Source organism: Stutzerimonas tianxiuensis, assembly GCF_053470365.1.
In genome coordinates this window covers 115,344-226,741 of record NZ_JBPVWS010000006.1, presented here as the reverse complement: position 1 = coordinate 226,741, position 111,398 = coordinate 115,344, and the positions used below count along the sequence as shown (strand labels likewise).

The following is a 111,398-nucleotide window of genomic DNA, read 5'->3' as shown; positions in this document are numbered from 1 at the left end:
ATGGTTTTGCCGGTCTCAATCCTTTCATCAATGCCGAGTCCAACGGACGATCGCAGCAGAACCTTGCCAGCCTTGACGAGCAGCGACGCGACGCCCGGCTCGAGTATTCCAGCCTGCCGTGGGCTGAGCGTCCGGTGCAGGTCGTCGCAGCTAACGAGACGCACGAACTTAGCACCGACCGCAACGGTGTGCTGCGCTTGAATCTGCTTGATGGCCCCTTTGCCGACCAGGACATCAGCCAGGTAGGTAAACTCCAGTTGCAGGTCGAAGACTCGCAGGACGGCACCCGAGCTGACGCCACGCTTCTTGTCAGCCGCGCACTGCGTGGCAAGCTGCTCGAAGCGCACGATCTGATCTTCGATGACCTCGAAGGTGACGATGTCAATCAGTGGGTGCATCGCGTCAAGCGGCTTTCAGAGCTTGGCCTGGAGGAGGAAGCCAGCGAGCTTGAACAGAGCCTGATTGAGCTGACCCGCAACGACCCAGACTTGCAGCAGGAGTTTCTCCAGACCCTGATGCAAGACGCAGGTCGTCAGGCTCGCGATACCGGCGAAGGCGACTAGGCTGCGCCATGAAGCCGCTCCCGCTCCTGTGGCTGCTGATACTGCTCGCTGCCTGGCCAGTTTCTGCGACTGTTCGCCAGGCGCCGGAGCCAGAGCTTCGCGAACTGATGCAGCGCACCGTCGCTGAAGCCGAGAGCTTCCAGGATCGCTTTGATGCCGAAGTCTGGCTGCTCGATATGTCAACGCGCCTGAAGCGCTACGTTCGTGACCCGCAGGAGCGTCTGACTTTGCTCCGGTTGGTGCATCAGGAGGCCAGCAAGGCGGGGCTCAAACCAGATATCGTTCTGGCACTGATCCATGCTGAAAGCCGCTTCGACCGTTTCGCCATTTCCAGCGTCGGCGCGCAGGGCATGATGCAGGTGATGCCCTTCTGGAAAGCCGAACTGGGACGACCGCAAGACAATCTGACCGACAACGCCACCAACCTCCGCTACGGCTGCACCATCCTCAGTTACTACCTGAAGAAGGAAAACGGTGATATCAACCGAGCGCTGGCTCGCTATAACGGAAGCCTTGGCAAACATCACTATCCAGCAAAGGTGATCGGCTTCTGGCAGGACTTTTGGTACGTAAAACCGTAAATCCCCGAGCGTACCGCGAATTGCCGCTACCCTTCACTGCGCAGCTTATCCAGCCGAGCCAGCAATCCTTCCGCCGTTTGCTCACCAACCAGACTCTCGCGGACCTCACCGGCAGAATCGACGATATAGGTCACCGGCAGCACTGCACTGCGCGGAAGACCCAACCGCTCCGCCGGATCGACGCTAAGCACCCTGAAATCAATGTTCAGCTGCTCGGCTGCTGCGGCCAGCTCGTCGCCTTGCAGCCCGTCAAAATTGACCCCCAGCACGGTGATGTCATTCCGCGACTGATCCAATGCGTTCAATTCCGGGATTTCGGTACGGCAGGGGCCGCACCATTCGGCCCAGTAATTGATCAGCAACCACTGCCCGTCGAGCTGCTGCGCAGTGACAGCTACGCCGTGCTGGTCCGCCCCCCAATCCTCACTACAGCCCACCAGCATCAAGCAGGCGAAGGCGCCGAGCAATCCGCTGAGTCCTCTGTTCATCCTCGTACACCTTATGCTGCTGATTATCGGCCCGTCAGACCCGCTGCGACTGCAGCCAGTCTGCGACGCTACCACCAAAGAGGTTGGCCTGCTCGCGCTGCAGCAGCTCCATGGATTGGCGCAGCGTCGGATACCAGGGCTCATCCAGACGCTCCGGTAACGCCTGCTTACCGGAGAGCGGCCAAGGGTTGGAGCGCAACAGCTGATCAAAGCTGTAGCTATTCAGATCGCGACAAAGCACCCAACCGGACGAGCCGGTTCTGCAGACAAGCTGCTCCTGTTCGAAGAATTCCAGGATCTCGTCCCACTCATCCTCGGGTAGCCTCCAGCCGCTCCGGTGCGCGTCGCGCAAGCGAACCTCACGCCCGGCCTTTTGGCTTTCGTAGAACACCCGCAACAAGCCGAGCATGACCAGCAGACGCGGTACCGAACGCCGCCGCCACTGCTGCGATGATGACAACCCACAGACCAGTTCGGCGCCGAACAATACGATCATCCAGGAAAGGTAAACCCACAGCAGAAACAGCGGCACCGCGGCAAAAGCCCCGTAGATCAACTGGTAGCTGGGGAAATAGCTGACATACAAGCCGAACAATTGCTTAGCCGTTTCGAACAGCACAGCGGTAAAGGTCCCACCTACCAATGCATGCCGCAGCGGCACGCGTGTATTCGGCACCGCCGCGTAGATCAACGTGAATGCCGCAACACTGAGCAGCAGCGGCATTGCTTTCAAAACGGTGCGTGCACCGATCAACGCATGCGGTCCCGATATCAGCGACAACGAGGTGATATAAGTGCTCATGGCGAACCCCGCCCCTAGCAACAGCGGCCCAAGGCTAAGGATTGCCCAGTACAGCAGGAAGCTTGAGATTCCACGGCGCGGTTGGCGCACGCGCCAGATCACGTTGAACGCCTTTTCGATGGTCAGCAGCATCATCAATGCGGTCGCCATCAGAAAACCCACACCAAACCAGGTCAGCTGCCTCGCCTGGTCAGTGAACGCGACCAGATAGTCCTGAATGGTCGCACCAGTGGAGGGGATGAAATTGCTGAAGATGTACACCTGAATCTGCTCACCGATTCCCTGGAACGCTGGAATGGCGGACAGCATGGCGAAGGTCACCGTCATCATCGGCACCACTGCGAACAGAGTGGTATAGGTCAATGCGGCAGCGCTGTGTGGGCCGCGATCCGCGAGGAAACGCTGCACTAGAAAACGACCGAACTCCAGAAAATCCTTGATCCGTTGATGCATTCAATCCCCTCGGTGCCAGTCGCGATCGTCGAAAACCGATTGCCCGCAGGCCAATAGCAAGCAAAAGCCTACCTTGGCAGACAGCCCTCCGCGACCACCGTTTCAAGCCCCACGGCTTTGAGGGTTAGAATGGCCGCCTAAACTGGCGCGAAGCAACCTAAATGACCGACCTGATCCTTTACCACAACCCACGCTGTTCGAAATCACGTAACGCCCTGGAGCTGCTCGAACAACGCGGCCTCACCCCTTCCGTGATCCGGTATCTCGAAACACCTCCGTCGGCTGACGAGCTCAGGCAGATCCTTGCTCGACTGGGCATCAGCCCGCGCCAGCTGCTGCGCAGCGGCGAGGAAGAATACAAAACCCTGAACCTCACTGACCCAACGCTCACCGACGGGCAGATCATCGATGCCATGGTTGCGCATCCGAAACTGATCGAGCGACCGATCCTGGTTGTTGGCGATGCTGCGGTGATTGGTCGGCCACCGGAGAAGGTACTGGAGATACTGCCATGACTGCACCCTACGTCCTTGTGCTGTATTACAGCCGCCACGGCGCCACTGCGGAAATGGCCCGGCAAATAGCCCGTGGCGTCGAACAGGCAGGGCTTGAGGCAAGATTGCGCACCGTACCGGCCGTGTCAGCGGAATGCGAGGCTGTTGCGCCTGCGATCCCGCAGCAAGGCGCCATCTACGCAACGCTGGATGACCTTAAACATTGCTCCGGTCTGGCGTTGGGCAGCCCCACCCGCTTCGGCAACATGGCTGCCCCACTGAAATACTTTCTCGATGGCACCAGCGGGCTCTGGCTGACCGGTGAGCTGGTAGGCAAACCAGCCGGCGTGTTCACCTCGACTTCCAGCCTGCACGGCGGGCAGGAGTCCACTCTGCTGTCGATGCTATTGCCCCTGCTTCACCACGGCATGCTGGTGCTCGGTTTGCCCTACAGTGAAAATGCCCTGCTTGAGACTCGCGGCGGCGGCACGCCCTATGGCCCCAGCCACCATGCCGGAGCCGATGGAAAGCGGCTGCTGGACGAGCATGAAATCGATCTTTGCCGCGCACTGGGCCAACGCCTCGCGCAGACCGCCAAGCGTTTGGAGAATGACCGTGGCTAGAAAGCCCAAGCCCCTGCCATCGCTCGAATGGCTGACCCCACGGGTAAAACTCAGTCGCGCCATCAGCCTGGCCAGTTTCATTGGACTGGCCGTGCTATTGGTGGTCTGGAATCTGGCATTTGCCGACCTGCACGGCGCGCGGACCTGGGTGGTGGTCAGCATTCAGCTGATTCCACTCCTCCTGGTGGCGCCAGGGATGATCTCAGGGAGCCCGCGAGCCCATGCCTGGACCTGCTTTATCGTCAATCTGTACTTTATTCAGGGCGTGCTTGCCGCTATCAACCCGGCGCGAATGGTTTACGGCTGGCTGGAAGCGATCATCAGCCTGACGCTTTTCATAAGCGCCCTGCTCTATACCCGCTGGGCTTATCAGTACGGCCGCAAAGCGGCAGGCGAGAACTGAGACGAGACGGGGGGGAGGCGCAAGATTCTGAGGTAACGTTGAACGGCGTCGGTGGGCTGAAGCCCACCCTACGCCAGCAGTTCAACCTACTCCAGGGTGAGCCGTATGACGACGTTTCGGCTCGGCTTGGCAGTGCTGCCCTGCAAAGCCGTGCCGAACTCAACAGACTGCAGCCGGCATTCCTACCAGCCGAGCGTTTCCTTGAGAAACGGAATGGTCAGCTTACGTTGCGCCTGAAGCGAGGCTTGATCGAGCCGGTCGAGCAACTCGAATAATGCGCTCATGCTGCGGGCCCCACGCGTGAGAATGAAACGACCGACATCGTCCGGCAGATTCAGACCGCGGCGCGAGGCTCGGAGCTGCAGCGCACGCAGTTTGTCCTCATCCGAAAGCTCCTGCAGCTGAAACACCAGTGATAGACTCAGCCGGGATTTGAGGTCTGGAAGCTGCACCGCAATTTCTCGCGGAGAGGCATCAGCGGCGAGCAACAGCCGTCGACCGCTGTCGCGAAGGCGATTGAACAGATGGAACAAGGCTTCTTCCCACACCGGATCGCCCGCTATCGCATCCAGATCATCCAGACAGACCAACTCGCTCTGCTCCAGATTATCCAGAAGCGCCGGGCCGTATTCCGCCACCTCCGCCAATGGCAGATACACCGCCAGCTCACCGCGCTGTTCGACGCGCAAGCAGGCGGCCTGAAGCAGGTGACTGCGCCCCACTCCAGTACCGCCCCACAAATAGATCAACTCATCGGACCAGCCAGCTGCGGGTGAACAGACGCGCTCGACATAGCCAAGCGCGGCCGCATTGGCGCCCGGGTAGAAGTTGGCAAAGGTGGCGTCGTCACGAAGACGAATGCCCAAGGGGAGCTGAATGGGTTTCATGGTTGGCGGGGTGGGTCGACCGGCGGTTCTGCGTAGAGGTCCGAGAGTTTATAGAGATCATGCACGTGGCGCAGCAGAACCATGATCACCGCTGCAACTGGCAATGCCAGAAGCACGCCGGTAAATCCGAACAGTTGTCCCCCCGCCAGCACCGCGAAGATCACCGCAACCGGGTGCAGGCCGATACGGTCTCCCACCAGCAGCGGGGTCAGCAGCATGCCTTCCAGCATCTGTCCGACTGTGAACACCGCAGCGACGCCCAGCAGCGGGTAGAGCTCCAAACCAGACTGAAACAGCACGGCAATCACTGCCGCGGCTATGCCCACCACGAAGCCCATGTACGGCACGATGCTCGCGAGGCCAGCCAGCACGCCAATCAACAGCCCCAATTCGACACCGATCAACATGAGCCCAGCCGAATAGACGACAGCCAGCGCCAACATGACCAGTAGCTGGCCACGGAGAAAAGCGCCGATCACTTCATGACATTCGCGCATCAGCGCCATGACAGCATCCTCGCGCCGCCGAGGCAGCAGCGTGCGCAGTTTGGCCATGATCAGATCCCAATCACGCAGCAGGTAGAAACACACCACAGGCACCAGCAGGAGGTTCGCCAACCATGCCAGCAAAGCGATGCTCGACGCCGTAGCCTGACTGAGGATGACCGCCACCACATCCTTGGTGCTGCCGAGATTGGCTGAAAATGCACTCTTGAGCTGGTCGACGCGCCAGAAATCCTCATCGAGGCCAAACTGCGCCTGCACCCAGGGCAACGCCGTCAGCTGCAGCCAGTCCAGCCCCTGCGGTGCCAGTTGATAGAGGTGCATCAGCTGTTTGCCGAGCATCGGCACCAACACCAGCAGCAGCAACAGACACAACAGCGTGAACAACGAGAAAACCAGAATCACGCCCCAGGTTCGGGACAGTTTCCAGCGCTCCAGCCGGTCAACCAGCGGGTCGCCCAGATAGGCCAGCAGGATGCCGACCAGAAAAGGTGAAAGGATTGGTGACAGCTGATAAATCAGCCAGCCAATCAGTAACAGGGCCGCCAGCCATAGCCAGCGGTTGTTGTGGGTGATGGTCATGTTCTCAACGTCTTGTCTGGGGTGATCCAAGGCCGCATGGTTTCGGCAGGCGCAAGGGAAACGATGAATCGATAAACGTTATGGCAGGCGCGATTTTGTGAGCGGCATTGCCTCTACCAGCGGTAGCGCAGCAAGGTGCCTTGCTCCACCGGCCGGGATTGCTCGGCTGCCGGCGTGCCCGGCTCCTCGAGCGTCTGGGTATCGTCTGACTGTGCTTCAGCACTGCCAGCCGACACTTCGCCTTCGCCGGTGGGCTCGACCTCGCCATTAGCGTCTGCGGTCTCCATCGATTGCGGGTCAATTTCATCGGCAGCGACTTCCTGCAGCCGCGCCAAAGCCAGTTGAGCCCGAAGCTGCTCTGGACTGGCGTTGAGGCGATACACCAGCCGATCACTGGCAACCTGCTGCAGGCGTGCGCCGAAGGGTTCGAGCAGGCGATCCAGTTCGGCAAAACGCTCCACGTCGGCCCCAAGCACCTCAAGCGTGATCTCCGATCTGTCACCGGGCTTGACGCGGTATTGCGGCGCCAGGAATGTACTCACAGCGAGCATCACCTCATCGGCCAGCGCAACGCGGGTGTCGCCACTCGCCTTGCCTTGCGTCTGCTTGTCACCCATCCAGAGGCGCCAGTCGGCTTCCCAGCTTTCGCCGGACTGTTTCGCCATGACAGCGAGCAGCCCGTCTGCATCGTACCGCTCCGAAACATCGCGAAGCGCCTGGGGGTCCTTTGCAGTGACTGCGTCAGAGGTAGCTACGAGCTGCTCACTCAGATCGGCCAGCGGCAAGCGCAACGGCAGGCCGCGGTGCTGGGCGGCAGCACGCAAGTCGGAAGAACCTTCCTGTGCGTCACCAACGAGCTGCGAACCGTCAGCAGTCTCTCTCAGCCACCAGGTCAGGATGCTCGGACGCTCAGTACCCCACAGCGGAAGCCCCGCTGAACGCAGCGCACGCTCGGTAGTCACCGGGTCAAAGCTGACGACGACGGTGTCCCCTTCATAGGCATACCGGCTCACCAATTGCTGCGGATCGCTGCGCAATGGCGCAACGGCCTGCTGATCAGAGCTGGAATCGCCTGTCAGACGCAGCACCAGCGTGTCGAAAGCTTTGCGCAGCGCCTCTTCGCGCTCCGCTGGCTGTTGACTGGCAACCGGCTCACGCACTTTGTAGAGGTCGGCAAGGGGAGCCGCCATGCTATGGGCAGACACAACTGCGCAGCAGAGCGCCAGAAGACGGGGAAATACGCGCATATATAGAAACTCGCTGGCTAGCCAGTCATGGGAGCCTGCCGGTCGCGTGGCGGCGATCGGGTTCGGCTACGGTGATCAAGCGTTATACCTTAAACAGGCCCCTAACTCGCGGCAACCGCAGCAGTCACAGGCTGCGCATCTTGCCGCGCAATCTCATGTCTGTTCCTGGCACACCTGTTCGACATCACCGTTCGCGGGATGGTCGCTGTGCGGCAAGCCTGATAAAATCGCGCGCTTTCCGCAGACCGGTCCGGCGCCCTCGCCGCGTCGCGACAGAAGCCTGATTCTGACCCGGTCGCCCCGCACTCCCCTTCACAGGTCCGGAATCTTATGAGCAAGCAACCCTCCATCAGCTACAAGGACGCCGGTGTCGACATCGATGCAGGCGAAGCGTTGGTCGAACGCATCAAAGGCGTGGCCAAGCGCACCGCTCGTCCTGAGGTCATGGGTGGCCTGGGCGGCTTTGGCGCGCTCTGTGAAATTCCGGCTGGCTACAAGCAGCCCGTTCTGGTTTCCGGCACCGATGGCGTCGGCACCAAGCTGCGCCTGGCGCTGAATCTCAACCAGCACGACAGTATCGGCCAGGATCTGGTTGCGATGTGCGTGAACGACCTGGTTGTCTGCGGCGCCGAACCACTGTTCTTTCTTGACTACTACGCCACCGGCAAGCTCAACGTCGACATCGCCGCCACGGTGGTGACCGGTATCGGTGCCGGCTGTGAACTGGCAGGTTGCTCGCTGGTGGGCGGCGAAACCGCCGAGATGCCCGGCATGTACGAAGGCGAAGATTACGACCTGGCCGGCTTCTGCGTAGGCGTGGTGGAGAAAAGTGAAATCATCGACGGCTCAAAAGTAGCCGCTGGCGATGCGCTGATCGCCCTTCCCTCTTCCGGCCCCCATTCCAACGGCTATTCGCTGATCCGCAAGATCATCGAAGTGGCGGGCGCCGATATCGAAAACACCCAACTCGACGGCAAGCCGCTCACTGAGCTCTTGATGGCGCCGACACGTATTTATGTGAAGCCATTGCTCAAGTTGATCAAAGAGACCGGCGCGGTGAAAGCGATGGCGCACATCACTGGCGGCGGCCTGCTGGACAACATCCCGCGCGTGCTGCCCGAAGGCAGTCAGGCAGTCATCGATGTCGCCAGCTGGCAGCGCCCTGCTGTGTTTGATTGGCTGCAGCAGCAAGGCAATGTCGATGAGCACGAAATGCACCGCGTGTTGAACTGTGGTGTCGGCATGGTCATCTGTGTCGCCCAGGATCAGGTCGAAACCGTACTTGCCAATCTGCGCTCATCCGGCGAAAGCCCTTGGGTTATCGGCGAAATCGGCTCCGCTGGCGAAGATGCCGAGCGCGTACTGCTGAACAACCTGAAAAGCCATTGATGCACGCACCCTGTGATGTCGTCGTGCTGATCTCAGGGTCTGGAAGCAATCTCCAGGCCCTGATCGACAGCCTCGGTGAAGACAGCCCCGTGCGAATCCGCGCTGTAGTTTCAAACCGTGCAGAGGCCTATGGCCTGCAGCGTGCGCAGGCGGTGGACATCGATACGCATGTCCTGCAGCACAAGGGATTTGCTGATCGTGAAGCCTTCGATGCGGCACTGATTGAAATCATCGACGCCTATCAGCCGCAACTGGTTGTACTAGCCGGCTTCATGCGCATCCTTTCCGCAGGCTTCGTTCGCCATTACCAGGGTCGCCTGCTCAACATCCATCCGTCCCTGCTACCGAAATACAAGGGACTGGATACCCATCGCCGCGCACTTGATGCAGGCGACCAGGAGCACGGTTGCAGCGTGCACTTCGTGACCGAAGAGCTCGATGGCGGTCCTGTGGCCATACAGGCTCGCCTGAAGATCGAACCCAACGAAAGCATCGACCAACTGACCGATCGTGTGCATGCGGCCGAGCACATCATCTATCCGCTGGCTGTCCGCTGGTTCGCCGACGGCCGCTTGCGCCTTGCCGATCAAGGCGCGATGCTGGATAACGTGCTGTTGCCGGCCGCTGGCCATTTATTAGAGATCTAGGAGACATTATGCGTCGCGCCTTGCTGCTCGCTCTCGCCGTGCTGGCCCTGCCGGTTCAGGCCCTTGAGCTGAAGCCTTTCTCCGCCAGCTACACCGCGGATTGGAAACAGGTCCCTGTCAGCGGCACAGCCCAGCGCAGCCTGGAAAAGCGCGATGACAATACCTGGGAGCTGGACTTCGAAGCCTCGATGCTGGTTGCCAGCTTCAATGAGCGCAGCGTTTTCCAGGTCGAAGGCGAGACCTTCCTGCCGCAGAAATACCGACTCAAGCGCAGCGGGCTGGGCAAGGGCAAGTCCATCAAGCACGATTTTGACTGGCAAGCCAAACAGGTGGTCGGAGAAGACCGCGGTGATCCGGTTAAGCTTCCGCTGAATCGCGGCCTGCTGGACAAATCAACCTATCAGATCGCCCTTCAGCACGCGGTTGCAGCGGGCGAAAAGAGCATGAGCTACCAAGTAGTAGATGGTGACGAGATCGAGACCTACGATTTCCGTGTCCTGGGCGAGGAAAAGGTCAGCACGAAGGCCGGTCAGGTCGACGCCATCAAGGTCGAACGCGTGCGCGATCCGACGCAGAGCAAGCGACAAACTATCCTCTGGTTCGCCAAGAATTGGGACTTCATGCTGGTCCGCCTGCATCAGGTGGAAAAAGACGGCAAGGAGTATCAGATCATGCTCGAAGAAGGCACCGTCGACGGCCGAGCCGTCAAAGGTAGCTAATCCAACTGCGCCAGCCCCACTGGCGCAGCACTGCCCCGCCTGAATTCGAGCCCGTTCATGATCGCACCCCGCGCTTTACTGCTCAGCCTTCTACCGGTTTTTGCCGGTTGCCAGTCACTGCAATGGAGCGAAGAGGCTCCGATGCGCTCGACCGAACGCCTGCAAGGCACCATTACTCAGGAGCACGGCGGGTTGCAATTCAGCAGCTGCCAGGGGCGACGCAGCCTCGCCTTGGTCGACAGCGGCGCGACAGGTTTACCCGATGACGTGCAAGCACTGACGGCCGGAAGCAACCAGCCTTTGTTTGCCGACCTGCGTGGCAGTCTGACCAATCAAGATGGCAACAGTGACCAGCTTCAGCTGACTCAGGTGTATCGCCTGCAAGCAGAGGGACCCGGCTGCAGCGACGCGGCATTCAACCAGTTGCTCCTGCGCGCGACGGGGCATGAGCCAGGCTGGAGCGTAAAGATCACCGACGGCGGCTTGCTCCTTGAGCGTCCCGACCAACAGGCCTTGGCGCTACCCTACCTGGAAGAGCAACTGCCGGGCGGGCAGACCAACTTCAGTACCGAAGCCAACGATCAGCGCCTCGAACTGTGGGTGGCCCCGCAGCGCTGCCTGGACAGCGCAACCGGCGCAGTCAACCATCTGACTGCCGAGCTACGCCTGGACGGCCAGACCTTACGCGGCTGCGCCTATTATGGCGGCGCCCGCCAAGACTGAATTTTTCGAGGCGCAGCCTGGCGCCTCTCGACGCTTCGAAGACCCGACCATGAATGACGCCCTGACCCTGCTGCAGCCCTATCCCTTCGAAAAACTGCGCGGCCTGCTTGCCGGTGCGCAGCCTCCAGCAGACAAGCGCCCAATCGCGCTGTCGATCGGTGAGCCGAAGCACCGTTCGCCCGATTTCGTCGCAAAGACGCTGGCCGACAACCTTGATCAGCTTGCGGTGTACCCCACCACGCAGGGCATCCCGGCGTTACGCGAATCGATTGCCCGCTGGTGCGAGCGGCGCTTTGGCGTAGCCCAGGGAGCCATCGATCCGACACGGCATGTATTGCCAGTCAACGGCACCCGCGAAGCGCTGTTCGCTTTCACCCAGGCTGTAGTCAATCGTGAGCAGGGTGCGCTGGTTATCAGCCCCAATCCCTTCTATCAGATCTACGAGGGTGCGGCGCTTTTGGCCGGCGCCACTCCACATTATTTGCCTTGCACCGCTGAAAATGGCTTCAACCCAGACTTCAACGCGGTTTCGGCAGATGTTTGGCAGCGCACGCAAATCCTCTTTCTCTGCTCGCCAGGCAACCCAACCGGCGCGCTAGTCCCGCTTGAAACGCTGAAGAAGCTGATTGCCCTGGCGGACGAGTTCGACTTCGTCATCGCCGCAGACGAGTGCTATAGCGAGTTGTATTTCGACGAAGACCAGCCGCCTGCCGGGCTATTGACCGCTTGTACAGCGCTCGGGCGCGACGACTTCAAGCGCTGCGTGGTCTTTCACAGCCTCTCCAAACGCTCGAACCTGCCAGGGCTGCGTTCAGGGTTCGTCGCAGGCGATGCCGGTATTCTCAAGGCGTTTCTGCTGTACCGCACCTACCACGGCTGCGCCATGCCGGTGCAGACGCAATTGGCCAGCGTTGCTGCCTGGAACGATGAAGCTCACGTGCAGGCCAATCGGCAGCTGTACCGGGAGAAGTTCGACGCGATGCTGGACATCCTTTCACCCGTGATGGATGTGCAGCGGCCGGACGGCGGTTTCTATCTGTGGCCCAAGACGCCAGTGGATGACCAGCGTTTCACCCGCGAGTTATATGCACGTGAGCATGTCACTGTCGTTCCGGGCTCTTACCTGTCTCGCGAAGTCGAAGGATTCAGCCCAGGTACCGGCCGGGTCCGTATGGCGCTCGTGGCACCGCTGGAAGATTGCGTCGAGGCCGCAGAGCGGATTCGTGCATTCATCAAGACGCTTTGATGCCGGAACCGGACGCGCTGGCGTCCGGTTAGGCGATTTCAGGCAACGCCTGGCGGAATCATGTCCTTGCCATAGTCACGCAGCTTTTCAAGATTCTCCGGCTTCATATGCTCGGGAATATCAGCCTTGGTGTTCTCGTCTTGCCTGCTCTGCTCTTCAGTGCTCGGCTTTTCCGATTCGCTCATGACAACCTCCGTCAGATCGCATTTTCTTCCCAGATCAGCTCGCCTTCGTCGCTGACCTCCCTGACCTTGGTCAAGGCAGCTTCGGCAGCCACGTCCGCTTCAGACGCGAGGTCGTAACGGCGACCGTTGGCGACTTTGAAAACGTGTGCATTCTCATCGGTGCCGCGACGCTTGACGGCGATCACAGCCTCGAACCCCTCGTCAGCAGGAACGGCGGACGAAATAGCTTCGTGGTTCTCGAAATGCTTGCGTGCCATACAGGACCTCATCGTTACGATTGTGATCAATGGACAACATGAAGGGTCGAAAAGGTCGAACCTCTTTTACTCACGTAAACGAGTGCACGCGGCAGTGAAGTTGAGCCAGCTTCACGCTGCGGACGGCAGGCTTCGTCTCGTCATGGCATAATCCGCGGCCCAGTTTGGCCGGAGAAAGCGGAGCTGCTATGCCCGATAAAAGCAAAGGACGCTGTCTATACGGCATCAAGGCGTGCGACACCATGAAAAAAGCCCGTACCTGGCTCGACCAGCAGGGGCTAAGCTATGAGTTTCATGATTACAAGAGCGCCGGTATCGACCGCGCCCACCTGGAAGCCTGGTGTAATGAACATGGTTGGCAGACTTTACTCAACCGTGCTGGCACCACTTTCCGCAAGCTGAACGATGAGCAAAAAGCCGATCTTGACCAGGCAAAAGCCATCGGATTGATGCTGGCCCAGCCTTCGATGATCAAACGCCCGGTTCTCGATCTGGGCGACAAGACACTCGTTGGCTTCAAGCCAGACATTTACGCTGCCGAGCTGGTAGCCAAGAACTGAAACCGCTCGCCAAGACGAGCGCGACTAATAAAGGATTCCACCATGAGCAACTCCCTCTTCAGCCTGGCGTTTGGCGTCGGCACTCAAAACCGTCAGGGCAACTGGCTCGAAGTTTTCTATGCGCAACCCCTGCTTCGTCCAGCCGGCGAGCTGGTCGACGCGGTTGTACCGCTGCTCAATTACCAGGGCGGCAATCAGGCGATCACTATCAGCACCACACAGGCCGCACTACTGGCCGATGCAATCAAGACGATTGATCCCATTCAGCACGCGTTGCTTACCCGCCTCGCCGAAAGCCAGCGCCCGCTGGTGGTTACGCTGCTCGCCGAAGACGCCGCGCTGACCTCCACGCCGGAAGCCTACCTCAAGCTGCATCTGATCTCGCATCGACTGGTCAAGCCGCACGGCTTGAACCTCACTGGCATCTTCCCGCTGCTGCCCAATGTCGCCTGGACTAACCAGGGCGCAGTCGACCTGGCCGAACTCGCCGAACGTCAGCTGGAAGCGCGTCTGAAGGGCTACCTGCTGGAAGTCGTTTCGGTCGACAAATTCCCGAAGATGACCGACTACGTGGTTCCGGCCGGCGTCCGTATCGCCGACAGCGCACGCATCCGTCTCGGTGCCTATGTGGGTGAAGGCACTACCGTGATGCACGAAGGCTTCATCAACTTCAACGCCGGCACCGAAGGGCCGGGCATGATCGAAGGTCGCGTCTCGGCTGGCGTGTTCGTCGGCAAGGGCTCGGACCTGGGTGGCGGTTGCTCGACCATGGGCACCCTTTCCGGTGGCGGCAACATCGTGATCTCGGTCGGCGAAGGCTGCCTGATCGGCGCAAACGCAGGGATCGGTATCCCGCTGGGCGACCGCAACACCGTGGAATCCGGTCTGTACATCACAGCCGGCACCAAAGTGAACCTGCTCGATGAACAAGGCGAGCTGGTCAAGGTGGTCAAGGCGCGCGAACTGGCCGGCCAGACCGACCTGCTGTTCCGCCGTAATTCGTTGAGCGGTGCGGTCGAATGCAAGACACATAAGTCTGCAATCGAGCTGAACGAGGCGTTGCACGCGCACAACTAAGCGCAGCGTCAAACGTAGACGGGCCGGCTGCAGCCCGCCTGTCTACGCATTTCTCCATCAGGCGTCCCGTCCTGCTTTCAGGAGTATCCATGCCGCTGACATCCCCCTGGCGCGCCGACTTCCCTGCCCTGGCTATCCTTGAGTCCCAGGGTCAGACCTACCTGGACAGCGCGGCCACATCGCAGAAGCCCCAGGCACTGATCGACGCCCTGACCGGCTATTACACCTGTGGCACCGCCAACGTCCATCGCGCGCAGCACCAGCCGGCTGAGCGAGCAACCCGCGCCTTCGAAGACTCACGGATCAAGGTAGCGCGCTGGCTCAACGCCGCCTGTCCGACCGAAATCGTCTTCACCCGCGGCGCCACAGAAGCGCTGAATCTGCTGGCTTACGGCCTGGAACACCTGATTACAGCGGGTGATGAAATCGTCGTCAGCGCCCTGGAGCACCACGCCAACTTGCTGCCCTGGCAGCAGCTGGCGCGGCGCCAGGACGCGAAGCTGGTCGTATTGCCGCTCAGCGAACACGGCATCATCGATATTGAAGCGGCAGCCAGCCTGATCGGCCCACGCACCCGCCTGCTTGCCGTCAGCCAGTTATCCAATGTACTCGGGGCTTGGCAGCCGCTGGCAGAACTACTGCCACTGGCCAACGCGCAGGGCGCGCTCAGCGTAGTCGACGGTTCTCAGGGCGTAGTTCACGGTCGGCATGACATGCAGGCGCTGGACTGCGATTTCTATGTACTGTCCAGCCACAAGCTGTACGGTCCAGAAGGCGTCGGCGCGCTCTACGGCCGGGGCGAATCGCTGCTCAAACTCAGGCATTGGCAGTTCGGCGGCGAAATGGTCCGCGTTGCTGACTTCCACAGTGCAGACTTTCATGCCGCACCGCTTGGATTCGAAGCCGGCACCCCGCCCATCGGCGGGGTAATTGGCCTAGGTGCCACACTGGACTATCTCTCGAAGCTGAATGCCGAGGCCGTCGACCGTCATGAGCTGGCCCTGCACAACGCTCTGTTAACAGGTTTGGCGCAGCGACCAGGCGTGCGGCTGTTGGGTAGTCCCCAATTGGCGCTCGCAAGCTTTACCGTCGACGACATCCATCACGGTGATCTGGCCCACATCCTGACCGAACAAGGCATTGCCATACGCAGTGGCACCCACTGCGCCCAGCCTCTGATGAAGTCTCTGGGGGTCGAAGGCGCAATTCGCGTATCGCTCGGACTGTACAACGATGGCGTCGATCTGCAGCGATTCTTCGGTGCGCTGGATCAGGCACTGGCAATGCTGCGATGACCGAGCTGCCCGAAGCTGCTCAGGAAACGCTGCAGGCCTTTCAGCTGGCGGCAGGCTGGGAGCAACGTGCGCGGTTGTTGATGCAATGGGGTGATCGGCTTGAGCCCCTGAGCGACGCCGAGCGCAATGAGCTCAACCTGGTTGCCGGCTGTGACAGCAAACTCTGGCTGATTGGCGATCAGCCAGGCGATAGCTTGCACTTTCGCGGCACCAGCGAGGCCCGTCTGTTGCGCGGGCTGCTGGCCGTGTTGCTGGCTCGGGTTAATGGCCTGGATGCCGATGCACTGCTGCGGCTGGACGTAGCAGACTGGTTCGGCCAACTGGGCCTCTCTCGGCAGCTCTCGCCATCCCGGGCCAATGGGATGAACGCCGTTATCGGCAGAATGCGCGAGCTGGCGACGGCTGCCGGACCCGCGTCGAAAGGCTGAGGCCAAACTGTGGCGGTTTCAGCTCTTCGAACGCTCCGCCGGTCTCCGAGCCCCGGCGACCAGCTTGTCCACCGCCCTCGCTGCAGCGACCAAGCCGAAACTGGCAGTCACCATCATTGACGCTCCAAACCCGCCGGCGCAGTCGAGCTTTACCCCCTCGCCGACAAAGCTCTTGCTCTGGCAAACGCCGCCGTCCGGTTTGGGGTAGCGCAGCTGTTCGGTGGAGAACACACAAGGCACGCTGTAGGTCCGACCTGGCGTGCGGGAGAAGTTATAGTCGCGCCGTAATAGCGAACGCACTTTAGCCGCCAGCGGGTCGTTGAACGTTTTGTTCAGGTCGGCGACCTGGATCTGGGTGGGATCGACCTGTCCGCCAGCCCCGCCGGTCGCGATGATCTGGATCTTGCGCCGCTTGCACCAGGCGATGAGCGCGGCTTTGGCCGGTACGCTGTCGATGCAGTCGACGACGCAATCGAGCTGCTCGGTAATGTAGTCGGCCATGGTTTCGCGGGTAACGAAATCGGCCATGGCGTGAACCACGCACGCCGGATTGATTGCCCTGATCCGGGCCGCCATCTCGTCCACCTTTGGCTTGCCCACCGCCCCTTCAAGCGCATGTACCTGCCGGTTGGTGTTGGTGATGCAGACGTCATCCAGATCGAACAGGCTGATTTCTCCAACGCCGCTGCGCGCCAGCGCCTCGGCCGCCCACGAACCAACCCCGCCGATACCGACCACCGCGACATGCGCAGCCGCCAGCCGCTGCAACCCCTCGGAGCCGTACAGACGGGCGATGCCGCCGAACCGTTGATCGTCGATAGACATGGCATACCTCAAACAAGACATTCGCGGATTATAGGCCCGAGCCCTCGCCGTCCCAACCAGGCATACCGATGCGTTTTCAACCAGGCTGGTTCAGACCCGCTGCTGCCCTGCTTTTTAATTTAATATGGCGCCCTTTCCCCGCCTTACCCCGGAGCCGTGATGACCGCCGCCGCCCTCTCCCCGACCCTCCAACTTGCCTGCGAGCTGATCAATCGGCCATCGGTCACCCCGCTGGATGAGGGCTGTCAGCAGCTGATGACCGAGCGGCTCTCCGCCTGCGGCTTCGCCATCGAGTCAATGCACATCGAGGACGTCGAAAACTTCTGGGCGATTCGCGGCAACGAAGGTCCGGTCCTGTGCTTCGCCGGCCACACCGATGTGGTCCCTACCGGCCCGATACAGGCGTGGCAGAATCCGCCGTTCGCCGCGCGGATCGATGAGCATGGCATGCTCCATGGTCGCGGTGCGGCAGACATGAAAGGCAGCCTGGCGTCGATGATTGTGGCTGTAGAGCGCTTTACCGCTAAGCACCCGAACCACAATGGCCAGATCGCTTTCCTCATCACCAGCGACGAGGAAGGCCCTGCACACTACGGCACCAAGGCCGTCGTAGAACGTCTGCGGGAACGGGGCCAGCGACTGGATTGGTGCATTGTCGGCGAGCCATCGAGCACCACACTTGTCGGTGATGTGGTCAAGAACGGCCGCCGCGGCTCACTCGGCGGCACGCTTACCGTTCGCGGACGACAGGGCCATGTGGCTTATCCGCATCTTGCCAAAAACCCGATCCATCTGGCTGCGCCGGCCTTGGCTGAGCTGGCCGCCGAACACTGGGATAACGGCAACCCGTTCTTCCCGCCGACCAGCTTCCAGATCTCCAATCTGAATTCAGGCACCGGCGCGACCAACGTCATCCCCGGAACGCTGGAAGCCGTGTTCAATTTCCGTTTTTCCACCGAATCCACGGTCGAAGGATTGCAGCAACGCACCGCGGCGATTCTCGACAAGCACGGCCTGGACTGGAACGTTGACTGGGCGCTTTCAGGCCTGCCCTTTCTGACCGAACCAGGTGATCTGCTCGATGGCGTGGCTGCGGCGATCCGCAGCGTTACCGGCCGCGAGACCAAGCCCTCTACGAGCGGCGGCACCTCGGATGGGCGCTTCATCGCCACACTGGGCACCCAAGTGGTCGAGCTGGGGCCGGTAAACGCGACGATTCATCAGGTGGACGAGCATATCCTCGCCAGCGACCTCGATCTGCTCACCGAGATCTACTACCAGACCCTGGTCAACCTGCTCGCATGCTGATCTGTCCTATCTGCCACGGCGAGCTGGGTGCGGTGGAAAATGGCGTTGCCTGCCCGGCCAATCACCGGTTTGATCGAGCCCGTCAGGGCTATCTGAACCTGCTTCCGGTGCAACACAAGAACAGCCGCGATCCCGGCGACAACCAGGCTATGGTCGAGGCGAGGCGGCGCTTTCTCGATGGCGGCCACTACGCGCCGCTGGCGAAACGCCTGGCACAACTGGCGGCCGAGCGATCGCCGCGTCGCTGGCTCGATATTGGCTGTGGCGAAGGCTATTACGCGGCGCAAATAGCTCAAGCGCTGCCCGGCGCGCAAGGCTATGCGCTAGACATTTCCCGCGAAGCTGTGAAGCGCGCCTGCAAGCGCGCGCCACAGATCGACTGGCTGGTAGCAAGCATGGCCAGGGTGCCGTTGGCCGATGCCAGCTGCGATCTCTTGGCCAGCGTCTTCAGCCCGTTGGATTGGACCGAAGCACGCCGCCTGTTAGCGCCCGGCGGCGGCCTGCTGCGCATGGGGCCGACTCGCGAGCATTTATGGGAACTGCGAGGGCTGCTGTACGACGAGGTCCGTGATTACGACGACCAGAAGCATCTGTCGCTTATTCCTGAGGGTATGCATCTCGCACACAGCGAGACATTAACCTTCGAGCTGCAATTGGACGACTCGCAGGCGCGAGCCGATCTGCTGGCGATGACTCCGCACGGCTGGCGCGCCAGTGCCGAACGCCGCGCAGCGGTCATTGAGGCGCCATTGCACGTACGGGTTGCGATACGCTATGACTGGATTCAACGAGACTGATCAGAACCAACAAGCGAACGCTACCTCGACCTAAAGTCGATCCAATGCGTCTGATGTGGCCTCTGAGGCCTCAACACTTTCCATCCAACCGGCTGCATCGTCAGCCAGACAAGGCCATTCCATGCGTCAACCGGATATCGAAATCTACCTCAGGGACGCCAGCCAGGACGCCGTCACTGACTGGCTGACCCAGGCGGTCGGAACCTGCTCCCCCTGGCAGGCAAAGGGTAAAACCTTCAAGTGCAGGGCCGGCGACATTCCAGTGACCTGGCTGCCCAAGGCCGTGGGCAAGTGGCACAGCCTGCTGCTTGAAAGCGACGCCACGCCCTGGGAAGACGATATAGCCTGCGCCCGCGATGCCTATCAGGCACTCGGCGTGGAGATTCGCTGCGCACCGGGCGGTTGGCAGGAAGAAGAATCGGTGGAAGACGCCGACCGCTGGATCAGCGTCAGCGAGCGTGGTGAAGCTGAAATCGTCTGGCGCACCGACTGACCCTCAGCCCGCGCAGCGCACTCTATATCTGTGACGAGACGCAAAGCCAGCAAAGGGTTACCGAGGGCGGAAAGTGAGCGGCTCAAGCCGCTCTGACGCGCTACTCGGAGCGACCAATCTGAAAAAACTGGCCATGGCTCCACACACCTAGCCAAGCGACACCATCGATATCTCGCGGAACGGCCAGCTCCACCAACTGGTAAAACAAGTTGCGATGAATCAGCGCCTCGAGGTTTGCCCGTACATGAACGTAGGGCGCAGGCTCCTGCGTATCCGGATCCAGCTCGACCCGTATAGGGTGCTCGATTCCCGCTTCGGTTTCGTCGCCGACATTGGTGATAAAGCGCAGCACCTGGCCTTCGCCACTTCCTTCCACCACCAACTCGACAGCCACAAAAGGCGCGTCATCCACCTTGATGCCGACCTTCTCGACCGGGGTCACCAGGAAATAATCATCGCCGTCTCGCCGAATAACCGAGGAAAACAGCCGCACCATCGCTGGCCGCCCGATTGGCGTACCTTGGTAGATCCAACTCCCGTCGCGCGCGATTCGCATATCCAGATCACCGCAGAACGGCGGGTTCCACAGGTGTACCGGTGGCAGGCCTTTTTTCTCGGCCTTGGGAATCTGACTTAACAGGTTTGCAGCTTTTCCCGTATCGCTCATGTCGGCTCCTCAGCGCCCCAGGCCTATCAGGCGCCGGGCGTAATCACGCAAGGGCGGCCCCAACAAGACCTGCGGTGTCGCGTCATAAATGTTTAGCAAACCGCCGCGACTGCGAATACTGGCGGTATCGACCAGATACCGATTTCCGGTCTCGATCAGCATCAACTGAACCACGCTGGTATCGACACCTACACGATCAAGCGCGCGCTGATCGTTGAACTCGTCAAAACTGCCAATACGGTCATCGGCCGCGGCGAATCGCGAATACAACAAGTAATGGGCACCAGCAATCGCCGCCTGGTTCAATGCTTCCTCCAGCCCTACAGGTTCTGGAGCGCGCCGGACCAGCGGAAAGTAAAGGACGAAGCTCTCAAACGCCTCTTCGGCCACCACGTTCGGTCGAGGATAGGCCCCGCCTGGGGGAACGAAATGCCCCTGCGCAATGTAGATGAAGGAATCCGGCTGCAGCCGCCACGAGGCGGACCTCACCGTCTCGCTATGGTCGAGAATGCCAACATCTCGCAGTTGGAAGCGGGTTTCCTCGGCCATATCGCTGACTTTCATGCAGCCGCTCAGCATGAGCACGGCCACGATAAGGCTGAACACTTTCATCATTTGCACCAGTCCTGACGGAAATCCGACGTTCGGCAAAGCAATGCAGCAAACACGCCAGTTCGCAGGAATGTGTCTCAGAGCCCCCGCTGCCACTCTTGGCGCAGCGGTGCACGCTCCGGTGATTCAATGGCCTGACGGACCTGAGCCAACAGGGCGGGTTTGTCCTGACCGAGAACGCCCTTGAGAACCAGGTAATTCGAAGCATGGTCACTGCGGAATACGGTGTCCTCGAGTTCCAGCGACTCCAGCAGGGTCTGGATCTCGACAAACAGTGCCTGACGGTCAAGCACCTGGAAATCCGCAAATCCTTCGCGAAAGCGCGCCTCGCCACCGGGGAAGCTGACGACAAGCGTAGACAGGTACTCAGGTTGCGCCTGGTTCATCAAGCGGGCCGAATTCACTGCATGCTGCTCGCTGAGGGCCTTTCCGCCCAGGCCGTTGAGGATCATCACCGAGCGGGTGATTCCAGCCTGTCGCAACTTATCCAATGCGCTAAGCGTCGACTCGTAGGTCTCACCTTTATTGACCCGCGCCAACACCTCGTCGTCGCCGGATTCAGCGCCTATATAAGCCATTTTGAGACCGGCATCGGCAAGCTCCTTGAGCTCGTCGACCGACTTCTTGCGAAGGTTACGCGGCAGGCAGTAGCTCGACACGCGCTCGACGTCGAGCATGTGCTTCCGGATTTGCTCGAGAATAGTCAGCAGTCGGCGAGTCGGTAGTACCAGCGCATCCCCATCAGCTAAAAACACGCGCTGAACGATCAGTCGTTCGCCACATCGCCTGATCTCTTCGAGCACCTGCTCTTCATCACGAGCACGGAATTTCTTCTGCGGCTGAACATACATCTCGCAGAAGGTGCAGCGATTCCAGGAGCATCCATTGGTAACAGGCAAGATCAGCGAATGCGCTTCGCTTGGCGGCCGGAACACCGGCTCGATGTAGCTGATGGGAAATGTGCTCATCGGATGTACCCGCCTCGCCAGCTAGCCATTGCCGCTGGTCCAAGTTGCTAGTCGCGCTTGCGCTTGTTGCCCATACGCACGCCGATATCCATGAGGAACTGGAAAAAACCTTCCTGATCCTCAAGAACATTGCTCCAGAATGGCGAGTGATACAGCGCAACAGCTCCATGTACCAGAGCCCAGGCTGCGCAATAGTGGAAGTAAGGCGGCACATCTTCCAGCTTGCCTTCGGCGATGCGACCTTTGATCAACTGGGTCAGGTGCTCGAAGTTGGAGGCACGGATACGATGAAGCTCCTCGACCATGTCCGGCACCTGATTGCCCTTGACTACCTTTTCCTCGAGCCGGTCAAACAGGCGATAACGCTGGGGATCGCCCATGCGAAACTCAAAATAAGCGCGCGACAGCGCTTCCTTGTCCTGATCGAGACTTGGCGAATGGAGCAGCTCATTCAGATCTCGCTCGTAGTCGAGCATCAGCCGAAGGTAGATTTCAGCCTTCGATTTGAAGTGCTTGTAGATGGTGCCTTTGCCGATGCCAACCCTGTCGGCGATCATCTCGACAGTGACGCTGTCTTCACCTTGTTCGAGGAACAGCTGGAGCGCCGTATCGAGAATCTCTTGTTCGCGACGGCGAAATTCGCGGACCTTGCGGGATTCATTTTGCATAAGAGGCTGCGGAGTGAAAAATCGAAGCAGATGATTATGCCTGTTTAGTCAGAAAATGCACGGAACATTGCCTATGAGTACATTGAATGACGAATTTCCCCAAATCGAAGGCTTACGGTACCTAAATCACGCGGCTGTGGCGCCCTGGCCACGTCGAGCGAGCGATGCGGTAATCAAATTTGCCGAGCAGAACAGCACGGTTGGCGCGCGCGATTATCCTCAATGGCTGGCGGTCGAAACCCGCTTGCGAGATCGTCTGGCCAGACTTCTCAACGCACCCAGCCCAGCGGACATTGCGTTGGTCAAGAACACCTCGGAAGCACTTTCTTTCGTGGCCTTTGGGCTGGATTGGAAAGCAGGAGACCAGGTCGTCATAAGCGACGAGGAGTTCCCCTCCAATCGTGTGGTTTGGGAGGCGCTGCAACCGCAAGGAGTTGAGGTCATCCAGGTCAGTCTCAAGGGCAAAGATCCCGAAGGCGATCTGCTCGCGGCCTGTGGACCGAACGTGCGGCTACTGGCGATCAGTGCGGTGCAGTACGCAAGTGGACTACGGCTTGATCTGGCACGACTCGGTCAAGGCTGCGAACAACGAGGGGTACTGCTGTGCATCGATGCAATACAACAGCTGGGCGCGCTGCCATTCGATGTTCAGCAGTATCGATGCGCGTTCGCCATGGCGGACGGGCACAAATGGCTATTGGGGCCCGAGGGCCTGGGGGTGTTCTATTGCCGTAGCGACTTGCGCGGTCAGCTCAAGCTTCACGAATACGGCTGGCATATGCTCGAGCACGCCGGTGATTATGACCGCAGCGACTGGCAGCCAGCATCCAGCGCTCAGCGCTTCGAGTGCGGCAGCCCAAACCTGCTTGGCGCCATGGCATTGGACGCAAGCTTATCTCTGCTGGAAGAAGTAGGAATGGTTGCAGTGGGCCAGGCGCTGGCCGAACGCATTGAGCATCTTCAGCGCGAGCTGGAGGCCATGCCGGGTGTCGCGCTGTTGAGCCCAATCAATCTAGGCCGACGGGCAGGCATCCTGACGTTCCGGATTGACGGGCTGGACAACCCGACGCTTTTTCAACGCCTCAAACAAGAGCAGGTCGTCTGTGCGCTCCGGGGCGGAGGGATCAGGCTGTCACCGCATTTCTACACGCGAGCAGAGGTCATCGAGCAAACTTTGGCAGTCATTCACCGGCTGCTCGTAAAGTGAGCGATCAGCCTGATCGTGACTATTCCAAATCCGTTTAAAAAGGGCCGTATTCGCCCAGCAAGGTTAACGATCCGGACCAATACTTCAATCACTGGCCGCGCAATCCCCCCAATGCTCGGCCAGCTGAGGGAGCGAGGAACGTGACCTCATACTCCTAATGGTCTTGACCCGGCTCCTCGTGACGCCGGGTTTTTTTTGCCTGGGTGTCAGGCTTCACTATGCGCTGCACGCCGGCTCGAAAGCCTCAACCGGAAGCACATCCAGATAAACAGCACCCAGAATGGCATGGCTATGATGGACGTTCGCAGACCTGGCATCGACAGCATGATGGCGGCAATCAATGCCACAAACGCCAGGCACAGGTAATTGCTGAATGGATACCAGAAGGCCTTAAAGGAAGGCTCGATACCCTGCGCTTTCATCGCCTTGCGAAACTTCAGGTGAGCAAGGCTGATCATTGCCCAGTTGATCAACAGCGCCGCAACCACCAGCGACATGAGCAATTCGAGTGCTGTTTGCGGCAGCAGGTAGTTGACCAGCACGCAGAGCATGGTGACCAGCGCCGAAAGTGCGATCGCCAGCACCGGCACGCCACGGCGATTGACCATCATCAGCACCTTTGGCGCATCGCCCTGCTCTGCCAACCCGTACAGCATGCGACTGTTGCAGTACACGCCGCTGTTATAGACCGAGAGGGCAGCCGTCAGCACCACGAAGTTAAGGATGTGCGCCGCAGTGTCGCTGCCTATCAGTGAAAAGATCTGCACGAACGGGCTGCCGCTGTAAGGGTCACCGGCCGAGCCCAGCGTTTCCAGCAAGCTGTCCCACGGATAAAGCGCCAGCAGAACGCTGAGGGCGCCGATGTAGAAAATCAGAATCCGGTAAACAACCTGATTGATGGCTTTTGGAATGACCGTCTTCGGGTCCGATGCTTCGGCTGCGGTAATCCCCACCAACTCCAAGCCGCCGAAGGAAAACATGATAATGGCCAACGCCATGACCATCCCGCTGATGCCATTGGGGAAGAATCCGCCGTGGCTCCAGAGGTTGCTGAAGCCGGCCTGCCCGCCACCTGCGCCGCTCAGCAGCAAGTACAGGCCCAGCGCAATCATGCCAACGATGGCGCCAACCTTGACGATGGCAAACCAGAACTCAGTCTCGCCAAAGGTCTTCACATTGACCAGATTGATCAGGTTGATCAGCACGAAAAACACTGCAGCGGTGGCCCAAGTCGGCACCTCCGGCCACCAGAACTGAACGTACTTGCCTACCGCCGTCAACTCGGCCATTCCCACAAGCACGTAAAGCACCCAGTAGTTCCAACCGGACAGAAAGCCCGCGTAGGGCGCCCAGTATTTGTGCGCGAAATGACTGAAGGACCCAGCAACCGGCTCCTCGACGATCATTTCACCAAGCTGACGCATGATAAGGAACGCGATCATCCCGCCGATGGCATAACCCAGAATCATCGAAGGCCCAGCGCTGCGCAGCACGCCAGCCGAGCCAAGGAAGAGCCCCGTTCCGATAGCCCCGCCGAGCGCGATCAGCTGGATATGCCGGTTTTTCAGGCCGCGCTGAAGCGGCCCAGTGTGCAGCGCATCGCTGGACATGGCGTCACCTTGTTTGGTCTGTGACGAAGAAAAGACGAGACTGACGGCCGGCCATGCATGAGCGTTAAGCCAACCGTCGCATCCTAATGCCGGCAGCCGGCGTGTGCGTGAAGCGGCGCGGATTGTACACCGCATCTGCAGAGAAGGCCCGCCACGCACGCCGGTTTGCAAGCTGCCGCGGCGCGCTTCAGCTCTTGACGCGAGCCAAGGGAAACAGCCGCTTGAAATTTTCCGTAGTTTGCGCCGCCAGCGCCTCGAAACCGACACCGCGCTGCTCAGCAAGGTACTCGGCGACTTCCCGCACATACTGCGGCAGGTTCGGCTTACCGCGATAAGGGACGGGGGCGAGATAGGGCGAATCCGTTTCAACCAGCAGACGATCCGCAGGGACACGGCGGGCCACATCGCGGAGCGCTTCGGCATTGCGGAACGTCACGATGCCCGATAGCGAAATATAGAACCCGAGATCCAGGGCGGACTTGGCCATGTCCCAGTCTTCGGTGAAGCAATGCAGCACGCCAGCCTGCGGCAACGACGCTTCGCGAAGCAGCGCCAGTGTGTCGGCGCGAGCCGCACGGGTGTGGACGATGACGGGTTTACCGCAGACCTGTGCGGCTTCGAGATGCAGGCGGAACGACTGTTGCTGCAGCTCGGCGGCTTCGGGCTCGTAATGATAATCGAGCCCGGTTTCCCCGATTGCGACTACGCCGGGCGCGGCAAGCTCCTCCAGTAACCAGCCCAGCGCAGGTTCGGCACCAGGCTCGAGGTCCAGCGGGTGTACGCCCACCGAACAGTCGACGTCTGCATAGCGCTGCGAGAGCGCTTTGACCGCCGCCGTGTTTTCGGCGCTGACACCAATGCAGAGGAAATGCCCAACACCCCGTTGACGCGCTGCATCGAGCGCTGCATCAAGGGAGCCGTCGTGCGAGGCCAGATCGAGGCGATCTAGGTGACAATGCGAGTCGATCAGCATGGAAACTACCCGAACCTAAACGCGCCATTGTAGAGCAAGCACCTGCTCATTCGCAGCCAGGTTCGTCAGGCCAAGGTAGCTCAAGCAAAAACAGCAAAGTCCAGAAGGAGGCGAAGTGAAACGGGCAGCCGTCCGTTATCAACTTACATGGTGTGCGTTGGTCGGTCGGACTTCATCGCGCCGGCCAGGTAGGTTTCGATCTTGTTGCGCGCTGTCGAGTCGCCTTCATTGAATTGCACACCAACGCCCGCCGCCCGGTTGCCTTGAGCACCCTTGGGCGTAATCCAAACGACCTTGCCGGCGACTGGGATTTTTTCAGGCTCATCCATCAGGCTCAGCAGCATGAACACCTCGTCGCCGAGCTTGTAGCTTTTGTTGGTGGGAATGAATAATCCGCCATGCTTGATGAACGGCATGAACGCGGCATAGAGCACTGACTTGTCCTTGATGGTCAGGGACAGAATGCCGTTACGCGGACCAAGGTTTGCAGGCAGGCTCATGCAGTATTCCTAACAACAGTTCCGATGGATTCTAGCTTGGCCCGGGCAAGCTTGCCCACTGCACCAGAAGCGCTTCGAGAAGCAAGACACGGTTAAGGTTGGCTTTGCCTAACACTTTCTGCCGGTGGGCAAGCAGCCAATCCTGAAACGTCAGCAGCCGGTCAGGTGAAGATTTCTCCGCCAGGTATTGAACCACCTTCTGCATATCGGCCGTGCCAAGACCACTTTCATCGCCGGTCATCTGAAAACGCAAAATCAGATGTGCCCACTCGCAAAACCAGTCGAATAACAGAATCAACGAATGCGGGTTCCAGGCTTCAGCAAGCTGACTGGGCGAATGCTGCCGTTTGAGCAGCTTCTTCACCCCGTCGACCACCTGCACCCGCATATCAAGTACACCAGCACTGTGCAGCTTAAGCGCTGCCAGGGGTGAGTTCGCAGACAACGCAAGTAGCTCTTCTCGCTGCGCGGGCGATACATCAGGAAGCTTGGCCGCCAGCCAATCAAGGCTCTGCTGGCGCTTCGGTAATGGACAGCTTTGCTGCACGCAGCGACTCTTGATCGTTGGCAGCAAGCGGCTGGGTTGGTGGCTGATAAGCAACAGAACGGTATCGCCTGCTGGCTCTTCAAGACTCTTCAGCAGCGCGTTGGCAGCGTTCAGGTTCATCGCTTCGGCCGGCTCGAGCAGCACGACCTTGCGCCCGCCTAACTGAGCCGTCTGGGTAACGAACCCTACCAGCTGCCGAACCTGATCGACCCGGATAGCCTTGTCGACCTCCTCGGGCTCCAGGATGTAGTGGTCTGGGTGGGTATGAGCGGCCAGTAACAGACAGCCTTTGCAGCTTCCACAGGCGACCTGCGTTGACGGTCGCTGACACAGCAAAAGCGCCATAAGCTGTTCGGCTAGCGCACGCTTGCCGATGCCCGCAGGTCCATGTAGCAAATATGCATGAGCATGCTGTTGACGACCGGCCAGCAGATGCCAGAGATCAGCTTGCCAGGGAAGAATGCCGTCAGCCACGGGCACGTTCCAACACCTCAGGCAAAAGCCTGTCCAGCGCCTCTTGCACCGCCGACAGAGACAGGCCCGCGTCGACAATGCGGTAGCGCTGCCGGTCTTGCCCCGCCCGACGGAGATAGGTGTTGCGCACGGCCTCGAAAAATCCGAGCCCCTCTTGTTCAAACCGATCGAGGCGGCCACGCGCAGCGGCCCGGCTTAGACCGACCTCTACAGGCAAGTCGAAAACTAGCGTCAGGTCTGGGCGCATCTCGCCCTGTACGAAACTTTCAAGCTGTTCGATGCGCTGAGTAGAGAGCCCACGCCCACCACCCTGATAAGCGTAGGTGGCATCGGTAAAGCGGTCGCAAAGCACCACAGCGCCACGCTCAAGCGCGGGGCGGATGACCTGAGCAAGATGCTGGGCGCGCGCAGCAAAAACCAGCAAAAGCTCCGCATCACTGTTCATTGGCTCGTCGGCAGGCGCCAACAGCAGCTCACGAATGGACTCCGCCAATGGCGTACCTCCAGGCTCTCGTGTCAAGACGACATCAAGACCGTGGCCGCGCAAGCGCTGGGCGAGGTACTCGCGGTTGGTGCTCTTGCCCGCACCCTCCGGCCCTTCCAACGTAATAAAGAGTCCTGTCACTGGGCATTCTCGATCGGCGCCGGGCTTTGCCGGGGCGGTGGGCTGGAGCGGTAGTCTGATCGGCGCTTGAGTTGATACTCACGCACCGCGCGGTTGTGCTCGCTCAAGGAATTGCTGAAGACATGACTGCCATCCCCCCGCGCGACGAAGTAGAGGCTTTTTCCTTCAACTGGATGCAGAGCTGCGTGAATCGCTTCGCGGCCAACCATAGCGATCGGCGTCGGTGGTAGGCCGCTAATGGTATAGGTGTTGTAGGGAGTCGGCCGACGCAAATCACTGCGGGTGATGCGGCCCTTATACTTTTCGCCCATGCCATAGATCACCGTCGGATCAGTCTGCAGCAGCATGCCCTGCTCAAGCCGACGAACGAAAACGCCGGCGATCTCGCCGCGCTCTGAAGGGACGCCGGTTTCTTTTTCAATAATGGAAGCCATGATCAGCGCCTCGTAGGCGTCTTGATAGGGCAAGCCTTCACTACGCTGTTGCCATTCTTCAGCCAGCACTGTCTCCAGCCGCGAATGGGCGCGCTGAAGCAGCTCAAGATCGGAAACACCGCGTGTAAAGCTATAGGTGTCTGGAAAAAAACGCCCCTCGGGGTGCGAGCCCTCTTGACCGAGGCGCTCCATGACCTTCTCATCCGACTGGCCAGCTATCGTCTGCTGAACCGTAGACAACGCCTCCAACGCGGCCCGCACCTGACGAAAGTTCCATCCTTCGACGATGGTCAAGGTGTGCTGCACCACCTCGCCTCGTTGCCATAGCCCAATCATGTCGCGGGCAGTCATCTCAGGGCGCAACTGATACTCGCCGCTGTGCAAGGTATGGCCGGAAAGTTTCAGCCGCCAATGCAGCCTCAACCAAAACGAGTCGCCCAATATGCCGTCTCGCTCCAACCGCAGAAACAAGCCACTGGGCGTATCGCCGGGCTGGACCTCGAGCGCTTGCGCTTCATCAATCTGAAGTGGTTGTCCCAACGCGGCCTGCAGCTTCCAAAAGACCACGCCGAGCACCAGCGCAGCGACCAGCGAGGCGCCAATTAGCGCATAAGACAGTTTTCGAATCACGTATTGCTCGACAGATCATTCACCAAGCATTGAAGTTTACGTGTGACAGGCCCCACCGGCCATACACTGGCGTCCAATTGGCGCACAGGCCAGATACCGTACAGACTGTTACACATAAAAACCTCGTCTGCACGATGTAGCTGATCGAGCGAAAGATCGCCGATGTGGGTTGATACGCCAGCTTGCTGCGCGCGCTCCAGCACTTCTTCGCGCATGACCCCCGCCACACCGCAACGCTCGAGGGACGGAGTCATCAACCTGTCTGAATCGACGATAAACAGGTTACTGAACACGCCTTCGATAACCCGCCCGGAGCTGTCGCGCATCAAGCCTTCAGCGAATACCGAATCCTGCCACTCGGCGCGGGCCAGCACCTGCTCCAGACGGTTCAGGTGCTTCAGCCCGGCCAGAATCGGCTGCTCGGCAAGACGGGTCGTACAGGGGAAAAGGCGCACGCCCTGTTCGGCATGTGCATTCGGGTAATCAGGCAGGGGTGATCCGGTTAGAACGATTCGGGGCCGGCAAGGAATGGGGGGAGCGTAGCCTCTCCTGCCCTCCCCTCGGCTGACAATGAGCTTAGCTACACCCCTCCCAAGCTCGGCACAGAAAGCGCTGAGATTATTGTTCAAGAGGTCGATATCACAGGGAATAGCCAGACGCTGACAGCCACGCGTCAGTCGCTGTAAATGCCTATCTAACAGCTCGGGCTGGCCGCCCACCACCTTGATCGTCTCAAACAAACCGTCGCCGTACGCAAGCCCTCGATCATGAATGGGCAGCCCTTCAGCCGGCTGCCCGTCCACCCAGCTCAACTTCACTCGGCGAACCGGCGGAACACCAGCGATCCATTGGTGCCGCCAAAACCAAAGGAGTTAGAGACTGCGATATCGATTGTCCGCGGTTTGGCCTCGTGCGGAACGAAATCGAGGTCGCATCCCTCGCCAGGCTCATCAAGGTTGATCGTCGGTGGCGCTACCTGATCGCGGATAGCAAGCACGCTGAAAATCGCCTCAACAGCGCCAGCCGCGCCAAGCAGATGACCGACCATTGACTTGGTCGAGCTCACCGACAGGTCGTATGCGTGATCGCCGAATACCGTTCTGATCGCAGCGGCTTCGGCCTTGTCGCCGGCCGGTGTTGAGGTGCCATGAGCGTTAATGTAGTCAACCTGAGCTGGGTCGACCCGTGCGTCCACAATCGCGTTACGGATGCAGCGTGCAGCACCCGCGCCATCGTCAGGGGGCGAAGTCATGTGAAATGCATCCGCGCTCATGCCGAAACCAATCACCTCGGCATAGATCCTTGCCCCGCGAGCCTTGGCATGCTCAAGCTCCTCCAATACCAGCGCGCCTGAACCGTCGGACAACACAAAGCCATCCCGGTCCTTGTCCCATGGGCGGCTAGCTGAAGCCGGATCTTCATTACGCGTAGACAATGCGCGCGCCGCCGCGAACCCGCCGATGCCAAGTCCGCTGGCCGCCATTTCCGAGCCACCGGCAATCATCACATCAGCTTCGCCATAAGCGATGTTGCGCGCGGCCATGCCGATGCAATGCGTACCCGTAGTACAAGCCGTAGCGATGGCGTAATTAGGGCCCTGCAGGCCCAGATGGATCGACAGAAAACCCGACACCATGTTGATGATCGAGCCTGGCACAAAAAAGGGCGAGATTCGGCGAGGCCCTTGTTCGATCAACGCCTTGCAGCTGTTCTCGATATTGGTCAGGCCACCGATGCCTGAGCCCATCGCGACGCCGACGCGCTCGCGATTGGCATCGGTAATTTCCAGTCCGGAGTCACGTACCGCCTGGAAACTGGCCGCCAATCCGTACTGGATGAAAAGGTCGAGCTTACGAGCCTCTTTTGCAGGCAGGTATTGCTCGACATCGAAATTTTTGACTGATCCACCAAAGCGAGTGGAATAGGCGGCAAGGTCCATATGCTCTATCAGGCCGATACCACTGCGGCCGGCGAGAATCCCCTGCCAGCTGCTTGGCACATCGTTACCCAGCGGCGATAGCATGCCCATACCGGTAATTACGACGCGTCTACGCGACACAGCAATTCTCCTTGCATTCATTCGACTCGCCCTGTTCCGCTAGCATCTGCGAGGACAGAGAGTCGCCTTCACAGATGTCGGCCATAGGCACGACCCACTGCATTCAGCTAACTCAAACAAAAGCCGCACTGCCCATTGAAGGCAGTGCGGCTTACTGGTTCGAAGCAGGACTACGACTTACTGCGCGTGCGCGTTGATGTAGTCGATAGCTTCTTGAACAGTGGTGATCTTCTCGGCTTGCTCGTCCGGGATTTCGGTCTCGAATTCCTCTTCCAGAGCCATCACCAGCTCAACGGTATCAAGGGAGTCGGCACCCAGGTCTTCGACGAAGGAAGCGCTGTTGGTAACTTCCTCTTCCTTGACGCCAAGTTGCTCGGCAACGATTTTCTTGACGCGTTCTTCGATGGTGCTCATACCTTGTTTTCACTCCTATGGAAAAATCAGGCAGCTGGTCTGCGCGGTAGTGTATAGAAAGCGTTTTCCGCATTTCAAGCTGAAAGCGGGCAAGCATGAACCTGCCTTCAACCATCTGTCTATAAACCAACCACAGTTTTATAACGAAACTAATCAGCCGTTATGACTGCATACATGCGTTTGGCGTCACATTAGCTCATGTACATACCGCCATTCACCGGAACCGTAGCTCCGGTGACATAGGCAGCGCCGTCAGAAGCTAGAAAGGCAACGACCTTGGCAATCTCTTCCGCCTGCCCAAGACGACCCAGCGGGATCTGCCCCAGCAGTGCGTCACGCTGGGCTTCGGGAAGCTCGCGCGTCATGTCTGTATCGATGAAACCCGGCGCCACGGAATTGACCGTGATGCCGCGCGAGCCGACTTCACGGGCTAGCGCCCGGCTGAAACCTTCAAGTCCGGCTTTGGCCGCAGCGTAGTTTACCTGTCCAGCGTTGCCCATGGCACCCACCACGGAACCAATGCTGATAATTCGTCCCCAGCGCGCCTTCGTCATACCACGCAAGACACCTTTGGTCAGACGGTACAGGCTGCTGAGATTGGTGTTGATAACGTCATGCCATTCATCGTCCTTCATCCGCAGCATCAGGTTGTCACGCGTGATGCCAGCGTTGTTTACGAGAATAGCTGGCTGCCCCAGGTGCTGCTGAATATGCTCCAGCGTCGTGGCCACAGACTCATCGCTAGTGACATCCAATACCAGCCCAGCTCCTTCTATGCCGTTCTCTTTGAGCGTTTCGGCAATGCGCTCAGCGCCCGAAGAAGAGGTCGCCGTGCCGATCACGATAGCACCCTGACGACCGAGCTCAAGCGCGATAGCCTGACCAATACCACGACTGGCGCCTGTTACCAGTGCGACCTTGCCTTGCAGATTCATATATATCTCCTTGTTCAGAGCACTGCGCCACGGGCGGCAGCAAAACCTTCGGGGGTGTCCAGATTGTAGGTGCTGACGCCTTTGACGCAGCGCTTGTTAAGGCCGGAAAGCACCTTGCCGGGACCGCACTCGACCAAACCGGTCACACCACGCTCACTCAGCACAACAATAGTTTCGACCCAGCGAACCGGACTATAGAGCTGAGCCAGCAAATCACGCTTGAGGGTGTCGAGATCCGAAACGATTGCCGCGCTTACATTCTGCACCAGCGGAATTTCCGGCGCCTGCCAGGCTGCACCGGTGACTGCCGCGGCAAAACGCTCGGCCGCCGGCCGCATCAGATCGCAGTGAGAGGGCACGCTAACCGGCAGCGGCATGGCGCGCTTGGCGCCTTTGGATTTGCAGATCTCAATGGCTCGCTCGACCGCTGCCGCATTGCCGGCAATCACGACCTGGCCAGGTGCATTGAAGTTGACTGCGCTGACTACTTCATCCTGCGCCGCCTCGCCACATGCCGCCAGCACCTCTGCGTCATCCAGCCCCAGAATCGCCGCCATACCGCCGGTGCCGGCAGGAACGGCCTGCTGCATCAGCTGACCCCGCAACTCAACGAGCTTCACCGCGTCAGCAAACGGAAGGCTGCCCGCAGCAACAAGCGCCGAGTATTCGCCCAGACTGTGACCTGCAACGAATGCCGGCTTCGCACCGCCCTCAGCCAGCCACAAACGCCATAAAGCAACTGAGGCGGTCAGAATGGCCGGCTGAGTCTTGTCAGTCTGGTTGAGCTGATCCTCTGGGCCTTGCTGGCAAAGCGCCCACAGATCGTAACCCAGCACAGACGAGGCCTCGGCGAAGGTGTCGATGACCTGCGACTGCTGTGAGCCATGCTCGGCAAGCATGCCAAGGGCTTGGGAGCCCTGGCCTGGAAAGACGAATGCAAGTGATGCAGACATGAAACGACTCTCTTGTGGTTGTTCGTCGGGAAAGAATACGCACGAGGGCGCAGCGAATTTCAGTTGGATGGCGAGCGATCGACAGCAGTCACATCGCCAGGGTCGCTTGCGGACCGACCAGTCACAAGCAAGTGTTCGAGACGACCGCGCAATTGCGCTGGGTGATTTCGCTCCAGGTCCTGAGCAGCACGACCTATTGCTGACCGGAAACCTTCGGCCCCCGCGGCACCATGGCTTTTTACGACAATACCCTGAAGCCCAAGGAAGCTGGCACCGTTGTACTGAGCCGGCCGCAGGTCGGCCCGCAACTGACGCAACAGCGGCAGCGCCAGCGCACCCACGAGACGTGAAACAAACGAGCGGCGAAAAAGCGTCTCGACGCGCAGTGTAATCATCTGAGCCAGGCCTTCGCTGGACTTGAGCAGGATATTGCCAACAAAGCCATCGCACACCGCCACATCTGCCTCGCCGCGAAACAGACCATCACCTTCGATAAAGCCTTGATAATTGATACAGCCAGCCTGCTGCAACAGCCCCGCCGCCGCTTTGACCTGCTGGTTCCCCTTGATCTCTTCTGTACCTATATTCAGTAACGAAACTCGCGGCCGCTCGATGCCGAGACTTTCCGCCGCAACCGACCCCATTACCGCAAACTGATAGAGCTGCTCGGCAGTGCAGTCCACGTTCGCCCCGAGGTCAAGCAACAGGCACGGCCCCTTTAGCGTGGGAATAGCAGTCACCATTGCAGGGCGGTCGACCCCAGGAAGGGTTTTCAATACCTGGCGAGCAAGCGCCATCAGCGCTCCGGTATTTCCGGCACTGACACACGCCTGCGCCTGACCATCACGCACCATCTCCAAAGCGACGCGCATGGACGAGCGCGGCTTGGCACGCAACGCCTGCGCCGGCCGCTCATCCATGCCGATTACCTCATCGGCATCGACAATCGTTAGGCGAGCGCGATCGACAGCTGGATGCTGGGCGATGATTTCTTCAAGTATGGAGGATTGGCCAACCAGGGCCAGATGCAGCGAGGGGACTTCAGCCAGACATTGGACACTGGCTGGAACAATGCAGTGGGGACCGAAGTCCCCACCCATTGCATCGATCGCTATGACCGGAGCAGACAAGGTTTACTCGTCAGCGCCCTTCTCGATCACTTTACGACCACGGTAAAAACCTTCCGGGGAAACGTGGTGACGCAGGTGAACTTCACCTGTGCTCTTTTCTACGGACAGGGCGTTCGGCTCGAGCGCGTCGTGCGAACGACGCATGTCACGGGCGGAACGGGATTTTTTGTTCTGCTGAACAGCCATTGGGATCAACTCCTAAACGTTTGGGTCACGCTTTAACTGAGCCAGTACGCTGAACGGGTTGGACCGCGATACCTCGTCCTCACTCGGCTCGGGCTCATCAGGCCCAGCCGGCGGCTGGCAAACTTCTGGGTCATGGAGTGGAACAATCGGAAGAGCAAGCAGAAGCTCCTCTTCAACCAGCGCCAGCAGATCCAGAGGATCCTCTCCCACTTCCAGCACGTCATAGCCCTTGGGCAGGTGCTGGCTGCTCGAACCCTCATTCACGACGGCATAATCGCACTCGCTGTGAATAGGCAGAACAACCGGCTCCAGACAGCGCTGGCAAATCATCGTGACCTCAACGTCCAGATCACTGTGAATGACCACAGTGCGCTGCTCGTCGCGCCCAAAATCAAAACTGGCGCGCACCACACCCTTATCGTCCTCAAGAGGATCGACGAGCCGCTTCAGCCCAGACAATTGCAGCTCACCCTTCAGGGAAGCCGCTCGGTCAGCGAGCTTGCGCGGATCTACGTGCGGAGGTATTGGTCCTTTCAACATAAGCGCGGCATTCTAGGGATGCGCCCCTCGACTGTCAAAGGAATTCAGCCGCACAATCGAGCCAATCCGACCACCAATCGGCACCCTATATAAAAGGAAGAAAAATGCGCCGCCTGCTTCTCGCTTCAAGCTCCCCCTACCGACGAGAACTGCTTTCACGCCTGCAACTGGAGTTCGATTGTAGCTCTCCAGAGATAGACGAAACCGCACACCCTGGTGAGCAACCGGAACAGCTTGTACGCCGACTGGCTCTTGAGAAGGCTCGGGCATTGGGACAAACCCACCAGCAGCATCTGATTATAGGCTCCGACCAGATAGCCGTGTTTGGAGAGGAGATCCTCGGCAAACCTTACACATTCGAGCGAGCGAAGCAGCAGTTACAGGCCTGCAGCGGCAAAAGCGTCACCTTCCTGACTGGACTGGCGCTGCTTGATAGCCAAACCGGGACGACGCAGATCGACTGCGTACGGTTTACTGTCCACTTCCGTACGCTCAGCGACCAGCAGATCGAGCGTTACCTTCAGGCCGAGCAACCCTACGACTGCGCGGGCAGCTTCAAGGCCGAAGGTTTAGGGGTCAGCTTGTTCCGGAGCACGGAAGGGCCAGACGTTACCAGCCTGATAGGGTTACCCCTGATCCGACTGGTCGACATGCTCAATAGCGCCGGACTCGAACTTCCCTGACAGCCCATTAACGCAGTTGCGGACCCTGGAAACCCATCCACAGGGCCAACTGCGAACCAATACTGACGCCGAGCTGCTTGGTGAATCGCTCCAGAGGCGACTCCTTGACGGTAAAGTCGACCAGCTCATCCTCCCCAATCACTTCGCGCGCGACGTAACTGGCATTGCCAAGGCCGTCGATCAGGCCGAGCTCAAGCGCTTGCTCACCAGACCATATAAGCCCGGAAAAGAGCTCGGGATGCCCAGCGACCTGCAGTCGATCGCCACGACCTTGCTTCACGCTATCGATGAACTGCCGGTGAGTGGTCGCCAACACATTTCGCCAGAACTCGGTTTCTTCTGGCTTTTCCGGCTGGAACGGATCCAGAAACGCCTTATGTTCGCCGGAGGTGTACACCCGACGTTCGACACCCAGCTTGTCCATTGTCTCGACAAATCCGAAGGTTGCCGCCGTGACACCGATGGAACCAACCAAACTGGACTTGTCAGCATAGATTTCATCCGCGGCGCTGGCGATGTAATAGGCACCCGAGGCGCCCAGATCAGCGATCACCGCGTAGACCTTGATCGCCGGGTATTCGCCACGTAGCCGGCGGATCTCGTCATAGATATAACCGGACTGCACCGGACTGCCGCCCGGGCTGTTGATCCGCAGTACCACTCCCTTGGTATTCGAATCTTCGAAGGCTGTGCGCAGCGCACCGACGATGTTGTCCGCACTCGCCGCCTCTTCGTCAGCAATCATCCCCCTGACATTGATCACCGCGGTATGGGACTCACCGACAGCCTTCCCGTCACCCATCTGCAACAGAGGCGAGAACATCAGCAGCGCCCCAAAGAGATAGACAAAGGTCAACAGCTTGAAAAAGATCCCCCAGCGCCGAGCTCGCCGCTGCTCCTGCACGCCAGCAAGCAGTGTCTTCTCCAACAGCTTCCAGCTGTTACCGTCTTCCTTGGACTCGCTCACAGGCCTTCCCCATTCATCCGACATATGCAACCACCTCAGCGGGACCAGCAGCAGAGCACAGCCATTCACCGAGCTCCGAAAAATGATTGATAGCCATGCGCGGCGAACACGACAGCAGCACCTCGAGAGGCTGCGCGCCATAGGACACCGCAACACTGTCTACGCCGGCTCGCCTAGCCATTTCCAGATCGAAAACCGAGTCCCCGATCATCAGGGCGCGCTCGGGACTGACGCCACAGTGCTCAAGAATCTCATGAATCATGAGCGGATCCGGCTTGCTGGCCGTCTCGTCGGCACAACGGGTTACATCGAAGAAATCACTCCAGCCCTGCCCTGCCAGCACCCTATCCAGCCCGCGCCGCCCTTTACCCGTCGCCACGGCAAGCTGGTGCCCTTGATCACGAAAGTGCTGTAAAGCCGTCGCCACTCCCGGATAGAGCGCCGACGGCTCAGACTCCAAGGCCAGATAATGATCGGCGTAGGCACGACGAAACGCCTCTACCAGCTTCCTGTCCGTCTCGCCTGGATACAGCACAGCTATCGCTTCTGGCAGCCCCAGGCCAATAATTCCCTTGATACTGTTCTCATCCAGGCGCGGCAGATCACACTTGGTAGCAGCCACCAGAATGGACTCGACGATACGCCCGATCGAATCCACCAATGTCCCATCCCAATCAAAGATCAGCAGTTGGTAGTTATTCACCAAGCCTCTCCAGCGTCCGGGCCCAGACCTCATCGACCGGCGCCTCCAGACTCAGTTCGCCACCATCGGGCAAAGGCACCTTGAGCGCGTAGGCATGCAAAAACAGGCGCTTGCCACCCAGGTCACGAATAACCGCAGAAAACTCCTCATCCCCGTACTTGCTGTCGCCGGCGATGCTGTGTCCGGCATGCCGGGCATGCACGCGAATCTGATGCGTACGCCCGGTTACTGGCTTGGCCTCGACCAGCGTAGCGAAGTCGCCAAAACGGCGGAGCACTCGAAAAAGCGTCAGGGCGTCCTTGCCCTCGTCGGTGACCTCCACCATCCGCTCACCTGAACGCAGCGTGTTTTTCAGCAGGGGGGCGTTTACTTGTTTCTTGCCCGTATCCCAGCGCCCCCGCACGAGCGCCATATAACGCTTGTCGACACCATCACCGCGCAATTGCAGATGCAAGTGACGCAGCATGCTGCGCTTCTTCGCGATCATCAGCAGCCCAGAAGTATCTCGATCCAGGCGATGCACCAGCTCCAATTCCTTTGCGTCCGGGCGCAGCTGACGCAGGGCCTCGATCACTCCGAAACTGAGCCCACTGCCGCCATGCACAGCGATACCAGCCGGCTTGTTCAGCACGATCAATGCTTTGTCTTCGAAGACTATTGCCGCCTCAAGGCGCTCAAGAAGGCCTTGCGCGAGCGGGACTGGCTCGTCCCGCTCGGGCAATCTGAGTGGCGGCACTCGCACGACATCACCTGCCTGGAGCTTGTACTCAGGCTTGATACGTCCTTTGTTAACCCGCACCTCGCCCTTGCGCAAGATGCGATAGATCAAGGTCTTGGGCACACCTTTAAGCTGTGTACGGAGAAAGTTATCGATGCGCTGGCCGGCAAGCTCCGGCGAGACCTCGAGCATTTGCACGCCGGAGGTCTGAGAGGGGGTATTGGTCATCCGCGGATGATATCAATTTTCCCTTATTTGAAGCACTTAAACATTGCTGTTATAGTCCAGGCGCCGCCAAAAGCGGACAGGTTGGGGAATGCCAGCGAAACCGCCATTTCCGACCCAGCAATGTTTGAGGACGTGAGGCCGTCCAACGGAGCTTTTCTCAAGTAGCACAAGTTCCGAAACAAGCCTTGAAGACATGATGCGTGCCCCCGATGGGGAATCACGATAATCGATAACCCGCTCCCGGATTCTGCGAGCGGCACCCGATTTTCAAAGTATGAGTGTTGGGTGGAGATGTACAGCCCTCGGATTGCGTAGCAAAGGCTTTCATAGACGCTTCATTCCGTCCGCTACCGCTGGCTGATTCCTCCTCCCGAACCATTGCTTCTGTTCCGACAGCAAGCAGGAGACGTCGTCGCGACGCTGGCCCAACTGGCCTCAAATCGCTGGACACTGGAGTGCCTTACAACCATTCCTGACTCACCTGACACCGACCGCGAGAGTCGTGTGTGCCGAAACGCCGTTTCCGTTGCTCTGGAAACCGACGGTACTACATGAAAAGAATGCTAATTAACGCAACTCAGCCTGAAGAGTTGCGTGTCGCACTGGTCGACGGCCAGCGCCTGTTCGATCTCGATATCGAATCCGGTGCCCGCGAACAGAAGAAAGCCAACATCTACAAAGGCAAGATCACCCGCGTCGAGCCCAGCCTCGAAGCGGCTTTCGTCGACTTTGGCGCTGACCGCCACGGATTCCTCCCTCTCAAAGAAATTTCCCGCGAGTACTTCAAGAAGGCGCCAGAAGGCCGCGTCAACATCAAGGAAGTCTTGAGCGAAGGTCAGGAAGTGATCGTCCAGGTCGAAAAGGAAGAGCGTGGCAATAAGGGTGCAGCCCTGACCACCTTTATCAGCCTTGCCGGGCGCTATCTTGTTCTGATGCCCAATAACCCCCGCGCCGGCGGCATTTCCCGTCGCATCGAGGGTGAAGAGCGCAACGAACTCCGCGAAGCGCTGAATGGCCTCAACGTTCCGGCCGACATGGGCCTGATTGTTCGTACCGCAGGCCTTGGCCGCTCCAGCGAAGAAATGCAATGGGACCTGGATTACCTGTTGCAGCTGTGGACCGCCGTCAAGGAAGCCTCCCAGGATCGCCCCGCTCCTTTCCTGATCTACCAGGAATCGAATGTCATCATTCGCGCCATCCGCGACTACCTGCGCCAGGACATCGGCGAAGTGTTAATCGATAGCGTCGAAGCCCAGGACGAAGCCCTCTCCTTCATCCAGCAGGTCATGCCGCAGTACGCCAGCAAAATCAAGCTGTACGAAGACAGTGTGCCGCTGTTCAATCGCTTCCAGATCGAAAGCCAGATTGAGACGGCCTTCCAGCGCGAAGTGAAGCTACCGTCCGGTGGTTCCATCGTTATCGATCCGACCGAAGCACTGGTGTCCATTGACATCAACTCGGCGCGCGCCACCAAAGGCGGCGACATCGAAGAAACCGCCCTGCAGACCAATCTGGAAGCGGCCGAAGAAATCGCCCGCCAGCTGCGCCTGCGCGACATCGGCGGCCTGATCGTCATCGATTTCATCGACATGACCCCGGCGAAAAACCAGCGCGCCGTTGAAGAGAAAGTTCGCGAAGCACTCGAGGCCGATCGTGCACGCATTCAGGTTGGTCGCATTTCGCGCTTCGGCCTGCTTGAAATGTCCCGTCAGCGCCTGCGTCCGTCGCTCGGCGAAACAAGTGGCATCGTCTGCCCTCGCTGCAATGGCCAAGGGATCATTCGCGACGTCGAATCACTGTCACTGGCTATCCTGCGCCTCATCGAAGAAGAAGCCCTCAAGGACCGTACCGCCGAGGTTCGGGCGCGCGTGCCGTTCCAGGTTGCTGCATTCCTCCTTAATGAAAAGCGCAACGCCATCACCAAGATCGAACTGCGCAGCCGAGCGCGCATTTTCATCCTGCCAGACGATCACCTGGAGACCCCGCACTTCGAAGTGCAGCGTCTACGCGACGATAGCCCAGAGATCATTGCCGGCCAGGCCAGCTATGAAATGAGCCCAACCGAGGTTGAGGAGGCCCAGCCAGTCAGTTCGACGCGCACGCTGGTTCGCCAGGAAGCAGCTGTCAAAACCGCACCGCAGCGCACGGCGCCTGCGCCGACGCCTGTCGAAGCGCCCGCTGAGCTGCCCGCACCAGCCGCTCAGGAGCCAAGCCTGTTCAAGGGGCTTGTCAAGTCTCTGGTCGGCCTCTTCGCCGGCAAGCAGGAAGCACCCGCTGCCGAAGTTGAGAAGAAGCCAGCCGCTGCTAGCCGTCCACAGCGTAACGATGAACGTCGTAGCGGACGCCAGCAGAACCGTCGCCGTGACTCACGCAGTAATCGCGACGAAGAGCGCAAACCTCGCGAAGAGCGTGCCCCCCGCGAAGACCGCCAGCCTCGCGAAGAGCGTCAGCCGCGTCCGCCCCGTGAGGACCGCAAGCCGCGGGAAGCACGCGAACCCCGCGAGCCAGTAGAAGTCAGCGAAAGCAACGCGCAGCCACAGCAGCAGCCACGTCGCGAACGCACTCCACGCGAGGAGCGGCAGCCGCGAGAAGAGCGCAAGCGCGAATTGCGCGCACCGCTCGATGACTCTACCCAAACCGAGCCAGTAGCAACGGCCGGTGAAGAAAGCCCTGAGCGCAAGCCTCGTGCGCCCCGCGAAGAACGTAAACCTCGGACAGAACAAGCCGAGAGCGCTGAAGAACAGCAAAGCGAAACTGCGGAGAACTCCCAGGAGGAGCAGGACTCATCCGAAGGTAGCGATCGTCCTCGCCGCCGCTCGCGTGGTCAGCGTCGCCGCAGCAATCGTCGCGACCGTCAACGCGATGCCAACGGCAACGAGATTGACGACGAAGCGCAGACCAATAACGCCGAAGTCAGCGAAAGCAATGCGCCGGTGAAGTCAGAGCAGGTGGCTATCGCCGCGACTGCCGCCGCTCTTGCGGCAAACACCGCCGACACAGAAACCGCGCCTACTGAGGCTCAGACAGAAACAAAGGAAACGGAAGCATCTCTGCCATCCGAGGCCTTTGACAAAGCTCCTGAGACCACCGATTCCGACAAGCCGGCCGATGCCACTGGAACGCTGGAAGACGGAGCCGCGACATCTGCTATGGCAGAAGCCAGGCCAACCCCTGCGCCACGCGAAGCCACCGAGCCGCAGAAATCGGCAAGCGAGCCCGAGCCCAAGGCAGCGCAAGCTGTAGCCGAACCAGTCGCCGAAGAGCCTGTGCAGAGCGCTGCAGCGGCTGAAGCACCAACCGTGACCACAGGCGGTCGTGCGCCCAACGACCCACGTGAGGTGCGTCGTCGCCGCTTGGAGCAAGAGCGTCTGGCTAAGGAAGCAGCTGAAGCTGAAACCAAAGCATCGACCGAAGCCAAAGCGCCGGCAGAGCTGGCAAGCCCTGAAATCGTTGTCACTGAGCCGGACAGCGATCCAGCCACCGAGCAACCGGTCAGCACCGCAAACGACAACGCGGAGCAAAGCTTTGAGGCTGCTCAGAAGCCGGAAGCCCCGCTGGTCGAAGCAGAAGCCGAACAGGCTGTCGCCGAACCGCTACAGCCTCAAGTAGATGCGATCAAGCCCGCTGCTGAAGCTAGTGCGGATGCATCCGAGGAAACCAACCAGCAGGACGCCGACAAGCGTAAAGACTGACAAACTCGGCAATGCAAAAAGGGATGCTTCGGCATCCCTTTTTTGTAGGCGACGATCATTTAAGTGACGCCGTGCTGCGCCTTCGCCGGGCACACAGATAGCTGCAGAGTGGCTGACTAACGGCTGCGGTTAGGAATGCAATGACTGGATACAGAGCAGCCTAACCAAGTCTAGGTCAGACGACATTCGGCTCGATTTCCAACCGCACTCCGAAACGCTCCAGGATGTCAGCCTGGATCTTTTCAGCAAGATGAAGGATTTGTTGGCCGGTCGCCTGACCGTAGTTGACAAGCACTAAAGCCTGCAGGCTATGAACACCCACATCCCCTTCCCGATAGCCTTTCCAGCCTGCGCGCTCGATTAGCCAGCCGGCGGCGAGCTTGACCTGCCCGTCGGGCTGCGGAAACGCGACCAGGCTGGGGTATTGCGCTAGCAAGGCATCAGCAGTCGATTGAGGAATCAATGGGTTCTTGAAAAAACTGCCAGCATTTCCGAGGACCCTGGGATCCGGCAGCTTTTCACTACGAATCGAACAGATTGCGCGACTGACGTCCGTAGGTGTCGGTGAGTGGACGTCGTGCTGCTGCAGCCACTGCCGGAGGGGGCCATATTCGAGACTGAGCACCGCAGCCCTGCGAAGCACAAATCGCACCCGAAGTATTACATAGCGTCCGGCCTGACGTTTGAACAGGCTGTCGCGGTAGGAAAATTCGCAGGTATCCAGATCAAACTCAACCAGATTGCCTGTTTGGCGGTCCAGTGCGGTCAGCCCAGCGAAGACATCCTTGATCTCGACACCGTATGCGCCAACATTCTGGATTGGCGCAGCACCCACCGTACCGGGGATCAGGCTGAGGTTTTCCAGTCCAGCCAACCCCAGCTCCAAGCTACGCAACACGAATGGATGCCAGGGCTCGCCAGCCTCCGCCTCGATCACTACCCGCTTGCCGTCATCTTCGAGGACTCGAACACCGCGGCTCGCCATGCGCAGCACCAGGGCGTCTACGTCCCCGGTCAATACCAGATTGCTACCTCCACCCAGTATCCATAGCGGAACATCAAGGCGGCGGGCTTCATAGATCGCTTCGATTACTGCCTGATCGTCGTGCGCCTCAGTGAAGTAGGTAGCACGGGCTTCGACAGCAAAGGTGTTCAAGGCCTTGAGGGAGCGACCCTGTTCGAGTTGAAGGCTCATTGACGCCCTCTGATCTCATTGAGCAATTGGGCAGCGCCATCCTCAATCAGATCGAGCACCTGCTCGAAACCGTCCTCGCCGCCATAATACGGATCAGGGACGGCATCCTTGCTTAATCCGTATCGACGCAGAAACAGGTCAAGCTCTGCATTGCAGGCTGCAGGACGCATGGTATGCAGCCGATCCAGATTATCCTGGTCCATCGCCAGTATCAGATCAAAATGCTGAAAATCGTCCACGGAGACCTGGCGCGCCCGTAGCGCCGTGAGGTCATAGCCTCGCCTCGCGGCCGCCGTACAAGCACGCGAGTCTGGCCCTTTGCCAACATGCCAATTACCGGTTCCAGCCGAATCGACGGTGACTCGGTCATCCATCCCGAGCTTCTCTACGCATTTGCGAAACACCGCCTCAGCGGTGGGAGATCGGCATATGTTGCCCATGCAAACGAACAGGACCTTCACGTTAAGCACCAAGCAGCTTGCGAACTCGCTCGAGGTCTTCGGCGGTATCGACCCCTGCCGGAGGTGCCTCGACCGCATCGGCGACGTGGATGCGTTTGCCGTGCCATAGCGCACGTAACTGCTCGAGGCACTCGGTATTCTCCAGCCAGCATGGGCCCCAAGCCACAAAGTCAGCTAAGAACCCAGCGCGGTAGGCATAGATGCCGATGTGCCGACGGTACGGAACATCGCTCGGAAGCGCATCAGGATCACGCGCGAATTCGTCACGAGCCCACGGCAACGGCGCACGGCTGAAGGTCAGTGCGAGGCCATTGATATCGCTCAGCACCTTTACTACGTTCGGGTTGAAGAGCGCGTGCGGATCACTGATTGACTCCGCCAGTGTGGCGATAGCCGCTTCGGGGTGCGCAGCCAGATTGAACGCAACCTGGTCGATCACCGACGGTGGGATCAATGGCTCATCGCCCTGTACGTTGACAACTATCGCATCAGCCGCAAGACCCAGCTTGTCCGCCACCTCGGCAAGCCGATCAGTACCCGAGTTATGGTCGACCCGGGTCAGCAATGCGTGTGCACCGAAGCCTTCGCAAGCCTGCAGAATGCGCTGATCGTCCGTGGCGATCACCACCCGCTGCGCGCCGCTCCTGCAGGCCTGCTCCCATACGTGACGGATCATGGGTTTACCAGCAATGTCCTGCAGGGGTTTGCCTGGAAGGCGGGTGGATGCGTAACGCGCCGGGATCACGACGGTATAAGCGTTAGTCATTTGTCCAGACGCTCATCCACGTCAAGGGTGCGGGCTTCGCTTTCGAGCATCACCGGAATGCCATCCCGGACCGGAAAGGCCATGCCGTCGGCCTTGCAGATCAGTTCGGACTTGTCATCGGCCAGCTTCAGCGGCCCCTTACAGAGCGGGCAGGCAAGGATATCGAGCAGTTTGGTGTCCATGGCGCAGTCCTTGGGTGCAGCCGACTGCACCAGGCAGATCGGGCGACTTAGAGATGAACGGGCGGCAGCAAACTGTCCAGCTGGGCATCAAACCAGGCGACGAACGCTGCGGAAGGCTCGGCCTGAACTTGGAGATAACACCAGCCTGGCAGCGCGAAAGCCCGGCATTTGACCGCATCCTTTTCGGTCATCACCAAGGGTAGCTCTGGACTGAAACTCAGCTGCTCCAGGCTATAGCGGGCGTGATCGGCGAAGGCATGCGGAATCGGTCGCCAGTGTAGCGCCTCAAGCGTGGCGAAGAAACGCTGTGGATTGCCTATTCCAGCAACTGCGTGCATCTGCTGGCCCGACGGAAAATGATCGAGCGACCTGACCTGCCCAGTGCTTAGCTCGATGAGTTTTGATGGCTGTAGGGCGAATCCAAAACCAGAGGGACTGTCCGTCAGCGTGCCGTTGACCAGCACCGCATCGACCGAGTCTAGTCGCTCCAGTGGCTCTCGCAGTGGGCCTGCGGGTAGGCAGCGCTGGTTACCCAGACCGCGCGCCGCGTCGATAAGGACTAGCTCCAGGTCGCGAGCCAACCGGTAATGCTGCAGCCCATCATCGGAAAGAATCAGATCCAGCGACTCGAGTTCAAGCAATTTACGAACCGCGCGGGAGCGATCAGGATCGATCATCACCGGTACGTTTGTCCGCTGCGCGATCAATAAAGGCTCGTCGCCAGCCTCGGCCGCCGAATGTTCGGGCTCAACTCGCCACGGATACTCGGGTGGCCTGGCACCGTAACCACGGCTGACGACACCAACTCTCAGGCCCCGTCGCTGACAGTGCTCGATGAGCCAGAGAATCAAGGGGGTCTTGCCGGTGCCGCCAACGGTGATATTGCCAACCACCACCACAGGCACCGGCGAGCGATAGCAGTCGCTCAAACCATCCATGAACCGCTTCCGCTTATCGGTCACCACGCGCCGGTAGAGCATTTCCAGTGGTGCGAGCAGCGCCAAGGCAGGATGCCCTTCGTACCAGGCCCGCTGGAGGCGATCAGCAAAGGACATTAGGGCTCCGGTTGGGCCTCAACGGTAGTGATGCGCAGATGCGCGAAGCCCAGCTTCCCGGCCGCATCCATGGCGGTAATAACCGCCTGGTGCGGAGTTTTGCCATCGGCACTGATGATCATCGGCCAACTCGTATCGCCGCCCGATTCCTTGCTGAGCGCCGCCATCAAGGTGTTCAGATCATGCTTGATCAGCGCCTTGCCGTTGAGACTGAAGTTGCCATTGACGTCGATAACAACCTCCAGCCGCTTCTGCTCACTTTCCTGCGGTGGCACACCGCTCGCCGCTTCAGGAAGATCAACCTGGAGCTGGGTTTCGCGAGTAAAGGTAGTCGTCACCACGAAGAACAGCAGCAGGATGAACACCACATCAATCAGCGGGGCCAGGCCGATGTCGACGTTTTCCCGCGCCTTGCGACGAAACTTCACGCCTTGCCCTCTCCTAGGTCGACGTCACGGTCACCCTGTACCACTTCAACCAGCTTGATCGCTTCCTGTTCCATGCCGACCACTAGCTCTTCGACACGGCGCAAGAGGAAGCGATGGAAGAACAGTGCCGGGATGCCAACCATCAGACCCGCTGCGGTGGTAATCAACGCCTTGGAAATGCCCGCTGCGAGCAACGGCGCGTTGGCCATACCGGAGCCCATGAAGGCACTGAAAATTTCGATCATGCCCAGCACCGTACCAAGAAGCCCGAGCAACGGGGCGATACCGGCAATCGTACCCAGGGCATTGAGGTAGCGCTCCAGGTCATGGACAACGCGCGCGGCTGCTTCCTCTATACACTCTTTCATGATCTCCCGACCATGCTTGGAGTTAGCCAGACCAGCAGCCAAGATCTCGCCCAGCGGCGAGTCGGCGCGCAGCTCTTTGAGCTTCTGGTTGCTGAGCTTCTTGTCCTTGATCCATTTCCATACCCGGCCAAGCAGGTGCGGTGGAGTCACTCGACTAGGCCGGAGCGTCCACAGTCTTTCGGCAACGATACCGGCGGCCGCGATGGAACACAGGATGATTGGCAGCATTATCCAGCCGCCCGCTTTAACCAGCTCCCACACGAGATGAATCCCCCTCGAAAAAGTGGCGCCACTCTAGCATAGGGCCGCCAGCCCGCCGACGGCCCCGGTTCTCATTTTTCCCGCCAGAATCGCTGCTCTGCACGTAATCCTCGTTCAGGCTCGAAACCGCCTAGGCGAATCCGCATTGCACCCTGCTCAGCCGTATCATGGAGCTGCGCTCCAGCCGCCTGCAGCCGCCGCACCACATCTGGATGAGGATGACCAAATGCGTTATGCAAGCTGCGTGAGACCAGCGCATGCTGGGCTCCTGTTGCCTCGATGAATGCAGCGGAAGAGGAGCTGCGGCTGCCGTGATGCGGCACCAGCAACCAGTCGACGTCGAGCTGCAGGCCGCTCGCCAGCAGCAAATTCTCAGTTTCCGCGTCAATGTCCCCGGTGAGCAGCAAACGTTCGCCGTTCGCCTCGATCAACAGCACGCAGGAGGCCTGATTTCCATCCATGGCCTGCGGTGATTGCCAAAGCGTGAAGCGGACTCTATTCCATTCCCAGGCTTCGCCGGAGCGGCAGCTCTCGGCGCCTAAGGAAGCAGGCAGTCCGTCCAGCTCGCCACTGACTACCCGTCCAGCTGGCATCTGTCGCTGAATCGCCGATGCGCCACCCGCATGGTCGCTATCGGCATGACTGAGAAGCAGCAGATCTAGATCGCTGACGCCGAGCGCGCGCAAAGACGGCGATACCACCCGTTCACCGAGGTCGAAGTCACCATATCGCGGGCCTGCGTCATACAGCAGCGCATGCTGATGCGTGCGCACCAGCACAGCCAGCCCCTGACCCACATCGAGCAACCAGATGTCCGCCCGCCCATCCGGGGGCTCATTGGTGGGAGGAAACAGTAACGGCAGAAGAAGCACCAGACCCAGTGCCCGGAAAGGGATTCCGGAGGGCAGCAGAGTCAGCAGCACTCCAAGCGCAACCAGCAGCCAAGCCCAGACTGGCAATGATGCCGGCAGCCAGGCGGGCTGCCAGTCAGCAAGCCACTGCAGTACGTCAAAAAGTATTGCCAACAGCCCGCCGGCGATCCATAGCAGCGACTCGCCAGCGCCTGGCAGCCATAACAGGACCGTGCCCAGCAACGACAGGGGTACGATGACCGCGCTGACTAGAGGCACTGCAAAGAGGTTGGCGATAGGTCCGCTCAGGCTGACCGGCAAGCCAAGCACCAGCAAGATCGGCAATAGACCCAGAGCCATGCCCCACTGTGCGCGTCCTAATGCGCGCCACCAACGCCAGCTGCCAAGCCGACCACGAAATACCAGGGCAAGCAGCGCCACTGCAAAAAAAGACAACCAGAACCCCGACTGCAGCCCGACCAGCGGGTCCAGAAGCAGGACGCCATTGAGCGCGATCAATAGCGGCAACCAGACACCGAGCTGCCGATACCGCAAACGCCACAGAAGCACCAGGGTGACCATTACCAGCGCTCGCTGGACCGGTACATCAAAGCCTGCCAGCCAACCGTAGCCAAGCGAACCAGCCAATGCCAAACCGCAAGCGCAGGGCAACCAGGCGATTCGACGCGGCCAGACGCCCCAACGCACTAACAACGCGACCAGGCCATAGAGCAAGCCGGCAAGCATGCCTATATGCTGGCCTGAGATGACCATCAGATGAACGGTCCCGGTGCCCTGGAGAACGCGCCAGTCGGCGGTGGAGAGACCGCTGTCATCGCCTACCACCAATGCCGCGAGGGCGCCGGAGCGTCCCTGAGCATCAACCGCCAGCAAACGCTGCCGCAGCTGGTCGCGCCATGCCAGCTCCCCCTCAGCCGCCGACAAGCGCTCTCCGGCTTTGATCGTACCGCTGGCACCGATTCGCCGAGCCAGAAGCCAGGCCTCGTAATCGAATGGATGAGGATTGACCAAGCCTCGCGGCCTTTTTAGTTTGGCAGCGAGCCGCCATCGCTCCCCTGCCTGCATCACTGGACCGCCGTACCACGCAAGGCGAAGCCGGGACGGAAGGCCGCTGTGCCGGGACGTTATATCGACCAGCTCAAAGCGCACCACACCACCGCGAACATCCGGCAGACCGCTTACCATGCCTTCCAGCCAGAACGTTCGGCCATCAAGCTCGACCGCAAGGCGGTCGTCCAAAGCGTCCTGGGCACTGTGACAGGCCCACGCAAACCCGCAGAGAAAGCAGCCGACCGCTCGCCAGCGGAACGGCAATAAGGCCAGCCCCGCCGCCAATACGAATGGCAACACCGAGACGGGCGGCAATTGCGGTAAAAAACGCAGTAGCAGAAGGCCTGCTGCCAGCGCCAGCATCGCTGCACGCATTGGATCTCCCGGAGTCCTTTCCAGCGACGGGCCCGTCTGGACAACCCAGATGCCGCGCCCCATAGCCTGACCGACGTCCTGTCGGTGCTCACAGTGTAGAATTTATGTCACAAACTCCTCTCAGCGCCGGGTCTCGTTTCAGGCATAATCAGCGCGCTTCACCCCGCCAGAGAACCTTCATGCCGCGTCGTTTTTTCAAACGCTACATGCCGCACCCCGACCGTCTAAAGGCTCACAAGTCTTTGCGGTTTCTCGGCACGTTGACTCACGACCCCAACCTGCTCCATCTCAATCGGCATTCAGTTTCCAGGGCAATGGCCATTGGCTTGTTCTGGGCCATGATCCCGATGCCGTTGCAGATGCTGGTGGCCGCGCTGTGCGCCGTGCCGGCACGAGCGAACTTGCCGATCGCCGTGGGTCTGGTCTGGCTCACCAATCCACTGACGATGCCGCCGGTCTTTTACTGCAACTACAAGGTAGGTGCCTGGCTGATGGACACGCCGGTTTCCCCGATGCCGATGGAACTCAGCCTTGCCTGGGTGCGCCAGATGCTCGATAGCCACTGGCAGCCCCTGTTCCTCGGCTCTTTTGTCGTCGGAATCGTAGTAGCGATACTAGGCTACGTAGCCACGCAGAGTTACTGGCGCTGGTGGGTCGGTCGCAGTTGGCGCAAGCGGCAGATGGACCGCCGCTGACATCATCACCTACTCGTAGCGCAGCGCTTCGGCCGGCTGTGTCTGCGCGGCCCGCCAAGCGGGATAGACCGTCGCCAGAAAACTCAGCAGCAGTGCCGCCAAGGTGACCAGCAAGACATCTTGCAGCCGCAGTTCAGACGGCAAGGTGCTGATGAAATACACATCCGAACTGAAGATGTGCTGTCCCGACACCTTTTCCAGCCAGGATACGAGAGCGCTCACGTTCATGGCGCCGATCACCCCTAGCACGGTCCCTATCAGGGTCCCGGTCAGACCGATGATGCTGCCCTGCACCATGAAGATCGCCATGATCTGCCGAGGCGTTGCACCCAAGGTACGCAGAATCGCGATATCCGCTCGTTTGTCGGCGACCACCATGATCAACGTGGCGATGATATTGAACGCTGCGACCGCCACGATCAGCAAAAGCAGCAGACCGATCATGGTCTTTTCCATTTTCATCGCACTGAACAAGCTGCCCTGGGTAAGTGACCAGTCCTCGCCGCGGTACCCCTCACCTAGCCCGGCGACAAGCTCGCTTGCGATCTGGGGCGCCCGATAGAGATCTGCCAGCCTGACCCTGACGCCTTCGACCTGATTCGGCTGCCAACGAAGAATCTGAGCGGCATCTGCTCGGTGAATCATTGCCAGACTGCCATCCAGCTCAGCACCGACTTTGAATACCCCAACGACGTTCAGGCGCTGCATTCGTGGCGTGATACCGCCAGGCGCATCGCTGAGCTCAGGCACGATAAGGGTGATCTTATCGCTCAGCTTCAGACCAAAGCGACGCGCGGTCATCAACCCGAGGATCACGCCTGATTCTCCAGGCTCAAGGTCATCAAGGCTGCCAGCGACCATCTTCGTGCCAAGGATCGACACTTCACTTTCAGCCTTTGGATCGATGCCTTTGATTTCAATCGGCTGCATCAAGCCCCTGTAGGAAAGCATGCCTTCAAGCTGGGTGATTGGTGCCGTGCCGAGCACCCCGGGGTGCTCCTGCAGCTGCTGGGCCAGCGATTGCCAGTCATCCACTGGCCGCCCGTTACCGGCAATCACGGCGTGCGGCACCATGCCCAGGATGCGGTTGCTCATTTCTCGCTGGAATCCGTTCATGACGGACAGCACGATGATCATCGCCAGCACACCCAGCGACAAGCCAATCATGGACGTCAGAGAAATGAATGAAATGAAATGGTTTCGACGTTTGGCCCGCGTGTAGCGGCTGCCAATGAAGATACTGAGTGGCCTGAACATTAACCAGCCACCAACCGACCATCTTCCAGACGCAATATGTGATCCATCTGCCCCGCCAGTTGCGGATCGTGGGTGACAACAAGAAAGGCCGTACGCAGTGAGCTGCTCAACTCCAGCATGAGATCCTGAATCCCTTGAGCAGTATGGTGATCAAGGTTGCCGGTTGGCTCATCGAGCAGCACCAGCGCCGGACGGTTCGCCAGCGCACGGGCGATCGCCACGCGCTGACGCTCTCCCCCGGACAGCTCTGAAGGCTTATGCGCGAGTCGATGGCCCAGTCCGACACGCTGCAACAGTTCGCTGGCCCGCTTGCGCGCTTCCGGTATCGGCGTTTTGCCGATCAGCAGCGGCATGCAAACATTTTCCAAAGCACTGAATTCAGGCAGCAGATGATGGAACTGATAGACGAAGCCAAGCGCACGATTACGTAACAGGCCGCGATCCTTTTCGCTGAGCGCAGAGAGTTCTTCTCCAGCCAGCCAGACGCTCCCGTCGCTAGGCGTATCCAGCCCGCCAAGCAGGTTGAGCAGCGTGCTCTTGCCGGAACCGGAAGTACCCACGATAGCGACCCGCTGGCCTGGAAACAGCTCCAGCTCGAGACCAGAAAGCACACTGACCGACTCCGGTCCCTGTTCGTAGCGTTTGCCCAGGTTGCGGCAGCTCAGTACCGCAGCCTCGTTCGCAGACCGTTCATTCATAGACAACTCACTCATATCGTAACGCCTCGGCCGGTTGCGTCCGGGCCGCACGCCACGCCGGATACAGGGTGGCGAAAAAGCTGAGAATCAATGCTGCTGCGCAGACCTGAACCACGTCGACGATCATCAGTCGAGACGGCAGATAGTCGATGAAATACACGTCTGCACTGAGAAACTTGTGCCCGATCAGCCGCTCTAGCGCGGCGACCCAGCTACTGACATTGAGCGCCGCGAAGATGCCCAGCAACGCACCCACCAGTGTACCCACGACACCAATCACGGTGCCCTGGACCATGAAGATCGCCATGATCTGCCGCGGCGTCGCGCCAAGCGTTCGCAGTATCGCGATATCGCCACGCTTATCGGTCACAACCATCACCAGCGTCGAAATGATATTGAAGGCTGCCACCGCGACGATTAGCAGCAGCAGCAGGCCGATCATGGCCTTTTCCATACGGATCGCCTGATAAAGGTTTCCGTGGGTGCGGGTCCAATCGCGCGAATAGAACTCATCACCCAGCTGGCCCGCCAGCTCCCAGGCAATGCGCGGGGCCTGGAACAAATCGACGAAACGCAGGCGCAGCCCCTGAACCTGATCCGGCTGCCAGCGATGCAGTCGTGCCAGATCGGAGATGTTGGCCATGGCCACATGACCATCAATCTCGCCCGCCCCCACATGAAAGATACCGCGGACGGTGAATCGCTTCATGCGAGGGAATACCCCAGCCGGCGTAACGGTGACCTCAGGGGCCACGAAGGTGACCTTGTCGCCGACAGCTACGCCCAAGGTGCTGGCGGCCTTATCACCGATAACAATGCCGAACTCACCGGGCGCCAGCTCAGCCAACGCACCCTCACGAAAGAATTGACCCACTATGGATACTTTCGGCTCGATAACCGGGTCCACAGCGTTGATCAATATTTTGCTGACCTGCCCGCGATGAGTCAGCAGTCCTTGCATCTGTATGAACGGAGCAACAGCAGCGACTTGAGGATGCTTCATGAGCTGCTTGGCCACGGTCCGCCAGTCGTCGATTGGGGTTGAGCTTTCGACGGTAGCGTGAGGCACCATGCCCAATACGCGACTGCGCATTTCATGATCGAATCCATTCATCACCGATAGCACGACAATCATGACCAGCACACCGAGCGCCAGCCCGATCATGGACGTGAAGGAGATGAAGGAGACGAAGAGGCTGCGACGTCTGGCGCGTGTGTAGCGCGCCCCGATATACACGGACAGCGGTCTGAACATAAATCGTTGGGTTCGCTTTCGCTGGCGGGAAATAACAAGCTGAATGACGACGCCAAGCGGCCTGATACACTCAAGCCATCACTGCAGCTCAGGGATCGACATGCCCATAGAAGACACTGATGATCGCCGCGAATACTATCGTATCGAGGACATGATCGCACTGGAAATCCTGCCGCCGGAACACGCCGAAACAGTCTCAGGCGCGGGTTCGACGCAACGGTTCGCATTGCTCGGCGAACTTCACCAGTTAGACTTCGAAGCACAGCATCTGCTGCGTCAGATAGCCGAAGGCAACCGTACTCTGGCCAATTACCTCAAGGTACAGAACAAGCGTATCGACTTGATTGGCCAGGCGCTCGCTCAGGATCTACTGCAAGACCTCGGGCCTGCACGCGCCACCGTACTGTCAGAAGGCGGCATCAGTTTCGTCAACGACCAACCGCTTGACGTGGGCTCGACCTGGCTGCTGAAACTGGCGCTGATGCCCCAAGGCCTGGGTATGTTGCTAACCGCACGCGTGGCGAGCTGCCAAGCCCTCGAGAGCGGGCAATTTGCGATCGGAACGTCCTTCGAAGCGCTGACTGATGCACAGCGACAACTGCTTGCACGACATATCCTGCAGAAACAGGCGGCGGAACGACGCCTAGCTCGTGAAAGCTCGCAAGGAACCTGATTGATGCGCCCTCTTCTGCTGCTACTGCTGATTACCAGCCTTAACGCGCCTGCAAACGCTGAAGACATCAAGATCCCGCTCGGCCAGCAAGGCCTGGTCAACCTCCCGCTCCCCAGCCGCGGGGACGCGAAAATCGATGTGCTTGATCATTTCGGTCTGGCCGATGAGGAACACCCGGCTGTTGGACAGCCACCGATCACTCGCTGGGATTACCGCGACTTTTCCGTCTATTTCGAGGGTAACCGGGTGATCGACAGCGTTGTCCATCCCCAACATCCTTCGTCATCACAACCAGAGAGACAACCGTGACGCTAATCTATGGCCACCGCGGCGCAAAGGGTGAGGCGCCTGAAAACACCCTGGCCAGTTTCAAACAGTGCCTCGCTCACGGCGTTCGTCGCTGCGAACTCGACCTGCATCTTTCCAAAGATGGTGAGCTGATGGTCATCCATGACCCGACGCTCAAGCGCACCACAGGAAGACGCGGCAAGGTCGTCGAGCATGATGCAGAAGAACTGACCCAATACGACGCGCGCCAGGGAGGCCCCAGCTGGAAACAGCCATGCCCCATACCGCGCCTAGAAGAGCTGTTCGAACAGTGCGAATTCGACCACTGGCAGCTGGAAGTTAAAAGTGCTTCGCGCGTTCGCGCCGCGCGCTCCGTATTGGCGATTAAAGCGCTAGCCGAACGTCATGGTTTGCTTGACCGGGTCACCGTGACATCAGGTTCGCGAGAGGTACTGCGCGCCTTGAAACGACTGACACCTGAGCTTTCCTGCGGCCTGGTCGCCGAATATGCCTGGCTCGACCCGCTGAAAGTGGCCAAGCAATATGATTGCTCGCTATTGGCACTGAAGTGGACCCTATGCACGCCTGAGCGAATCGCCAAAGCGCGTCAACTTGGCCTGCACGTCTCGGTCTGGACGGTGAACGATCCGGGCTTGATGCGTCGACTTGCAGATTTCGGTGTTGACAGCCTGATCACCGACTATCCCGGCCTCGCCGTGACGACGCTACGCAACGCGTAAAGCAAGGCCGCCATCACTGGCGGCCTGAAATCCTGCCCTAAAAACTTTCCCGATTTGGCCAACGCCACCCTCGTGTATCTTCCCCGACCGGCTCAGGCCACCGGTCGGAGCCGCTCAAAAAAGCCGGTTTAGCCCGTCGAAGGCGGCGACGCGGTAGGCCTCGGCCATGGTCGGGTAGTTGAAGGTTGTATTGATGAAATACTTAAGGGTGTTTGCCTCGCCCGGCTGGTTCATGATCGCCTGGCCAATATGGACAATTTCCGAAGCCTGATAGCCAAAGCAATGCACACCCAGTACCGCCAGCGTCTCGCGATGGAACAGGATTTTCAGCATACCGACCGGCTCGGCTGAAATCTGCGCACGTGCCATGCCCTTGAAGAACGCTTTGCCCACCTCGTACGGCACCTTCGCTTCAGTCAGTTCACGCTCGTTCTTGCCGATCGAACTGATCTCCGGAATGGTGTAGATACCGGTAGGCACATCATCGACGAAACGCCAGCTGTCGTTCTCCACGATACTGCCCGCCGCAGAACGCCCCTGGTCGTAAGCGGCGCTCGCCAGTGATGGCCAACCGATTACGTCGCCCGCCGCATAGATGTTGCCGACATCAGTGCGGTAATGCTCGTCGACTTTGATCTGACCGCGGCTGTTGACTTTAAGGCCGATATTTTCCAAGGCGAGCTTGTCGGTATTGCCGGTTCGACCGTTACACCAGAGGAAGGCATCGGCCTTGATCTTCTTGCCCGACTTCAGATGCAGGATCACGCCGTTGTCCACACCCTCAACGCGCTCATACTCCTCGTTATGACGGATAAGCACGTTGTTGTTGCGCAGGTGATAGCTGAGCGCATCGGAAATCTCGTCATCGAGGAAGCTGAGCAGCTGGTCACGATTGTCGATCAAGTCAACCAGCACACCGAGGCCGCTGAAGATCGATGCGTACTCGGAACCGATCACGCCTGCCCCGTAGATAATCAGACGACGCGGGGTATGGCTCAAGGTGAGAATAGTGTCGCTGTCGTAGACACGCGGGTGAGAAAAGTCGACATCATCAGGGCGATAGGGACGAGATCCAGTCGCGATGATGAACTGGTTGGCAACCAGAGTTTCAACCATCCCGTTAGCACTGACCACTTCCACGGTCTGCTCGTCAGCAAAGCTGGCGGTGCCAAAGAAGATATCAATTCGGTTACGCGCGTAATAGCCCGTACGGGAGGTGACCTGCTTGGCAATTACGCTTTCGGCACTCTTCAGGACGTCGGGAAACGAAAACCAACGAGGCTCACCGATCTGACGAAACAAAGGGTTGGTGTTGTACTGCATGATCTGCCGTACCGAGTGGCGCAGCGCTTTGGACGGGATGGTACCCAGATGGGTCGAGTTACCACCCACGTGAGGCCTGCTGTCGACCACAGCGACCTTGCGCCCGGCCTTGACCGCGTTCATCGCCGCGCCTTCGCCGGCAGGGCCCGAGCCCAATATCACCACATCGTAATTGTAGACAGCCATATTCACCCCAGACCAGGCAGCAGGCAGCCCTGCCGCTGTTAACGAATTCGGGAAACCGGGTAGCGGAAGTTGCTTATCGGCGCGCCGCCAAGTGGCTCATTGCGCCGGTGGACGGTTTGCCTCGACCTTGCATGCAAAGACCAACGCTCGGGACACTGAATATCCCGAGCTTTCGATCAAGTCGGCTGTCAGCGTCTGGTCGCGTCGTACGCGAGATCTGCTTTATCACCGTGGCTCGCCTGTTCATTGACTTCTTCACACTTCTCACGGCTCCCGCCGCAAATCGAACACTCTTTTTCGATGCCAAGATTGGCAATGCCCCCGCAGGAGCCGGCGATGGGCTTTCGACCCATGATCACGCCGATGGACATGCCGAACACCACCAGCAACATGACCAGAAAAACGATTAACCAAGTCATTCGCCTACTCCCACACCGAATAGCTCATCAAAGGCCTCAGTGCTTTTGCTAATGAATTCCTGTCCTTCACGAATTACGAAGAACGCCGCAATGTCTCGCTCCGTCGCGTACGCCAGACCACGCTCGGGGCCGAGCACCATTAATACAGTAGACAACCCATCTGCCCTCAATGTCGAGCGATCGACAACCGTCACGGCGGCCAGGTGATGATCGATCGGCGCGCCGGTTACCGGATCAAGCGTATGCGAATAACGCTTGCCGTCACGCTCGAAATAGTTGCGATAGTCGCCTGACGTGGACACTCCATAGCCATTGAGCTCGACAATCCGCTGGGCTACTCGCTCATTGTCATGCGGCGCCTCGATTGCAATTCGCCAGGGCGCCCCATCGGGCTTACGGCCAAGCGCTTTGAGCTCTCCAGTGATCTCGACGAGGTAACGACGAACGCCGGAAGCCTCCAGGTTGGCGGTTACCCGTTCCACTGCGTAGCCGGCAGCGATGCTATTGAAATCAACCTGTACGGCTACATCCTTGCAAAGCTGTTCGCCATCAATCCGAATATGCTGATGCCCCATGTTTTCTCGAGCCGCGGCGATCTCGTCGGCAGAAGGCACCCGCTCGCCGGTTCCATGGGGACCGAAGCCCCAGAGATCAAGCAAGGGTTCTACCGTCAGATCAAAAGCGCCTGCGCTTTCCTTCGAGAGCTGCTGGCCGGCGCGAAAAAGCTCAAGAACCTCGCCGGGCATGGCCATGCACGCGCCGGGGGGTAGCGCATTGAACGTCTCGATATCCGAGTCGGCACGGTAGGTCGACATCTGGCTGTCGATCTTGGCCAGAATTGCCTCCGTCTCGTCTCGCAACTGCTCTTTGGAAACAGCGGCGTCATCGGCCACATACTTCACAGAATAAGTGCTGCCCATGGTGGGCCCGCCGAAACTTTCTACCTTGTCCTGAAACAGACAGCCCGTCAGGGCTGCCGCCAGGGCGGCAACGATGACGGGCTGAAGTAACGCATGGGTCATACTATCCGCCGAAGTCGTCGAGAAGGATGTTCTCCGGTTCGACGCCGAGGTCGGTGAGCATCTTGATCACCGAGGCGTTCATCATTGGCGGGCCGCACATGTAGAACTCACAATCCTCAGGCGCCGGATGGTCCTTCAGATAGTTCTCGTACAGCACGTTGTGAATGAAGCCAGTCGGACCTTCCCAGTTGTCTTCAGGTTGCGGGTCGGACAATGCAAGATGCCACTGGAAGTTGTCGTTTTCGGATTGCAGCTGATCGTATTCTTCGACGTAGAAGGCCTCGCGCATCGAGCGCGCGCCGTACCAGAAACTCATCTTGCGCTTGGATTTCAAACGCTTGAGCTGGTCGAAGATGTGAGAACGCATGGGCGCCATACCCGCACCGCCGCCGATGAAGACCATTTCCGCGTCGGTGTCTTTGGCGAAGAACTCGCCGAACGGTCCGTACACCGTCACTTTGTCACCAGGCTTCAGGCTGAAGACCCAGGAGGACATCTGGCCAGGCGGCAGATCATCTTTGCCTGGGGGTGGCGAAGCGATACGGATATTGAACTTCACCAGCCCCACTTCCTCCGGGTAGTTCGCCATGGAGTACGCACGAATCACAGTCTCCTCGACCTTCGACACATACTTCCATTGGTTGAACTTGTCCCAGTCGCCGCGATATTCCTCCTGGATATCGAAGTCCTTGTAACGGACTTCATGAGGCGGGCATTCCAGCTGCACATAACCACCCGCACGGAAGTCTACGTTCTCGCCTTCCGGCAGCTTCAAGGTGAGTTCCTTGATGAAGGTCGCCACGTTGGGGTTGGACAGAACCGTGCATTCCCATTTCTTGACGCCGAACACTTCTTCCGGGACTTCGATCTGCATGTTTGCCTTGACCGGCGTCTGACAGGACAAGCGCCAGCCTTCCCCAGCTTCACGACGGGTGAAGTGAGACTCCTCCGTCGGCAGCATCTCGCCGCCACCGCTTTCGACGATGCACTTGCACTGCGCGCAGGTACCACCGCCGCCGCAGGCAGACGACAGGAAGATATTGTTGGCCGCCAAGGTTTGCAGCAATTTGCCGCCAGCAGGGACCGTAATGGTGCGTTCGCCGTTGATCTCGATGCTCACGTCGCCGCTGGAGACCAGCTTGGCGCGCGCCGCGAGGATGATCACAACCAGTGCAAGCACGATGGCGGTGAACATGCCGATGGCGAGGAAAATTTCGTAACTCATCAGTTCATCCCGTCCTTACAGCTGTACGCCAGAGAAAGACATGAAGCCCAGCGACATCAGTCCGATGGTGATGAAGGTGATCCCGAGGCCCTGAAGGCCTTCCGGCACATCGCTGTACTTGAGCTTTTCGCGAATCCCGGCAAGCAAGGCGATAGCAAGCGCCCAGGACAACCCCGAACCCATGCCATAGACCACACTTTCAGCCAGGTTGTAATCGCGCTCTACCATGAACAGCGTGCCACCCATGATGGCGCAGTTCACGGTGATCAACGGCAGGAACACGCCCAGCGCGTTGTAGAGGCTGGGTACGTACTTGTCGAGGGTCATCTCCAGGATCTGAACGATCGCCGCGATTACGCCGATGTAGCTCAGCAGGCCGAGGAAGCTCAAATCGACTTCCGGCAGGCCAGCCCAGGACAACGCACCGGCCTTCAGCAGGTAGGTGTAGATCAGGTTGTTGGCTGGAACGGTGATGGCCTGCACCACGATGACCGCGATACCCAGACCGATAGCCGTTTCGACCTTCTTCGAGATTGCGATGAAGGTACACATGCCAAGGAAGAACGCTAGGGCCATGTTCTCGATGAACACGGCACGGACGAACAGGCTGATGTAGTGTTCCATTAATAAGCCTCCTTGTTCGAGACCTGAGGCGCCATCTTGAAGGACGGCTTCTCGACCTGCTCCCGCTTCCAGCTACGGATGCCCCATATGAACAGACCGATCAGGAAGAACGCAGAAGGCGGCAACAACAGCAGGCCATTCGGCAGATACCAGCCACCGTCATTGACGACCGGAAGAATGGTGTAGCCCATCAATTTACCCGCACCGAACAGCTCGCGAATGATCCCGAGCGCGATCAGCATGGCGCTGTAACCCAGGCCGTTGCCGAGCCCGTCAAAGAACGAAAGCACCGGCGGGTTCTGCATGGCAAACGCCTCGGCCCGACCCATCACGATACAGTTGGTGATGATCAGACCGACGAAGACCGAGAGCTGCTTGGACAAGGAGAACGCGTAAGCCTTGAGCACCTGATCGACCAGAATAACCAGTGACGCAATGATCACCATCTGCACGATCATGCGGATCGAACCAGGAATCTGGCTGCGGATCATCGAGATGAACAGGTTGGAGAATGCCACAACCAGTGTCAGCGCGATGGACATGACCAACGCTGTCTTCAGGTTGGAGGTAACCGCCAACGCCGAGCAGATCCCGAGGATCTGCAGGCCGATGGGGTTGTTGTTGAAGACCGGATTTAACAGGACTTCCTTAATAGTAGGTTGCGACATACTCAAGCCTCCCCAGCGCGCAGGTTAGCGATAAAAGGACCGAAGCCGTTCTCACCGAGCCAGAAGTGCAACAGATTGTTGACCCCATTACTGGTCAGCGTTGCGCCGGCCAGTGCATCGACCTGATGGTCGGCTTTCGGGCTCTGCGGATCGACTCCACCTTTGACGATCTGAATCGCCAGCTCTCCATCCTCGTTGTACAGCTCCTTGCCTTCCCAGAGGCTGCGCCACTTGGGATTGTCGACTTCACCACCCAGGCCTGGTGTTTCACCGTGCTGGTAGAAGCCGAGGCCCGCCACGGTATTCAGATCCTCCTGAAGGGCAAGGAAACCGTAGAGCGTCGACCACAGACCATAGCCACGCACCGGCAGTACCAGAGTATCCAGCTCTCCCTCGGTTTCGACGATATACACGACGCTATATTTCTCGCGACGCTTGATCGAAGCGATGTCCTGCTCTGGCGGCAGTGCATCGGACAGCTGTGGGTCCTTCGCAGCAACCAGTGGATCGAAGGTATTCGGATCGAACTCGTCGCTGAACTTGCCAGTTTCGAGATTGACCAGCTTGGCGACGATGCGCTCTTTATACAGCGCCTTCACCTCGGCGCCGGACATACCGGCCTCACCGAGCCCGGCAATCGCCAGAATGCTGCGCTGCTTGTCGAGCTGACGGTTCTCCAGCTGTGTCGGGCGCAATGCGACAGCCGCACCGGCAACAAATACCGAGCACACCAGACAAACCAGCAGGGCCACTATCAGCGTACGGACAGTGGATTCTTTTTGACTAGACATTGCGCGCCAGCCTCCGCTTGATATTGGCCTGGATGACGAAGTGGTCAATCAAGGGAGCACAGAGGTTGGCAAATAGAATTGCCAGCATCATGCCCTCAGGGAAGGCCGGGTTAACTACACGGATCAGCACCACCATCACACCGATGAAAATGCCATAGACCCACTTACCGGTATTGGTCATCGCAGCCGACACGGGGTCGGTGGTCATGTAGATCAGACCAAAGGCGAAACCACCCACCACCATGTGCCAGTACCAAGGCATGGCGAACAATGGATTGCTGTCCGAACCGATCAGATTGAACAAAGAGCTCAGTGCGATCATGCCGATCATGGTGCCGGCAACGATACGCATCGACGCAATCTTGGTCATCAGCAGTACCGCGCCGCCAATGAAGATAGCCAGCGTACTGGTTTCGCCCAGCGAACCATGAATGGTGCCGACAAAGGCGTCCATCCAGGTGATACCGCTTTCCACAACGTTTTCTATGCCACCGGCAAAACCGAGGCTAAGAGCAGTGGCGCTGGCATAGCCGTCGACTGCAGTCCAAACCGCGTCGCCGGACATTTGTGCCGGGTAGGCGAAGAACAGAAACGCACGACCAGTCAGAGCAGGGTTGAGGAAATTCTTACCAGTGCCGCCAAAGATTTCCTTACCGATAACGATACCGAAGCTGATACCCAGTGCGACCTGCCAAAGCGGGATGCTAGGCGGCAGCGTAAGCGCGAACAGGACCGAGGTAACGAAGAAGCCCTCGTTGACCTCATGCTTGCGGATCGAAGCGAAAAGTACTTCCCAGAAGCCACCGACGATGAAGGTGACCGCATAAACCGGCAGGAAGTACGCTGCGCCCTGGATAAAGTTATCCCACGCACTGGTTGGATCGAAACCCGCCAACGCACTGATCAGTGCAAACTGCCAGCCTTCCTGTACAGCAAGCAGATCAGGGCTTTGTGCGTAGATCAGGTTGGCCTGATAACCGGTGTTCCACATACCAAAGAACATGGCCGGAAAGGTGCAGAGCCAGACGGTAATCATCATCCGCTTCAGGTCAATGCCATCACGCACATGAGCAGTGGTCTTGGTAACGCTGCCCGGACGATAGAGGAAGGTGTCCGCCGCTTCGTAGAGCGCGTACCACTTCTCGTACTTGCCGCCCTTTTCGAAGTTGTGCTCGATCTTGTCGAGGAATTCGCGAATGCCCATGCCTTAACCCTCCTTCTCGATACGGGTCAGATTGTCTCGCAGGATCGGGCCGTACTCGTACTTGCCGGCACAGACGTAAGTGCACAACGCCAGGTCTTCTTCATCGAGCTCGAGGCAACCCAGTTTCTGCGCAACCTCGGTATCTCCAACGATCAGCGAGCGCAGCAGCTGGGTTGGAAGAATGTCGAGCGGCATGACCTCTTCGTAGTTGCCAACCGGCACCATGGCGCGCGGGCTGCCGTTGGTGGAAGTTGAGAAAGCGAATTTCTTGCCGCCCATCAACTTGGAGATGTAGATATTGAGGATCGAGTGCTTATCGCTACCGGCACGCAGGTAGTGCAGCATTTCCCGCTCCTTGCCTTCGCGCAGACAGGACACCTGCTGGTGATAGCGACCTAGAAACGCAAAAGCGCCATGCGCTGTACGACCGCCCAGGACAGACCCGGACACGACACGATTTGCGCCGGGCTGCAGCTCGCCGGCGGTCAGTTCATCAAGATTGGCGCCCAGGCGAGTGCGTACCAGACGCGGGGTTTCTACGACCGGGCCGGCCAACGAGACCACACGCTCCACCGAAAGCTTACCGGTCAGAAACAGCGCACCGATCGCAATCACATCCTGATAACCGACCGTCCACACGCTTTTGGTGGCGCTTACTGGATCCAGGAAATGGATATGCGTGCCAGCTAGACCCGCAGGATGCGGACCAGCGAAGCGCTCAGTCTGAACTTTGGCAACCTGTTCGCCGGGCAGCGAAGCGCCATCGGCCTTGCACAGAAATAGCTTACCCAGATTGCCAAGAACCTTGAGCCCTGCTTCGAAATCAGCAGCCCGCTCCGCAATGATCACTGCTGGGTCGGCAGCCAACGGATGAGTATCAATGGCAGTGACAAAGATTGAGCTCGGCACGGCATCGATAGCCGGAACTTTGCTGTACGGACGAGTGCGCAACGCAGCCCAGAGACCGGCTTGCTGCAAATTCTCACGGACCTTCTCGTCACCCAGGCCTTCCAGCTCGGTCGAACCGTACTGGTTGAAAGTCAGCTCTTCGGTGCCCTCCAAATCGACGACCACCGATTGCAGGACGCGCTTTTCGCCACGGTGTATCGCGCTTACAACACCCGCACCGGGGGCGGTGAAGTGGACGCCAGGTATCTTCTTGTCGGAAAACAATACCTGACCCAGTTTCACGCGATCACCGACCTGAACTTCCATGGTCGGTTTCATGCCAGGGTAGTCAAACCCTACTACGGCGACGCTTCGCACGGGCCTTCCGGCCTCGATACGCTGCGCCGGCGCACCTGCAATGGGCAAATCTAGCCCACGTTTAATATTGATCATCGGCTCGCCTAACCACTGATTTTGAAAGACTTTTTTACAGGCCCAGCGATTTAGCTGAAGGTCGAATTGCACGACGCGCACCAAAAATATATTGGCGCGACGCTATGCCACGGGCCCAGGTAGAAATCCGCCCGATTATAGAGGCCGCGACACGTGACTGACCACCCAAGGCCTTCCAATTTTTTGACTGAAGACAAGCGGTCATCCGCAACCGACTATTGACGCTTCGCCTGCAAGTACGATGAATACGGCATACGCGGCGAGCTGAAAAATGAAAAACGGGAGCCGAAGCTCCCGTTTTGTCTGCAGTGCTAGCTGCCTGTTAGCGTGGAAACGCAGGTGGGTTTACGCCCGCCATGTCTTCCATCACGCGCACCACCTGACAGCTGTAGCCGAACTCGTTGTCGTACCAGACATACAGAACGACACGGTTGTCGCTGCAGATCGTGGCCTCAGCATCCACTACGCCTGCGTGACGAGAGCCTACGAAATCGCTTGAAACAACCTCCTGCGAATTAACGAAGTCGATCTGCTTCTGCAGGTCCGAATGCATGGCCATCTGGCGCAGGTACTCGTTGATTTCTTCGCGGCTCGTTGCCTTTTCCAGGTTCAGATTGAGAATCGCCATGGAAACGTTCGGCGTCGGAACGCGAATGGCGTTGCCGGTCAGCTTGCCCTTGAGCACCGGCAACGCCTTGGCGGCAGCTGTCGCAGCACCCGTTTCGGTGATGACCATGTTCAGCGCAGCGCTACGACCACGACGACTGCCTTTATGGAAGTTGTCGATCAGGTTCTGGTCGTTGGTGTAGGAATGCACAGTCTCGACATGACCATTCACGATGCCGTACTGGTCATTGACCGCCTTCAACACCGGCACGATTGCGTTGGTGGTGCAGGACGCTGCAGAAACAATCTTGTCGTCAGCCGTGATCTCGCCATGGTTGATGCCATGAACGATGTTCTTCAACTCGCCCTTGCCAGGCGCAGTCAGCACAACACGGGCAACACCCGGGCACTTGAGGTGCTGGCTGAGACCCTCCGCGTCGCGCCATTTACCGGTGTTGTCGACCAGCAGAGCGTTTTCGATGCCGTACTCGGTGTAATCCACCGAAGCAGGATCGTTCGAATAGATCACCTGAATCAGGTTGCCATTGGCAGTGATGGTGTTGTTTTCGGCGTCGATGTGGATGGTGCCTTCGAACGGACCATGCACCGAATCGCGGCGCAGCAGGCTGGCGCGCTTGACCAGATCGTTGTCAGCCCCCTTGCGCACGACAATGGCACGCAGACGCAGGCCATCGCCGCCGCCCGTCTTTTCAATCAGGATGCGGGCGAGCAAGCGACCGATACGACCGAAACCATAGAGCACAACATCGGTGCCCTTGTGGACGCCGGTGGTGTTGCGCTTGCCAGCGACTTCAGCCAGCTCGTCACGCACGAACTGGTCAAGGCTGCGACCGTTCCCCTCAGCCTTGAACTTCCCCACGACTTTACCCAGGTCCACCGAAGCGGCACCCAAGTCCATCTGGCTCATGGTGGTAAGAATCTGATGAGTTTCATTGACGCACAGCTCGGCTTCGTCAGCCTGACGGTGACGCGCAAAGCGATGTGCTTTGAGCAGTGCGATGACCGAACGGTTGATCAACCCACGGCCATAGATGGAAGTCACCACGTTGTTGTTACGATACAGCTGACCAATCAGCGGAATCATCGCTTCGGCGAGGGCTTCTCGATCAATCCATTCACCAAGACACTGGTCGGGCTTCTGAGTCACGGGCAGTTCCTTCCAACATGTAGGGGCTGAGAAAAAGGGCTACATTATGCCGCCGCACCCTAGCGTCGGCAATCTGTGCAGCCGAAACACTGACAGCGTTCCGCGCGGATAGTTACAATCCCGGCGGTCCATTTTTTATCGACCGGAGCCACGCCCACTCGTGTCCGTATTGCGCCTTCCGCCCATGCCTGCCGCCAGCGGCAAGCAAACCTGGGGCAACCTTCCTGGAGCTGCGCTGAGCCTGGCCATTGCCGAAGCCGCCAGCAACGCAGACCGATTCACTCTCCTCCTGACCGCCGACAGCCAGAGCGCCGAACGCCTGCAGGAAGAGCTTGCCTTCTTTGCGCCCGACTTGCCGGTTCTGCACTTTCCCGACTGGGAGACGCTGCCCTATGACGTTTTTTCACCGCATCAGGACATCATCTCCCAACGGATCGCAGCGCTCTATCAGCTGCCAGAGCTGACTCACGGCGTTCTGGTAGTTCCCATTACCACAGCGCTACACAAACTCGCCCCGAAGCGTTTTTTGCTCGGTTCCAGTCTTGTACTGGATGTCGGCCAGAAACTCGATGTCGAGCAGATGCGTGCCCGCCTCGAAGCGGCCGGCTATCGCTGCGTCGATACGGTGTACGAGCATGGCGAGTTTGCAGTGCGCGGCGCGCTGATCGACCTGTTCCCGATGGGCAGCCCCCTGCCCTACCGTATCGACCTGTTCGACGACGAAATCGAAACGCTGCGCACCTTCGATCCGGAAAACCAGCGATCCATCGACAAGGTCGACTCGATCCGCCTGCTGCCAGCTCGCGAATTCCCGCTGAAGAAGGAGTCGGTCACTGGCTTCCGCGCGCGCTTCCGTGAACGCTTCGATGTGGATTTCCGCCGTTGCCCGGTCTACCAGGATCTGTCCACCGGCATCACCCCGGCCGGGATCGAGTACTACCTGCCGCTGTTCTTCGACGAGACCTCCACGCTGTTCGATTACCTGCCGGAGGACACCCAGGTGTTTTCGCTGCCGGGTATCGAGCAGGCCGCAGAGCACTTCTGGAAAGACGTACGTACTCGCTACGAAGAGCGTCGCGTCGACCCTGAGCGGCCTTTGTTGCCCCCGGCCGAATTGTTCATGGCCGTCGAGGATTGCTTCGCTCACCTGAAGCTGTGGCCACGCGTCGTGGCCAGCCAGGACGATGTGGAAAGCGGCATCGGTCGCGAGCGCTTTGCCGCCAGTCGCTTCCCGGAACTGGCGATCGATGCCAAGGCCAGCGAGCCGCTCGGTGCGCTTCGCCGTTTCCTCGATGAGTTTCCCGGTCGCGTACTCTTCACCGCCGAATCGGCTGGTCGCCGTGAAGTCCTGCTGGAGCTACTGGCGCGACTGAAGCTACGCCCGCTGGAAGTTTCAGGCTGGCCGCAGTTTGTCGAAAGTGGTGAGCGTTTAGCCATCTCGATCGCACCATTGGACGACGGCCTGCTTTTGCAGGATCCGGCTATCGCGCTCATCGCGGAAAGCCCGCTGTTCGGCCAACGCATCATGCAGCGCCGTCGGCGTGAAAAAGGGCGTGATGCCGGTGAGAATGTCATCAAGAACCTCACCGAATTGCGCGAAGGCGCACCGGTGGTGCACATCGACCACGGTGTCGGTCGTTATCACGGCCTGGTCACGCTGGAAATCGAAGGCCAGGCCGCCGAATTCCTCATGCTGCAGTACGCTGAGGACGCCAAACTCTACGTGCCGGTCTCCAGCCTGCACCTGATTGCCCGCTACACCGGCAGTGACGACGCCCTCGCCCCGCTGCACCGCCTGGGTTCGGAAACCTGGCAAAAAGCCAAGCGCAAGGCCGCCGAACAGGTTCGCGATGTTGCTGCGGAGCTGCTCGACATTTATGCCCGTCGCGCCGCACGCGAAGGCTACGCCTTCGAAGATCCGCAGCTGGACTACGAAACATTCAGCGCTGGCTTCCCGTTCGAAGAAACGCCGGACCAGCAGGCCGCCATCGAAGCCGTACGTCACGACATGCTCGCGCCCAAGCCCATGGACCGCCTGATCTGCGGCGATGTGGGCTTCGGCAAGACCGAAGTCGCCATGCGAGCGGCCTTCATCGCGGTGCACAGCGGCCGTCAGGTGGCAGTGCTGGTGCCCACCACCCTACTCGCGCAGCAGCACTACAACAGCTTCCGTGACCGTTTCGCCGACTGGCCGGTGCGCGTCGAAGTGATGAGCCGCTTCAAGTCCGCCAAGGAGATTCAGGCCGCGGTCGACCAGTTGGCCGAAGGCAAAGTCGACATCCTCATCGGCACCCACAAGCTGCTGCAAGACGATGTGAAGTTCACCAATCTGGGCTTAGTGATCATCGACGAAGAGCACCGCTTCGGGGTGCGCCAGAAGGAACAGCTCAAGGCGCTGCGCAGTGAAGTCGACATTCTGACCCTGACCGCCACGCCGATTCCGCGCACGCTGAACATGGCCGTCGCGGGGATGCGCGATCTGTCCATCATCGCCACGCCGCCGGCGCGTCGACTGTCAGTACGCACCTTTGTCATGGAGCAGCAAAACTCCGTGATCAAAGAGGCGCTACTGCGCGAGCTGCTGCGCGGCGGCCAGGTTTATTACCTGCACAACGACGTGAAGACGATCGAGAAGTGCGCCGCTGATCTCGCCGAACTGGTCCCGGAAGCGCGTATCGGCGTAGGTCACGGGCAGATGCGCGAGCGTGAGCTCGAACAGGTGATGGGCGACTTCTATCACAAGCGCTTCAACGTGTTGATCGCCTCGACCATTATTGAAACGGGCATCGACGTACCGAGCGCCAACACCATCATCATCGAGCGTGCCGACAAGTTCGGCCTGGCTCAACTGCACCAGCTCCGCGGCCGGGTCGGCCGGAGCCACCACCAGGCCTATGCCTACCTGCTGACGCCGCCACGCAAGGCCATGACGCCCGACGCTGAAAAGCGCCTGGAAGCCATCGCCAATGCGCAGGATCTCGGGGCTGGTTTTGTCCTGGCCACCCACGATCTGGAGATTCGCGGCGCGGGCGAGTTGCTTGGCGATGGTCAGAGCGGGCAAATCCAGGCGGTCGGCTTCACCCTCTATATGGAAATGCTCGAGCGCGCGGTCAAATCCATTCAGAAAGGTGAACAGCCGAACCTCGACCAGCCGCTCGGCGGCGGCCCGGAAATCAACCTGCGCGTTCCGGCGCTCATCCCGGAAGATTATCTGCCGGATGTACATGCACGCCTGATTCTCTACAAGCGCATCGCCAATGCTGCCGATGAGAACGGCCTGCGCGAACTGCAAGTGGAGATGATCGATCGGTTCGGACTGCTGCCGGAGCCGGCCAAGCACCTGGTCAGGTTAACCTTGCTCAAGTTGCAGGCCGCCAGCCTCGGTATCACCAAGATCGACGCAGGTCCTCAGGGCGGGCGCATCGAGTTCGCCGCGGACACCAGTGTCGACCCGATGGTGCTGATCAAACTGATCCAGAGCCAGCCCAACCGCTACAAATTCGAAGGCGCCACGATGTTCAAGTTTCAGGTGCCGATGGAGCGTGCCGAGGAGCGCTTCAACACGCTCGAAGCATTACTCGAACGTTTGTCCGTGGAAAAGCCGTAACGATGCCGATGATGCCCGTGCTCGTCACCCGACCCGCCGATGCAGGGTGACTTTCTTCCCAACCTGCCAGGCCCCTGGCGATTGCCGTTTTCTGAAAACGCTATCGCCAGGGGCCAGCAGTACGCAGCGGAGGACCGCATCAGGCTCGTGCGGGAGGATTCGCGTTACGTCGAAGCGACGTGTCGCGGTTCAGGTGGCAGCGTCTATCGTCAATCGCTTGAGCTATCCCGCGATGGCAGGCTCAGCTGCATCTGTAGCTGCCCGGTTGGTCTCAACTGCAAGCATTGCGCAGCCCTGATAGCAACCCTCGAAACGAGAGCCGAGCGCTTGCCTGCCAAGCAGAGCGAGCAGTCCGGCGAGCGCTTCCCTGACCGGCTGGAACAGTGGCTATCGCAACTCCCGCAGGCGTTGGGCGACAACCTCCAAGCCGGCCAAGGCTGGTGTCTGCAGTATCTGTTATGCCCTGACTTCACCATAGAGGTCTACAAGGCGCGCCAACACAAAGACGGCACATGGGGCGAGCGACAGCCCTACTACGGTCTGCGTGAAGCCGGCTTTCGCCAGCCAAACTTCATGCAACCGCTGGATCTACGCATTACCGCACTGGCTACGCTGGGCCGCACGTCAGGTAACGGGGTCAACCCGAACGGCGAAAACGGCGGCGAAATCCTGCGACTGATTCTCCAGACCGGTCGCGCCTCTCTCAGTTGGGATCAGCCCCCTCTGCAGCCCGGAAGAACCCGCCAGGCGCGCTTCAGCTGGAACGAGCAATCCGACGGCAGCTTCAAGCCTGGCCTGGACATGGCCGATACCGACGGCCAACTGATCAGCACTGTGGACCCGCTGTACTACTTCGACAGGACCCGGAACGAACTGGGCTTGGTCGATCACGGTCTGCCGATGTCGCTGGCCCGACACCTGCTCGATGCACCTGCGGTGCCGTCCGCCCAGGCCGCCCTGTTCAGCCTGACGCTGCATGAAATCGCCCCACAGCTGCCGGCCCCCGCCAAGCCTGAAGAACATCAGGTCGATGATCTGCTCCCCCTGCCCCACCTGAGCCTCGGCAGTCATCAGGCGGTCAACTACCAGCCCAGCAGCGGGCGCATGGTCAGCGAGCACCAGCATCGTGCTGGGCTGAGTTTCCTCTACGGCCGCACTCAGGTTCACGGCAAAGCCAAGCCTGGCCAGCGTGTCCGGCAGACCGAAGGCGCTCGCGTGCTTAGCATTGCCCGCCAGCCAGACGTCGAGCAGGCACTGCGCCAGCAATTGCAGCAACTGGGTTTCCGTCCGGCGCTGCGTCAGAGCCTGGCGCTTCCCAAGGACTCGGCAGAGATGTTCGAGCTGCAGAACGAGGCGGCCTGGCTCACTTTCACGCAGACCCAGCTCTCCCCGCTGCGCGAGCAAGGCTGGCAAGTGGTCATGCAGCCCGGCTTTGCTTATGACGTGACACAGATTGATGCCTGGTATGCCGAGGTCGACGAACCGCCCGAGCACAGCTGGTTCGACCTAGAACTGGGCATCATCGTCGAAGGTGAGCGGATCAGTCTGTTGCCGGTTCTGCTCAGCCTGATCAGGCGCAACCCGGCCCTGCTTTCAGCGCAAGCGCTGGCGCAACGCAACGACGACGAGACCCTTCGGGTGCAACTTGCCCGACGCCGTGACGGCGATGATCAGCCACTGCAAGTGTTGCTGCCTTTTGGTCGTATGAAGCCCATCCTCGCCACTCTGTCCGAGCTATATCTGCAGGAACAGCCAAACGGCGAAAACCTTCGGCTGGAGCGATCCGATGCAGCGCGGCTGGCCGAACTGGATGCGCTTCCCTTGCAATGGAAGGGTGGCGAGCACTTGCGGGAGTTCGCCCAGCGACTGCGCGACTACCGCGCGCAGGACATCAGCCCACCGCAGGGTCTGAACGCAACGCTGCGCCCCTATCAGCTGGATGGCCTGCGCTGGATGCAAACCCTACGGACCCTCGCGGTCGGCGGTATCCTGGGCGACGACATGGGCCTGGGTAAAACATTGCAGACCCTTGCTCACCTGTTACTCGAGAAGCAAGCCGGCAAGCTGGACCGCCCCTCGCTCGTCGTGATGCCCACCACGCTTATCCCCAATTGGCAGGACGAAGCGGCCCGCTTCGCGCCGTCACTGAAAGTCGCGACGCTGCATGGGACGACACGTCGAAAGCTCTACCAGCATCTGGGCGATTACGATCTGCTGCTCACCACCTATGCGCTGCTGCCCAAAGACATCGACCTGCTCGCAGAAACACCGCTGCATGTGCTGGTGCTCGATGAAGCCCAGAACATCAAGAATGCCAGCAGCAAGGCGGCACAAGCCGCCGGACGCCTGGACGCCCGCCAGCGCCTCTGCCTGACCGGCACGCCGCTGGAAAACCATCTGGGCGAACTCTGGTCGCTGTTTCATTTCCTCATGCCCGGCTGGCTGGGTGACACCAAGCAATTCAACCGGGACTACCGCACGCCCATCGAGAAACACGGCGACGCCGAGCGGCTGGAGCACCTCAGCAAACGGATAAAACCTTTCCTGCTCAGGCGGCGTAAAGAGCAGGTTGCCCAGGAGCTGCCGCCGAAAACCGAGATCCTGCACTGGGTCGAACTCAGCCCGGCTCAGCGCGACCTGTACGAAGCCGTACGACTGGCCATGGACAGCAAGGTCCGCGAGGAGATTGACCGCAAAGGCCTGGCGCGCAGCCAGATCGTTATCCTCGATGCACTGCTCAAGCTGCGTCAGGTGTGCTGTGATCTGCGCCTGGTCAAGGGCGAAGCCGTGCGACCAGTTCGTGGCGGCACCTCAGGCAAACTCGATAGCCTGATGGAGATGCTGACTGAACTGCTCGCTGAAGGCCGGCGGATCCTGTTGTTTTCACAGTTCACCTCGATGCTCGCATTGATCGAAGACGAGCTGCAGAGCCGCGCCATCGACTACGTTCAGATCACCGGCGAAACCAAGGACCGGCGCACCCCGGTCAAGCGGTTCCAGAACGGGGACGTCCCGCTATTCCTGATCAGCCTGAAAGCTGGCGGTACCGGCTTGAACCTGACCGCGGCCGACACCGTGATCCATTACGACCCCTGGTGGAACCCGGCCGCGGAAAACCAGGCCACCGACCGCGCCCACCGCATCGGTCAGGACAAGCCGGTATTCGTCTACAAGCTGATCGCCAGAGCTACCGTCGAAGAGAAGATCCAGCAACTGCAGCAACGCAAAGCCGAACTGGCTTCCGGCGTGCTGGACGCCGGTGAGCAAGGCGGCTGGCAACTGGAGCCGAGTGATATCGAGGCGCTGTTTGCGCCACTGCCCTAGGGAAATGCATATGCGCCGACTGGTTGCCCCTGCCGATTACGATCGCGTCTACGACATCTACATGCACGAAACGGTGGTGCCTTTCCTCGGCTTCGACCCGATGCCACGGGAGGCTTTCAGCAAGGTGTTCGACCCGTTGTTCGAGAGCGGCTGTTTCTACCTGTACGAGGTCGATGGCGAAGTGATGGGCTTCTACAAGGCGCAGCGGCATGTTGGTCGCACTGCCCATGTGGCCTACCTGGGAACCTTGGCCGTGGCGCCGGAAGCGCAAGGCCGAGGCGTCGCCATTGCAATGATGCAGGACGCGATCTCGCGGCTGTGGCAAGCGGGCATCACCCGTATCGAGCTGACAGTTGAGGCGGACAATCCCCGTGCCATCGCGCTTTATGAACGCCTGGGCTTTGTCCACGAGGGTACTCAGCGCGCGGCCTACAAACGTGCCAGCGACAGCGGCTACGTCGACGAGCTGATGTACGGGTTGCTGCGGAACGATTGATCGCGGGTCGCCGAGGTGCCGGGCGAGCCAAGCCGCCTCGGCACCATGGGCAGTGGGTCAGCTTTTCAGCTTCACCGTGGTCTGGGCCACCAGCTCGCCCTGATAGCGGGCAATGGTCAGTTCCTTGTTCGAAGGCTGACGCGAGCCATCACCTCCAGCGATAGTCGAAGCGCCGTAAGGCGTTCCGCCGTTCATTTCGGAGATGTCGAAGAACTCGCCGATGCCATAGCCGGTCGGCACGATGATCATTCCGTGGTGCGCCAGGGTGGTCCAGGTCGAGGTAATGGTCATCTCCTGGCCACCGCCGGTGCCGGTGGAAGTGAACACGCTGGCGACCTTGCCATGCAGCGCGCCCTTGGCCCAGAGCCCGCCGGTCTGGTCGAGGAAGGTGCGCATCTGGCTGGACATGTTGCCGAAGCGCGTTGGCGTACCAAAAATGATCGCGTCGTAATCGGCCAGCTCCGAGGGATTGGCGACCGGCGCCTCCTGGTCAACCTTGCCGCCTGCATTTTTGAAAGCCTCTTCCGGCATGGTTTCCGGCACGCGCTTGACGGTCACTTCCGCCCCTTCCACACGACGCGCACCTTCGGCCACTGCATTGGCCATGGTTTCGACGTGGCCATACATTGAGTGGTACAGCACGAGAATCTTTGCCATTTTCAGTTTCCTCTTCCTGGGTTGTATTCCTGCTTCAGTCGATACGCTCAGCGCACATCGACCAGCACAATTTCGCTGTCTTCCAACGCCTTGATGCTCAGCCGCGTCTCATCTCGCACGGCGACTCCATCGCCTGCAGCCGCCACTCGCTCACCTATTGCGATACGCCCGCTGGCAGGCACTAGGTAGACCTTACGGTCCGGGCCAATGTCGTATTCGGCAACCTGACCGGCCGAAAGTGTCGCGGCAACCAGACGGGCATCGGCTCGTATGGGCAGGGCGTCGCTGTCTTCGTCCATGCCGCTGGCCAGAGTGACAAAGCTGCCAGCGCGCTCGCCTGCTGGAAAAGGTCGTGTGCCCCAGGCGGGCGGTAAGCCGGACTGGTCCGGATAGATCCAGATCTGGAAGATCTCGGTGGTCTCATCTTCGAGGTTGTATTCGCTGTGGGCGATACCGCTGCCCGCGCTCATCACCTGCACGTCACCGGCTACGGTCCGCCCGCGGTTGCCGAGGCTGTCCTCATGGGTGATCGCACCCTTGCGCACATAGGTGATGATTTCCATGTCACGGTGCGGATGGGTCGGGAATCCGGAGTGCGGGGCGATGCTGTCGTCATTCCAGACCCGTAGATGGCCCCAGTGCATGCGCGCCGGATCGTGGTATTCAGCGAACGAGAAGTGATGACGCGTATCCAGCCATCCGTGTTGAGCAGCGCCAAGGCCCACGCGGGGACGAATATCGATCATTGCAGAAGCCTCAATGTCTGGCCGTCTCGACTGTCGGCGCCGAGCGGCGGAATGAAGCCATCTTCTATTGGATCGGCGAGTGCATGGTTGGATTATTCCGCACAAATCAATCGCAAAAACCGATACGTCGGCTTGTCAGTCGAGAAAAGCAAGCACTTCCTCCAGAAGCAACTCGGGCACCTCTTCAGGCAAATAGTGCCCAGCCGGTAACGCCTTGCCTCGTACGTCCTGCGCCACCACACGCCACTCCTCCAGCGGATCGAAGCATCGCTCGATGATTCCGTGCGCCCCCCAGAGCACCAGTAACGGTGCCTGGATCATTCGGCCAGCGGCGCGATCAGCACGGTCATGCTCAAGGTCGATACCGGCACTGGCCCGATAGTCCTCGCAGAACGCGTGGATGGTGCCCGGCTGCTTCATGCAACGCAGGTACTCGGCGTAAGCCGCCTCAGTGAATGGGTGCACATGATCAGCACGAGTCGCCACGGCGCTTTGCAGAACGAGTTCAGGGTTCGCTTCGAGCAGGGTTTCCGGCAGCGGCGCCGGGCGGATCAGAAAGAACCAGTGCCAATAGGCACGCGCGAAGGTTTCGTCGGTCTGGCTGTACATGGCCAGGGTCGGCGCGATATCCAGCAGGATCATCCTCCGTACCGCCTCAGGGTGATCCATCGCCAGCCGATGGCTGACTCGCGCACCGCGGTCATGGGCGAGCAGGTCGAAGCGCTCGAAGCCCAACGCGCGCATCAGCTCGACCTGATCCCGCGCCATTTCGCGCTTGCTATAGGCGACGTGATTCTCGCCGCCGTCGGGCTTGCTGCTATCGCCGTAACCGCGCAGGTCAGCCGCCACGACGGTGAAGCGTTCAGCCAGCTGATCGGCGATTTCGTGCCAGATCACATGGGTTTGCGGGTAGCCGTGCAGCAAGAGTAGGGGCGGACCGGAGCCGCCCTTCCGATAGTTGATCCGAACGCCATTGACCTCGCACTCGCTACGCTGGAACTGCTCGAACATGGGACCGCTCCTGAGATGGGAGCCCTAAGCCTAGGCGTACCCGAAGCAATCGCAACAGGTTCGAGGCCGCAAAACAGCGTCAGCCCAGTGCCAGCGGCAGGAACAGCGCGATCAGGATGCCCAGCAGACTCATTCCCAGCGCCGAGAAAGCGCCACACTCGTCGCCCTCCTCCAGCGCCCGCGCCGTACCGATGGCGTGCGCATTGATGCCGTAGCTCAAACCGCGTGCCGCCGGGTGATCGACCCCAGCCCAACCCAGCAACAGCGGGCCCAAGGCCGTACCGATCACGCCCGTCAGCATGACGAAGACCGCCGCCAGCGACGCGAGGCCACCCAATTGCTCAGCCACCAGCATGGCAATCGGCATGGTTGCCGCCTTTGGCGACAGGCTCATCAATACGGCCAGGTCCGCGCCCAACAAGCCGGCAATGGTCAGCGTCAGGACGACGCCCAGCACCCCGCCGCTCACCAAGGTGATAACGATCGGCCAGAACAGCTGCTGAATGCGGCGGATATGACGGTACAACGGCACAGCCAAGGCGACCGTCGCAGGGCCGACCAGGACGGCGATCATCGACGCATCGGCCCGATAGCTCGCATAGTCGATGCCGCACAGGTACAGCGTGCCGACCACCAGCAACATGCCAACCATCACCGGCTGCAGCACCAGCCAGCCGCTGCGCCGGTAGAGCGCCAGCGCTAGCTGAAACGCAATCAGCGTGAGCCCTACGGAAAACAGCGGATGATCCAGCGTCATGGCCCAGACGCTGCGCCAGTCGAGGCCGCTCATGCCTGATCCTCACGCTGCCGATCCATTCGTCTGATCAGCGTCTGCATCAGCCAACCGCAGAACGGCACGGTTACCACCAGCGACAGGACCAATCCGGCGGCAATAGCCGGCAGGTCGGCGAGCAACGCATCGCTGCTGGTCATGATTCCCGCCGCCGGCACGATGAGCAGCAACGGCAAGTACTGCAACAGCAGCGCAGCGGTCTTCTCGAGGGGCTCAGGAATGCCTCGCCGCAGCAGTAACAGCGCAAACAGCAACACCATGCCAATGATCGGGCCCGGCAAGGCGGGCAGCAGCGAGAGGTGGATGACGCTGCCGAGCAGCTGCAGTATGACCAGCCAGGTCAGGCCTTTGAGAATCATCAGGGGTCCTATCAAGCGGTTGAGCGGAACGGGTAATCATGCCGGGAATGGGCGCTGACAGCACGCATCGGCCACAGCCGACGAACTATGACTTGCCTCGCGCGCCTCGAAACAGGTGCAGATGGGCACGAAAAAACCGTATCAGCTGCTCGCGGTGACTGTGGCCTGGCGTCGCATGCTACAGGCACGGTGCAACGTTCAAATTTACCGAGGTCGTCGCCGAAACCCTACGCTACGCCGGCGCACGCCTTGGATGGACCGTCGGATGCAAATCCAAACCAGCACAGCGGCCATCTGATGCGTATTTTTCAGCGGCACCTGAGCCTGTTATGCGAAACACCCTGATCAGATCATCGGCGCCGCCTGATATAGCCTGACAGGGGCACCCCAATGACCGAACGCATCCCCGCAACAATCATCGACACCGTCGATCCACGCAAACCGATCCGCTTGACCCCGGCACAGGCGGGCGGGCCGATTCACACCCGCAGTTTTACCGGCCTGTTCCGCAATCTGCGCCTGATAGGCGGTGGACTTTTGTTCCTGCTCTATTTCGGCACCCAGTGGTTGACCTGGGGCGGACGCCAGGCGGTGCTATGGGATCTGACCAAACAACAGTTCCATATCTTCGGGGCGACATTCTGGCCGCAGGATTTCATCCTGTTATCGGCGTTGCTGATCATCGCCGCCTTCGGCTTGTTCTTCATCACCGTGCTCGCGGGGCGCGTCTGGTGCGGCTACGCCTGCCCGCAAAGCACCTGGACCTGGCTGTTCATGTGGGCTGAGAAAGTCACCGAGGGCGATCGCAGCCAGCGAATCAAGCTGGACGCCGCCCCGCTGTCACTCAGCAAGCTGTCACGGCGCGCTGCCAAGCACGCCGTCTGGCTGGCCGTGAGCCTGGCCACGGCGATTGCCTTCGTCGGCTATTTCACCCCGGTCCGTGAACTGGTCATCGACCTGTTCAGCCTGCAGCTGGGCGGGACCGCCGCGTTCTGGATTTTCTTCTTCACCGCCGCGACCTACATCAACGCCGGCTGGCTGCGTGAACAGGTGTGCGTGCACATGTGCCCCTATTCACGCTTCCAGAGTGTGATGTTCGATGCCGACACGCTGGTGGTGTCCTACGATACCGCCCGGGGTGAGCAACGAGGCGCGCGGCGCAAAGACGCCAATCCACACGCCGAGGGTCTTGGTGACTGCATCGACTGCACGCTGTGCGTGCAGGTCTGCCCCACCGGCATCGATATCCGCGACGGTTTGCAACTCGACTGCCTGAGTTGCGGTGCCTGTATCGACGCCTGTGACAGCGTCATGGACAAGATGGGTTACGCCCGGGGTCTGGTCCGCTATACCTCCGAACGTGCGCTCGAAGGCGACCAGACCAGGCTGCTGCGACCGCGTCTGATCGGCTATGCCGGAGCGCTGGTAGTTATGATCGGTGCCTTCGTCTGGGCGTTGGAAGCGCGACCGACGTTATCCCTGGATGTAACCAAGGACCGCACCCTCTACCGAGAGAATATCCATGGCCAGATCGAAAACATGTACAGCCTGAAAGTGATCAACAAAACCCAGCAGCAGCGCGACTATCTGATCACCTTGGGCGAAGGCCCCTACGAGCTGCACGGCCCGCACCAGATCAGCCTAACCGCAGGTGAGATCGTCGACGTACCGGTCAGCGTGGCGCTCGTTGACGCCAATGGGGGTGCGCACGACAAACTGCACTTTTCGGTCACTGACGCGAGCGACCCGGCACGCCAGGTAACGGCGCCAAGTACCTTCATTGCTCCGAGGGTTCGGTAGGATGGTGGCAGCTCGCACGAGCCCGCTCACGCGGCTGACAGATATTGCCCCTTGCTGAAGCGGAAGCAGATGAAGCGCTACGAGAAATTCGCTGACGAAATAGCCGAACTGATCCGCTCCGGCGTGCTGGCGCCAGGTGAGAAGGTGCCGTCCGTGCGCCATGCCAGCCGCACCTACGGCGTTAGTCCCTTCACCGTTTTCCAGGCCTACTACCTGCTGGAGGATCGCGGCTTGATCCAGGCCCGGGCGCGCTCGGGCTATTTTGTCCGCGAGCACGCCAGACGCCTGCTTCCCGAGCCCGAGATCAGCCCGCGCCTGAGCGAAACCACTGATGTCGACGTTAGCGAACTGGTGTTCTCGGTGCTCGCCTCGCTGCGCGATCCGAACACCGTTCCGTTCGGTTCCGCCTTCCCCAGTCCTGATTTGTTCCCGCTGCAACGCCTGGCGCGCTCAATGGCGCACACCGTGCGCGAGATGCCGGGGCGTGAAGTGATCGCCGAGATGACTACCGGCCACCCTGACCTGCGCCGGCAGATCGCGCTGCGCTATATGGTCAGCGGAGTCATGCTGCCGTTGGACGAGCTGGTAATCACCACCGGCGCCATGGAAGCGTTGAATCTCTGTTTACAGGTGGTCACCCAGCCGGGGGATCTGGTCGCCATCGAAGCGCCCGCGTTCTATGCCACTTTGCAGGTGCTGGAGCGGCTCAAGCTCAAGGCTGTGGAAATCCCGGTGCATCCGCGGGACGGAATCGACCTGAGCACCCTGGAAAGCCGGCTGAGCAGCTTGCCAATCAAGGCCTGCTGGTTCATGAGCAGCCTGCAGAATCCCCTCGGTGCGAGCATGAGCGAGGCAAATAAAGAGAATCTCTATGCGCTGCTGCAGCGCCATCAGGTACCGCTGATTGAAGACGACGTCTACGCCGAGCTGTACTTCAACCAGGAGCCGCCGAAACCGGTCAAGAGCCACGATCGTGACGGATGGGTGATGCATTGCGGCTCTTTTTCCAAAAGCCTGGCGCCGGGTTACCGGATCGGCTGGGTGGCGGGCGGTCGCTATGCCGAACAGATCAGCCGCCTCAAGCTGATGACGACGATCTCACCCTCGGTGCCGGCCCAAGCGGCTATCGCTGATTATCTGCAACACGGCGGCTACGACCGCCATTTACGTAGATTGCGTCATGCACTGGAGCGTCAACAGGGCGAAATGCTTGCCTCCGCCGCGCGTCACTTCCCGGCCAGCACCCGGGTAACGCGGCCCAGCGGCGGCTACTTCCTCTGGTTCGAATTTCCCGAGGGGGTCGATTCGCTGCAATTTTTGCAGCTGGCGCTCGCGCAGGGCATCAGCCTCGCTCCAGGCCCGATCTTTTCAGCCACCCGGCGCTTTCGCAACTGTGCACGCCTGAACTACGGCCACCCCTGGGACGAGCGCAGCGAAAAAGCGATGGAGCTGCTCGGGCGGATCGTGAAATCGTTCTAGCGCCCGGCTCGATAGCGGCGCTGCGTGACGCGAGCGCCCCTGTTCCCGGCCCGGGAACTACACCTCGATCGTGCCCTGCAAATACAGGACCGCATGCCCGGCGACAAATACGCGCTCGCCTTCGACCCGGCAGTGCAGCAAACCGCTTCGGCGTGAGGCCTGCAGCGCCAGCAACTGCGTCTTGCCCAGCCGCTCGCTCCAGTAAGGCGCAAGGCCTGCATGGATGGAACCGGTGACCGGATCTTCATCCCCGCCGTTGGCCGGCCAGAAATAGCGCGAGACGAAATCCTGCTGGCGACCCGGCGCCGTTGCCACGACATCCAATGGTGCCAACGTTTTGAGTAGCGACAGGTCGGGTGCCAGCTGGCGCACCTGATCCTCATCGTCGTACACGGCAAACCAGGCCTGACGGTTTCGCAGCACCGCCCGCGGCAAGGTCCGAAGACCGTTGAACAGCTCAACCGGCGGATTCTCGACGGACTCCGGGGCACGGTTGGGAAAGCTCATCTCCAGCAAACCATCATCCAACTCGGCGACGCTGATATCGCCTACCGCAGCGGCACGGAAAGTCAGCGGAGCCGTGGCCAAGTTCTGTCCCAACAACACGAAGGCGCTGGCCAGGGTGGCGTGCCCGCAGAAGTCGATTTCAGTCAGCGGCGAAAACCAGCGAATGAGAAACGCACCGTCAGGCTCGCGCACCAGAAAGGCCGTTTCCGACAGGTTGTTCTCCACGGCGATGGCCTGCATCTGTGCGTCGCTCAGCCAATGCTCCAACGGAACCACTGCGGCTGAGTTGCCTTTGAACAGCTGCTGGGTAAACGCATCGACCTGATAGATCGGCAGTTTCATCATCTCTCCCTCGCCCTAGCGCGAGCCCTTCATTAGGCTCGCGAAGCGGAAGAGTGTCGCCGAGCACAGGCTGATCGGCAAAGGCCATTTGCGATAAGGGGCCGATGCGGTCAGGTGCCCCTAACCGCTCGCCCGCCATCGTCAGGCCTTGTTCTCAGTGCTCGCTGTCAGCGTCGGCTTCAAGGGCTCGCCGACGGGCTGGCATTGCGACTGCGCACCGGGCTGCAGATACGGCTGCAGTATCGGCGCCATGCCCTTGAGCACCTGTACCGGTAGCGCAGAGGTAAAGCGGAAGCTGTCCGCCCCGCGGCCCGGCACGTAGGCTGTCAGCGTGCCGAAGTGATTGGGCCCGAGGTAGAACACGAAGGTCGCGGTGCGATTCAGCGCCAGCGAGCTGATCAGTCGGCCGCCCGCGCCGACAGTCTGGATACGGTTGTCACCCGTACCGGTTTTGCCGCCAACCCGCAGTGCTTCACCATCAGTCTGCATGAAGCTGCCACGCAAGCGCCGCGCGGTGCCACCTTCGACCACGCTGGCAAGCGCTTCGCGCAAAGCCGTCGCCACCTCACTGTGCAACACCCGTACCCCGACATCCGGCTTGATGCCAAGGCGAGTCTCATACGGCGTGTCGCTGGCGAAATGCAGGCTGTCGATGCGCACACTGGGCAGCCGTACGCCGTCATTGACGATGATTCCCATCAATTCGGCCAACGCCGCCGGGCGGTCGCCCGAGCTGCCCAGCGCGGTAGCCAGCGAAGGCACCAGATGGTCGAACGGATAGCCCAGACGCTGCCAGCGGCGGTGAATATCGGTGAACGCCTCCACCTCGAGCATGATGCGGATGCGGCTATCCCGCGCGCTCTTGTGACGGCTGCGGAACAGCCAGCCATAAACTTCCTGGCGCTCGGCGGTGCTGGCCGCGATGACCTCGGTAATGCCAGCCTCCGGATGCTTGATCAGGTAACCCAGCAGCCACAGATCCAGCGGGTGGACGCGGGCAATGTAGCCCTGGTCCGGCAGACTGTAGGAACCCGGCGCGTAGCGTTCGTACAGCGAGTCGACCGCCTTGTCGGTGAGGGTGGCCGTTGGCAGACGCGCCTTGAGAAAACGCTCGAAAGTCGCGCGGTCCGCTTCAGGCATCAGATACCGGTGGACGGCAGCCAACCTCGATGGCGTCGGGCGCATGCCATCCAACAGTGCCTCGATGCGTTCGTCCGCGCTCTTGTCGCGATACTTGCGCCAGAAACGCTGCAGAAACACCGAGCCTTCGCGATCGGCAAAACGCTGCAGGTACTCTCGCCGCTCAGGGTTGTCATCACTTCTGAGCAGCTCGGCGCCGTTGGATGTCTGGTAGGTGCTGTAGCTCACCAGATCGCGCATCAGCCGAACGAACGGGAGGTTGATCGATTCCTGCAGCGCTTCGCGCATGGTCGGCAGGCGGCCGTCGTCTTCCCGGCGGAAGTTGCCGAAGCGGTGCATGCCAGCGCCGGTGAAAAAGCGCTCGGACGGGCTGGCCGAGTAACGACGCTCCAGCGCTGCATCAAGCATGGCTGGCAGGTTGCGATCCTCATGCTGAATCAGATAAGCCAGCGCCCAGCGGGTCAGCGGATCCACCGCCTCAGCCTTGCGCAAGGTGGCGACATCGCTCTTCGCGTAACGCTCGTGCAGCTCGGCGATGACCTCCAGATAAGTGGTCAGCACCCGCAGTTTGGCAGTCGAGCCCAGCTCCAGTTTGCTGCCCTCGTTGATGTCGAACGGCTGGTTGGTGTTGTCGGTTTGCACCCGCACACGGAAGCCTTGCTCGCCGCGCTCGAACAGCGTGAAGCTGTAACGCACATCGCCGGTACGCTCAGGCGACAACATGCGCTCGCCGAACAAGCCCACCTCACCTGCGAATGCTGGATCGGCCAGTCGATGCAGATAGTTGCTGATCTGTCCTTGCAACTCGCCATGCAGCGGCGTGGTCGCGGCCAGATCCAAGCGGTCGAGCTCATACAACGACACGCCCAGCAGGTTGCTCAGGCGCATCCGCGCGGCCGTGATGCCCTTGCTGGAAGGCACCTCTCGAATGCCCGGCTCGAGACGCAAATTGCGGAACTCAACTTGCTGCTGCAAGGCGGCGTTGCGCAACCGCGTACCGATCACACCGCCGTTGGCCAGCAAGCGGATATGGCTGTCGGTGAGCTCCGCCATGTCGGCGCGCCCTGCTCCCAGGTAGTACGACGGGCGCCGTTGAGCGATCAACAGCGAGAGCACCTGTCGCAGCGCGAGCCCCTGCGTTTCATAACTGACGCCTTCATTGCGCCGAGCATCGAGGACCCGGTTAACCTCGGCGAAATCGGCGCCGTACCAGAGGCGCAGACCATCGGCGATGCCGTGCACCTCGCCGTGGCCATAGGCGGCAGAGAGCGGCACGCTGTTGAGGTAATCGCGAACGATGCGCTGCCGGGTGACCATGGTTTGCTGGCCTTCGCGGTAGGTCCGCACGCTGGCGGAAATCATCTGCCGGATCTTTTCCTCGGCGTCACCGGTGCGTCCTTCGGGCGAGTGACGGTATTTTTCGACCTGCGTAGCCAGCGTGCTGCCGCCGGCCGCCTGCACCGGCAGGCCCAGTTTCTTCTCTACCTGGCTGACCGCTGCCATGGTGAACCGTGGCCAATCCACTGCAGGGTTGGCGCGCGGACGGCCGGCGTCGAGCAGCCCACGGTCCTCGATGAACAACAGGCTCATCGCAATGACCGGCGGTACGTCGTCGAAGCTCTCGTAGTATTGGTGGGGATAACTGTTGGCATACAGCGGCTCGCCGCGACAATCATCGATGGTCAGCCCCGCCTTGGATTTCTCCGGGTACGGGACAAAGAAGCCACGCTGGACGTAGCGCAGCAGCGCTGGCGAAAAGCTCACCTGTTGCTGCACTGTGAAGCCGCGTTGGGTCAGCCGTTCCAGGAACGTCGGCAAGGCCGCATAGCCCAGGCGGCGGTCGAACGGACCCGCATCGGGAAACTGGATGCTACTGCTCGCCCCCGGTTCGATCTGGTAATCGAGATTCTCGGCGTAACGGTTAAGCCAGAGCGCCTGCAACTTCGAGGTATGCATCTCATGCCAGGCGGCATAACCACCCCCGGCCAGTAATGAAACGCCCAGAAACACACCCATGCGGCGCGCCAGACGGCTACCGTGCGAGCGTGTTCGACCGGGCTTATCGGCGGAAGGCGAGCGCTTGCTGCCCCCTGCCCGGGATTTATCGTTTCGCCATACTGCGCCCATCGTTTCCGGCCTGGCTTCAAGGAAATTTACAGGCTTAAGCTTAGCTGGCGACGCTGCGCTCGATGTGTGCGAGCAGACGAACGGAAAGGCTCAAAACGGCGCCCTGACAGCGAACTGAACCGGCCGCGCAACGACGCGATTCACTCCACCCAACGGGGGTAGAAACCGAGTCGCGCCTGCCACTGGGCATCCCTGCCCCGCGAGACCTCGACGGGCAGCGCCTCCGCGAGGCTTTCGATGCTGGTGGCATCGCCTCGAAAGAAGAAGCGCCGACCGTCATCGAGCGTGAGAAACAGGCCCAGGGCGCCATGACCTGCCAGTTTCACCAGCACCAACCGTTCGTCGCCAAACAGATCGAGACTTTCCTCGAACCCGTAAACAGCGCGGCGCTCGAAGCGAAGCGGCTGCCACCTGACCCCGTGGGAAAACTGTCCCGGAATGACCGCTGGCGGCGTTGCATTCTGTGCGTAGTGCATGCTCTCCGGACTTGCGAGCACCGACAGTTCAGGGAAATCGGCCAGGCCGGAGGCGTGATTCCAGCGCGCGCAGCCCAACACCACTTGATCAACCGCCAGGCCATCCTTCTCGAGCTGGTCACGCACCGGCTGCACCTCGCTGTAGCGCTTAACGCGCCAGGGAATTGCGCCGTCTAGCTGGGCGTCGATCTGCCGACCAAGGCCACTACCGAACAGCAGACGCTTGCCGCCGTGCTCGACCAGTACGGCTATATGATCGATCGTTTCGGGTGCTATCCAGTGGCCGTCACGCCAGGCGTATTCGCCGCTGGATGTGGTCTGCCCTGTTCGGATCAGGCTGAAGCGCAACTCCGCTGCCGGCAGCGCGCCGGAGAGAAGCATCAATGACACCGCCAGGCTCTTGAGAACACGCATGGCTCAGACTCCTTCATCAGGCAAAAACGGAGAACGATCACGCCCGGCAAATGCCAGCGGCAGGCGTAAACGCCGAAGCACGACTGGATAGTAGACAGACCTGTCTGTACACTGCAAGCACTTGTACTGCCTTGAGGACGATTGGAGGGAACAGAAGCGCTCCCGCATAATGGCCGGCCGAGGAGATCCACATGGCAACCAACAAACGCGACCTGCTGCTCGCCACTGCCGAGCGGCTGTTCTACACAGAGGGCTACCACGCCACCGGCATCGACCGGATTCTCAGCGAATCGGGCGTGGCCAAGATGACCCTGTATAAGCACTTCAAATCGAAGGACGAACTGATCCTGGCGGTACTGGAGGCGCGCCAGCTGCCGATGCTCGAGCGTTTGCGGGAAGCGCGGCAGGCGTTACCGCCGCGCAAGGCGCTGTTAAGCGTGTTTGATGGGTTGAACAACATGATCCACAGCCCGACCGCGTTCTGTGGCTGTCTGTTCATCAACGCGGCGGCCGAATATCAGGATCGAGAGCACCCGATCCATCAACGTGCCGCGGGATACAAGGCGCAATTTCAGCGCCATCTGTGCGAGCTGCTGGAGGCGCTCGACGCACCCCAGCCGGAGCAACTCGCTCGCCAGCTGCAGTTTCTTATCGAAGGCGCACTGAGCATGGCGCACATCGAGGGCCCTGGGGACCAGGCGCTGCTGGCCAAGGCCTCAGCGGAACAGTTGCTGCAGGCCGCTGGCGTCTAAAGACGCCAGCTTATTCGGACATTTGATCAGCGCTGAGGCGTTTCCTTGACCCTGAACCACGCCGCGTAGAGCGCTGGTAGGAACAGCAACGTCAGCGCGGTCGCAACGATCAGCCCGCCCATGATTGCCACCGCCATCGGCCCGAAGAACACGCTGCGTGACAGCGGAATCATCGCCAGCACGGACGCCAGTGCGGTGAGCACGATGGGCCGGAAGCGCCGCACGGTGGCATCGATGATGGCATTGAAGCGATCCTGTCCGGCGCCGATGTCCTGCTCGATCTGATCCACCAGAATCACCGAGTTGCGCATGATCATGCCCGACAGCGCGATAGTGCCGAGCATCGCCACGAAGCCGAAGGGCTTGCCGAACAGCAGCAGGAACAGCGCTACACCAATCAACCCCAGCGGCGCGGTGAGGAACACCATTGCAGAGCGCGAGAAGCTTTTGAGCTGCAGCATCAGCAGGCTCACCACGACAATCACGAACAGCGGCATGCCGGCGTTCACCGAGGCCTGACCACGACTGGAGTCCTCGACCGTTCCGCCGACTTCCAGCAGGTAGCCGCTGGGCAGCGCATCGCGCACATCGCTCAGGGTCGGCTCGATCTGTTTCACCAGCGAGGCTGGCTGCTGATCGCCGTAGATGTCGGCACGCACCGTCACCGTCGGCATGCGGTTGCGATGCCAGATGACCCCCTCTTCGAAGCCGTACTCCAGGGTGGCGACCTGCGACAAGGGCACGCTGCGGCCGCTGGCCGTCGGAATTGCCAAGCTCGGCAACATCGACAACGTTTCGCGTTCGCGGGCCGTTCCGCGGATCAGAATTTCGATCAGCTCATTGTCTTCTCGGAACTGGCTCGCCGTAGTACCGGTAAAGGTGCGTTTTAGGAAGTTCGACAGCTCCACCGTACTGACGCCCAGCGCACGGGCTCGGTCCTGATCCACGTTGAGCCAGACGGCCTTGCTCGGCTCCTGCCAGTCGAGATGGACGTTCGCCACATAGGGGTTTTCGCGCACCTTTGCCGCAACCTGGCGTGCGAGTTTGCGCACCACATCGATATGCTCACCGGTGACCCGGAATTGCACCGGATAGCCCACGGGCGGACCGTTCTCAAGGCGGCTGACGCGGCCGCGCAAGGTCGGGAAATCATCGCGCAGTCGCTCGATCAGCCAGCTACGCAAGGCTTCGCGCTCCTCGATGCTTTCAGCCAGTACTACGATCTGGGCGAAGCTGGTGGCCGGCAACTGCTGATCCAGCGGCAAGTAGAAGCGCGGCGACCCGCTGCCGACATAGGCCACGTAGTTGTCGATGCCGGCGCGGTCTTTAAGCATTTCCTCGAGGCGGTGAACCTCGGCTTCGGTGGCCTTGAGCGACGCGCCTTCGGCCAGCTTCAGATCGACCATCAGTTCCAACCGGCCGGAGGCGGGAAAGAACTGCTGCGGCACGATTCGGAACAAGCCGATCGCGCCGATGAATGCCAGCAGGGTCAGGACGATGACCGTCTTGCGCCGCTGCACACACCAGTGGATTACCCGCCGTACACGCTGATAAAACGGCGTCGAATACGGGTCGTGACCCTGATCGCTGCCGCCATGCTTTAGAGCATGGCGCTTGGCCAGGTCGGGCAACAGCTTGGCGCCTAACAATGGAACAAACACCACAGCCGCAATCCATGATGCGATCAGCGCGATGGTTACCACCTGAAAGATCGAACGGGTGTATTCGCCAGTGCTGGACTGCGCGGTAGCGATCGGTAGGAAGCCCGCTGCAGTGATCAGCGTACCAGTGAGCATCGGAAAGGCCGTACTGGTCCAGGCATAGCTCGCGGCCTTGAGCCGGTCGAAGCCCTGCTCCATTTTGATCGCCATCATTTCCACGGCAATGATCGCGTCGTCCACCATCAGACCCAGCGCCAGCACCAGGGCGCCGAGGGAAATCTTGTGTAGACCGATGTCCAGGTAATGCATGGTCGCAAAGGTCATCGCCAGCACCAGCGGAATCGACAGCGCGACCACCAGCCCCGTACGCACGCCCAGCGAGAAGAAGCTCACCAGCAGCACAATGATCAAAGCCTCGATCAGCACCTGCACAAACTCGCCGACACCGGTCTTCACCGCCGCCGGCTGGTCGGACACCTTGCGCAACTGCATGCCTGCCGGCAGTTCCTGCTGCAAGCGAGCGAACTCGGTCTGCAGCGACTCGCCGAGTACGAGGATGTCGCCACCAGACTTCATCGACACGGCCAGCCCGATCGCCGGTTCGCCCATAAACCGCATGCGGGGCGCCGGCGGGTCGTTGAAGCCGCGGTAGACCTCGGCCACATCGCCGATGCGGAAGGTGCTACCGGCCACCCGGATGGGGAAGTCCCGAATCTGTTTTACCGTGTCGAAGCTGCCGGTTACGCGAAGTTGCACGCGGTCACTGGGGGTTTCGACAAAGCCTGCCGACATCACCGTGTTCTGTGCCTCAAGGGCCTGCTTGACGGCCCCAAGTGGCACGCCCAGATTGGCCAGCTTGACGTTGGAAAGCTCGATCCAGATCTTTTCGTCCTGCAGCCCGATCAGCTCGACCTTGCCGACATTCTTCACACGCTGCAGCTGCAACTGAATGCGGTCGGCATAATCCTTCAGCACCGCGTAATCGAAGCCTGAGCCGGTCAGCGCGTAAATGTTGCCGAAGGTCGTGCCAAACTCGTCATTGAAAAAGGGGCCTTGCACACCGGCAGGCAAGGTGTGGCGAATGTCACCAATCTTTTTACGGATCTGATACCAAAGATCCGGAATCTGCTCGGAGCGCATCGAATCGCGGGCCATGAACGTCACGTTGGATTCGCCGGGCCGTGAGAAGGACACGATGCGCTCGTACTCACCCGTCTCCATCAGCTTTTTTTCGATACGTTCGGTGACCTGCTGCGAAACCTCTTCTGCGGTGGCGCCAGGCCACTGGGTCCGAATCACCATCGCCTTAAAGGTAAAGGGTGGGTCTTCACTCTGACCAAGTTTGGTGTAGGAAAGCGCCCCTACCACGGCCATCAGCAGCATCAGATAGACAACGATCTGCCGGTTGCCCAGCGCCCATGCGGAGAGATTGAAGCGCATCCTGATTACTCCTGCGCCGCCAGCTCGACCGGACGATTATCACGATCGACCGCCTTCACCGACTGGTTCTCGTGGAGCATCTGAACACCGGCGAGAACAACCCAGTCATCAGCCTGCAGCCCCTTTAGGATGGGCACAGCAGAGTCACCAAAGGCCCCCGTCTGCACGGCAACGCGCTCCAGCGTGGCGTCCTCCTTGACTCGCCAGACGTAAGCCTTGCCCTGCTCGGCTGTGACCGCTGAAAGTGGTACAGCCAAGGGCACCTCGCCATTGTTGCGTATTGAGACCAGTGCGCTCTGGCCAAGCTCGGCAGGCACCTCGGCGTCATCGAAGGCGACACGCGCAGAGTAGGTGCGCGACTGCGGGTCCGCAGCCGGCGACAGTTCGCGAATGTGACCGGCATAGGTTTTACCCGGCTGCGACCAGATTTCCACCGATACAGGCTGGCCGACCGAGTAGCGATCCAGTGCCTGTTCCGGCAGGTTGATCGCCACCTCGCGCTCGCCATCGGCAGCTAGGACGAAGGCCGTCTGGCCGGCGCCAACAACCTGCCCCACCTCAACCTGGCGCTGGGCAACCACACCGTCGTGCGTTGCGCGCAAGATGGCGTAGCCAACCTGGTTGTTGGCGACGTCGAATTCCGCTCGCGCTTGCTGCAGGCGCGCCTGGGCGGAGCGATAGGCATTTTCAGAAGAGTCGAATTGCGAGCGGCTGACCAGTTGGCGATCCATCAAGGTCTTGTAGCGCTCATGCTCGGCGCGAGCGACCCGCAGGTTGGCCTCGGCCGCCGCCACCTGAGCACGGATGCCCTCAAGCTGGAGTCGCACGTCCTGCGGGTCGAGCTTGGCCAAGGGCTGGTCCTTGCGCACCCGCTCGCCGGCCTCGACCATCCGTTCGGTGACCTTGCCGCCGATACGAAACGCCAGCTCAGGTTCGTAGCGTGCATGCACCTCACCCGGATAGCTTTCGAAGGCTTCACTGGCGGGCTGCGGCTGAACCACCATCACGGGCCGCGTAGAGAGCTGCTCGGGTTCGCCATTGCCACAACCGGCCAGCAAGGCGAAACCAAAAGCACCGAGGAAGGGCAAGGCATGTCGGAACACGTCGAATCTCTCTCTGTCGCAAGGTGGGTTCTAATACTTATACTGCGCGGTATAGTAAAAATACCGAACTCACCAGTCTAGTATTAAAAACACCCATGACCGACAGCTCACCCGCATCGTCCGGCCCAGGCCGCCCAAAGGACCCCGCCAAGCGCGAGGCAATCCTCGCGGCTGCCCAAACCCTGTTTCTCGGCAATGGCTATGAAGGCAGCAGCATGGACGCCATCGCCGCCGAAGCCGGCGTGTCGAAGCTCACGCTGTACAGCCACTTCAAGGACAAGGAGGCGCTGTTCGGCGCAGCGGTAAAGGCAACCTGCGAAACGCGTCTGCCGCGCCGGCTGTTCGTGCTGGAGGATGGGAGTGAGTTCCGCTCGGTCCTGCTAGACATTGCCCAGGCTTTTCACGAGCTGGTCATCAGCCCCGAATCCATCGGTCTGCACCGGCTGATGGTAGCCATGGCGGCGCAGAACCCGACGCTGTCGCGGATGTTCTTCGATGCAGGCCCGCAGAAGCTGCTGCTCGATCTGGAGCAGTTGCTAGACCAGGCGCACCGCCGCCAGTTGCTGGATGTGCCCGAACCGATGCGCGCCGCGGAACATTTTTGTTCGTTGATCAAAGGCGCCGCACACTTCCGTCTGCTGATCGGCTATGCCGAGCGACTGGACGCCGAAGACGGCAAGCGGCATGTCGAGGATTGCGTTGGCCTGTTCATGCGCGCTTATGCGGACCAGCCCCGTACGGTCGACTGAAGCAGCAGCCTGTGTCCCGCAGCGGAAAACAAGCCCTGCTTCTCAGGAACAGCCAGCCGCGTCGGCGGCCAGCATGAGTGCCCTTAATCGTGGCTCAGGGCACCGATCCGGTGAATAGACAGGTCCGCACCATTGAACTCATCTTCCTGACTCAGGCGGATGCCGACCGCTGCCTTTAGCACGCCATAGACGAGAAAGCCGCCAACCAGCGCAACCAGCACACCGACGCCTGTGCCGATCACCTGGCTGATGATGCTGATGCCGCCCAGCCCACCCAACGCGTGCTGACCAAAGATTCCACAAGCCAGCCCGCCCCAGACGCCGCAGAGGCCGTGTAATGGCCAGACACCGAGCACATCGTCGATCTTCCATTTGGCCTGCGCCGCAGTGAATGCCCAGACAAACAGGGCGCCAGCCACTATGCCCGTAGCCAGCGCACCGACTGGGTGCATCAGATCTGATCCTGCACAGACTGCTACCAGCCCAGCCAAGGGCCCGTTATGCAGAAAGCCCGGGTCGTTGCGGCCGACCGCCCATGCCGCCGCGGTTCCTCCAACCATCGCCATCAGCGAGTTGATCGCCACCAGCCCGCTGACGCCCCCAAGGGTCTGGGCGCTCATCACGTTGAAGCCGAACCAGCCGACGATGAGAATCCACGATCCCAGCGCAAGAAACGGAATGTTCGAGGGCGCGAAGGCCACCAAACGGCCGTCACGGTATCGACCATTACGGCGGCCGAGCAGGATCACTGCGCCGAACGCCAGCCAGCCACCCATACCGTGCACCACTACCGAACCGGCGAAATCGTGGAACGGCGCACCAAACTGCGCTTCCAGCCAAGCCTGAACGCCAAAGTTGCCGTTCCACATCATCCCTTCAAAAAACGGATAGATGAACGCAACGATCAACAAGGTGGCGCAGAGCTGTGGCCCGAATTTGGCGCGCTCGGCGATGCCGCCGGAGATGATCGCGGGTATTGCAGCGGCGAATGTCAGCAGGAAGAAGAACTTGACCAATGAATAGCCATTCTCGGCGATCAGCTGGTCGGCCGGCTGCAGAAAGGTCACGCCATACGCAACCCAGTAGCCGATGAAGAAATACGCCAATGTCGAGACGGCAAAATCGGCGATGATTTTCGACAGCGCATTGACCTGATTTTTCAGGCGTACGGTGCCGACCTCCAGAAAGGCAAAACCGGCATGCATTGCCAGGACCATCACCGCGCCCATCAGGATGAACAGGGTGTTGGCACCGTGAATCAGCACTTCTACCGCACTGCTTGGGTTATCCATCTACTACGTCCTATGGTAAGCGCACCAAAACAGCAAACCGCCCCCGTTGCACGCACCAACATGCATCACGGGTAAGCGGGGGTTTGCTATGAACTGTTGCGGCGGACTTGCAGGATTTTCATCCCCGACAAACCAAAGCGTTAATTTTCAAACACTTAGGGTTAATCCCGCCTGGCTCAGCGGCAGATCGTTGCGCCATTTAGGGGCCACGTTCCAGCCGCACGCACCAGACAAATGCAAGTGGTGTACCAACGAAACGGCGGCGCGAGCGATTTTAGCGCAGCGGATGTCCGTCGGAGCTGGCGAGCCAGGCGAGGACGACAGCCATCGAGGTTACAAAGCAGAGAGCGTGCGGTATTCGTCCTGCGCCAGCTGATCGGTCAGACCGCTGACGAAGTCCTGAAGCATGCGGCAGCGGTAGTAGAACTCCCACAACGCCTGGTCTTCACTTCCCTGAGGATGCGCTTTCAGCGACTCGTGATAGGCCTTGATCAGCTGACTGGGCAGGCGCCGGGCAAGCATTTGCAGGTGCGGCTCGCTACGGCAACCGCCTTCCGTCAATGCCCGGAAGGTCTCCGGAGCGACGGCCAGCAGCGGCGCGTAGGCGTCCAGCAGCCCCTGGAGAATTCGGTAGCCCTGCAACTGCAAGGTTTCAACTTCGCGGTGACAGAACACGTGATCCATCGCGACATCCTTGAAGGTCTGCACAATGGCGTTTGGCAGACTTGCGTCTTCCAGCAGCGCGCGGTCCAGCGTGCCGTCGTAGACCACTTCGATATGCTCGATAAATTGCTGCGCGGCGTGCTGCACCAGCGGGTGGACCATATTCACCCGCAGCCAGATGAAGAATTCGCCAACCTTGTTGATCGTCTCTTTGACAGCACGCGCCTGGGCGTACTCGACCATGCTGCGAAAGCTGCGGCCGGTATTCGCGATCGGCTCGTCGGGCGAGCCGTGCTCGGTGAACTTGTCGATCAGCAGCTGTGACAACTGCTCAATGGTGAAGATGCCCTTCTCCACCGAGTCTTCGATATCGGCAAGGCAATAGGCGATATCATCGGCCGCCTCCATGATGTAGGCGACCGGGTGACGCGTGCCTGGTTGCAGCCCCAACGCGGCCTGCAGATCGTCGACAAAAAATTCCTCTGAAAGGTAGAAGCCTGGCTTCTTCAACAGATAGGCGCCGGGTGTTCCCTTGGCCGGCTTGGGCGCATAAGCGGCGCGCACGTATTTCAACAGGCCCGCCGTCTGTGTGTAGGTCAGGTTAAGCCGAAGCAGGCTGACGACTAAGCGAATCGCCTGAGCGTTGCCTTCGAACTGTTCGAGGTCGATCAGCATACGACTGCGCAATTCGCTATTGCCTTCACCGTTGGGGACAGCGGCGTCGAACAGCGTGCTCAGATTCCGCTTGAACCACTCGCCAATGGCAAACTCGCCAAAGTGCCCAAACGGTGGGTTGCCGATGTCGTGCATCAGGCACGTCATTTCAACGAGGCTTTCCAGCGCACCTTCCAACCCATCCAGGCCGTATTGCGTCGCCCGCTCACCGAGCTGTTTATACAGGGTGCGCACAATGAAGCGACCCGTCTGCTGGACTTCAAGTGAGTGGGTCAAACGGCTGCGCACCGCTGCGTTGCGCTCCAGCGGGAAGACCTGAGTCTTCTGCTGTAAACGCCGCACAGCGGCGGAGTTGATAATGCGACCGCGGTCGCTCTCAAGCTGGTCGATGACCAATGACAGATCACCTTCGGAGGCTTTGAGACCCGGTTCGACGCGCCCATAAGGCCGCTGACGGGAAATCTTGTCCTTGAAGTTCACAGACCGCGGCATGATTCGAACTCGTTAAACGACGGAATCGCGAGCCTAGCGCGGCCCAGCGGCTTTACCAAGCGATCAGGCGCCAACTGCGCTTGTCGTTTAGAATCGCCCGCTCAGCTTGAGGAGCAGACATGGGCCGATCGGAGTTTCATCAGCAACACGCCGAACGAGCGACCGCCGAAGCGCGACGGCTACTTGAACAACGGCAAGCCTTGGGCGCACGCTGGCTGGGCTGGGTGGCCACCGAGCTTTATCACCTCAAGCCGCCAGAGTTCGCCGCCATGGTGCGCCGCGAGCTGGCCCGTCTCAATGAAGGCTGAAGCCAGCCCCATAGCTCACCTGTCCAGATCAGGGCGCCCTCATGCAATGGCCGGTTGAAGGTCCCTTCCTACGCGACCAGCTGCTGCGACTGCCGGGTACAGAGAAGCCTTCAGCCATCGACAAGCAGCTGGCGATGGGCGAAGTCTGGCTCAATCTCAACGGGCTACAGGGCGACCGTGTCGCCGATCACCGTTTCCATGGCGGGCCGGATCGCAGCGTTTGCCACTATCCGGCCGAGCACTACTCTCACTGGCGCAAGCTTTATCCGCAGCTGTCGGCCATTGGTCCCGCCGCGTTTGGCGAAAATCTCTCCACGCTGGGCCTGGATGAACGACAGGTATGCATCGGGGATCGCTTTCGCTGGGGCGATGCCGTGATCGAAGTAAGCCAGCCCCGCTCGCCTTGTAGCAACCTGGACCGGCGACACAGCGCCCGTGGCCTCGCCCGCCATATGGCCAAAAGTGGCCGAACCGGATGGCTGTACCGAACCCTTGAACCCGGCGCTATCGAACTCGGCGCGGATCTGCACTTGATTGAGCACCCGTGGCCGACCGCCAGCGTGCTTCGCGTCTGGCGCGGCTTCGTCAATGACGACGTCAACGACATCGAACTCGCCTGGCTGGCCAATCTGTCACCGCTGGCAAGTGAATACCGCACGCGCTTTCGTCAACGGCTGGACAGCAGGCGACGGCAACAGGATCAGGCGGCGTTGTTCTGACAAGGGCAAGCGGCGTCATGCCGCTGTTCAGACGCAACGCCGACCACGACAATACGCGTCAATCAAAGCGACCTCATAAGAAGGTCGCCAGCAGCATCGAACGCCTGCCCTGCGTGTAAACCACCCGAATCGATACCGAGGTTTACATGAGCATTACATCCTTCGACATCTGCCGGGCCGCCGACTGCCTGCAAGGTTTTGTGGGTTTCAACGGCAAAACCGGCCAGCACATCGTTCGGTTCAGCGAAGACTCGTTCGGCATGGATGTCGCCGACAGCAGCATCACACCGGCGAGCGAATTTGTCTGGCAAATCATCGATAACCAGCTGATGACGCTCAAACGTGAGCTGATTCAGCTGCTCCTCGACCAGAACATCAATGACCGGCTAGCCATCACCGAGCCGTTACTTGCCTACATGCGCCGAAATGATTTGCCTGAGATCCAGGCACAGCGTGTCAGACAATGACAAGCGCCGTTTGACTATAAATCAGCCAGTCATCAGACAACATCCTCAAGTTATGGCGGTTTAAGCCGATGTCGTTGTACGACCATTACCATCGGCTCTGCCAGCTTGAGGAACAACAATGAAAAATCTCAAAGTCAGCTACAAGCTGACGCTTGGCTTCGCTGCGGTACTGCTGCTCACCGTCTGCGTGGCCGCTATCGGCGTGCTCAGCATGGATGCTCTGATCTCAAGGAGCGATAAAGCGCAGACCGCAGAAAACCTACTCAACGAAGCCAACCAGATCCGCTATGCACAGGTGCGCTTCGAAGAGCGCGGCGATGAGAAATACGTTGCCCAGGTAACCGATGCGGTAGCGAACATTGCTCGACTGGTCGAACAGAAAAAAGCCAGCTTCTCGGAACCGCAGGACCGGGAGTTGCTGCAAACCATCGCCAATCAGGCGCGAGAGTACCAGGCCGCATTCGAAAAGCTCGTCGCAATGCATGCACTGAAAAAGCAGACACGCGCCAACTGGGTTGAAGCAGGCAATACCACTGACAAACTGATAGCCAACCTGGAGCAGCGCTGGAACGGCGTTCAAGGCAACCCGGTCTTACACCCGACCGGAGACATTGCCAATATCGCGCTGATGACGACTGAGCTCTCCAAGCAGAATCGACTGCTGCGCTTCACCGTCCGCGGATATCTGATGGAAGAATCCGAAGCCGCCCTGAACACCCTGAACCAGCAGTTTGAAGCGTTGAACGCAGCCATTGCACCGCTGGAGCAAGAGCTGATCGGTCCCCAAGCCGAAAGCCTGAAAACCCTTAAGGCCAGCGCGACCGAGTACGTCGACCTGGTGAAGAAACTGCCGCCCATCGTTGCCAGTCAGCAACAGACGCGCCAGGACATGGAGGCCATTTTCGCGAAACTCTACGAGGAGGCCAGGGGCATCATCTCCAGCCAGACCCAGAAGCGTGCCGATGATGCTCAAACCAAGAAAATTCAGGTCATCGGCATTACCTTCGCGGCGATCCTTCTGGGCGCTCTGATCGGCTGGCTAATCGTCCGTCAGATAACGCAGCCCCTCAACCAGGCAGTGCAGATAGCCGAGCGCATCGGTGCCGGGGACATGACCGGTCAGCCTCCGGAGCCACGCCATGACGAGTTCGGCCAACTGCTCCAGGCGCTGGGCAAGACGCGCGGCAGCCTGCAGGCGCTGATCGGAAGTATCGGTGGTATCACTGCACAGCTGGCCAGCGCCTCCGATGAGCTTTCCGCGGTGACCGAGCAGACTAGCGCTGGTGTCAGCAGCCAGCGTCAGGAAACCGATCAGGTCGCGACGGCCATGCATGAGATGACCGCGACGGTGCAAGAAGTCGCACGCAATGCCGAAGAGGCCTCGAGCGCCGCCCAACGTGCCGATCAGCAAGCCGTCAAAGGCAACATGGTTGTCCAGCGCGCCCTTTCGCAGATTGACCGACTCTCGAATGAGGTCACGCTATCGGCCGAGGCCATGACCCAGCTGAACCAGGAAACCGACGGCATCAGCACGGTGCTGACCGTCATCAATGGCATTGCCGAGCAAACCAACCTGCTTGCCCTTAACGCTGCCATTGAGGCCGCACGGGCGGGTGAAGCCGGGCGCGGGTTCGCCGTGGTAGCCGACGAGGTGCGCGGCCTGGCCCAGCGCACACAGCAGTCCACTGCGCAAATTGAAGCCCTGATCGCTACCCTGCAGAAAGGCGCCCGCACCGCATCTGGAATGATGGACAGCAGCAGCACTCTGGCCCGCGATACCGTCACCCTCGCAAGAGAAGTGGGCACCGAGCTGCAAGCCATTACCGAAACCGTTTCGATCATTCAGGCGATGAACCAGCAGATCGCTACGGCAGCTGAACAACAGAGCTCGGTTGCTGAGGAAATCAATCGCAGCGTGCTCAGCGTTCGCGACGTTGCTGACCAATCCGCTGAGGCGGCCCGGGAAACGGCTGCGTCCACCGCCCGGCTTGCGCAGTTGGGCAGTGAACTGCAAACGATGATCGGGCGGTTCAAGGTATGAGATTCGGCCCATCGCCACGGTAAAATCCGTCGCTATCCAATCCTGCCCGTCAGGCGTAGTCTCGGCTCCATTCATCTTTGATCTTTACGCTCACGCCAAGGTGCACTGGCCCAGAGCAGACCCACGCAGGGATGCACAACCAAGCCGATCAATCGCGAGGCGACACCATGAGCAAGGGTATGGATACAAAGAAGAACGCAAAGAAGAAACCCCAGAAGACGGCGCAGGAGAAGCGCACGGCCAAAAGGGAAAAAGCTAACGGCATTACACCACTACTGGGCAGTCACGCCGCTCGGTAACGCCATATAGGTAGAAGCGCGCCCCGCACGGCATGCCGTCGCGGGGCGTTTTGCTGTCAGGCTGTCGAGCTACCAAAGGCAGTGCGCACTCGGCTGACCACCCAGCCTCCGCCTACATTGATCCCCAGCCCCAGCATGACCAGCAATGCACCGGCCGCCTGCAACAGGCCCAGATGCTCATCTAGCAGTGCGGCAGCAGAGGTCAGGCCGACGACGGGCACCAACAGTGAGAAAGGCGCAACGGTATTCGCCGGATAGCGGGACAGCAGTCTGCTCCAGAGCCCGTAGCCAAGAATCGTCGCACCGAAGGCCAGGTAGATCAGCACCAGCGCCGAATCCATCCCGAACCCGCCCAGCGCGCCCTTGATCGCTTCCGGCCCCTCCAGCACCCAAGACAGGGCGAAGAACGGAATGGGTGGGATCAGACTGCCCCATACCACCAGCCCAACCAGATTCACCTTGCCCACCTTGCGGGTGACGATATTGCCCATTGCCCACATCGAGGCTGCGCAGATGGTCAGCAGGAAACCGGCCAGTGTCATGCTGCGATCGCCTTGCATGCCAATCAGCAGTAATCCACCAGCGGCAATCACCAACCCGACCAGATTGCTTGCACGGAGCCGTTCGCCAAGAAACAGAACGGCAAAGAACAGCGTGAAAAATGCCTGCGACTGCAAAACCAGGGAGGCCAGGCCAGCAGGCATGCCGACCTTCATCGCGGAGAATAGAAAAGCGAACTGACCGAGCGATATGGTCCCGCCGTATGCCAGTAGCCAGCGCAGCGGCATTTGTGGCCGTTTGATAAACAGCACCGCCGGAAACGCAGCGAGCATGAAACGCAGTGCGCCCAGCAGCATCGGCGGGATGTCATCCAGGCCGACCTTGATTACGACGAAGTTCATGCCCCAGACAACGATCACAACCAGGGCCAGCATCAGGTCCTTTGGCGACATGGCACAGTTCCCCAGATAAAAACGCATTAAAGCCGCGTGTGTCGATCGCGTACTCATACAGCAGGCAGGCAATTGGGCGTTACAGTCGACAGGCAGAAGCGCCATACGTCCTGCCGCATCGCTGGAGTTGCGCGCGGCCCGTGCCTGCTGCCGCCGCAACGGCTAGAATCGCCGTCAGTCGATCTCCATCAACTTCACCAATCACGAGAACATTCATGGGCGCACAGTGGAAAGCGAAACATAAGGAAGCGGCAGCCAACGCCAAGGGACGCACCTTCGGCAAACTGTCCAAGGAAATCATGATCGCGGCCCGCAGCGGCGCTGACCCGGACATGAATCCTCGCTTGCGCCTGGTAGTCGAGCAGGCCAAGAAGGCCTCGATGCCCCGTGAGACCCTGGAACGCGCGATCAAGAAAGGTGCGGGCTTGCTTGGGGAGAGCGTCAACTATGAGCGCACCACCTATGAAGGCTTCGCCCCTAATCAGGTCCCGGTGATCGTCGAATGCCTGACCGACAACGTTAACCGCACTGTGGCCGAGATCCGCGTGCTGTTTCGCAAGGGCCAGCTCGGCGCCTCCGGCTCGGTCGCCTGGGATTTCGATCACTGCGGCATGATCGAAGCAGCGCCGGCTAGCGCCGATGCCGATGCTGAACTGGCCGCCATCGAAGCGGGCGCCCAAGATTTCGAAGCCGCTGAAGACGGTGCCACACTGTTCATCAGCGATGCCACCGACATGGACGTGGTCTGCCGGGCTCTGCCGGAGCATGGCTTCACTGTCCAGTCGGCACAGCTCGGCTACCGTCCGAAGAATCCCGTCACGACGCTGTCCGAGGCCGAACTGGAAGAAGTCGAAGCCTTTCTCAGCGCCATCGACGCCCATGATGATGTACAGAATGTCTATGTCGGCCTGGCCGGCTAACAAACACTGCAACCGTTGAGCTAGAGGCACAGCGATGAGTACAAACAAACCCAATACGCCCTACGCACAGCGCGAGCAGGGTTATCGTGAGAAGGCCCTGAAGATGTACCCCTGGGTCTGCGGACGTTGCGCAAGGGAGTTCTCAGGCAAGCGCCTGAGCGAGCTGACGGTCCATCACAAGGACCACAACCACGACAACAACCCGGAAGACGGCTCGAACTGGGAGTTGCTCTGCCTGTACTGCCACGACAACGAGCACTCGCGTTACACCGACAATCAGTACTACGCCGAGTCGAAACCAGGCGGTGACCTAGGTCCGAAGGAAACCTTTAAGGCCTTCGCCAACCTGGGCGATCTTCTCAAGAAAAAACCGGACTGAGTCCAGCCCGGTATTGCGGCGCCGGTTACTTCACCAGCAGGACCGGCACCGATACTTCATGCACGACCCGATTGGCGACCGAGCCCATCAGCATGCCGGTAAAGCTACCCAGACCGCGGGTTCCCATTACCACCGTGTCACAGCCGAAGCGCTGCACCGCATCATTAACCTGCTCAGCCACGTTACCCAAAATTGCGTGAGTCTGGTGTGGAATCCCGGCCGTCTGCAGCGCTGTAGCGGCATCTGCAAGAGTACGGTTCGATTTGTCGATAAAGCTCTGGTTCAGCTCATCAACCGTACCCGCGGTAACGAATTCGCCGTAGAGCACCGGCTCCTGCTGTACGTTCAGCACATGCACCTGCGGCGGCTTAGGCACATCGGCGGCAAAATCGATGATGTATTGCAATGCCCGCTTGGCATTGTCCGAACCGTCATAAGCGAGAAGAATGTTGCGCATAGCGAGTCTCCAACCGGATTTGACGACAGCATAGACCATCATCCAAGCGCGCTTGAGTGCCAAAACCGCATCCGTTGCTCTGGATCAATCTCCCCGGCCCGCTGCCATTTCGAGGGCTTAACATAAGTACTACAACTGACGTTCCGTTTGGTACGGGCGATGCTTCATTCCAGGCAGCCGGTGGCGAGTCTGGCTTGGCTCGCCTGGTCGAAGACTTCTACCTGATCATGGACGAACTCGAAGACGCTCGCTGCGTCCGCCACCTGTACCCATGCGATCTGGCCGAGTCACGCAAGAGGCTGGCTGCGTTTCTTTGCGGCTGGCTGGGCGGCCCACGTCGCTACGCGGAACACTACGGCAGCATCAGCATTCCGCAGTTCCACACTCGCTGGACAGTGGGCGAAGCCGAGCGCGATGCCTGGCTTAAATGCATGGAGCTGGCGATTGCCAGGCAGGGATATACCGATGCGTTTGCTGACTACTTGTTGATTCAGCTGCGAGTCCCTGCAGAACGGATTCTTCAGGCAGGCCGGCGGGCATGCCCCGGACAGTTAACCACAACTGTGATCTAGCTCGGTCAGCTACGAGGCCGAGTCTCTGGCGCCTCGCCGCGTCAATCCTGCGTAGTCGACACTGGCTAGGTCACGCTGAGCGACGCGGCCAACGTGATTAGAGAAGATCGGTTGCCTCGGTGGAGCAACAAAGCAGTCGGTGATGCGGAAGGATTTCTAGGGAAGCGGCATCGAGATTGTCCGATTCCCGGCGTCATCTTTGGATAGCTAGATTAACCGGTCTGCGAAGTACTTGTTGCCGCGTTCAAGCGGACCGGCAAGACTCTTATTCGCCCAGCAATCGGGTCTCTTTATCCATGAAGCAAGCCTGCACGGATTAATCTTTTTTAGCTCGACATAAAGAGCAAGTGCGATGCGGTTAAACATCGCACTCGTAGGCCTCAGTAGTTGTAGCCGATACCGACGCTGTAAAAGAACGCACCGTCATCGTAACGATCCCGCGCATCGCTTCCACTTTTGAAGAGGAATTGATACTCGGCCATAGCAGTGATGAACGTCTTGTCCTGTACCCAGTATTTGATACCGACTTCCGGACCGCCCATGAAGGTCTCATCAACCTCCTCGCCGTAAATCCCGCCCACACTCACCCCGATGAAGGGACGGGTGTTGCCGCTACCGAAGTGATAGTCGTAGAACACACGGGTGGAACCGTCGAACTGCACGCTTTCCCCTTCTGAATCCCGAGCATTCACGGTTTGCCGTACGCCCCACATGGAGGACTCGTCCAGGTATGTACCCCAACTACCCTGTAGGGAGAACACTGTATCGTCGAAGTCCTTATCGCTGCTGCCCGCACCACCCAAGGTTACTTCGCGATCACCTGCCACTGGAGCGGCAACTGCAATAGCGGGAAGCATGGCGGCGACCAGGAGGGTAGTTTTGAAAAGTCTGTTCATGACAACACCTCTTGTTGTTGCTAACTATGGCGGAATACGCAACTTATTTGATGCGCACTGTTAATGACAGGAACGCGCCGAGACTGTTCATTTTATTTTAGGTATACATCGTAAATCGTTGGATTTAATGATTTTTTTAATTAACGAACCAGCCAGATAAACACTATTTTTTAGTATTAAACAAACGAAACGGCAAACTAGCGAAACGGCGTTACGACGTTACGGCCAATACGGCCGCCATAGCAAAGAGCTCCAATCACATGTTTATTCTTGCCCCCAACAGCACAGCATTGGTGAAGCGCTTTGCCAGTTGCGCTAGATAGCAGCGGGACGAGTCAGATAGGTCTGGATCGAACGACTTCACTTGGCATAGTCGGTCGTGCCTGCCCTGCTTCCTTCGCACAGGCAGGCAGAGACCAACAAGCTGTCCACTTGATCGCCGCTTTAGAGCCGCGACCCGCCTGTTGGCCTAGAACCCAGCACCCAAAACGATGCTATTGGTGCCCAACTCAGCTGGCCCGTTGACGAGATAAACATCGGTTAATATCCGTCAGCACAGATGGAGAACTGTTAATGGAAGCCGTTCAGCTGCGTCAGCTGCCCGGTGAATGCCGAGCCTTACTCAACAAGTTTTACCGAGCCCATCGCAGCCATATGCGAGCGCCGGCTGGCGCCTGCTATTGGGTCGCCGAACACTCGGACATTCTTGCCGGCCTATGCCTTTCAGACATAGTCCACGGGCAATGGCTTACCGGCTTGCTGGTCACTCCGAACCACCGCGGCCAGGGGCTGGGAAGGCGTCTGGTTGCGCAGGCACTGGCTGGCTGCGATGGGCCTGTGTGGCTGTTTTGCGAACCGAGGACGGTTCCTTTCTATGAACCACTGGGCTTCGCTGAGGCCATTGTATTGCCAGAGGCGCTCGCCTCCCGCTTGCAGCGGTACAACCGACACAAAAACCTCGTGGCGCTATGTCACGAAAACGAGAGCACCCGATGACTTTCACCACTCTCAGAATCGCCACGGCCTGCCTGCTTGATGAAGCGGGACGCGTCCTGACTGTCCGCAAGCGCGGCACCCAGGCGTTCATGTTGCCAGGTGGCAAAATCGAAGCAGGCGAAACGCCTCAGCAAGCAGTTGAGAGGGAGTTGCTCGAAGAACTGGGCCTCTGGATAGACCCGTCGTTGCTAGACTCACTTGGCCATTTCCAGTCAAGGGCAGCCAACGAGCCGGATCATTGGGTGGAAGCCGACGTCTACTTCACACGCCTGGAAAGCGCGGTAAAGGCACAGGCGGAAATAGACGCGCTGAAATGGCTGGATCTAAATGCAGAGCGCCAGGAACACCTAGCGCCCTTACTGCGAGAGCAGGTACTTCCCGCCTTGCGCCAAAGGCTGCTTACAGACTAACGGAGGGCGCCGGCCAGCCACTACGGAGATATGGGGTCACTCGCAGGGAAAGTCTCTTCGAGCGCCTCATCCAGCTGATCTTCATCAGCCTCATCGGGATTACGTTTAACCGGATCTTCTTCATCCCGCCCAGGCTGGGCCGGTTGATTGCGTTCGTTGCCGTTCATGGTTTGCTCCTCTGAATAGGTTATGGCTGTTAGGCCGTCTACCCATGCAGTGGTTCGCGCACCGCCCCAACAAAATGCCAGGCAAAAAAAAGGGGCGGGGGTTAACCCCCGCCCGCCTCCTTCCCTACTTCCTTTTTTTTCCTACTCATCGTCCTGATGAAACCGCTTCCAGCGGTTGATCCTGCTCGACATCCATGCCGGCTGTGCTTGTCCCTGAACACAGTTGCAATATTAGAGCTTTGCGCGACAACGGCAACTGTGGAAAATGCATGATGGCAACGATGCCATCATTCAACAAAATTAAATTTCCCAATAAAAACATAGTGTTATCAATAAATTTTTCTCCCTATAGCGATCCACTCGGCCGGCCTGGCAGGCTTGGCTTACAAAGCTTGTAAGCAAATACCTACACAACGGATCGCCTATGGGGAAATCATTAGCAACGGAGCTAATGCTGCCCTCTTTTCATAACAGCCGGACAAGGTACCGCGACAGACTATGACGGGAAGAGCGACGTGCTCCTTACCTAGCAGGTAAGGAGCAGAGAACAAAAGGGTCTAGCGGAATAGCGACTCACTGGAGAGTCCGTTGCGCTCCAGAATCTCACGCAGGCGCTTGAGTGCTTCGACCTGGATCTGCCGAACCCGCTCACGCGTTAAGCCAATTTCCTGGCCAACCTCCTCCAGCGTGCAGCTTTCATGGCCCCGCAGACCAAAGCGTCGAATAACCACTTCCCGCTGTTTCTCGGTCAAGTCGGAAAGCCATTGATCAATGCTCTCGGATAGATCGTCGTCAAGCAAAAGCTCGCACGGATCGCTCGGCCGGTCATCCGTCAGAGTATCCAGCAGCGTCTTGTCAGTATCAGGGCCTAGCGAGACATCAACAGAGGTCACCCGCTCGTTCAGCCCCAGCATACGCTTGACCTCAGCAACCGGCTTTTCGAGCAGGTTGGCGATCTCTTCCGGGCTGGGCTCGTGATCGAGTTTCTGAGTGAGCTCGCGTGCGGCACGCAGGTACACGTTCAGCTCCTTGACCACATGAATCGGCAAACGAATGGTCCGAGTCTGATTCATGATCGCCCGCTCGATCGTCTGCCTGATCCACCAGGTGGCGTAGGTCGAGAAGCGGAAACCACGCTCTGGATCGAACTTCTCAACCGCGCGAATTAGACCGAGATTGCCTTCCTCCACCAGATCCAGCAAGGACAGACCGCGATTGACGTAGCGCCGCGCGATCTTCACGACCAGCCGCAGATTACTCTCGATCATGCGCTTGCGCCCCGCCGGATCGCCCTTCTGTGCAAGACGCGCGAAGTGCACTTCCTGCTCGGGCGTCAGCAGTGGGGAAAAACCGATTTCGTTGAGGTAAAGCTGGGTGGCGTCGAGCGCGCGAGTGTAATCGATGAATTTGTGTTGCTTGACCGTTGCGGTCTTGGACTTGGTGCCACCTGAACCGACTCGGGAGATCTCGGCATCCGGATCTACATTCAGAGACGGTTCCATGAGTAGAACAGCATCGTCTACGTCAAACTCCGGCACTTCTTTTTTGAGAGCCATTATTGTTTTCCTGTTCTGAGTTCGACAACAGGCTTGGGCGGCACGCGTTCCCTGGCATCGCTCAAGCCCCTCCTAGGGCCGGAACAGGTTGAATCAAATCATCGCTTTGGCAGGTATTGCAGCGGATCTACAGGCTTGCCTTGGCGGCGAATCTCAAAGTGCAGTTTCACCCGGTCGGTTCCAGTCGATCCCATCTCGGCAATGGTCTGCCCAGCTTTGACTTGTTGACCCTCCTGAACCAGCAGCCTGCGGTTATGGCCGTAGGCACTTACATAGGTATCGCTGTGCTTGATGATCACAAGTTCGCCGTAACCCCGTAAACCACTGCCGGCGTACACAACAGCCCCATCAGAAGCAGCTAAAACAGGCTGTCCTAATTCCCCGGCGATATCAATGCCTTTATTCAAACTTCCGTTTGAGGAAAATCGACCGATCACAACTCCCCCTGCAGGCCAGGCCCAACCGCTTGCAGACCGGGTCACTGCCTTGATAGGAGTAATCGGCGCGGCAGGTCTGGCCGCCGGTGCGCTGGGGCGCGTCAAAGGAGGCGGCGTTGGCACCGGGTTGGTGACAATGGTTGGCGTGCGGGGGACAGGAGGCGGGGTTTTGGTTTCCGGACGAGCGGCAACGGCACGGGGCGCCTGGCCACTGAAGCGAATCGTCTGACCCGGATAGATGACATGCGGCGGACGGATATTGTTCACCCGTGCCAGGTCGCGCCAATCCCAGCCAAAGCGGAAAGCAATCGACCAAAGTGAGTCGCCGCGCTGAACCGTGTAATGGCCGCTGGTGACACGGTCCCGGTTATTGCGATCAACAACGCTCACGCCGCCTGAAGGCGAGCTGGCGCACCCGGCCAATAACGAACCCGCCAACAAGGCGACAAGCGCGCAACGGAATGAGGAACTGCGTATCCACCGCGTGCTGGCTGTGAGCTTCAATACCCGCTCCCTAAGATCGACAAAGTCGGTTCAGACGCTTTGCGCGACTGGCTGGTGACGTCCGGCAAACCACTCCAACCCAAGCACCAGGGCGATACCGGCTACCGCGAGCAAGATCGCCAGCAAAAGCTGCGGATCCTGCCCGGTCAGATCGCCATAGGCGCCCGGCAGGAGGTTCTGCTCCAGCAGCGGCACTTGTTCACCGTGCGAGTTGGTGCGCCAGGTGAGCGTTTCTTTCCATGGCCAAACCTTGTTCAGCGAACCAAGCATCAGTCCGGTAAGAAACGCCAGAGTGAGGTCGCGCCAGCGGCGCAGGACCCAGCTCAGGACACGTGCAAAGCTCAACAAGCCGACTAGGCAACCGGCGGCAAAGGTCAACATGACACCCAGATCCAAGGCTTTGACTGCGCCTAGAACCACGGGGTAAAGGCCGAGCAGCACCAGAATGAAGCTGCCGGATATACCCGGCAGGATCATGGCGCAGATGGCGATGGCGCCAGCAAAAAACAGGCTGACGCTGCTGGTACTCCACTGCATGGGCGCGGCAACAGTAATCCAGTAGGCAAAACCGACGCCAAGACACAAACTGACCAACCGCGACAGGTTGCGACGCTGGATTTCCTTGCTGACTAAATGCACGGAAACCAGAATCAGACCAAAGAAGAAAGACCACACCGGAATCGGATGCTGCTCGAGCAGATAGGTAATCAATTTCGCCAGGCTGAGCACACTGGTCAGAATGCCGGCGAACAGCACCAGTAGAAAGCTAGCGTTGGCGATGCGCCATGCTTCGGCGATGCGCCCCTTCAACAAAGCCGGGATGGCGTTTGGCACCGCACCGATGGAGCGCAGCAATTCATCGTAGATTCCGGTTATGAATGCCACGGTTCCGCCCGAGACGCCGGGCACCACATCAGCCGCACCCATCGCCATGCCTTTGGCGTACAACAGCAACGCGTTTTTCATGCTTTCATCCGCTGTGATCAAACTACAGGTCCATTGAGCAGCGGCACGAAGCGCACGGTATCCAGCAAATGGCGGGAAAAACCGTCTTCCTCTCGAATGATCAGCATCAATTGCTGGACTTCGCCAACCCCGACCGGAATCACCAGCCGTCCGCCGGGGGCCAGTTGATCGAGCAGAGCCTGGGGCACGTCGGCTGCCGCCGCGGTAACGATGATGCCGTTGTAAGGAGCCAGCGCAGGCCAGCCCTCCCAGCCATCACCCCAGCGAAAGACCACATTGCGCAACTTGAGTTCGACCAGGCGCTCTTTGGCGCGATCCTGCAGAGCCTGAATACGCTCGACGGAGAACACCCGCTCCACCAGCTGCGCCAATACCGCTGTCTGGTAGCCGGAACCCGTGCCTATCTCCAGCACCTTGTCCAATGGGCCGTCAGCCAACAGCAGTTCACTCATACGCGCCACCATGAAGGGCTGCGAGATGGTCTGGTTATGGCCGATAGGCAGCGCGGTGTCTTCGTAGGCGCGGTGAGACAGTGCTTCATCAACGAACAGGTGGCGCGGCGTGCGCCGAATCACCTCAAGCACGCGAGGGTCTGACAACCCTTCCTCGTAGAGCCGCTGAATCAGTCGGTCACGAGTGCGTTGCGAGGTCATCCCAGTGCCGTGGCGCAGCAGGTCATCGGATCCGCGGTTCACAACACGCCCTCCAGCCAACTGTTGAGGCCATCGAAGGCCTCATGAAAGGTTCGGTCCAACTGCAATGGCGTAATCGAAACGTAGCCCTGCATTACCGCATGAAAATCGGTGCCTGGCCCGCCGTCTTCAACGTCCCCAGCCACCGAAATCCAGTAACCATCCTTGCCACGCGGATTAGCCTGCTTCACAGGCGGCTTGGCCCTGCTTCGATGGCCCAGGCGCGTCAGCTGGATGCCGCGCAGGTGATCCAGCGGCAGGTTTGGAACATTGACACTCAACACCGTACGCGGAGGGAGCTCAAGCGAGGCCTGATGCTCGACCAGCTTGCGCGCGACGTAGGCGGCTGTAGGCAGGTTGTCGGTCAGCCGCGACACCAGGGAAAAAGCGAACGCGGGCTTGCCAGTGAATCGCCCTTCGATGGCTGCGGCTACAGTACCGGAATACAGCACGTCGTCGCCAAGATTGGCGCCCAGATTAATACCGGAAACCACCATGTCGGGCACGTCTTCCAGCAGGCCGTTGATGCCCAGGTGAACACAATCCGTCGGCGTGCCGTTCACGCCGATAAAACCATTCGGCATGGTCGTGGTATGAAGCGGGCGATCCAGGGTCAGCGCACTGCTGGCGCCACTCATGTCCTGGATTGGGGCCACCACCCTGCACTCGGCATAATCCGCCAGCGCGTCATAAAGCGCGGCGAGCCCAGGTGCATACACCCCGTCGTCGTTGGCGATCAGAATACGCATCAGATGTCCGTCTGCCCTGCCAGGCTGACCAGTTCGCGCACCACAGCAGTGGCAAAGCATCCGGTCGGCAGGACGAATTCAAGTTGCAGAATGTCAGGCTCGGGATAATGCCACGACAAGCCGCCCATTGGGAGGCGAAGAATGCGCCGTTCATGCTTCATTCCGGCTTCTGCGAGCCACTTGGCGATTGACGGCTCCGTTGCGGAAACCTGCATCTCCAGTGCTTGAACATCGCCCGAGGCGGGCGACTCACCGGCGCCCCAGAGCGGACCGGTCGGATGCAGATCCAGCACGGCCAGCCTTGGATCGCTGCATTCAGCCTCGCCGGCAGGAAAGAAGCTGCGGCTGTCGGTGAAGGCCAGCAGATCACCGACCCGCGCCTGATTCCAACTACCCGCCGCAACTCGTTCAGCTAACACTCGATTGAACAGATAACTACGCCCCGCCGATAGCAGACGCGAGCGGAGATTGCGCTGTACCGGAAGCTCTTGCCTATCCGCATACTCGCGGGCGCCGTGGACATTTCCTCCCTCATGACCGAAGCGCTGCAGGCCAAAATAGTTGGGTACACCTTCCCTCTTGATTCGCTCGAGACGCGCATCGAGTTCGGCGTGATCAGCCTTCAGCTCCGTCAAGCGAAGGGTAAAGCCATTGGCCGTGTGGGCACCGCGCTGCAGTTTTCGCTGATGACGGCCGCTCTGGAGAATCATCAGGGTTTCGTCTTCGGCCGCGGCCAGTGCAGGATCAGCTTTGCCCGGCAGATGCAGACTGAACCACTGGCGGGTCAGAGCCTGACGATCTTTCAAGCCGGCATAGCTGATATTGCGCACCGGAACGCCAGCAGCCCGCGCCAGGCGTCGCGCAGCCTCCTCGGTGTTGAGGTTGCGCTTCTCCACCCAGAGCCACAGATGCTCACCGGCACCAGACAAAGGGATGTCGAGCACCTCGTCGACCTGGAAGTCCTCCGCCACAGCCTTGAGCACGGCGGAGCCACAGGCCCCTCCATGTGCCGTTGGGCCGAGCAACTGATCCTCGGTCATGCGCCGACCAGCAGCGCGACGGCATGCACGGCAATGCCTTCTTCACGTCCGGTAAAACCAAGCTTCTCGGTAGTGGTGGCCTTGACGTTGACCTGATCCAGGCCGACTTGCAGGTCTTCGGCGATCAGGGTTCGCATGGATTCGATATGTGGAGCCATCTTGGGTGCCTGGGCAACGATGGTGGCGTCAATGTTGCCAACCTTCCAGCCCTTGCTTTGCACCTGTTTGAGCACATGACGCAGCAGGACGCGGCTATCGGCCCCCTTGAAGGCCGGATCGGTATCCGGGAAGTGCTTACCGATATCACCAAGCGCCGCCGCGCCAAGCAATGCATCGCTCAGGGCGTGCAGCAACACGTCACCGTCCGAATGCGCGAGCAGGCCGAACTTGTGAGAAATCTGTACCCCGCCGAGGGTAACGAAGTCGCCCTCACCAAAACGATGCACGTCGTAGCCGTGGCCGATTCGCATAGTCATATGCCCTCGAAAAGATCAGCCCGCGATTCTACAGGACAGCAGCAACCATTGGAGTCGCAGCGGCAGGAACCCTCCAGATCAATATCAACGATAACGACCATTAACCGAATCGATCCCATATCGTTTTTTACCGATATATAGTTCGCCCCATCGCGATATACGAACCGGACGACACCATGCCCGAAGAACTGGACGACATGCTCAAGGCAATTGCCCACCCGTTGCGGCGGGAGATTCTGGCTTGGCTGAAAGAGCCGCAACGCTATTTTTCCGAGCAGCACCATTCGCTTGAAAACGGTGTGTGCGCCGGGCAGATCGACCAGCGCGCCGGGCTGTCGCAGTCCACGGTTTCGGCCCATCTGGCAACACTGCAACGAGCGGGACTGATCACCAACCGCAAGGTCGGTCAGTGGCATTTTTTCAAACGCAATGAACCGGCTATTGAAGCCCTCGTAACCCGTCTTGGCCGTGAACTCTGAGCTTCGCAGTCCTCACCTTGTAAGGAGCAGCATCGCTATGCCCACACTTTTCGACCCGATCAAGATTGGCGAACTGGAACTGGCCAACCGCATCATCATGGCCCCGCTGACCCGTTGCCGTGCTGAGCCTGGCCGCGTGCCGGGTGACCTGATTGTCGAGTACTACACCCAGCGGGCCGACGCAGGCCTGATCATCAGCGAAGCCACCTCGGTCACACCGATGGGCGTCGGTTACCCCGACACTCCTGGGATCTGGTCGGCCGAGCAGGTACAGGGCTGGAGAAAGGTAACCGATGCGGCCCACGCCAAGGGCGGCAAGATCGTCCTGCAGCTCTGGCACGTTGGCCGGATTTCCGACCCGTTATACCTGGACGGCCAGCTTCCGGTCGCCCCTAGCGCCATCAAGCCCGCAGGTCATGTCAGCCTGGTCAGGCCGATGAAGGAATTCGAAACCCCACGCGCCCTCGAGACCGAAGAAATCGCCGGCATCGTCGAAGCGTACCGCAAGGGGGCCGAAAACGCGCGGGAAGCAGGTTTCGACGGCGTGGAAATTCACGGTGCCAACGGTTACCTACTCGACCAGTTCCTTCAGGACAGCACCAACCAGCGCACCGATCAGTACGGCGGATCACTGGAAAACCGTGCACGTCTCCTGCTGGAAGTCACGGACGCTGCGGTTGGGGTCTGGGGCGCTGGCCGCGTGGGCGTGCACCTGGCCCCACGAGCCGACGCTCACGACATGGGCGACTCCAACCGTGCAGAAACCTTCGGTTATGTCGCACGTGAGCTGGGCAAGCGCGGTATCGCCTTTATCTGCACCCGTGAGAAAGCTGGCGAGGACAGCCTCGGACCGCAATTGAAAGAAATCTTCGGCGGCGTTTACATCGCCAACGAGCGCTTTACCAAAGAACAGGCC

116 protein-coding genes (2 of these 116 cut by a window edge) are annotated in these 111,398 nt (G+C 59.7%); 42 read left to right on the top strand and 74 right to left on the bottom strand.

The window, feature by feature from the left end:
* A protein-coding gene (locus tag ACSSNI_RS10400; protein ID WP_200637787.1) for a hypothetical protein crosses the window boundary here: on the top strand, positions 1-563 show its 3' portion. 385 nt of this gene lie to the left of the window's left edge; 563 of the gene's 948 nt are visible here — the last part of the coding sequence; its start codon lies off the left edge, out of view; its stop codon occupies positions 561-563.
* An 8-nt stretch (positions 564-571) separates the two neighbouring features.
* Positions 572-1,144, top strand: a complete 573-nt coding sequence (locus tag ACSSNI_RS10395; protein ID WP_200637785.1) for a lytic transglycosylase domain-containing protein — start codon at positions 572-574, stop codon at positions 1,142-1,144.
* Positions 1,145-1,170: 26 nt separating this feature from the next.
* Here the strand turns inward: ACSSNI_RS10395 and ACSSNI_RS10390 are convergent, their stop codons facing one another.
* Both ACSSNI_RS10390 and ACSSNI_RS10385 read right to left on the bottom strand, forming a co-directional pair.
* Entirely contained in the window at positions 1,171-1,632 is a 462-nt protein-coding gene (locus tag ACSSNI_RS10390) for a TlpA family protein disulfide reductase (RefSeq protein ID WP_200637783.1), read from the bottom strand.
* Between the two features lie 34 nt (positions 1,633-1,666).
* Positions 1,667-2,887, bottom strand: a complete 1,221-nt coding sequence (locus ACSSNI_RS10385) for a virulence factor BrkB family protein (RefSeq protein WP_148924708.1) — start codon at positions 2,885-2,887, stop codon at positions 1,667-1,669.
* Between the two features lie 161 nt (positions 2,888-3,048).
* On the opposite strand from ACSSNI_RS10385, the gene arsC reads away from it, so the two are divergent.
* The 3 genes from arsC to ACSSNI_RS10370 are packed head-to-tail and all read left to right on the top strand — an operon-like array spanning position 3,049 to position 4,407.
* Positions 3,049-3,402, top strand: coding sequence for an arsenate reductase (glutaredoxin) (gene arsC / locus ACSSNI_RS10380; RefSeq protein WP_200637781.1), 354 nt, complete (start codon positions 3,049-3,051; stop codon positions 3,400-3,402).
* Positions 3,399-4,004: an NAD(P)H:quinone oxidoreductase gene (wrbA, locus tag ACSSNI_RS10375; RefSeq protein WP_102834778.1), complete on the top strand. Its 606-nt coding sequence runs from the start codon at positions 3,399-3,401 to the stop codon at positions 4,002-4,004. Before arsC ends, wrbA (ACSSNI_RS10375) begins: the two co-directional genes overlap by 4 nt.
* The gene (locus tag ACSSNI_RS10370) at positions 3,997-4,407 is read left to right on the top strand and encodes a DUF2069 domain-containing protein (RefSeq protein WP_102835029.1); all 411 of its coding nucleotides are present in this window, start codon (positions 3,997-3,999) and stop codon (positions 4,405-4,407) included. Before wrbA (ACSSNI_RS10375) ends, ACSSNI_RS10370 begins: the two co-directional genes overlap by 8 nt.
* A gap of 182 nt (positions 4,408-4,589) precedes the next feature.
* On the opposite strand, the gene hda is transcribed toward ACSSNI_RS10370, so the two are convergent.
* The 3 genes from hda to ACSSNI_RS10355 form a co-directional block, all read right to left on the bottom strand.
* A complete protein-coding gene (hda, locus tag ACSSNI_RS10365) occupies positions 4,590-5,294 on the bottom strand; it encodes a DnaA regulatory inactivator Hda (protein WP_148924704.1) in 705 nt (234 codons plus the stop codon).
* On the bottom strand, positions 5,291-6,379 hold the full coding sequence (locus ACSSNI_RS10360; protein ID WP_200637780.1) for an AI-2E family transporter: 1,089 nt from the start codon (positions 6,377-6,379) through the stop codon (positions 5,291-5,293). Before ACSSNI_RS10360 ends, hda begins: the two co-directional genes overlap by 4 nt.
* Positions 6,380-6,492: 113 nt before the next feature.
* Positions 6,493-7,626 carry a DUF2066 domain-containing protein gene (locus ACSSNI_RS10355; protein WP_200637778.1) on the bottom strand — a complete coding sequence of 378 codons (1,134 nt, stop codon included), beginning with the start codon at positions 7,624-7,626 and terminating at the stop codon, positions 6,493-6,495.
* A 330-nt stretch (positions 7,627-7,956) separates the two neighbouring features.
* On the opposite strand from ACSSNI_RS10355, the gene purM reads away from it, so the two are divergent.
* From purM to dapC, 5 genes are read left to right on the top strand one after another with little or no spacing between them, the layout of a single operon-like run.
* Positions 7,957-9,015 carry a phosphoribosylformylglycinamidine cyclo-ligase gene (gene purM, locus ACSSNI_RS10350; RefSeq protein WP_102834782.1) on the top strand — a complete coding sequence of 353 codons (1,059 nt, stop codon included), beginning with the start codon at positions 7,957-7,959 and terminating at the stop codon, positions 9,013-9,015.
* Complete coding sequence (purN, locus tag ACSSNI_RS10345) at positions 9,015-9,662, top strand: phosphoribosylglycinamide formyltransferase (RefSeq protein ID WP_102834783.1); 648 nt, start codon at positions 9,015-9,017, stop codon at positions 9,660-9,662. The genes purM and purN overlap by 1 nt, the downstream gene beginning before the upstream one ends.
* Positions 9,663-9,670: 8 nt before the next feature.
* Positions 9,671-10,381, top strand: coding sequence for a DUF3108 domain-containing protein (locus ACSSNI_RS10340; protein ID WP_102834784.1), 711 nt, complete (start codon positions 9,671-9,673; stop codon positions 10,379-10,381).
* Positions 10,382-10,438: 57 nt separating this feature from the next.
* Positions 10,439-11,104: a COG3650 family protein gene (locus ACSSNI_RS10335; protein WP_200637776.1), complete on the top strand. Its 666-nt coding sequence runs from the start codon at positions 10,439-10,441 to the stop codon at positions 11,102-11,104.
* A 49-nt stretch (positions 11,105-11,153) separates the two neighbouring features.
* Positions 11,154-12,350 (top strand): succinyldiaminopimelate transaminase, encoded by a 1,197-nt coding sequence (dapC, locus tag ACSSNI_RS10330; RefSeq protein WP_200637774.1) that lies wholly within the window; start codon positions 11,154-11,156, stop codon positions 12,348-12,350.
* Positions 12,351-12,388: 38 nt separating this feature from the next.
* Here the strand turns inward: dapC and ACSSNI_RS10325 are convergent, their stop codons facing one another.
* Together ACSSNI_RS10325 and ACSSNI_RS10320 are read right to left on the bottom strand one after the other, a co-directional pair.
* The gene (locus ACSSNI_RS10325; protein ID WP_159968678.1) at positions 12,389-12,535 is read right to left on the bottom strand and encodes a hypothetical protein; all 147 of its coding nucleotides are present in this window, start codon (positions 12,533-12,535) and stop codon (positions 12,389-12,391) included.
* Positions 12,536-12,546: 11 nt separating this feature from the next.
* A complete protein-coding gene (locus ACSSNI_RS10320) occupies positions 12,547-12,792 on the bottom strand; it encodes a hypothetical protein (RefSeq protein WP_102834786.1) in 246 nt (81 codons plus the stop codon).
* Positions 12,793-12,980: 188 nt separating this feature from the next.
* Between ACSSNI_RS10320 and ACSSNI_RS10315 the strand changes: the two genes are divergently transcribed.
* The 4 genes from ACSSNI_RS10315 to ACSSNI_RS10300 all read left to right on the top strand — a co-directional run bounded on the left by ACSSNI_RS10315 (position 12,981) and on the right by ACSSNI_RS10300 (position 16,152).
* The gene (locus ACSSNI_RS10315; protein WP_200637773.1) at positions 12,981-13,352 is read left to right on the top strand and encodes an ArsC family reductase; all 372 of its coding nucleotides are present in this window, start codon (positions 12,981-12,983) and stop codon (positions 13,350-13,352) included.
* 42 nt (positions 13,353-13,394) lie between these two features.
* The gene (gene dapD, locus ACSSNI_RS10310; protein ID WP_102834788.1) at positions 13,395-14,429 is read left to right on the top strand and encodes a 2,3,4,5-tetrahydropyridine-2,6-dicarboxylate N-succinyltransferase; all 1,035 of its coding nucleotides are present in this window, start codon (positions 13,395-13,397) and stop codon (positions 14,427-14,429) included.
* 89 nt (positions 14,430-14,518) lie between these two features.
* A complete protein-coding gene (locus ACSSNI_RS10305; protein ID WP_200637772.1) occupies positions 14,519-15,724 on the top strand; it encodes an aminotransferase class V-fold PLP-dependent enzyme in 1,206 nt (401 codons plus the stop codon).
* Positions 15,721-16,152, top strand: coding sequence for a SufE family protein (locus ACSSNI_RS10300; RefSeq protein ID WP_200637771.1), 432 nt, complete (start codon positions 15,721-15,723; stop codon positions 16,150-16,152). The genes ACSSNI_RS10305 and ACSSNI_RS10300 overlap by 4 nt, the downstream gene beginning before the upstream one ends.
* Before the next feature lie 18 nt (positions 16,153-16,170).
* Here ACSSNI_RS10300 and tcdA read toward each other — a convergent pair whose 3' ends face one another.
* The gene (tcdA, locus tag ACSSNI_RS10295; protein ID WP_200637770.1) at positions 16,171-16,977 is read right to left on the bottom strand and encodes a tRNA cyclic N6-threonylcarbamoyladenosine(37) synthase TcdA; all 807 of its coding nucleotides are present in this window, start codon (positions 16,975-16,977) and stop codon (positions 16,171-16,173) included.
* A 159-nt stretch (positions 16,978-17,136) separates the two neighbouring features.
* Between tcdA and dapE the strand changes: the two genes are divergently transcribed.
* The 3 genes from dapE to ACSSNI_RS10280 all read left to right on the top strand — a co-directional run bounded on the left by dapE (position 17,137) and on the right by ACSSNI_RS10280 (position 19,575).
* Positions 17,137-18,285 carry a succinyl-diaminopimelate desuccinylase gene (dapE, locus tag ACSSNI_RS10290; RefSeq protein ID WP_200637769.1) on the top strand — a complete coding sequence of 383 codons (1,149 nt, stop codon included), beginning with the start codon at positions 17,137-17,139 and terminating at the stop codon, positions 18,283-18,285.
* On the top strand, positions 18,279-19,082 hold the full coding sequence (locus ACSSNI_RS10285) for a putative RNA methyltransferase (RefSeq protein WP_200637768.1): 804 nt from the start codon (positions 18,279-18,281) through the stop codon (positions 19,080-19,082). Before dapE ends, ACSSNI_RS10285 begins: the two co-directional genes overlap by 7 nt.
* 121 nt (positions 19,083-19,203) lie before the next feature.
* Positions 19,204-19,575 (top strand): hypothetical protein, encoded by a 372-nt coding sequence (locus tag ACSSNI_RS10280; protein ID WP_200637767.1) that lies wholly within the window; start codon positions 19,204-19,206, stop codon positions 19,573-19,575.
* Between the two features lie 100 nt (positions 19,576-19,675).
* Here ACSSNI_RS10280 and ACSSNI_RS10275 read toward each other — a convergent pair whose 3' ends face one another.
* The 4 genes from ACSSNI_RS10275 to ACSSNI_RS10260 form a co-directional block, all read right to left on the bottom strand.
* Positions 19,676-20,242 carry a DUF1285 domain-containing protein gene (locus ACSSNI_RS10275; RefSeq protein WP_200637766.1) on the bottom strand — a complete coding sequence of 189 codons (567 nt, stop codon included), beginning with the start codon at positions 20,240-20,242 and terminating at the stop codon, positions 19,676-19,678.
* A gap of 9 nt (positions 20,243-20,251) precedes the next feature.
* Positions 20,252-20,857, bottom strand: coding sequence for a DUF4823 domain-containing protein (locus tag ACSSNI_RS10270; RefSeq protein WP_200637764.1), 606 nt, complete (start codon positions 20,855-20,857; stop codon positions 20,252-20,254).
* Between the two features lie 74 nt (positions 20,858-20,931).
* Positions 20,932-21,822, bottom strand: a complete 891-nt coding sequence (locus ACSSNI_RS10265; protein WP_200637761.1) for a radical SAM protein — start codon at positions 21,820-21,822, stop codon at positions 20,932-20,934.
* Positions 21,823-21,869: 47 nt separating this feature from the next.
* Positions 21,870-22,490 (bottom strand): TetR/AcrR family transcriptional regulator, encoded by a 621-nt coding sequence (locus ACSSNI_RS10260; protein ID WP_019342493.1) that lies wholly within the window; start codon positions 22,488-22,490, stop codon positions 21,870-21,872.
* Positions 22,491-22,563: 73 nt separating this feature from the next.
* Here ACSSNI_RS10260 and ACSSNI_RS10255 point away from each other — a divergent pair, with 73 nt between their 5' ends.
* Positions 22,564-23,697, top strand: coding sequence for an aminotransferase class V-fold PLP-dependent enzyme (locus tag ACSSNI_RS10255; protein WP_200637759.1), 1,134 nt, complete (start codon positions 22,564-22,566; stop codon positions 23,695-23,697).
* A 206-nt stretch (positions 23,698-23,903) separates the two neighbouring features.
* On the opposite strand, the gene ACSSNI_RS10250 is transcribed toward ACSSNI_RS10255, so the two are convergent.
* The 14 genes from ACSSNI_RS10250 to ACSSNI_RS10185 all read right to left on the bottom strand — a co-directional run bounded on the left by ACSSNI_RS10250 (position 23,904) and on the right by ACSSNI_RS10185 (position 35,707).
* The gene (locus ACSSNI_RS10250) at positions 23,904-25,307 is read right to left on the bottom strand and encodes an amino acid permease (RefSeq protein WP_200637757.1); all 1,404 of its coding nucleotides are present in this window, start codon (positions 25,305-25,307) and stop codon (positions 23,904-23,906) included.
* Between the two features lie 187 nt (positions 25,308-25,494).
* Complete coding sequence (locus ACSSNI_RS10245; RefSeq protein ID WP_200637754.1) at positions 25,495-26,280, bottom strand: TatD family hydrolase; 786 nt, start codon at positions 26,278-26,280, stop codon at positions 25,495-25,497.
* A gap of 143 nt (positions 26,281-26,423) precedes the next feature.
* Complete coding sequence (locus ACSSNI_RS10240) at positions 26,424-26,780, bottom strand: PilZ domain-containing protein (protein ID WP_019342489.1); 357 nt, start codon at positions 26,778-26,780, stop codon at positions 26,424-26,426.
* A gap of 31 nt (positions 26,781-26,811) precedes the next feature.
* Positions 26,812-27,801, bottom strand: coding sequence for a DNA polymerase III subunit delta' (locus ACSSNI_RS10235; RefSeq protein ID WP_200638178.1), 990 nt, complete (start codon positions 27,799-27,801; stop codon positions 26,812-26,814).
* Positions 27,794-28,426, bottom strand: coding sequence for a dTMP kinase (tmk, locus tag ACSSNI_RS10230; RefSeq protein ID WP_200637752.1), 633 nt, complete (start codon positions 28,424-28,426; stop codon positions 27,794-27,796). Before tmk ends, ACSSNI_RS10235 begins: the two co-directional genes overlap by 8 nt.
* Positions 28,423-29,490, bottom strand: coding sequence for an endolytic transglycosylase MltG (mltG, locus tag ACSSNI_RS10225; protein ID WP_200637750.1), 1,068 nt, complete (start codon positions 29,488-29,490; stop codon positions 28,423-28,425). The genes tmk and mltG overlap by 4 nt, the downstream gene beginning before the upstream one ends.
* A complete protein-coding gene (gene pabC, locus ACSSNI_RS10220) occupies positions 29,487-30,302 on the bottom strand; it encodes an aminodeoxychorismate lyase (RefSeq protein ID WP_200637748.1) in 816 nt (271 codons plus the stop codon). The genes mltG and pabC overlap by 4 nt, the downstream gene beginning before the upstream one ends.
* Positions 30,303-30,304: 2 nt before the next feature.
* Positions 30,305-31,549 (bottom strand): beta-ketoacyl-ACP synthase II, encoded by a 1,245-nt coding sequence (gene fabF / locus ACSSNI_RS10215; protein ID WP_342405107.1) that lies wholly within the window; start codon positions 31,547-31,549, stop codon positions 30,305-30,307.
* A gap of 177 nt (positions 31,550-31,726) precedes the next feature.
* Positions 31,727-31,963: an acyl carrier protein gene (gene acpP / locus ACSSNI_RS10210; protein WP_003283670.1), complete on the bottom strand. Its 237-nt coding sequence runs from the start codon at positions 31,961-31,963 to the stop codon at positions 31,727-31,729.
* Between the two features lie 191 nt (positions 31,964-32,154).
* A complete protein-coding gene (gene fabG, locus ACSSNI_RS10205) occupies positions 32,155-32,898 on the bottom strand; it encodes a 3-oxoacyl-ACP reductase FabG (RefSeq protein WP_102834806.1) in 744 nt (247 codons plus the stop codon).
* Between the two features lie 14 nt (positions 32,899-32,912).
* Positions 32,913-33,851 (bottom strand): ACP S-malonyltransferase, encoded by a 939-nt coding sequence (gene fabD / locus ACSSNI_RS10200; protein WP_200637744.1) that lies wholly within the window; start codon positions 33,849-33,851, stop codon positions 32,913-32,915.
* A gap of 59 nt (positions 33,852-33,910) precedes the next feature.
* Positions 33,911-34,981: a phosphate acyltransferase PlsX gene (gene plsX, locus ACSSNI_RS10195; protein WP_200637742.1), complete on the bottom strand. Its 1,071-nt coding sequence runs from the start codon at positions 34,979-34,981 to the stop codon at positions 33,911-33,913.
* A 3-nt stretch (positions 34,982-34,984) separates the two neighbouring features.
* On the bottom strand, positions 34,985-35,167 hold the full coding sequence (gene rpmF / locus ACSSNI_RS10190; protein WP_200637739.1) for a 50S ribosomal protein L32: 183 nt from the start codon (positions 35,165-35,167) through the stop codon (positions 34,985-34,987).
* Positions 35,168-35,179: 12 nt separating this feature from the next.
* On the bottom strand, positions 35,180-35,707 hold the full coding sequence (locus tag ACSSNI_RS10185; protein ID WP_200637737.1) for a YceD family protein: 528 nt from the start codon (positions 35,705-35,707) through the stop codon (positions 35,180-35,182).
* A 104-nt stretch (positions 35,708-35,811) separates the two neighbouring features.
* Between ACSSNI_RS10185 and ACSSNI_RS10180 the strand changes: the two genes are divergently transcribed.
* Positions 35,812-36,390, top strand: coding sequence for a Maf family protein (locus tag ACSSNI_RS10180; protein WP_200637735.1), 579 nt, complete (start codon positions 35,812-35,814; stop codon positions 36,388-36,390).
* A 7-nt stretch (positions 36,391-36,397) separates the two neighbouring features.
* Here the strand turns inward: ACSSNI_RS10180 and sppA are convergent, their stop codons facing one another.
* Genes sppA through rluC form a run of 3 tightly spaced genes read right to left on the bottom strand, consistent with a single transcriptional unit; the run spans position 36,398 to position 39,006 of the window.
* The gene (sppA, locus tag ACSSNI_RS10175) at positions 36,398-37,381 is read right to left on the bottom strand and encodes a signal peptide peptidase SppA (protein WP_148924681.1); all 984 of its coding nucleotides are present in this window, start codon (positions 37,379-37,381) and stop codon (positions 36,398-36,400) included.
* Positions 37,371-38,060, bottom strand: a complete 690-nt coding sequence (locus tag ACSSNI_RS10170) for an HAD-IA family hydrolase (protein ID WP_200637733.1) — start codon at positions 38,058-38,060, stop codon at positions 37,371-37,373. The genes sppA and ACSSNI_RS10170 overlap by 11 nt, the downstream gene beginning before the upstream one ends.
* Positions 38,053-39,006, bottom strand: a complete 954-nt coding sequence (gene rluC / locus ACSSNI_RS10165) for a 23S rRNA pseudouridine(955/2504/2580) synthase RluC (RefSeq protein ID WP_200637731.1) — start codon at positions 39,004-39,006, stop codon at positions 38,053-38,055. Before rluC ends, ACSSNI_RS10170 begins: the two co-directional genes overlap by 8 nt.
* 551 nt (positions 39,007-39,557) lie before the next feature.
* On the opposite strand from rluC, the gene rne reads away from it, so the two are divergent.
* On the top strand, positions 39,558-42,698 hold the full coding sequence (gene rne, locus ACSSNI_RS10160) for a ribonuclease E (protein ID WP_200637729.1): 3,141 nt from the start codon (positions 39,558-39,560) through the stop codon (positions 42,696-42,698).
* 175 nt (positions 42,699-42,873) lie between these two features.
* Here rne and murB read toward each other — a convergent pair whose 3' ends face one another.
* The 8 genes from murB to ACSSNI_RS10120 form a co-directional block, all read right to left on the bottom strand.
* Positions 42,874-43,893 (bottom strand): UDP-N-acetylmuramate dehydrogenase, encoded by a 1,020-nt coding sequence (gene murB, locus ACSSNI_RS10155; RefSeq protein ID WP_200637728.1) that lies wholly within the window; start codon positions 43,891-43,893, stop codon positions 42,874-42,876.
* Positions 43,890-44,354: a low molecular weight protein-tyrosine-phosphatase gene (locus ACSSNI_RS10150; RefSeq protein WP_200637727.1), complete on the bottom strand. Its 465-nt coding sequence runs from the start codon at positions 44,352-44,354 to the stop codon at positions 43,890-43,892. The genes murB and ACSSNI_RS10150 overlap by 4 nt, the downstream gene beginning before the upstream one ends.
* A 1-nt stretch (position 44,355) precedes the next feature.
* Positions 44,356-45,120: a 3-deoxy-manno-octulosonate cytidylyltransferase gene (kdsB, locus tag ACSSNI_RS10145; protein WP_200637726.1), complete on the bottom strand. Its 765-nt coding sequence runs from the start codon at positions 45,118-45,120 to the stop codon at positions 44,356-44,358.
* Complete coding sequence (locus tag ACSSNI_RS10140) at positions 45,117-45,302, bottom strand: Trm112 family protein (RefSeq protein WP_102834818.1); 186 nt, start codon at positions 45,300-45,302, stop codon at positions 45,117-45,119. The genes kdsB and ACSSNI_RS10140 overlap by 4 nt, the downstream gene beginning before the upstream one ends.
* 47 nt (positions 45,303-45,349) lie before the next feature.
* On the bottom strand, positions 45,350-46,357 hold the full coding sequence (gene lpxK / locus ACSSNI_RS10135; protein WP_200637725.1) for a tetraacyldisaccharide 4'-kinase: 1,008 nt from the start codon (positions 46,355-46,357) through the stop codon (positions 45,350-45,352).
* On the bottom strand, positions 46,357-46,785 hold the full coding sequence (locus ACSSNI_RS10130) for an ExbD/TolR family protein (protein WP_102834820.1): 429 nt from the start codon (positions 46,783-46,785) through the stop codon (positions 46,357-46,359). Before ACSSNI_RS10130 ends, lpxK begins: the two co-directional genes overlap by 1 nt.
* Positions 46,782-47,414 (bottom strand): MotA/TolQ/ExbB proton channel family protein, encoded by a 633-nt coding sequence (locus ACSSNI_RS10125; RefSeq protein ID WP_200637724.1) that lies wholly within the window; start codon positions 47,412-47,414, stop codon positions 46,782-46,784. The genes ACSSNI_RS10130 and ACSSNI_RS10125 overlap by 4 nt, the downstream gene beginning before the upstream one ends.
* A gap of 71 nt (positions 47,415-47,485) precedes the next feature.
* Entirely contained in the window at positions 47,486-49,711 is a 2,226-nt protein-coding gene (locus ACSSNI_RS10120) for a DNA internalization-related competence protein ComEC/Rec2 (protein ID WP_200637723.1), read from the bottom strand.
* Positions 49,712-49,890: 179 nt separating this feature from the next.
* Between ACSSNI_RS10120 and ACSSNI_RS10115 the strand changes: the two genes are divergently transcribed.
* Complete coding sequence (locus tag ACSSNI_RS10115; protein ID WP_102834822.1) at positions 49,891-50,406, top strand: DUF2062 domain-containing protein; 516 nt, start codon at positions 49,891-49,893, stop codon at positions 50,404-50,406.
* 9 nt (positions 50,407-50,415) lie between these two features.
* Here ACSSNI_RS10115 and ACSSNI_RS10110 read toward each other — a convergent pair whose 3' ends face one another.
* The 3 genes from ACSSNI_RS10110 to ACSSNI_RS10100 are packed head-to-tail and all read right to left on the bottom strand — an operon-like array spanning position 50,416 to position 53,616.
* The gene (locus ACSSNI_RS10110; protein WP_200637721.1) at positions 50,416-51,663 is read right to left on the bottom strand and encodes a lipoprotein-releasing ABC transporter permease subunit; all 1,248 of its coding nucleotides are present in this window, start codon (positions 51,661-51,663) and stop codon (positions 50,416-50,418) included.
* Positions 51,663-52,361 (bottom strand): lipoprotein-releasing ABC transporter ATP-binding protein LolD, encoded by a 699-nt coding sequence (lolD, locus tag ACSSNI_RS10105; protein ID WP_102834824.1) that lies wholly within the window; start codon positions 52,359-52,361, stop codon positions 51,663-51,665. The genes ACSSNI_RS10110 and lolD overlap by 1 nt, the downstream gene beginning before the upstream one ends.
* Positions 52,362-52,368: 7 nt before the next feature.
* The gene (locus ACSSNI_RS10100; RefSeq protein ID WP_200637719.1) at positions 52,369-53,616 is read right to left on the bottom strand and encodes a lipoprotein-releasing ABC transporter permease subunit; all 1,248 of its coding nucleotides are present in this window, start codon (positions 53,614-53,616) and stop codon (positions 52,369-52,371) included.
* 100 nt (positions 53,617-53,716) lie between these two features.
* Between ACSSNI_RS10100 and ACSSNI_RS10095 the strand changes: the two genes are divergently transcribed.
* From ACSSNI_RS10095 to ACSSNI_RS10085, 3 genes are read left to right on the top strand one after another with little or no spacing between them, the layout of a single operon-like run.
* Positions 53,717-54,289 (top strand): PilZ domain-containing protein, encoded by a 573-nt coding sequence (locus ACSSNI_RS10095; RefSeq protein WP_148924672.1) that lies wholly within the window; start codon positions 53,717-53,719, stop codon positions 54,287-54,289.
* Between the two features lie 3 nt (positions 54,290-54,292).
* The gene (locus ACSSNI_RS10090; protein WP_102834827.1) at positions 54,293-54,598 is read left to right on the top strand and encodes a phosphodiesterase; all 306 of its coding nucleotides are present in this window, start codon (positions 54,293-54,295) and stop codon (positions 54,596-54,598) included.
* The gene (locus ACSSNI_RS10085; protein ID WP_200637717.1) at positions 54,595-55,317 is read left to right on the top strand and encodes a glycerophosphodiester phosphodiesterase; all 723 of its coding nucleotides are present in this window, start codon (positions 54,595-54,597) and stop codon (positions 55,315-55,317) included. The genes ACSSNI_RS10090 and ACSSNI_RS10085 overlap by 4 nt, the downstream gene beginning before the upstream one ends.
* 114 nt (positions 55,318-55,431) lie before the next feature.
* Here the strand turns inward: ACSSNI_RS10085 and sthA are convergent, their stop codons facing one another.
* The 10 genes from sthA to ACSSNI_RS10035 all read right to left on the bottom strand — a co-directional run bounded on the left by sthA (position 55,432) and on the right by ACSSNI_RS10035 (position 65,894).
* Positions 55,432-56,826, bottom strand: coding sequence for a Si-specific NAD(P)(+) transhydrogenase (sthA, locus tag ACSSNI_RS10080; RefSeq protein WP_102834829.1), 1,395 nt, complete (start codon positions 56,824-56,826; stop codon positions 55,432-55,434).
* A gap of 188 nt (positions 56,827-57,014) precedes the next feature.
* Complete coding sequence (gene nqrM / locus ACSSNI_RS10075; RefSeq protein WP_102834830.1) at positions 57,015-57,245, bottom strand: (Na+)-NQR maturation NqrM; 231 nt, start codon at positions 57,243-57,245, stop codon at positions 57,015-57,017.
* Positions 57,242-58,165 (bottom strand): FAD:protein FMN transferase, encoded by a 924-nt coding sequence (locus ACSSNI_RS10070; RefSeq protein WP_234484486.1) that lies wholly within the window; start codon positions 58,163-58,165, stop codon positions 57,242-57,244. The genes nqrM and ACSSNI_RS10070 overlap by 4 nt, the downstream gene beginning before the upstream one ends.
* A 103-nt stretch (positions 58,166-58,268) precedes the next feature.
* Positions 58,269-59,495, bottom strand: a complete 1,227-nt coding sequence (gene nqrF / locus ACSSNI_RS10065; RefSeq protein WP_178114644.1) for an NADH:ubiquinone reductase (Na(+)-transporting) subunit F — start codon at positions 59,493-59,495, stop codon at positions 58,269-58,271.
* Positions 59,496-59,507: 12 nt separating this feature from the next.
* Positions 59,508-60,116: an NADH:ubiquinone reductase (Na(+)-transporting) subunit E gene (gene nqrE, locus ACSSNI_RS10060; RefSeq protein ID WP_102834833.1), complete on the bottom strand. Its 609-nt coding sequence runs from the start codon at positions 60,114-60,116 to the stop codon at positions 59,508-59,510.
* The gene (locus tag ACSSNI_RS10055) at positions 60,116-60,790 is read right to left on the bottom strand and encodes an NADH:ubiquinone reductase (Na(+)-transporting) subunit D (protein ID WP_178114591.1); all 675 of its coding nucleotides are present in this window, start codon (positions 60,788-60,790) and stop codon (positions 60,116-60,118) included. Before ACSSNI_RS10055 ends, nqrE begins: the two co-directional genes overlap by 1 nt.
* The gene (locus tag ACSSNI_RS10050) at positions 60,787-61,575 is read right to left on the bottom strand and encodes a Na(+)-translocating NADH-quinone reductase subunit C (RefSeq protein WP_102834835.1); all 789 of its coding nucleotides are present in this window, start codon (positions 61,573-61,575) and stop codon (positions 60,787-60,789) included. The genes ACSSNI_RS10055 and ACSSNI_RS10050 overlap by 4 nt, the downstream gene beginning before the upstream one ends.
* Positions 61,568-62,779 carry an NADH:ubiquinone reductase (Na(+)-transporting) subunit B gene (locus ACSSNI_RS10045; protein ID WP_102834836.1) on the bottom strand — a complete coding sequence of 404 codons (1,212 nt, stop codon included), beginning with the start codon at positions 62,777-62,779 and terminating at the stop codon, positions 61,568-61,570. Before ACSSNI_RS10045 ends, ACSSNI_RS10050 begins: the two co-directional genes overlap by 8 nt.
* A 3-nt stretch (positions 62,780-62,782) precedes the next feature.
* Entirely contained in the window at positions 62,783-64,120 is a 1,338-nt protein-coding gene (locus ACSSNI_RS10040; RefSeq protein WP_102834837.1) for a Na(+)-translocating NADH-quinone reductase subunit A, read from the bottom strand.
* A 322-nt stretch (positions 64,121-64,442) separates the two neighbouring features.
* Complete coding sequence (locus tag ACSSNI_RS10035) at positions 64,443-65,894, bottom strand: glyceraldehyde-3-phosphate dehydrogenase (protein WP_200637713.1); 1,452 nt, start codon at positions 65,892-65,894, stop codon at positions 64,443-64,445.
* A gap of 160 nt (positions 65,895-66,054) precedes the next feature.
* Here ACSSNI_RS10035 and mfd point away from each other — a divergent pair, with 160 nt between their 5' ends.
* From mfd to ACSSNI_RS10020, 3 genes are read left to right on the top strand one after another with little or no spacing between them, the layout of a single operon-like run.
* Positions 66,055-69,501, top strand: coding sequence for a transcription-repair coupling factor (gene mfd, locus ACSSNI_RS10030; protein WP_200637711.1), 3,447 nt, complete (start codon positions 66,055-66,057; stop codon positions 69,499-69,501).
* A gap of 39 nt (positions 69,502-69,540) precedes the next feature.
* Positions 69,541-72,825 (top strand): DEAD/DEAH box helicase, encoded by a 3,285-nt coding sequence (locus ACSSNI_RS10025; protein ID WP_234484445.1) that lies wholly within the window; start codon positions 69,541-69,543, stop codon positions 72,823-72,825.
* 10 nt (positions 72,826-72,835) lie between these two features.
* Positions 72,836-73,321: a GNAT family N-acetyltransferase gene (locus ACSSNI_RS10020; protein ID WP_234484444.1), complete on the top strand. Its 486-nt coding sequence runs from the start codon at positions 72,836-72,838 to the stop codon at positions 73,319-73,321.
* Between the two features lie 57 nt (positions 73,322-73,378).
* Here the strand turns inward: ACSSNI_RS10020 and wrbA (ACSSNI_RS10015) are convergent, their stop codons facing one another.
* The 5 genes from wrbA (ACSSNI_RS10015) to ACSSNI_RS09995 form a co-directional block, all read right to left on the bottom strand.
* A complete protein-coding gene (gene wrbA, locus ACSSNI_RS10015) occupies positions 73,379-73,978 on the bottom strand; it encodes an NAD(P)H:quinone oxidoreductase (RefSeq protein WP_102834841.1) in 600 nt (199 codons plus the stop codon).
* A gap of 47 nt (positions 73,979-74,025) precedes the next feature.
* On the bottom strand, positions 74,026-74,724 hold the full coding sequence (locus tag ACSSNI_RS10010) for a pirin family protein (RefSeq protein ID WP_200637707.1): 699 nt from the start codon (positions 74,722-74,724) through the stop codon (positions 74,026-74,028).
* A 135-nt stretch (positions 74,725-74,859) separates the two neighbouring features.
* Positions 74,860-75,735: an alpha/beta fold hydrolase gene (locus tag ACSSNI_RS10005; protein WP_200637706.1), complete on the bottom strand. Its 876-nt coding sequence runs from the start codon at positions 75,733-75,735 to the stop codon at positions 74,860-74,862.
* Positions 75,736-75,814: 79 nt separating this feature from the next.
* A complete protein-coding gene (locus ACSSNI_RS10000) occupies positions 75,815-76,525 on the bottom strand; it encodes an LrgB family protein (RefSeq protein ID WP_200637705.1) in 711 nt (236 codons plus the stop codon).
* Positions 76,522-76,887 (bottom strand): CidA/LrgA family protein, encoded by a 366-nt coding sequence (locus ACSSNI_RS09995; protein WP_200637704.1) that lies wholly within the window; start codon positions 76,885-76,887, stop codon positions 76,522-76,524. The genes ACSSNI_RS10000 and ACSSNI_RS09995 overlap by 4 nt, the downstream gene beginning before the upstream one ends.
* Positions 76,888-77,277: 390 nt before the next feature.
* Here ACSSNI_RS09995 and ccoG point away from each other — a divergent pair, with 390 nt between their 5' ends.
* Positions 77,278-78,687 carry a cytochrome c oxidase accessory protein CcoG gene (ccoG, locus tag ACSSNI_RS09990; protein ID WP_200637703.1) on the top strand — a complete coding sequence of 470 codons (1,410 nt, stop codon included), beginning with the start codon at positions 77,278-77,280 and terminating at the stop codon, positions 78,685-78,687.
* Between the two features lie 69 nt (positions 78,688-78,756).
* Positions 78,757-80,166, top strand: coding sequence for a GntR family transcriptional regulator MpaR (gene mapR / locus ACSSNI_RS09985; RefSeq protein ID WP_200637702.1), 1,410 nt, complete (start codon positions 78,757-78,759; stop codon positions 80,164-80,166).
* 57 nt (positions 80,167-80,223) lie between these two features.
* Here mapR and ACSSNI_RS09980 read toward each other — a convergent pair whose 3' ends face one another.
* From ACSSNI_RS09980 to ACSSNI_RS09970, 3 genes are all read right to left on the bottom strand, one after another.
* The gene (locus ACSSNI_RS09980; RefSeq protein WP_200638175.1) at positions 80,224-81,003 is read right to left on the bottom strand and encodes a PhzF family phenazine biosynthesis protein; all 780 of its coding nucleotides are present in this window, start codon (positions 81,001-81,003) and stop codon (positions 80,224-80,226) included.
* 153 nt (positions 81,004-81,156) lie between these two features.
* Entirely contained in the window at positions 81,157-84,282 is a 3,126-nt protein-coding gene (locus tag ACSSNI_RS09975; protein ID WP_418952663.1) for a transglycosylase domain-containing protein, read from the bottom strand.
* Between the two features lie 140 nt (positions 84,283-84,422).
* Positions 84,423-85,172 carry an MBL fold metallo-hydrolase gene (locus tag ACSSNI_RS09970; protein ID WP_200637699.1) on the bottom strand — a complete coding sequence of 250 codons (750 nt, stop codon included), beginning with the start codon at positions 85,170-85,172 and terminating at the stop codon, positions 84,423-84,425.
* Positions 85,173-85,363: 191 nt separating this feature from the next.
* On the opposite strand from ACSSNI_RS09970, the gene ACSSNI_RS09965 reads away from it, so the two are divergent.
* A complete protein-coding gene (locus tag ACSSNI_RS09965; RefSeq protein ID WP_148924660.1) occupies positions 85,364-85,924 on the top strand; it encodes a TetR/AcrR family transcriptional regulator in 561 nt (186 codons plus the stop codon).
* Positions 85,925-85,950: 26 nt separating this feature from the next.
* Here ACSSNI_RS09965 and ACSSNI_RS09960 read toward each other — a convergent pair whose 3' ends face one another.
* Together ACSSNI_RS09960 and ACSSNI_RS09955 are read right to left on the bottom strand one after the other, a co-directional pair.
* On the bottom strand, positions 85,951-89,025 hold the full coding sequence (locus tag ACSSNI_RS09960; protein ID WP_200637697.1) for an efflux RND transporter permease subunit: 3,075 nt from the start codon (positions 89,023-89,025) through the stop codon (positions 85,951-85,953).
* 5 nt (positions 89,026-89,030) lie between these two features.
* Entirely contained in the window at positions 89,031-90,128 is a 1,098-nt protein-coding gene (locus tag ACSSNI_RS09955; protein ID WP_200637696.1) for an efflux RND transporter periplasmic adaptor subunit, read from the bottom strand.
* A gap of 95 nt (positions 90,129-90,223) precedes the next feature.
* Here ACSSNI_RS09955 and ACSSNI_RS09950 point away from each other — a divergent pair, with 95 nt between their 5' ends.
* Positions 90,224-90,877, top strand: coding sequence for a TetR/AcrR family transcriptional regulator (locus ACSSNI_RS09950; protein ID WP_200637695.1), 654 nt, complete (start codon positions 90,224-90,226; stop codon positions 90,875-90,877).
* 83 nt (positions 90,878-90,960) lie between these two features.
* On the opposite strand, the gene ACSSNI_RS09945 is transcribed toward ACSSNI_RS09950, so the two are convergent.
* Positions 90,961-92,169, bottom strand: coding sequence for an ammonium transporter (locus tag ACSSNI_RS09945; protein WP_200637694.1), 1,209 nt, complete (start codon positions 92,167-92,169; stop codon positions 90,961-90,963).
* 333 nt (positions 92,170-92,502) lie between these two features.
* Entirely contained in the window at positions 92,503-93,999 is a 1,497-nt protein-coding gene (gene dgt, locus ACSSNI_RS09940) for a dGTPase (RefSeq protein ID WP_200637693.1), read from the bottom strand.
* Positions 94,000-94,118: 119 nt separating this feature from the next.
* Here dgt and ACSSNI_RS09935 point away from each other — a divergent pair, with 119 nt between their 5' ends.
* From ACSSNI_RS09935 to ACSSNI_RS09920, 4 genes are all read left to right on the top strand, one after another.
* Positions 94,119-94,307, top strand: a complete 189-nt coding sequence (locus ACSSNI_RS09935; RefSeq protein WP_200637692.1) for a hypothetical protein — start codon at positions 94,119-94,121, stop codon at positions 94,305-94,307.
* A 41-nt stretch (positions 94,308-94,348) separates the two neighbouring features.
* Positions 94,349-95,026, top strand: a complete 678-nt coding sequence (locus ACSSNI_RS09930) for an MOSC domain-containing protein (protein ID WP_200637691.1) — start codon at positions 94,349-94,351, stop codon at positions 95,024-95,026.
* 146 nt (positions 95,027-95,172) lie between these two features.
* Positions 95,173-95,493: a DUF2025 family protein gene (locus tag ACSSNI_RS09925; protein WP_200637690.1), complete on the top strand. Its 321-nt coding sequence runs from the start codon at positions 95,173-95,175 to the stop codon at positions 95,491-95,493.
* Positions 95,494-95,611: 118 nt separating this feature from the next.
* On the top strand, positions 95,612-97,534 hold the full coding sequence (locus tag ACSSNI_RS09920; RefSeq protein WP_200637688.1) for a HAMP domain-containing methyl-accepting chemotaxis protein: 1,923 nt from the start codon (positions 95,612-95,614) through the stop codon (positions 97,532-97,534).
* 355 nt (positions 97,535-97,889) lie between these two features.
* On the opposite strand, the gene ACSSNI_RS09915 is transcribed toward ACSSNI_RS09920, so the two are convergent.
* Positions 97,890-98,786 carry an EamA family transporter gene (locus ACSSNI_RS09915; protein ID WP_200637686.1) on the bottom strand — a complete coding sequence of 299 codons (897 nt, stop codon included), beginning with the start codon at positions 98,784-98,786 and terminating at the stop codon, positions 97,890-97,892.
* Positions 98,787-99,001: 215 nt separating this feature from the next.
* On the opposite strand from ACSSNI_RS09915, the gene ACSSNI_RS09910 reads away from it, so the two are divergent.
* Together ACSSNI_RS09910 and ACSSNI_RS09905 are read left to right on the top strand one after the other, a co-directional pair.
* On the top strand, positions 99,002-99,706 hold the full coding sequence (locus ACSSNI_RS09910) for a YebC/PmpR family DNA-binding transcriptional regulator (protein ID WP_200637684.1): 705 nt from the start codon (positions 99,002-99,004) through the stop codon (positions 99,704-99,706).
* Between the two features lie 34 nt (positions 99,707-99,740).
* Positions 99,741-100,085, top strand: a complete 345-nt coding sequence (locus tag ACSSNI_RS09905) for a YajD family HNH nuclease (RefSeq protein WP_148924649.1) — start codon at positions 99,741-99,743, stop codon at positions 100,083-100,085.
* Positions 100,086-100,110: 25 nt separating this feature from the next.
* Here the strand turns inward: ACSSNI_RS09905 and ACSSNI_RS09900 are convergent, their stop codons facing one another.
* A complete protein-coding gene (locus ACSSNI_RS09900) occupies positions 100,111-100,542 on the bottom strand; it encodes a universal stress protein (protein WP_200637682.1) in 432 nt (143 codons plus the stop codon).
* Positions 100,543-100,664: 122 nt separating this feature from the next.
* On the opposite strand from ACSSNI_RS09900, the gene ACSSNI_RS09895 reads away from it, so the two are divergent.
* Positions 100,665-101,114 carry a group II truncated hemoglobin gene (locus ACSSNI_RS09895; protein ID WP_200638173.1) on the top strand — a complete coding sequence of 150 codons (450 nt, stop codon included), beginning with the start codon at positions 100,665-100,667 and terminating at the stop codon, positions 101,112-101,114.
* Between the two features lie 380 nt (positions 101,115-101,494).
* Here ACSSNI_RS09895 and ACSSNI_RS09890 read toward each other — a convergent pair whose 3' ends face one another.
* Positions 101,495-101,971: a hypothetical protein gene (locus ACSSNI_RS09890; protein ID WP_448259206.1), complete on the bottom strand. Its 477-nt coding sequence runs from the start codon at positions 101,969-101,971 to the stop codon at positions 101,495-101,497.
* Between the two features lie 612 nt (positions 101,972-102,583).
* On the opposite strand from ACSSNI_RS09890, the gene ACSSNI_RS09885 reads away from it, so the two are divergent.
* On the top strand, positions 102,584-103,006 hold the full coding sequence (locus tag ACSSNI_RS09885; RefSeq protein WP_325166563.1) for a GNAT family N-acetyltransferase: 423 nt from the start codon (positions 102,584-102,586) through the stop codon (positions 103,004-103,006).
* Positions 103,003-103,416: an NUDIX hydrolase gene (locus ACSSNI_RS09880; protein ID WP_234484441.1), complete on the top strand. Its 414-nt coding sequence runs from the start codon at positions 103,003-103,005 to the stop codon at positions 103,414-103,416. The genes ACSSNI_RS09885 and ACSSNI_RS09880 overlap by 4 nt, the downstream gene beginning before the upstream one ends.
* Positions 103,417-103,436: 20 nt before the next feature.
* Here ACSSNI_RS09880 and ACSSNI_RS09875 read toward each other — a convergent pair whose 3' ends face one another.
* The 9 genes from ACSSNI_RS09875 to ispF all read right to left on the bottom strand — a co-directional run bounded on the left by ACSSNI_RS09875 (position 103,437) and on the right by ispF (position 109,997).
* Entirely contained in the window at positions 103,437-103,583 is a 147-nt protein-coding gene (locus ACSSNI_RS09875; protein ID WP_200637680.1) for a hypothetical protein, read from the bottom strand.
* A 145-nt stretch (positions 103,584-103,728) separates the two neighbouring features.
* On the bottom strand, positions 103,729-103,905 hold the full coding sequence (locus tag ACSSNI_RS09870; protein ID WP_448259203.1) for a hypothetical protein: 177 nt from the start codon (positions 103,903-103,905) through the stop codon (positions 103,729-103,731).
* Positions 103,906-104,140: 235 nt separating this feature from the next.
* The gene (gene rpoS / locus ACSSNI_RS09865; protein WP_102834865.1) at positions 104,141-105,139 is read right to left on the bottom strand and encodes an RNA polymerase sigma factor RpoS; all 999 of its coding nucleotides are present in this window, start codon (positions 105,137-105,139) and stop codon (positions 104,141-104,143) included.
* 98 nt (positions 105,140-105,237) lie between these two features.
* On the bottom strand, positions 105,238-106,080 hold the full coding sequence (locus ACSSNI_RS09860; RefSeq protein WP_418952662.1) for a peptidoglycan DD-metalloendopeptidase family protein: 843 nt from the start codon (positions 106,078-106,080) through the stop codon (positions 105,238-105,240).
* A 30-nt stretch (positions 106,081-106,110) separates the two neighbouring features.
* Positions 106,111-107,046 (bottom strand): polyprenyl-phosphate transporter, encoded by a 936-nt coding sequence (locus ACSSNI_RS09855; protein WP_200637678.1) that lies wholly within the window; start codon positions 107,044-107,046, stop codon positions 106,111-106,113.
* A 17-nt stretch (positions 107,047-107,063) separates the two neighbouring features.
* Entirely contained in the window at positions 107,064-107,699 is a 636-nt protein-coding gene (locus tag ACSSNI_RS09850; protein WP_029404859.1) for a protein-L-isoaspartate(D-aspartate) O-methyltransferase, read from the bottom strand.
* A gap of 38 nt (positions 107,700-107,737) precedes the next feature.
* A complete protein-coding gene (gene surE, locus ACSSNI_RS09845; RefSeq protein WP_200637676.1) occupies positions 107,738-108,487 on the bottom strand; it encodes a 5'/3'-nucleotidase SurE in 750 nt (249 codons plus the stop codon).
* On the bottom strand, positions 108,487-109,527 hold the full coding sequence (gene truD / locus ACSSNI_RS09840; RefSeq protein WP_200637675.1) for a tRNA pseudouridine(13) synthase TruD: 1,041 nt from the start codon (positions 109,525-109,527) through the stop codon (positions 108,487-108,489). Before truD ends, surE begins: the two co-directional genes overlap by 1 nt.
* The gene (gene ispF / locus ACSSNI_RS09835) at positions 109,524-109,997 is read right to left on the bottom strand and encodes a 2-C-methyl-D-erythritol 2,4-cyclodiphosphate synthase (protein WP_200638169.1); all 474 of its coding nucleotides are present in this window, start codon (positions 109,995-109,997) and stop codon (positions 109,524-109,526) included. The genes truD and ispF overlap by 4 nt, the downstream gene beginning before the upstream one ends.
* A 182-nt stretch (positions 109,998-110,179) precedes the next feature.
* Here ispF and ACSSNI_RS09830 point away from each other — a divergent pair, with 182 nt between their 5' ends.
* Together ACSSNI_RS09830 and ACSSNI_RS09825 are read left to right on the top strand one after the other, a co-directional pair.
* The gene (locus tag ACSSNI_RS09830; RefSeq protein WP_102834869.1) at positions 110,180-110,482 is read left to right on the top strand and encodes an ArsR/SmtB family transcription factor; all 303 of its coding nucleotides are present in this window, start codon (positions 110,180-110,182) and stop codon (positions 110,480-110,482) included.
* A 37-nt stretch (positions 110,483-110,519) separates the two neighbouring features.
* Positions 110,520-111,398, top strand: the 5' portion of a protein-coding gene (locus ACSSNI_RS09825) for an alkene reductase (protein WP_200637674.1). 171 nt of this gene lie beyond the right edge of the window; only the first 879 of its 1,050 coding nucleotides appear in the window; it begins with the start codon at positions 110,520-110,522; the stop codon falls past the right edge of the window.

Excerpts from the sequence above, each read along its gene's own strand:
- ACSSNI_RS10395 (WP_200637785.1), top strand. The coding sequence starts at position 572 with ATGAAGCCGCTCCCGCTCCTGTGGCTGCTGATACTGCTCGCTGCCTGG.
- ACSSNI_RS10390 (WP_200637783.1), bottom strand. The coding sequence starts at position 1,632 with ATGAACAGAGGACTCAGCGGATTGCTCGGCGCCTTCGCCTGCTTGATG.
- ACSSNI_RS10385 (WP_148924708.1), bottom strand. The coding sequence starts at position 2,887 with ATGCATCAACGGATCAAGGATTTTCTGGAGTTCGGTCGTTTTCTAGTG.
- arsC (WP_200637781.1), top strand. The coding sequence starts at position 3,049 with ATGACCGACCTGATCCTTTACCACAACCCACGCTGTTCGAAATCACGT.
- wrbA (WP_102834778.1), top strand. The coding sequence starts at position 3,399 with ATGACTGCACCCTACGTCCTTGTGCTGTATTACAGCCGCCACGGCGCC.
- hda (WP_148924704.1), bottom strand. The coding sequence starts at position 5,294 with ATGAAACCCATTCAGCTCCCCTTGGGCATTCGTCTTCGTGACGACGCC.
- ACSSNI_RS10360 (WP_200637780.1), bottom strand. The coding sequence starts at position 6,379 with ATGACCATCACCCACAACAACCGCTGGCTATGGCTGGCGGCCCTGTTA.
- ACSSNI_RS10355 (WP_200637778.1), bottom strand. The coding sequence starts at position 7,626 with ATGCGCGTATTTCCCCGTCTTCTGGCGCTCTGCTGCGCAGTTGTGTCT.
- purM (WP_102834782.1), top strand. The coding sequence starts at position 7,957 with ATGAGCAAGCAACCCTCCATCAGCTACAAGGACGCCGGTGTCGACATC.
- purN (WP_102834783.1), top strand. The coding sequence starts at position 9,015 with ATGCACGCACCCTGTGATGTCGTCGTGCTGATCTCAGGGTCTGGAAGC.
- ACSSNI_RS10340 (WP_102834784.1), top strand. The coding sequence starts at position 9,671 with ATGCGTCGCGCCTTGCTGCTCGCTCTCGCCGTGCTGGCCCTGCCGGTT.
- ACSSNI_RS10335 (WP_200637776.1), top strand. The coding sequence starts at position 10,439 with ATGATCGCACCCCGCGCTTTACTGCTCAGCCTTCTACCGGTTTTTGCC.
- dapC (WP_200637774.1), top strand. The coding sequence starts at position 11,154 with ATGAATGACGCCCTGACCCTGCTGCAGCCCTATCCCTTCGAAAAACTG.
- ACSSNI_RS10325 (WP_159968678.1), bottom strand. The coding sequence starts at position 12,535 with ATGAGCGAATCGGAAAAGCCGAGCACTGAAGAGCAGAGCAGGCAAGAC.
- ACSSNI_RS10320 (WP_102834786.1), bottom strand. The coding sequence starts at position 12,792 with ATGGCACGCAAGCATTTCGAGAACCACGAAGCTATTTCGTCCGCCGTT.
- ACSSNI_RS10315 (WP_200637773.1), top strand. The coding sequence starts at position 12,981 with ATGCCCGATAAAAGCAAAGGACGCTGTCTATACGGCATCAAGGCGTGC.
- dapD (WP_102834788.1), top strand. The coding sequence starts at position 13,395 with ATGAGCAACTCCCTCTTCAGCCTGGCGTTTGGCGTCGGCACTCAAAAC.
- ACSSNI_RS10305 (WP_200637772.1), top strand. The coding sequence starts at position 14,519 with ATGCCGCTGACATCCCCCTGGCGCGCCGACTTCCCTGCCCTGGCTATC.
- ACSSNI_RS10300 (WP_200637771.1), top strand. The coding sequence starts at position 15,721 with ATGACCGAGCTGCCCGAAGCTGCTCAGGAAACGCTGCAGGCCTTTCAG.
- tcdA (WP_200637770.1), bottom strand. The coding sequence starts at position 16,977 with ATGTCTATCGACGATCAACGGTTCGGCGGCATCGCCCGTCTGTACGGC.
- dapE (WP_200637769.1), top strand. The coding sequence starts at position 17,137 with ATGACCGCCGCCGCCCTCTCCCCGACCCTCCAACTTGCCTGCGAGCTG.
- ACSSNI_RS10285 (WP_200637768.1), top strand. The coding sequence starts at position 18,279 with ATGCTGATCTGTCCTATCTGCCACGGCGAGCTGGGTGCGGTGGAAAAT.
- ACSSNI_RS10280 (WP_200637767.1), top strand. The coding sequence starts at position 19,204 with ATGCGTCAACCGGATATCGAAATCTACCTCAGGGACGCCAGCCAGGAC.
- ACSSNI_RS10275 (WP_200637766.1), bottom strand. The coding sequence starts at position 20,242 with ATGAGCGATACGGGAAAAGCTGCAAACCTGTTAAGTCAGATTCCCAAG.
- ACSSNI_RS10270 (WP_200637764.1), bottom strand. The coding sequence starts at position 20,857 with ATGATGAAAGTGTTCAGCCTTATCGTGGCCGTGCTCATGCTGAGCGGC.
- ACSSNI_RS10265 (WP_200637761.1), bottom strand. The coding sequence starts at position 21,822 with ATGAGCACATTTCCCATCAGCTACATCGAGCCGGTGTTCCGGCCGCCA.
- ACSSNI_RS10260 (WP_019342493.1), bottom strand. The coding sequence starts at position 22,490 with ATGCAAAATGAATCCCGCAAGGTCCGCGAATTTCGCCGTCGCGAACAA.
- ACSSNI_RS10255 (WP_200637759.1), top strand. The coding sequence starts at position 22,564 with ATGAGTACATTGAATGACGAATTTCCCCAAATCGAAGGCTTACGGTAC.
- ACSSNI_RS10250 (WP_200637757.1), bottom strand. The coding sequence starts at position 25,307 with ATGTCCAGCGATGCGCTGCACACTGGGCCGCTTCAGCGCGGCCTGAAA.
- ACSSNI_RS10245 (WP_200637754.1), bottom strand. The coding sequence starts at position 26,280 with ATGCTGATCGACTCGCATTGTCACCTAGATCGCCTCGATCTGGCCTCG.
- ACSSNI_RS10240 (WP_019342489.1), bottom strand. The coding sequence starts at position 26,780 with ATGAGCCTGCCTGCAAACCTTGGTCCGCGTAACGGCATTCTGTCCCTG.
- acpP (WP_003283670.1), bottom strand. The coding sequence starts at position 31,963 with ATGAGCACCATCGAAGAACGCGTCAAGAAAATCGTTGCCGAGCAACTT.
- fabG (WP_102834806.1), bottom strand. The coding sequence starts at position 32,898 with ATGAATCTGCAAGGCAAGGTCGCACTGGTAACAGGCGCCAGTCGTGGT.
- fabD (WP_200637744.1), bottom strand. The coding sequence starts at position 33,851 with ATGTCTGCATCACTTGCATTCGTCTTTCCAGGCCAGGGCTCCCAAGCC.
- rpmF (WP_200637739.1), bottom strand. The coding sequence starts at position 35,167 with ATGGCTGTTCAGCAGAACAAAAAATCCCGTTCCGCCCGTGACATGCGT.
- ACSSNI_RS10185 (WP_200637737.1), bottom strand. The coding sequence starts at position 35,707 with ATGTTGAAAGGACCAATACCTCCGCACGTAGATCCGCGCAAGCTCGCT.
- ACSSNI_RS10180 (WP_200637735.1), top strand. The coding sequence starts at position 35,812 with ATGCGCCGCCTGCTTCTCGCTTCAAGCTCCCCCTACCGACGAGAACTG.
- sppA (WP_148924681.1), bottom strand. The coding sequence starts at position 37,381 with ATGTCGGATGAATGGGGAAGGCCTGTGAGCGAGTCCAAGGAAGACGGT.
- rluC (WP_200637731.1), bottom strand. The coding sequence starts at position 39,006 with ATGACCAATACCCCCTCTCAGACCTCCGGCGTGCAAATGCTCGAGGTC.
- rne (WP_200637729.1), top strand. The coding sequence starts at position 39,558 with ATGAAAAGAATGCTAATTAACGCAACTCAGCCTGAAGAGTTGCGTGTC.
- murB (WP_200637728.1), bottom strand. The coding sequence starts at position 43,893 with ATGAGCCTTCAACTCGAACAGGGTCGCTCCCTCAAGGCCTTGAACACC.
- kdsB (WP_200637726.1), bottom strand. The coding sequence starts at position 45,120 with ATGACTAACGCTTATACCGTCGTGATCCCGGCGCGTTACGCATCCACC.
- ACSSNI_RS10140 (WP_102834818.1), bottom strand. The coding sequence starts at position 45,302 with ATGGACACCAAACTGCTCGATATCCTTGCCTGCCCGCTCTGTAAGGGG.
- lpxK (WP_200637725.1), bottom strand. The coding sequence starts at position 46,357 with ATGTCCTTTGCTGATCGCCTCCAGCGGGCCTGGTACGAAGGGCATCCT.
- ACSSNI_RS10120 (WP_200637723.1), bottom strand. The coding sequence starts at position 49,711 with ATGCGTGCAGCGATGCTGGCGCTGGCAGCAGGCCTTCTGCTACTGCGT.
- ACSSNI_RS10115 (WP_102834822.1), top strand. The coding sequence starts at position 49,891 with ATGCCGCGTCGTTTTTTCAAACGCTACATGCCGCACCCCGACCGTCTA.
- ACSSNI_RS10110 (WP_200637721.1), bottom strand. The coding sequence starts at position 51,663 with ATGTTCAGGCCACTCAGTATCTTCATTGGCAGCCGCTACACGCGGGCC.
- lolD (WP_102834824.1), bottom strand. The coding sequence starts at position 52,361 with ATGAATGAACGGTCTGCGAACGAGGCTGCGGTACTGAGCTGCCGCAAC.
- ACSSNI_RS10100 (WP_200637719.1), bottom strand. The coding sequence starts at position 53,616 with ATGTTCAGACCGCTGTCCGTGTATATCGGGGCGCGCTACACACGCGCC.
- ACSSNI_RS10095 (WP_148924672.1), top strand. The coding sequence starts at position 53,717 with ATGCCCATAGAAGACACTGATGATCGCCGCGAATACTATCGTATCGAG.
- ACSSNI_RS10090 (WP_102834827.1), top strand. The coding sequence starts at position 54,293 with ATGCGCCCTCTTCTGCTGCTACTGCTGATTACCAGCCTTAACGCGCCT.
- sthA (WP_102834829.1), bottom strand. The coding sequence starts at position 56,826 with ATGGCTGTCTACAATTACGATGTGGTGATATTGGGCTCGGGCCCTGCC.
- nqrM (WP_102834830.1), bottom strand. The coding sequence starts at position 57,245 with ATGACTTGGTTAATCGTTTTTCTGGTCATGTTGCTGGTGGTGTTCGGC.
- ACSSNI_RS10070 (WP_234484486.1), bottom strand. The coding sequence starts at position 58,165 with ATGGGCAGCACTTATTCTGTGAAGTATGTGGCCGATGACGCCGCTGTT.
- nqrE (WP_102834833.1), bottom strand. The coding sequence starts at position 60,116 with ATGGAACACTACATCAGCCTGTTCGTCCGTGCCGTGTTCATCGAGAAC.
- ACSSNI_RS10050 (WP_102834835.1), bottom strand. The coding sequence starts at position 61,575 with ATGTCTAGTCAAAAAGAATCCACTGTCCGTACGCTGATAGTGGCCCTG.
- ACSSNI_RS10045 (WP_102834836.1), bottom strand. The coding sequence starts at position 62,779 with ATGGGCATTCGCGAATTCCTCGACAAGATCGAGCACAACTTCGAAAAG.
- ACSSNI_RS10040 (WP_102834837.1), bottom strand. The coding sequence starts at position 64,120 with ATGATCAATATTAAACGTGGGCTAGATTTGCCCATTGCAGGTGCGCCG.
- ACSSNI_RS10025 (WP_234484445.1), top strand. The coding sequence starts at position 69,541 with ATGCAGGGTGACTTTCTTCCCAACCTGCCAGGCCCCTGGCGATTGCCG.
- ACSSNI_RS10020 (WP_234484444.1), top strand. The coding sequence starts at position 72,836 with ATGCGCCGACTGGTTGCCCCTGCCGATTACGATCGCGTCTACGACATC.
- wrbA (WP_102834841.1), bottom strand. The coding sequence starts at position 73,978 with ATGGCAAAGATTCTCGTGCTGTACCACTCAATGTATGGCCACGTCGAA.
- ACSSNI_RS10010 (WP_200637707.1), bottom strand. The coding sequence starts at position 74,724 with ATGATCGATATTCGTCCCCGCGTGGGCCTTGGCGCTGCTCAACACGGA.
- ACSSNI_RS10005 (WP_200637706.1), bottom strand. The coding sequence starts at position 75,735 with ATGTTCGAGCAGTTCCAGCGTAGCGAGTGCGAGGTCAATGGCGTTCGG.
- ACSSNI_RS10000 (WP_200637705.1), bottom strand. The coding sequence starts at position 76,525 with ATGAGCGGCCTCGACTGGCGCAGCGTCTGGGCCATGACGCTGGATCAT.
- ACSSNI_RS09995 (WP_200637704.1), bottom strand. The coding sequence starts at position 76,887 with ATGATTCTCAAAGGCCTGACCTGGCTGGTCATACTGCAGCTGCTCGGC.
- ccoG (WP_200637703.1), top strand. The coding sequence starts at position 77,278 with ATGACCGAACGCATCCCCGCAACAATCATCGACACCGTCGATCCACGC.
- mapR (WP_200637702.1), top strand. The coding sequence starts at position 78,757 with ATGAAGCGCTACGAGAAATTCGCTGACGAAATAGCCGAACTGATCCGC.
- ACSSNI_RS09975 (WP_418952663.1), bottom strand. The coding sequence starts at position 84,282 with ATGGGCGCAGTATGGCGAAACGATAAATCCCGGGCAGGGGGCAGCAAG.
- ACSSNI_RS09970 (WP_200637699.1), bottom strand. The coding sequence starts at position 85,172 with ATGCGTGTTCTCAAGAGCCTGGCGGTGTCATTGATGCTTCTCTCCGGC.
- ACSSNI_RS09965 (WP_148924660.1), top strand. The coding sequence starts at position 85,364 with ATGGCAACCAACAAACGCGACCTGCTGCTCGCCACTGCCGAGCGGCTG.
- ACSSNI_RS09960 (WP_200637697.1), bottom strand. The coding sequence starts at position 89,025 with ATGCGCTTCAATCTCTCCGCATGGGCGCTGGGCAACCGGCAGATCGTT.
- ACSSNI_RS09950 (WP_200637695.1), top strand. The coding sequence starts at position 90,224 with ATGACCGACAGCTCACCCGCATCGTCCGGCCCAGGCCGCCCAAAGGAC.
- ACSSNI_RS09945 (WP_200637694.1), bottom strand. The coding sequence starts at position 92,169 with ATGGATAACCCAAGCAGTGCGGTAGAAGTGCTGATTCACGGTGCCAAC.
- dgt (WP_200637693.1), bottom strand. The coding sequence starts at position 93,999 with ATGCCGCGGTCTGTGAACTTCAAGGACAAGATTTCCCGTCAGCGGCCT.
- ACSSNI_RS09935 (WP_200637692.1), top strand. The coding sequence starts at position 94,119 with ATGGGCCGATCGGAGTTTCATCAGCAACACGCCGAACGAGCGACCGCC.
- ACSSNI_RS09930 (WP_200637691.1), top strand. The coding sequence starts at position 94,349 with ATGCAATGGCCGGTTGAAGGTCCCTTCCTACGCGACCAGCTGCTGCGA.
- ACSSNI_RS09925 (WP_200637690.1), top strand. The coding sequence starts at position 95,173 with ATGAGCATTACATCCTTCGACATCTGCCGGGCCGCCGACTGCCTGCAA.
- ACSSNI_RS09920 (WP_200637688.1), top strand. The coding sequence starts at position 95,612 with ATGAAAAATCTCAAAGTCAGCTACAAGCTGACGCTTGGCTTCGCTGCG.
- ACSSNI_RS09915 (WP_200637686.1), bottom strand. The coding sequence starts at position 98,786 with ATGTCGCCAAAGGACCTGATGCTGGCCCTGGTTGTGATCGTTGTCTGG.
- ACSSNI_RS09910 (WP_200637684.1), top strand. The coding sequence starts at position 99,002 with ATGGGCGCACAGTGGAAAGCGAAACATAAGGAAGCGGCAGCCAACGCC.
- ACSSNI_RS09905 (WP_148924649.1), top strand. The coding sequence starts at position 99,741 with ATGAGTACAAACAAACCCAATACGCCCTACGCACAGCGCGAGCAGGGT.
- ACSSNI_RS09900 (WP_200637682.1), bottom strand. The coding sequence starts at position 100,542 with ATGCGCAACATTCTTCTCGCTTATGACGGTTCGGACAATGCCAAGCGG.
- ACSSNI_RS09890 (WP_448259206.1), bottom strand. The coding sequence starts at position 101,971 with ATGCTTCCCGCTATTGCAGTTGCCGCTCCAGTGGCAGGTGATCGCGAA.
- ACSSNI_RS09885 (WP_325166563.1), top strand. The coding sequence starts at position 102,584 with ATGGAAGCCGTTCAGCTGCGTCAGCTGCCCGGTGAATGCCGAGCCTTA.
- ACSSNI_RS09880 (WP_234484441.1), top strand. The coding sequence starts at position 103,003 with ATGACTTTCACCACTCTCAGAATCGCCACGGCCTGCCTGCTTGATGAA.
- ACSSNI_RS09875 (WP_200637680.1), bottom strand. The coding sequence starts at position 103,583 with ATGAACGGCAACGAACGCAATCAACCGGCCCAGCCTGGGCGGGATGAA.
- ACSSNI_RS09870 (WP_448259203.1), bottom strand. The coding sequence starts at position 103,905 with ATGTTTTTATTGGGAAATTTAATTTTGTTGAATGATGGCATCGTTGCC.
- rpoS (WP_102834865.1), bottom strand. The coding sequence starts at position 105,139 with ATGGCTCTCAAAAAAGAAGTGCCGGAGTTTGACGTAGACGATGCTGTT.
- ACSSNI_RS09855 (WP_200637678.1), bottom strand. The coding sequence starts at position 107,046 with ATGAAAAACGCGTTGCTGTTGTACGCCAAAGGCATGGCGATGGGTGCG.
- ACSSNI_RS09850 (WP_029404859.1), bottom strand. The coding sequence starts at position 107,699 with ATGACCTCGCAACGCACTCGTGACCGACTGATTCAGCGGCTCTACGAG.
- surE (WP_200637676.1), bottom strand. The coding sequence starts at position 108,487 with ATGCGTATTCTGATCGCCAACGACGACGGGGTGTATGCACCTGGGCTC.
- truD (WP_200637675.1), bottom strand. The coding sequence starts at position 109,527 with ATGACCGAGGATCAGTTGCTCGGCCCAACGGCACATGGAGGGGCCTGT.
- ispF (WP_200638169.1), bottom strand. The coding sequence starts at position 109,997 with ATGCGAATCGGCCACGGCTACGACGTGCATCGTTTTGGTGAGGGCGAC.
- ACSSNI_RS09830 (WP_102834869.1), top strand. The coding sequence starts at position 110,180 with ATGCCCGAAGAACTGGACGACATGCTCAAGGCAATTGCCCACCCGTTG.